Source organism: Cupriavidus sp. 01L45, from assembly GCF_056399885.1.
Map to the genome: position 1 here is coordinate 55,923 of NZ_JBFTSG010000007.1, position 107,402 is coordinate 163,324.

General features: G+C 64.3%; 119 protein-coding genes and 1 tRNA gene (1 of these 120 only partly in view). 21 read left to right on the top strand and 99 right to left on the bottom strand.

The genetic code is table 11. The features are described from left to right. Together AC1DT6_RS06640 and AC1DT6_RS06645 are read right to left on the bottom strand one after the other, a co-directional pair. Positions 1 to 1,078: the 5' portion of an efflux RND transporter permease subunit gene (locus AC1DT6_RS06640; protein WP_441628933.1), read on the bottom strand. It extends 2,087 nt beyond the left edge of the window; only the first 1,078 of its 3,165 coding nucleotides appear in the window; it begins with the start codon at positions 1,076 to 1,078; its stop codon lies off the left edge, out of view. 13 nt (positions 1,079 to 1,091) lie between these two features. Further along, positions 1,092 to 2,321, bottom strand: coding sequence for an efflux RND transporter periplasmic adaptor subunit (locus AC1DT6_RS06645; RefSeq protein ID WP_441628931.1), 1,230 nt, complete (start codon positions 2,319 to 2,321; stop codon positions 1,092 to 1,094). A gap of 446 nt (positions 2,322 to 2,767) precedes the next feature. On the opposite strand from AC1DT6_RS06645, the gene AC1DT6_RS06650 reads away from it, so the two are divergent. Continuing rightward, positions 2,768 to 3,931 (top strand): metallophosphoesterase, encoded by a 1,164-nt coding sequence (locus tag AC1DT6_RS06650; protein ID WP_441628929.1) that lies wholly within the window; start codon positions 2,768 to 2,770, stop codon positions 3,929 to 3,931. A 91-nt stretch (positions 3,932 to 4,022) separates the two neighbouring features. On the opposite strand, the gene ettA is transcribed toward AC1DT6_RS06650, so the two are convergent. Further along, a complete protein-coding gene (ettA, locus tag AC1DT6_RS06655; protein ID WP_477114567.1) occupies positions 4,023 to 5,690 on the bottom strand; it encodes an energy-dependent translational throttle protein EttA in 1,668 nt (555 codons plus the stop codon). A 76-nt stretch (positions 5,691 to 5,766) separates the two neighbouring features. Beyond that, the gene (locus AC1DT6_RS06660; RefSeq protein ID WP_441628925.1) at positions 5,767 to 6,510 is read right to left on the bottom strand and encodes a FadR/GntR family transcriptional regulator; all 744 of its coding nucleotides are present in this window, start codon (positions 6,508 to 6,510) and stop codon (positions 5,767 to 5,769) included. 421 nt (positions 6,511 to 6,931) lie between these two features. On the opposite strand from AC1DT6_RS06660, the gene AC1DT6_RS06665 reads away from it, so the two are divergent. The 7 genes from AC1DT6_RS06665 to AC1DT6_RS06695 all read left to right on the top strand — a co-directional run bounded on the left by AC1DT6_RS06665 (position 6,932) and on the right by AC1DT6_RS06695 (position 14,051). Next, positions 6,932 to 8,677 carry an IlvD/Edd family dehydratase gene (locus AC1DT6_RS06665; RefSeq protein WP_441628922.1) on the top strand — a complete coding sequence of 582 codons (1,746 nt, stop codon included), beginning with the start codon at positions 6,932 to 6,934 and terminating at the stop codon, positions 8,675 to 8,677. An 88-nt stretch (positions 8,678 to 8,765) separates the two neighbouring features. Further along, positions 8,766 to 9,938, top strand: a complete 1,173-nt coding sequence (locus AC1DT6_RS06670; RefSeq protein WP_441628919.1) for an ABC transporter ATP-binding protein — start codon at positions 8,766 to 8,768, stop codon at positions 9,936 to 9,938. After that, complete coding sequence (locus tag AC1DT6_RS06675) at positions 9,935 to 11,257, top strand: ABC transporter substrate-binding protein (protein WP_441628917.1); 1,323 nt, start codon at positions 9,935 to 9,937, stop codon at positions 11,255 to 11,257. The genes AC1DT6_RS06670 and AC1DT6_RS06675 overlap by 4 nt, the downstream gene beginning before the upstream one ends. 110 nt (positions 11,258 to 11,367) lie before the next feature. Then, complete coding sequence (locus tag AC1DT6_RS06680) at positions 11,368 to 12,267, top strand: carbohydrate ABC transporter permease (protein ID WP_441628915.1); 900 nt, start codon at positions 11,368 to 11,370, stop codon at positions 12,265 to 12,267. Then, the gene (locus AC1DT6_RS06685; RefSeq protein ID WP_441628913.1) at positions 12,264 to 13,145 is read left to right on the top strand and encodes a carbohydrate ABC transporter permease; all 882 of its coding nucleotides are present in this window, start codon (positions 12,264 to 12,266) and stop codon (positions 13,143 to 13,145) included. Before AC1DT6_RS06680 ends, AC1DT6_RS06685 begins: the two co-directional genes overlap by 4 nt. A 127-nt stretch (positions 13,146 to 13,272) precedes the next feature. After that, positions 13,273 to 13,497, top strand: a complete 225-nt coding sequence (locus AC1DT6_RS06690; RefSeq protein WP_441628911.1) for a hypothetical protein — start codon at positions 13,273 to 13,275, stop codon at positions 13,495 to 13,497. A gap of 59 nt (positions 13,498 to 13,556) precedes the next feature. Continuing rightward, complete coding sequence (locus tag AC1DT6_RS06695) at positions 13,557 to 14,051, top strand: M48 metallopeptidase family protein (protein ID WP_441628969.1); 495 nt, start codon at positions 13,557 to 13,559, stop codon at positions 14,049 to 14,051. A gap of 26 nt (positions 14,052 to 14,077) precedes the next feature. On the opposite strand, the gene AC1DT6_RS06700 is transcribed toward AC1DT6_RS06695, so the two are convergent. Both AC1DT6_RS06700 and AC1DT6_RS06705 read right to left on the bottom strand, forming a co-directional pair. Next, entirely contained in the window at positions 14,078 to 14,455 is a 378-nt protein-coding gene (locus AC1DT6_RS06700) for a hypothetical protein (RefSeq protein ID WP_441628909.1), read from the bottom strand. 2 nt (positions 14,456 to 14,457) lie between these two features. Next, positions 14,458 to 15,471: a Bug family tripartite tricarboxylate transporter substrate binding protein gene (locus AC1DT6_RS06705; RefSeq protein ID WP_441628907.1), complete on the bottom strand. Its 1,014-nt coding sequence runs from the start codon at positions 15,469 to 15,471 to the stop codon at positions 14,458 to 14,460. A gap of 98 nt (positions 15,472 to 15,569) precedes the next feature. Between AC1DT6_RS06705 and AC1DT6_RS06710 the strand changes: the two genes are divergently transcribed. The 3 genes from AC1DT6_RS06710 to AC1DT6_RS06720 all read left to right on the top strand — a co-directional run bounded on the left by AC1DT6_RS06710 (position 15,570) and on the right by AC1DT6_RS06720 (position 18,280). Further along, complete coding sequence (locus AC1DT6_RS06710) at positions 15,570 to 16,529, top strand: LysR substrate-binding domain-containing protein (protein ID WP_441628905.1); 960 nt, start codon at positions 15,570 to 15,572, stop codon at positions 16,527 to 16,529. Positions 16,530 to 16,684: 155 nt separating this feature from the next. Next, positions 16,685 to 17,689: a polysaccharide deacetylase family protein gene (locus AC1DT6_RS06715; RefSeq protein ID WP_441628903.1), complete on the top strand. Its 1,005-nt coding sequence runs from the start codon at positions 16,685 to 16,687 to the stop codon at positions 17,687 to 17,689. A gap of 42 nt (positions 17,690 to 17,731) precedes the next feature. After that, the gene (locus AC1DT6_RS06720; protein ID WP_441628901.1) at positions 17,732 to 18,280 is read left to right on the top strand and encodes an ester cyclase; all 549 of its coding nucleotides are present in this window, start codon (positions 17,732 to 17,734) and stop codon (positions 18,278 to 18,280) included. A 35-nt stretch (positions 18,281 to 18,315) separates the two neighbouring features. On the opposite strand, the gene AC1DT6_RS06725 is transcribed toward AC1DT6_RS06720, so the two are convergent. The 8 genes from AC1DT6_RS06725 to petA form a co-directional block, all read right to left on the bottom strand. Continuing rightward, the gene (locus AC1DT6_RS06725; RefSeq protein ID WP_441628899.1) at positions 18,316 to 19,638 is read right to left on the bottom strand and encodes a PQQ-dependent sugar dehydrogenase; all 1,323 of its coding nucleotides are present in this window, start codon (positions 19,636 to 19,638) and stop codon (positions 18,316 to 18,318) included. 283 nt (positions 19,639 to 19,921) lie between these two features. Then, complete coding sequence (locus AC1DT6_RS06730; protein ID WP_441628967.1) at positions 19,922 to 20,800, bottom strand: endo alpha-1,4 polygalactosaminidase; 879 nt, start codon at positions 20,798 to 20,800, stop codon at positions 19,922 to 19,924. Between the two features lie 546 nt (positions 20,801 to 21,346). After that, positions 21,347 to 21,422: transfer RNA gene (locus AC1DT6_RS06735), tRNA-Thr, on the bottom strand. 61 nt (positions 21,423 to 21,483) lie between these two features. Further along, a complete protein-coding gene (locus tag AC1DT6_RS06740) occupies positions 21,484 to 21,981 on the bottom strand; it encodes a ClpXP protease specificity-enhancing factor (RefSeq protein ID WP_035870639.1) in 498 nt (165 codons plus the stop codon). A gap of 58 nt (positions 21,982 to 22,039) precedes the next feature. After that, complete coding sequence (locus AC1DT6_RS06745; protein ID WP_035870642.1) at positions 22,040 to 22,651, bottom strand: glutathione S-transferase N-terminal domain-containing protein; 612 nt, start codon at positions 22,649 to 22,651, stop codon at positions 22,040 to 22,042. A gap of 260 nt (positions 22,652 to 22,911) precedes the next feature. Further along, positions 22,912 to 23,655, bottom strand: coding sequence for a cytochrome c1 (locus AC1DT6_RS06750; RefSeq protein WP_477114568.1), 744 nt, complete (start codon positions 23,653 to 23,655; stop codon positions 22,912 to 22,914). 37 nt (positions 23,656 to 23,692) lie between these two features. Next, positions 23,693 to 25,096, bottom strand: coding sequence for a cytochrome b (locus AC1DT6_RS06755; RefSeq protein ID WP_276286466.1), 1,404 nt, complete (start codon positions 25,094 to 25,096; stop codon positions 23,693 to 23,695). A 2-nt stretch (positions 25,097 to 25,098) separates the two neighbouring features. Continuing rightward, a complete protein-coding gene (petA, locus tag AC1DT6_RS06760) occupies positions 25,099 to 25,716 on the bottom strand; it encodes a ubiquinol-cytochrome c reductase iron-sulfur subunit (protein ID WP_441628895.1) in 618 nt (205 codons plus the stop codon). Between the two features lie 211 nt (positions 25,717 to 25,927). Between petA and mscL the strand changes: the two genes are divergently transcribed. Continuing rightward, positions 25,928 to 26,362: a large conductance mechanosensitive channel protein MscL gene (gene mscL / locus AC1DT6_RS06765; protein WP_441628893.1), complete on the top strand. Its 435-nt coding sequence runs from the start codon at positions 25,928 to 25,930 to the stop codon at positions 26,360 to 26,362. A gap of 44 nt (positions 26,363 to 26,406) precedes the next feature. On the opposite strand, the gene AC1DT6_RS06770 is transcribed toward mscL, so the two are convergent. After that, on the bottom strand, positions 26,407 to 27,153 hold the full coding sequence (locus AC1DT6_RS06770; protein ID WP_477114569.1) for a Nif3-like dinuclear metal center hexameric protein: 747 nt from the start codon (positions 27,151 to 27,153) through the stop codon (positions 26,407 to 26,409). A 19-nt stretch (positions 27,154 to 27,172) separates the two neighbouring features. Between AC1DT6_RS06770 and AC1DT6_RS06775 the strand changes: the two genes are divergently transcribed. Then, complete coding sequence (locus tag AC1DT6_RS06775) at positions 27,173 to 28,366, top strand: Do family serine endopeptidase (RefSeq protein WP_441628889.1); 1,194 nt, start codon at positions 27,173 to 27,175, stop codon at positions 28,364 to 28,366. A gap of 526 nt (positions 28,367 to 28,892) precedes the next feature. Here AC1DT6_RS06775 and AC1DT6_RS06780 read toward each other — a convergent pair. The 27 genes from AC1DT6_RS06780 to AC1DT6_RS06910 form a co-directional block, all read right to left on the bottom strand. Next, positions 28,893 to 29,984: a porin gene (locus AC1DT6_RS06780; protein WP_441628887.1), complete on the bottom strand. Its 1,092-nt coding sequence runs from the start codon at positions 29,982 to 29,984 to the stop codon at positions 28,893 to 28,895. Between the two features lie 247 nt (positions 29,985 to 30,231). Continuing rightward, positions 30,232 to 31,029 carry a twin-arginine translocase subunit TatC gene (gene tatC, locus AC1DT6_RS06785; RefSeq protein WP_441628885.1) on the bottom strand — a complete coding sequence of 266 codons (798 nt, stop codon included), beginning with the start codon at positions 31,027 to 31,029 and terminating at the stop codon, positions 30,232 to 30,234. A 130-nt stretch (positions 31,030 to 31,159) separates the two neighbouring features. After that, positions 31,160 to 31,669 carry a Sec-independent protein translocase protein TatB gene (tatB, locus tag AC1DT6_RS06790; protein ID WP_035870659.1) on the bottom strand — a complete coding sequence of 170 codons (510 nt, stop codon included), beginning with the start codon at positions 31,667 to 31,669 and terminating at the stop codon, positions 31,160 to 31,162. 175 nt (positions 31,670 to 31,844) lie between these two features. Continuing rightward, positions 31,845 to 32,081: a Sec-independent protein translocase subunit TatA gene (tatA, locus tag AC1DT6_RS06795; protein WP_035870661.1), complete on the bottom strand. Its 237-nt coding sequence runs from the start codon at positions 32,079 to 32,081 to the stop codon at positions 31,845 to 31,847. A gap of 149 nt (positions 32,082 to 32,230) precedes the next feature. Then, the gene (locus AC1DT6_RS06800; protein ID WP_441628882.1) at positions 32,231 to 32,587 is read right to left on the bottom strand and encodes a histidine triad nucleotide-binding protein; all 357 of its coding nucleotides are present in this window, start codon (positions 32,585 to 32,587) and stop codon (positions 32,231 to 32,233) included. A gap of 138 nt (positions 32,588 to 32,725) precedes the next feature. Continuing rightward, positions 32,726 to 33,100, bottom strand: coding sequence for a DUF4870 family protein (locus tag AC1DT6_RS06805; protein WP_035870665.1), 375 nt, complete (start codon positions 33,098 to 33,100; stop codon positions 32,726 to 32,728). Positions 33,101 to 33,194: 94 nt separating this feature from the next. Continuing rightward, positions 33,195 to 33,575 (bottom strand): phosphoribosyl-ATP diphosphatase, encoded by a 381-nt coding sequence (locus AC1DT6_RS06810; RefSeq protein WP_441628880.1) that lies wholly within the window; start codon positions 33,573 to 33,575, stop codon positions 33,195 to 33,197. Beyond that, positions 33,572 to 33,979: a phosphoribosyl-AMP cyclohydrolase gene (gene hisI / locus AC1DT6_RS06815; protein WP_035870669.1), complete on the bottom strand. Its 408-nt coding sequence runs from the start codon at positions 33,977 to 33,979 to the stop codon at positions 33,572 to 33,574. Before hisI ends, AC1DT6_RS06810 begins: the two co-directional genes overlap by 4 nt. Before the next feature lie 15 nt (positions 33,980 to 33,994). After that, positions 33,995 to 34,765: an imidazole glycerol phosphate synthase subunit HisF gene (hisF, locus tag AC1DT6_RS06820; protein WP_441628878.1), complete on the bottom strand. Its 771-nt coding sequence runs from the start codon at positions 34,763 to 34,765 to the stop codon at positions 33,995 to 33,997. A gap of 78 nt (positions 34,766 to 34,843) precedes the next feature. Continuing rightward, positions 34,844 to 35,590 (bottom strand): 1-(5-phosphoribosyl)-5-[(5-phosphoribosylamino)methylideneamino]imidazole-4-carboxamide isomerase, encoded by a 747-nt coding sequence (hisA, locus tag AC1DT6_RS06825; protein WP_035870672.1) that lies wholly within the window; start codon positions 35,588 to 35,590, stop codon positions 34,844 to 34,846. Between the two features lie 89 nt (positions 35,591 to 35,679). Continuing rightward, a complete protein-coding gene (gene hisH / locus AC1DT6_RS06830) occupies positions 35,680 to 36,333 on the bottom strand; it encodes an imidazole glycerol phosphate synthase subunit HisH (protein ID WP_441628875.1) in 654 nt (217 codons plus the stop codon). Beyond that, the gene (locus tag AC1DT6_RS06835) at positions 36,330 to 36,953 is read right to left on the bottom strand and encodes a YchE family NAAT transporter (protein ID WP_035870676.1); all 624 of its coding nucleotides are present in this window, start codon (positions 36,951 to 36,953) and stop codon (positions 36,330 to 36,332) included. Before AC1DT6_RS06835 ends, hisH begins: the two co-directional genes overlap by 4 nt. A 123-nt stretch (positions 36,954 to 37,076) precedes the next feature. Then, the gene (gene hisB / locus AC1DT6_RS06840) at positions 37,077 to 37,670 is read right to left on the bottom strand and encodes an imidazoleglycerol-phosphate dehydratase HisB (protein ID WP_006159655.1); all 594 of its coding nucleotides are present in this window, start codon (positions 37,668 to 37,670) and stop codon (positions 37,077 to 37,079) included. Positions 37,671 to 37,674: 4 nt separating this feature from the next. Beyond that, positions 37,675 to 38,775, bottom strand: a complete 1,101-nt coding sequence (hisC, locus tag AC1DT6_RS06845) for a histidinol-phosphate transaminase (RefSeq protein ID WP_441628873.1) — start codon at positions 38,773 to 38,775, stop codon at positions 37,675 to 37,677. Between the two features lie 80 nt (positions 38,776 to 38,855). Continuing rightward, positions 38,856 to 40,193 (bottom strand): histidinol dehydrogenase, encoded by a 1,338-nt coding sequence (hisD, locus tag AC1DT6_RS06850; protein ID WP_441628871.1) that lies wholly within the window; start codon positions 40,191 to 40,193, stop codon positions 38,856 to 38,858. Positions 40,194 to 40,225: 32 nt separating this feature from the next. After that, on the bottom strand, positions 40,226 to 40,888 hold the full coding sequence (gene hisG / locus AC1DT6_RS06855; protein WP_477114570.1) for an ATP phosphoribosyltransferase: 663 nt from the start codon (positions 40,886 to 40,888) through the stop codon (positions 40,226 to 40,228). 28 nt (positions 40,889 to 40,916) lie between these two features. Next, entirely contained in the window at positions 40,917 to 42,167 is a 1,251-nt protein-coding gene (murA, locus tag AC1DT6_RS06860; protein ID WP_045238877.1) for a UDP-N-acetylglucosamine 1-carboxyvinyltransferase, read from the bottom strand. A gap of 169 nt (positions 42,168 to 42,336) precedes the next feature. Beyond that, positions 42,337 to 42,591 carry a BolA family protein gene (locus AC1DT6_RS06865; protein WP_045238801.1) on the bottom strand — a complete coding sequence of 85 codons (255 nt, stop codon included), beginning with the start codon at positions 42,589 to 42,591 and terminating at the stop codon, positions 42,337 to 42,339. 72 nt (positions 42,592 to 42,663) lie between these two features. Beyond that, the gene (locus AC1DT6_RS06870) at positions 42,664 to 43,434 is read right to left on the bottom strand and encodes an ABC transporter permease (protein WP_152561906.1); all 771 of its coding nucleotides are present in this window, start codon (positions 43,432 to 43,434) and stop codon (positions 42,664 to 42,666) included. A gap of 56 nt (positions 43,435 to 43,490) precedes the next feature. Next, the gene (locus AC1DT6_RS06875) at positions 43,491 to 44,441 is read right to left on the bottom strand and encodes an ABC transporter ATP-binding protein (RefSeq protein WP_441628868.1); all 951 of its coding nucleotides are present in this window, start codon (positions 44,439 to 44,441) and stop codon (positions 43,491 to 43,493) included. A gap of 245 nt (positions 44,442 to 44,686) precedes the next feature. Further along, on the bottom strand, positions 44,687 to 44,995 hold the full coding sequence (locus tag AC1DT6_RS06880) for an STAS domain-containing protein (RefSeq protein WP_441628866.1): 309 nt from the start codon (positions 44,993 to 44,995) through the stop codon (positions 44,687 to 44,689). Between the two features lie 123 nt (positions 44,996 to 45,118). After that, positions 45,119 to 45,742 carry an MlaC/ttg2D family ABC transporter substrate-binding protein gene (locus tag AC1DT6_RS06885; RefSeq protein ID WP_035870800.1) on the bottom strand — a complete coding sequence of 208 codons (624 nt, stop codon included), beginning with the start codon at positions 45,740 to 45,742 and terminating at the stop codon, positions 45,119 to 45,121. 201 nt (positions 45,743 to 45,943) lie between these two features. Beyond that, positions 45,944 to 46,768 (bottom strand): MlaA family lipoprotein, encoded by an 825-nt coding sequence (locus AC1DT6_RS06890; protein WP_441628864.1) that lies wholly within the window; start codon positions 46,766 to 46,768, stop codon positions 45,944 to 45,946. Next, entirely contained in the window at positions 46,765 to 47,292 is a 528-nt protein-coding gene (gene mlaD / locus AC1DT6_RS06895; protein WP_045238797.1) for an outer membrane lipid asymmetry maintenance protein MlaD, read from the bottom strand. The genes AC1DT6_RS06890 and mlaD overlap by 4 nt, the downstream gene beginning before the upstream one ends. Before the next feature lie 48 nt (positions 47,293 to 47,340). Then, positions 47,341 to 48,117 carry a lipid asymmetry maintenance ABC transporter permease subunit MlaE gene (gene mlaE, locus AC1DT6_RS06900; RefSeq protein WP_045238796.1) on the bottom strand — a complete coding sequence of 259 codons (777 nt, stop codon included), beginning with the start codon at positions 48,115 to 48,117 and terminating at the stop codon, positions 47,341 to 47,343. Further along, complete coding sequence (locus AC1DT6_RS06905; RefSeq protein ID WP_441628861.1) at positions 48,114 to 48,935, bottom strand: ABC transporter ATP-binding protein; 822 nt, start codon at positions 48,933 to 48,935, stop codon at positions 48,114 to 48,116. The genes mlaE and AC1DT6_RS06905 overlap by 4 nt, the downstream gene beginning before the upstream one ends. A 142-nt stretch (positions 48,936 to 49,077) precedes the next feature. Beyond that, complete coding sequence (locus tag AC1DT6_RS06910) at positions 49,078 to 50,265, bottom strand: Bug family tripartite tricarboxylate transporter substrate binding protein (protein WP_477114571.1); 1,188 nt, start codon at positions 50,263 to 50,265, stop codon at positions 49,078 to 49,080. Between the two features lie 316 nt (positions 50,266 to 50,581). Between AC1DT6_RS06910 and AC1DT6_RS06915 the strand changes: the two genes are divergently transcribed. After that, positions 50,582 to 51,145 (top strand): GNAT family N-acetyltransferase, encoded by a 564-nt coding sequence (locus AC1DT6_RS06915; protein WP_441628857.1) that lies wholly within the window; start codon positions 50,582 to 50,584, stop codon positions 51,143 to 51,145. A 65-nt stretch (positions 51,146 to 51,210) separates the two neighbouring features. Here AC1DT6_RS06915 and AC1DT6_RS06920 read toward each other — a convergent pair whose 3' ends face one another. From AC1DT6_RS06920 to AC1DT6_RS06975, 12 genes are all read right to left on the bottom strand, one after another. Further along, positions 51,211 to 52,674 (bottom strand): glutamate synthase subunit beta, encoded by a 1,464-nt coding sequence (locus AC1DT6_RS06920; RefSeq protein ID WP_276286475.1) that lies wholly within the window; start codon positions 52,672 to 52,674, stop codon positions 51,211 to 51,213. A gap of 130 nt (positions 52,675 to 52,804) precedes the next feature. Beyond that, positions 52,805 to 57,577, bottom strand: a complete 4,773-nt coding sequence (locus AC1DT6_RS06925; RefSeq protein WP_441628855.1) for a glutamate synthase-related protein — start codon at positions 57,575 to 57,577, stop codon at positions 52,805 to 52,807. A gap of 383 nt (positions 57,578 to 57,960) precedes the next feature. Continuing rightward, positions 57,961 to 58,683, bottom strand: a complete 723-nt coding sequence (locus AC1DT6_RS06930; protein ID WP_276286477.1) for a transposase — start codon at positions 58,681 to 58,683, stop codon at positions 57,961 to 57,963. Positions 58,684 to 58,804: 121 nt separating this feature from the next. Next, a complete protein-coding gene (locus tag AC1DT6_RS06935) occupies positions 58,805 to 59,941 on the bottom strand; it encodes a deoxyguanosinetriphosphate triphosphohydrolase (protein WP_035870705.1) in 1,137 nt (378 codons plus the stop codon). Positions 59,942 to 60,016: 75 nt separating this feature from the next. Beyond that, entirely contained in the window at positions 60,017 to 61,123 is a 1,107-nt protein-coding gene (gene aroB / locus AC1DT6_RS06940) for a 3-dehydroquinate synthase (protein ID WP_441628852.1), read from the bottom strand. Beyond that, the gene (locus AC1DT6_RS06945; RefSeq protein ID WP_430869761.1) at positions 61,110 to 61,685 is read right to left on the bottom strand and encodes a shikimate kinase; all 576 of its coding nucleotides are present in this window, start codon (positions 61,683 to 61,685) and stop codon (positions 61,110 to 61,112) included. Before AC1DT6_RS06945 ends, aroB begins: the two co-directional genes overlap by 14 nt. Positions 61,686 to 61,963: 278 nt before the next feature. Beyond that, positions 61,964 to 64,138 carry a type IV pilus secretin PilQ gene (locus tag AC1DT6_RS06950; protein ID WP_477102477.1) on the bottom strand — a complete coding sequence of 725 codons (2,175 nt, stop codon included), beginning with the start codon at positions 64,136 to 64,138 and terminating at the stop codon, positions 61,964 to 61,966. Continuing rightward, positions 64,135 to 64,665, bottom strand: a complete 531-nt coding sequence (locus AC1DT6_RS06955) for a pilus assembly protein PilP (protein WP_441632752.1) — start codon at positions 64,663 to 64,665, stop codon at positions 64,135 to 64,137. Before AC1DT6_RS06955 ends, AC1DT6_RS06950 begins: the two co-directional genes overlap by 4 nt. Beyond that, a complete protein-coding gene (locus AC1DT6_RS06960; protein ID WP_441632699.1) occupies positions 64,665 to 65,345 on the bottom strand; it encodes a type IV pilus inner membrane component PilO in 681 nt (226 codons plus the stop codon). The genes AC1DT6_RS06955 and AC1DT6_RS06960 overlap by 1 nt, the downstream gene beginning before the upstream one ends. Positions 65,346 to 65,347: 2 nt before the next feature. Further along, positions 65,348 to 65,992: a PilN domain-containing protein gene (locus AC1DT6_RS06965; RefSeq protein ID WP_441632701.1), complete on the bottom strand. Its 645-nt coding sequence runs from the start codon at positions 65,990 to 65,992 to the stop codon at positions 65,348 to 65,350. Positions 65,993 to 66,009: 17 nt separating this feature from the next. Further along, the gene (gene pilM / locus AC1DT6_RS06970; RefSeq protein ID WP_477114572.1) at positions 66,010 to 67,080 is read right to left on the bottom strand and encodes a type IV pilus assembly protein PilM; all 1,071 of its coding nucleotides are present in this window, start codon (positions 67,078 to 67,080) and stop codon (positions 66,010 to 66,012) included. Between the two features lie 72 nt (positions 67,081 to 67,152). Further along, positions 67,153 to 67,332: a hypothetical protein gene (locus tag AC1DT6_RS06975; protein ID WP_152561905.1), complete on the bottom strand. Its 180-nt coding sequence runs from the start codon at positions 67,330 to 67,332 to the stop codon at positions 67,153 to 67,155. Between the two features lie 120 nt (positions 67,333 to 67,452). Between AC1DT6_RS06975 and AC1DT6_RS06980 the strand changes: the two genes are divergently transcribed. Next, positions 67,453 to 69,825, top strand: a complete 2,373-nt coding sequence (locus AC1DT6_RS06980; RefSeq protein WP_477102478.1) for a penicillin-binding protein 1A — start codon at positions 67,453 to 67,455, stop codon at positions 69,823 to 69,825. A 73-nt stretch (positions 69,826 to 69,898) separates the two neighbouring features. On the opposite strand, the gene cyaY is transcribed toward AC1DT6_RS06980, so the two are convergent. After that, on the bottom strand, positions 69,899 to 70,234 hold the full coding sequence (gene cyaY, locus AC1DT6_RS06985) for an iron donor protein CyaY (RefSeq protein WP_035870721.1): 336 nt from the start codon (positions 70,232 to 70,234) through the stop codon (positions 69,899 to 69,901). Between the two features lie 196 nt (positions 70,235 to 70,430). On the opposite strand from cyaY, the gene lptM reads away from it, so the two are divergent. After that, the gene (gene lptM, locus AC1DT6_RS06990; RefSeq protein ID WP_441632707.1) at positions 70,431 to 70,682 is read left to right on the top strand and encodes an LPS translocon maturation chaperone LptM; all 252 of its coding nucleotides are present in this window, start codon (positions 70,431 to 70,433) and stop codon (positions 70,680 to 70,682) included. Positions 70,683 to 70,684: 2 nt separating this feature from the next. After that, on the top strand, positions 70,685 to 71,953 hold the full coding sequence (lysA, locus tag AC1DT6_RS06995; protein WP_441632709.1) for a diaminopimelate decarboxylase: 1,269 nt from the start codon (positions 70,685 to 70,687) through the stop codon (positions 71,951 to 71,953). A gap of 162 nt (positions 71,954 to 72,115) precedes the next feature. Here lysA and msrQ read toward each other — a convergent pair whose 3' ends face one another. The 8 genes from msrQ to AC1DT6_RS07035 form a co-directional block, all read right to left on the bottom strand. After that, entirely contained in the window at positions 72,116 to 72,826 is a 711-nt protein-coding gene (gene msrQ / locus AC1DT6_RS07000; RefSeq protein ID WP_441632711.1) for a protein-methionine-sulfoxide reductase heme-binding subunit MsrQ, read from the bottom strand. Next, the gene (gene msrP / locus AC1DT6_RS07005; RefSeq protein ID WP_441632713.1) at positions 72,826 to 73,827 is read right to left on the bottom strand and encodes a protein-methionine-sulfoxide reductase catalytic subunit MsrP; all 1,002 of its coding nucleotides are present in this window, start codon (positions 73,825 to 73,827) and stop codon (positions 72,826 to 72,828) included. Before msrP ends, msrQ begins: the two co-directional genes overlap by 1 nt. Positions 73,828 to 74,033: 206 nt before the next feature. Then, positions 74,034 to 74,858 carry an anti-sigma factor family protein gene (locus AC1DT6_RS07010; RefSeq protein WP_441632715.1) on the bottom strand — a complete coding sequence of 275 codons (825 nt, stop codon included), beginning with the start codon at positions 74,856 to 74,858 and terminating at the stop codon, positions 74,034 to 74,036. After that, positions 74,855 to 75,400, bottom strand: a complete 546-nt coding sequence (locus AC1DT6_RS07015; RefSeq protein WP_441632717.1) for an RNA polymerase sigma factor — start codon at positions 75,398 to 75,400, stop codon at positions 74,855 to 74,857. The genes AC1DT6_RS07010 and AC1DT6_RS07015 overlap by 4 nt, the downstream gene beginning before the upstream one ends. Positions 75,401 to 75,424: 24 nt before the next feature. Beyond that, the gene (locus AC1DT6_RS07020) at positions 75,425 to 75,868 is read right to left on the bottom strand and encodes a COG4315 family predicted lipoprotein (RefSeq protein WP_035870803.1); all 444 of its coding nucleotides are present in this window, start codon (positions 75,866 to 75,868) and stop codon (positions 75,425 to 75,427) included. Between the two features lie 151 nt (positions 75,869 to 76,019). Further along, the gene (ccsB, locus tag AC1DT6_RS07025) at positions 76,020 to 77,195 is read right to left on the bottom strand and encodes a c-type cytochrome biogenesis protein CcsB (RefSeq protein WP_477102481.1); all 1,176 of its coding nucleotides are present in this window, start codon (positions 77,193 to 77,195) and stop codon (positions 76,020 to 76,022) included. A 62-nt stretch (positions 77,196 to 77,257) separates the two neighbouring features. After that, on the bottom strand, positions 77,258 to 79,462 hold the full coding sequence (locus AC1DT6_RS07030) for a cytochrome c biogenesis protein ResB (protein WP_441632719.1): 2,205 nt from the start codon (positions 79,460 to 79,462) through the stop codon (positions 77,258 to 77,260). A 157-nt stretch (positions 79,463 to 79,619) separates the two neighbouring features. Next, positions 79,620 to 80,279, bottom strand: coding sequence for a c-type cytochrome (locus AC1DT6_RS07035; RefSeq protein WP_035870737.1), 660 nt, complete (start codon positions 80,277 to 80,279; stop codon positions 79,620 to 79,622). Positions 80,280 to 80,845: 566 nt separating this feature from the next. Here AC1DT6_RS07035 and yihA point away from each other — a divergent pair. The 3 genes from yihA to AC1DT6_RS07050 all read left to right on the top strand — a co-directional run bounded on the left by yihA (position 80,846) and on the right by AC1DT6_RS07050 (position 84,249). Then, a complete protein-coding gene (gene yihA, locus AC1DT6_RS07040; protein ID WP_477114573.1) occupies positions 80,846 to 81,592 on the top strand; it encodes a ribosome biogenesis GTP-binding protein YihA/YsxC in 747 nt (248 codons plus the stop codon). Positions 81,593 to 81,923: 331 nt separating this feature from the next. Then, the gene (gene hemB, locus AC1DT6_RS07045; RefSeq protein ID WP_035870740.1) at positions 81,924 to 82,916 is read left to right on the top strand and encodes a porphobilinogen synthase; all 993 of its coding nucleotides are present in this window, start codon (positions 81,924 to 81,926) and stop codon (positions 82,914 to 82,916) included. 10 nt (positions 82,917 to 82,926) lie between these two features. After that, a complete protein-coding gene (locus tag AC1DT6_RS07050; protein ID WP_477114574.1) occupies positions 82,927 to 84,249 on the top strand; it encodes a magnesium transporter CorA family protein in 1,323 nt (440 codons plus the stop codon). A gap of 25 nt (positions 84,250 to 84,274) precedes the next feature. Here AC1DT6_RS07050 and dsbD read toward each other — a convergent pair whose 3' ends face one another. From dsbD to AC1DT6_RS07220, 34 genes are all read right to left on the bottom strand, one after another. Next, positions 84,275 to 86,221 (bottom strand): protein-disulfide reductase DsbD, encoded by a 1,947-nt coding sequence (dsbD, locus tag AC1DT6_RS07055; protein WP_441632756.1) that lies wholly within the window; start codon positions 86,219 to 86,221, stop codon positions 84,275 to 84,277. Between the two features lie 125 nt (positions 86,222 to 86,346). Next, positions 86,347 to 86,691, bottom strand: a complete 345-nt coding sequence (gene cutA / locus AC1DT6_RS07060) for a divalent-cation tolerance protein CutA (RefSeq protein ID WP_441632726.1) — start codon at positions 86,689 to 86,691, stop codon at positions 86,347 to 86,349. A 126-nt stretch (positions 86,692 to 86,817) separates the two neighbouring features. Further along, a complete protein-coding gene (rplQ, locus tag AC1DT6_RS07065) occupies positions 86,818 to 87,213 on the bottom strand; it encodes a 50S ribosomal protein L17 (RefSeq protein WP_006160427.1) in 396 nt (131 codons plus the stop codon). Positions 87,214 to 87,374: 161 nt separating this feature from the next. Further along, on the bottom strand, positions 87,375 to 88,355 hold the full coding sequence (locus tag AC1DT6_RS07070; RefSeq protein WP_006160428.1) for a DNA-directed RNA polymerase subunit alpha: 981 nt from the start codon (positions 88,353 to 88,355) through the stop codon (positions 87,375 to 87,377). 182 nt (positions 88,356 to 88,537) lie between these two features. Continuing rightward, a complete protein-coding gene (gene rpsD / locus AC1DT6_RS07075) occupies positions 88,538 to 89,161 on the bottom strand; it encodes a 30S ribosomal protein S4 (protein WP_035870746.1) in 624 nt (207 codons plus the stop codon). A gap of 298 nt (positions 89,162 to 89,459) precedes the next feature. Next, positions 89,460 to 89,861 carry a 30S ribosomal protein S11 gene (rpsK, locus tag AC1DT6_RS07080; RefSeq protein WP_006160430.1) on the bottom strand — a complete coding sequence of 134 codons (402 nt, stop codon included), beginning with the start codon at positions 89,859 to 89,861 and terminating at the stop codon, positions 89,460 to 89,462. A 24-nt stretch (positions 89,862 to 89,885) separates the two neighbouring features. Continuing rightward, the gene (gene rpsM, locus AC1DT6_RS07085; protein WP_006160431.1) at positions 89,886 to 90,251 is read right to left on the bottom strand and encodes a 30S ribosomal protein S13; all 366 of its coding nucleotides are present in this window, start codon (positions 90,249 to 90,251) and stop codon (positions 89,886 to 89,888) included. A gap of 19 nt (positions 90,252 to 90,270) precedes the next feature. Then, a complete protein-coding gene (gene rpmJ / locus AC1DT6_RS07090; RefSeq protein WP_006160433.1) occupies positions 90,271 to 90,387 on the bottom strand; it encodes a 50S ribosomal protein L36 in 117 nt (38 codons plus the stop codon). Positions 90,388 to 90,418: 31 nt separating this feature from the next. After that, positions 90,419 to 90,637 (bottom strand): translation initiation factor IF-1, encoded by a 219-nt coding sequence (gene infA / locus AC1DT6_RS07095; RefSeq protein WP_006160436.1) that lies wholly within the window; start codon positions 90,635 to 90,637, stop codon positions 90,419 to 90,421. Between the two features lie 23 nt (positions 90,638 to 90,660). After that, positions 90,661 to 92,004, bottom strand: a complete 1,344-nt coding sequence (gene secY, locus AC1DT6_RS07100; RefSeq protein WP_006160437.1) for a preprotein translocase subunit SecY — start codon at positions 92,002 to 92,004, stop codon at positions 90,661 to 90,663. Positions 92,005 to 92,052: 48 nt separating this feature from the next. Continuing rightward, positions 92,053 to 92,487 (bottom strand): 50S ribosomal protein L15, encoded by a 435-nt coding sequence (gene rplO, locus AC1DT6_RS07105; protein ID WP_006160439.1) that lies wholly within the window; start codon positions 92,485 to 92,487, stop codon positions 92,053 to 92,055. Between the two features lie 22 nt (positions 92,488 to 92,509). Beyond that, positions 92,510 to 92,692 (bottom strand): 50S ribosomal protein L30, encoded by a 183-nt coding sequence (gene rpmD / locus AC1DT6_RS07110; RefSeq protein WP_006160440.1) that lies wholly within the window; start codon positions 92,690 to 92,692, stop codon positions 92,510 to 92,512. Positions 92,693 to 92,705: 13 nt separating this feature from the next. Next, a complete protein-coding gene (gene rpsE / locus AC1DT6_RS07115) occupies positions 92,706 to 93,224 on the bottom strand; it encodes a 30S ribosomal protein S5 (RefSeq protein ID WP_006160449.1) in 519 nt (172 codons plus the stop codon). 21 nt (positions 93,225 to 93,245) lie between these two features. Next, a complete protein-coding gene (gene rplR / locus AC1DT6_RS07120) occupies positions 93,246 to 93,602 on the bottom strand; it encodes a 50S ribosomal protein L18 (protein ID WP_441632731.1) in 357 nt (118 codons plus the stop codon). An 11-nt stretch (positions 93,603 to 93,613) separates the two neighbouring features. Then, a complete protein-coding gene (gene rplF, locus AC1DT6_RS07125) occupies positions 93,614 to 94,147 on the bottom strand; it encodes a 50S ribosomal protein L6 (RefSeq protein WP_035870753.1) in 534 nt (177 codons plus the stop codon). 10 nt (positions 94,148 to 94,157) lie between these two features. Beyond that, a complete protein-coding gene (gene rpsH / locus AC1DT6_RS07130; RefSeq protein ID WP_006160454.1) occupies positions 94,158 to 94,553 on the bottom strand; it encodes a 30S ribosomal protein S8 in 396 nt (131 codons plus the stop codon). A 27-nt stretch (positions 94,554 to 94,580) separates the two neighbouring features. After that, positions 94,581 to 94,886: a 30S ribosomal protein S14 gene (gene rpsN, locus AC1DT6_RS07135; RefSeq protein WP_006160456.1), complete on the bottom strand. Its 306-nt coding sequence runs from the start codon at positions 94,884 to 94,886 to the stop codon at positions 94,581 to 94,583. Between the two features lie 9 nt (positions 94,887 to 94,895). After that, positions 94,896 to 95,438: a 50S ribosomal protein L5 gene (gene rplE, locus AC1DT6_RS07140; protein ID WP_006160458.1), complete on the bottom strand. Its 543-nt coding sequence runs from the start codon at positions 95,436 to 95,438 to the stop codon at positions 94,896 to 94,898. A gap of 25 nt (positions 95,439 to 95,463) precedes the next feature. Continuing rightward, complete coding sequence (gene rplX, locus AC1DT6_RS07145) at positions 95,464 to 95,772, bottom strand: 50S ribosomal protein L24 (RefSeq protein WP_035870755.1); 309 nt, start codon at positions 95,770 to 95,772, stop codon at positions 95,464 to 95,466. Positions 95,773 to 95,781: 9 nt separating this feature from the next. Further along, the gene (gene rplN, locus AC1DT6_RS07150) at positions 95,782 to 96,150 is read right to left on the bottom strand and encodes a 50S ribosomal protein L14 (protein ID WP_477114575.1); all 369 of its coding nucleotides are present in this window, start codon (positions 96,148 to 96,150) and stop codon (positions 95,782 to 95,784) included. Between the two features lie 276 nt (positions 96,151 to 96,426). After that, a complete protein-coding gene (gene rpsQ, locus AC1DT6_RS07155; protein ID WP_006160462.1) occupies positions 96,427 to 96,705 on the bottom strand; it encodes a 30S ribosomal protein S17 in 279 nt (92 codons plus the stop codon). After that, the gene (rpmC, locus tag AC1DT6_RS07160) at positions 96,702 to 96,896 is read right to left on the bottom strand and encodes a 50S ribosomal protein L29 (RefSeq protein ID WP_020203850.1); all 195 of its coding nucleotides are present in this window, start codon (positions 96,894 to 96,896) and stop codon (positions 96,702 to 96,704) included. The genes rpsQ and rpmC overlap by 4 nt, the downstream gene beginning before the upstream one ends. An 11-nt stretch (positions 96,897 to 96,907) precedes the next feature. Then, positions 96,908 to 97,324 (bottom strand): 50S ribosomal protein L16, encoded by a 417-nt coding sequence (rplP, locus tag AC1DT6_RS07165; protein WP_006160465.1) that lies wholly within the window; start codon positions 97,322 to 97,324, stop codon positions 96,908 to 96,910. Between the two features lie 2 nt (positions 97,325 to 97,326). Beyond that, positions 97,327 to 98,133, bottom strand: coding sequence for a 30S ribosomal protein S3 (gene rpsC / locus AC1DT6_RS07170; RefSeq protein WP_035870762.1), 807 nt, complete (start codon positions 98,131 to 98,133; stop codon positions 97,327 to 97,329). A 9-nt stretch (positions 98,134 to 98,142) separates the two neighbouring features. Next, positions 98,143 to 98,472, bottom strand: coding sequence for a 50S ribosomal protein L22 (gene rplV, locus AC1DT6_RS07175; protein ID WP_006160469.1), 330 nt, complete (start codon positions 98,470 to 98,472; stop codon positions 98,143 to 98,145). A 9-nt stretch (positions 98,473 to 98,481) separates the two neighbouring features. Next, the gene (rpsS, locus tag AC1DT6_RS07180; RefSeq protein ID WP_035870763.1) at positions 98,482 to 98,757 is read right to left on the bottom strand and encodes a 30S ribosomal protein S19; all 276 of its coding nucleotides are present in this window, start codon (positions 98,755 to 98,757) and stop codon (positions 98,482 to 98,484) included. Positions 98,758 to 98,778: 21 nt separating this feature from the next. After that, the gene (gene rplB / locus AC1DT6_RS07185; RefSeq protein WP_441632736.1) at positions 98,779 to 99,609 is read right to left on the bottom strand and encodes a 50S ribosomal protein L2; all 831 of its coding nucleotides are present in this window, start codon (positions 99,607 to 99,609) and stop codon (positions 98,779 to 98,781) included. Between the two features lie 2 nt (positions 99,610 to 99,611). Next, positions 99,612 to 99,926, bottom strand: a complete 315-nt coding sequence (gene rplW, locus AC1DT6_RS07190; RefSeq protein WP_006160473.1) for a 50S ribosomal protein L23 — start codon at positions 99,924 to 99,926, stop codon at positions 99,612 to 99,614. After that, complete coding sequence (gene rplD / locus AC1DT6_RS07195) at positions 99,923 to 100,543, bottom strand: 50S ribosomal protein L4 (protein ID WP_035870768.1); 621 nt, start codon at positions 100,541 to 100,543, stop codon at positions 99,923 to 99,925. The genes rplW and rplD overlap by 4 nt, the downstream gene beginning before the upstream one ends. 11 nt (positions 100,544 to 100,554) lie before the next feature. Then, positions 100,555 to 101,205, bottom strand: a complete 651-nt coding sequence (gene rplC / locus AC1DT6_RS07200) for a 50S ribosomal protein L3 (RefSeq protein WP_035870770.1) — start codon at positions 101,203 to 101,205, stop codon at positions 100,555 to 100,557. Positions 101,206 to 101,506: 301 nt separating this feature from the next. Continuing rightward, the gene (locus AC1DT6_RS07205; RefSeq protein ID WP_441632740.1) at positions 101,507 to 101,998 is read right to left on the bottom strand and encodes a flavin reductase family protein; all 492 of its coding nucleotides are present in this window, start codon (positions 101,996 to 101,998) and stop codon (positions 101,507 to 101,509) included. A gap of 1 nt (position 101,999) precedes the next feature. Next, positions 102,000 to 103,241: a styrene monooxygenase/indole monooxygenase family protein gene (locus AC1DT6_RS07210; RefSeq protein WP_441632742.1), complete on the bottom strand. Its 1,242-nt coding sequence runs from the start codon at positions 103,239 to 103,241 to the stop codon at positions 102,000 to 102,002. Positions 103,242 to 103,295: 54 nt separating this feature from the next. Then, complete coding sequence (locus tag AC1DT6_RS07215; RefSeq protein WP_441632744.1) at positions 103,296 to 104,084, bottom strand: SDR family oxidoreductase; 789 nt, start codon at positions 104,082 to 104,084, stop codon at positions 103,296 to 103,298. A gap of 127 nt (positions 104,085 to 104,211) precedes the next feature. Further along, positions 104,212 to 105,447 carry a dienelactone hydrolase family protein gene (locus AC1DT6_RS07220; protein ID WP_441632746.1) on the bottom strand — a complete coding sequence of 412 codons (1,236 nt, stop codon included), beginning with the start codon at positions 105,445 to 105,447 and terminating at the stop codon, positions 104,212 to 104,214. Positions 105,448 to 105,728: 281 nt separating this feature from the next. On the opposite strand from AC1DT6_RS07220, the gene AC1DT6_RS07225 reads away from it, so the two are divergent. Then, complete coding sequence (locus AC1DT6_RS07225; protein WP_477114576.1) at positions 105,729 to 106,742, top strand: AraC family transcriptional regulator; 1,014 nt, start codon at positions 105,729 to 105,731, stop codon at positions 106,740 to 106,742. A gap of 106 nt (positions 106,743 to 106,848) precedes the next feature. Here AC1DT6_RS07225 and rpsJ read toward each other — a convergent pair whose 3' ends face one another. Both rpsJ and AC1DT6_RS07235 read right to left on the bottom strand, forming a co-directional pair. Next, positions 106,849 to 107,157 (bottom strand): 30S ribosomal protein S10, encoded by a 309-nt coding sequence (gene rpsJ / locus AC1DT6_RS07230; RefSeq protein ID WP_006160488.1) that lies wholly within the window; start codon positions 107,155 to 107,157, stop codon positions 106,849 to 106,851. Between the two features lie 94 nt (positions 107,158 to 107,251). Then, a partial coding sequence (locus AC1DT6_RS07235) for an EF-Tu C-terminal domain-related protein (RefSeq protein ID WP_456301274.1) occupies positions 107,252 to 107,402 on the bottom strand: 151 nt, incomplete at its 5' end.

Genomic DNA, 107,402 nt, shown 5'->3' on the forward strand with positions numbered 1-107,402 from the left:
TAAACACCACCAGCACCACCAGGATCACCGCCTCGATCAGGGTGTGCACCACCTCGTCGATGGATGCGCGCACGAATTCGGTGGTGTCGAGCGCCACCTTGTAGCTCACACCCTTCGGGAACGTCTTGGACATCTCGTCCAGCGCCTTCTGCACGTCCTTGGCCACCTGCAGCGCGTTGGAGCCGGGCTGCTGGTACACGGCGATGATGGTGGCCGGCTTGCCGTTGAGCGCAGAGCGCAGCGTGTACTGCTGCTGGCCGATCTCGGCGCGGCCCACGTCGCGCAGGCGCACCACCGCGGCGCCGGTATTGTCTGCGCGCAGGATGATGTTCTCGAACTGCTCCGGCGTGGTCAGGCGCCCCGGCGTGACCAGCGGGAAAGTCAGTTCCACCGGCTTGCTGTTGGGCGCCTGCCCCACGCTGCCGGCGCCGAACTGTTCATTCTGGCTCTGCACCGCGCGTTGCACGTCCTGCGCGGTGATGCCCAGCGCCGCCATGCGGTCAGGCTTGAGCCAGATCCGCATGGCAAGGTCGGCCGAACCCATGATCTGCGCCTGGTTGGCGCCGTTGACGCGCTTGATGGCGTCGAGCACATAGAGGTTGGCGTAGTTGTTGATGTACTGCTGGTCGAAGCTGCCATCGGGCGAATACACGCCGATCAGCAGCAGGAAGCTGGAGGAGCGCTTCTGCACATTGATGCCGGTCTTCTGCACGGTGTCGGGCAGCTGCGGCAGCGCCAGGTTGACGCGGTTCTGCACCTGCACCTGCGCGGTGTCGGGATCGGTGCCGATGTCGAAATACACGTTGAGCGTCATCGACCCGGTGGGTGACGACGTCGACTGCATGTAGATCATGTTGTCGGCGCCGTTGACCTGGGTCTCGATGGGCGCCGCGACGGTCTGTGCCACGGTGTCGGAATCCGCGCCGGCATAAGTGGCGCTGACCGTGACCTGCGGCGGGGTGATGTCGGGGTACTGGGCGATCGGCAGGGCGAACATCGAGACCAGGCCGCCGATCACGATGATTAGCGACAGTACCGCCGCAAAGATGGGCCGCTGGACGCAGAAGGCGGAGAGCATGGCGGTCTCCGTATCAGGAGGACTTGGCCACGGGGCTGGCCTCACCCCCGGCTGGCGCGGACTGGGCCGACGGGGCGGAAGCCGGCACGCTGCCCACCCCCACGGCGGCCGGCGGCGCTTCGCCGGTGATCTTGACGGGCGCGCCCGGCGCAAGCTTGCTCGCGCCGTCCACCACCACCGTCTCGCCGGGCCCCAGGCCCTGGGCGATGCGCCACATCGAGCCGGAGAGGTCACCCACGGTCACCGGCCGGGGAGCGGCCTTGCCGTCCTTGTCCACCACGAAGACCAGGTCGCCCTTGGGCCCGTGGACCACGGCGCGCTGGGGCACCACGATGGCACCGGGTCGCGTGGCACCGCTCACCAGCACCCGCACGAACTGGCCGGGGCGCAGTGTGCCCTCGGGGTTGGGCATCTCCGCGCGTACCAGGTACGTACCGGTCTGCTGGTTGTAAGTGGCATCGGCAAAGGTAATGCGGCCCTTGCGGGGAAACTCGCTGCCGTCGGCAAGCACCACGGTGACCGCGTAGTGCTGGTCGGGAGGCGGCACCATCTGCTTGCTGGCCTGCTGGGCGCGGAATTCGAGAGTCTGGGGTTCGGAGACACTGAAATTGATGCGCATCGGCGTCAGCGTGGACACCGTGGTCAGCAGGCTGTTGGTCGTGCTCACGTAGGCGCCCTCCGGCAGCACGGCGGAACTGGACACGCCATCCACCGGCGAGCGCACATAGGTGTAGGACAGGTTGAGCTGCTGCTCCTCGACCTGTGCGCGGGCCTGTTCCACCCCGGCCGCGGCGGCGTGATAGTTGCCGGTGGCATCGTCGAGGTCTTTCGCCGACAGCGCGTTGCGCTCCGCCAGCGGCTTGACCCGTGCCAGGTTGGCGCGCGCCACCTCCAGCCGGGCGCGCTCTTGCGCCAGTTGCGCCTTGGCTGCGTCGAGCTGGGCCTGGAAGGGCTTGTGGTCGATTTCGAACAACAACTGGCCGGCCTTGACCATGGCACCTTCCACATAGGCCCGCTTCACCAGGAAGCCGGACACCCGGCCGCGGATGTCGACCGCCTGGTCGCTCTGGGTCTGGCCCACGAACTCGAAGGTGACAGGCAGATCCTGCGCCACGGTCTTGACGACCTGCACCGGTACCTCCTGCTGCGCCGCAGGCGGCGCTTCCTGCTTGCCGCAGGCGGCCAGCGCCCACGCTGCCACCACCGGCAGCAATGCCGTCCACCGCCGACCCGTCCGCTTCATTTCCAACCCTCCCGCATTCGCCTGGCCGGCCGGCGGCTGCCGTACGGACGCAATTAGCCCGGCAAGTTAAGCGCAGGAGCGAAAAGCGCACAATTCAATCTTTTTTGCGGCGTGTTAAGTACTTTAGAGAGCACCGTGAAACCGCCCGCCCCCCGTGGGGTGCGGCTTTCAATACTTGTCAGGGTACGCATCTTGCGTTGGCCGGAAGGCGCTGTGCCCAAAACCGTGCCGGCCTCTTGAATGTGCCCGCCGGCAGCCTCAACTAGCCACGTCATGCATCGCGCGGCAAAAGCGCCGCCGGCCAGACACGCGGGTACGGCTGCGAGCACGCAGGCTGCGAAACACTGGCTCTTCGCCTGCGGTTACACCTGCGCCATCGCGCCGGAATGATGTAAAACAAAACAGGACGCCACAAATTTCCGTGCGCCCGCTCTCCTGGAGGCGGCATGCCCCCTCGCACCACCGTTTTCGTCGCGGCCATCGTGGTCGGCCTGTTGCACGGCTACATCGGCCTGCGCCTGTTACCCGACCTGCCCGTGGCGTTCGCCGTCAAGGCACTTGCCGTGGCGTGGCTGGCGCTGTCCTGGCCGCTGATCCCCGCCGGCCTGCTCGCGCGGCGCCTGGACCAGCCATGGTGCGACGCGCTCACCTGGGTAGGCATGCTGGCGATGGGGTTCTTTTCCTCTCTGCTGGTGCTGACGCTGGCGCGCGACATTGTGCTGCTGGCGGGCGCCGTCACTGGCTGGCACCCGGCCTGGCTGCTGTCGCGCACCGCTGCCGCGGTACCGGTGCTGGCGCTGCTGGTTACCGCGCTGGGGCTGTTCAATGCGCGGCGGCTGGCGCAGGTGGTGGAGGTGGAAGTGCCGATCGCCGGCCTGCCCGACTCGCTGCACGATTTCACCATCGTGCAGATCAGCGATATCCATGTTGGCCCCACCATCAAGCGCGCCTATCTGGAACGCATCGTCGCGCGCGTCAACGAGTTGCAGCCGGACGCCATCGCCATCACCGGCGACCTGGTCGACGGCACGGTACGCGAGCTGGCGCCGCACACGGCGCCGCTGGGCGACCTGAAGGCGCGCCACGGCACGTTCTTCGTCACCGGCAACCACGAGTACTACGCCGGCGCCGAGCCGTGGATCATCGAACTGCGCAGGCTGGGCCTGCAGGTGCTGATGAACGAGCACGTGGTGATCGGGCAGGATGAAGACGCACTGGTGCTGGCCGGCGTGACCGATTATTCCGCCCACCGCTTCGACGAAAGCCATCGCAGCGACCCGGCGCGCGCGCTGGACGGCGCGCCATCTGTCGTCGCCGCGCGTGTCCTGCTGGCGCACCAGCCGCGCACCGCGCCCGCCGCTTCCAACGCTGGCTTCGACCTGCAGCTTTCCGGACATACGCATGGCGGCCAGTTCTGGCCGTGGAACCTGTTTGTGCCGATGCAGCAGCCCTATACCGCCGGGCTGAACCGGCATGAGGCAATGTGGGTGTATGTGAGCAGGGGCACCGGCTATTGGGGGCCACCCAAGCGCTTTGGCGCGCCGTCGGAGATTACGAAGCTGAAGCTGGTGCCCAAGCCAGCGCCGCCGCTCAATGCGGATGTGGCGTAATACGCGGACACGCAAAAAGCAAAGGGCCCCGCGCGAGCGGGGCCCTTGTCCGTTGGCGGCCCGTAACCGGATGCCGCCAGGATGATCGTGCTTATCGCGCGATAGGCTTGTAGCGGATACGCTTCGGCTTGGCGCCCTCTTCACCCAGGCGGCGCTTCTTGTCCGCCTCGTATTCCTGGTAGTTGCCAGGGAAGAACTCCACGTGCGACTCGCCTTCGAATGCCAGGATGTGGGTGGCGATCCGGTCCAGGAACCAGCGATCGTGCGAGATCACCATCACGCAGCCCGCAAACTCCAGCAGCGCGTCTTCCAGCGCGCGCAGCGTTTCCACGTCCAGGTCATTGGACGGTTCATCGAGCAGCAGCACATTGCCGCCGGAGATCAGCGTCTTGGCCAGGTGCAGACGCCCGCGCTCGCCGCCCGAGAGCGTGCCCACGTGCTTCTGCTGGTCCGAGCCCTTGAAGTTGAAGCGGCCGATATAGGCACGCGACGGCGTTTCGTAGCGGCCCACGGTCAGCACGTCGGCGCCGCCTGAGATCTCCTCGAACACGGTCTTGCTGCCGTCGAGCGCATCGCGGCTCTGGTCCACGTAGGCCATCTTCACGGTCGGGCCCACCTTGATCTCGCCGCTGTCCGGCGTTTCCTTGCCGGTGAGCATGCGGAAGAAGGTCGACTTGCCGGCGCCGTTCGGGCCGATGATGCCGACGATGGCGCCAGGCGGCACCTTGAAGCTGAGGTCATCGATCAGCAGGCGGTCGCCATAGGCCTTGCTCACACCGTTGAATTCGATCACCTCGTTGCCCAGGCGCTCACCCGCGGGGATGAAGATTTCCTGGGTTTCGTTGCGCTTCTGGTATTCCTGGCTGTTCAGTTCGTCGAAGCGCGCCAGACGCGCCTTGGACTTGGCCTGGCGCCCCTTCGGGTTCTGCCGCACCCATTCCAGTTCCTTGTGCAGCGCCTTCTGGCGGGCCGACTCGCTAGACTCTTCCTGTTTCAGGCGGGTTTCCTTCTGGTCCAGCCAGGAGCTGTAATTGCCCTTCCAGGGGATGCCGTGGCCGCGGTCCAGTTCCAGGATCCATTCGGCCGCGTTGTCCAGGAAGTAGCGATCGTGGGTCACAGCCACCACGGTACCGGGGAAGCGCGTGAGGAACTGCTCCAGCCACTCCACCGATTCCGCATCCAGGTGGTTGGTGGGTTCGTCTAGCAGCAGCATGTCGGGGCGCGACAGCAGCAGGCGGCACAGCGCCACGCGGCGCTTCTCGCCGCCGGACAGGTTGCCCACCTTGGCGTCCCAGGGCGGCAGGCGCAGCGCGTCGGCTGCGATTTCCAGCTGCAGTTCGGCGTTGTTGCCGTCGCTGGCCGCGAGGATCGCTTCGTACTTGGCCTGGTCCGCCGCCAGCGCGTCGAAGTCGGCGTCCGGTTCCGCATAGGCCGCGTAGATCTCATCGAGCTTCTGGCGTGCCTCGAACACGCCGCCCAGCGCGGCTTCCACCGATTCGCGCACCGTCTGTTCGGGATCGAGCTGCGGTTCCTGCGGCAGGTAGCCGATGTTCAGGTTGGGCATGGGCGTGGCCTCGCCCTCGATCTCCTTGTCGATGCCCGCCATGATCTTCAGCACGGTCGACTTGCCCGAGCCGTTCAGGCCCAGCACGCCGATCTTGGCGCCCGGGAAGAAGGACAGCGAGATGTCCTTGAGAATGTGACGCTTGGGCGGAACGATCTTGYCCACGCGGTTCATGGTGAAAACGTACTGTGCCATGCGAATCCGAGTGAATTGGGGGAGGTGAAATGGGGGAATCGGCCAAGTGTAGCAAAGCCGGTCCGGCCGCGGCCCGTCAGGACGCTTTCCCGGCGCGCAAGTTGCCGGCCGGGCGCCTGCGCGCGCGGGTCAGGCTGGACGTCAGCCGGCGGTAGGCGATATCCATGTGCCGCTGTATCAGCGCGCGCGCCAGCTCGGGATCCTTGCCGCGCAGCGCCGCCAGCACGGCGCGGTGCTCCGTGATCGCCCGCGCCCATACCTCGGGCGTTTCGAAGTGGCTGTCCAACTGATCGAACAGCGGGCCCAGGCGCAGGTCGAAGAGCCGCCGCACCACGCCCACCAGCACGCTGTTGCCGGTGGCCTCGGCCACGCGCACGTGGAACAGGCGGTCGGCATCGAGCGGCGTGAGGCCCGCGGCGGCATCGGCGGCCATCTGCGCGATCGCCTCCTCGATGGCGTCGAACTGGGCCTTGCGCCCGCTTCTTGCCGCCAGCGCGGCAACCTCGCCTTCCACCAGCGCGCGGGCGCGGATCAGTTCGAGCGGTCCCTCCTCGCCGGACAGGTCGAAGCCCGCATCGGCGTGCGAAGGTGGTTCGCACACATAGATGCCCGAGCCCATCCGCACTTCGATATAGCCCTCGACCTCGAGCGCGATCAATGCCTCGCGCAGCGACGGCCGGCTCACGCCGAGCTGCACCGACAGATCCCGCTCCGCCGGCAGGCGCGAGCCCACCGGAAACTCGCCGGCCAGGATCAACCCGCGCAACTGGTTGCTGATCTGGCGGTAAAGGCGCTGTGGCTCGATCGATTGGATAGGCATGGACAAGCAGCCCCGAGTGGCCAGCACAGATCTCCAGTGCGCGAATCGTGCGCTGGCGGTTGCGGTGTTTCGCAGTCCCGCGCCGCCGGCTCGCGGCGCGAGATTGGTTTGACCAGTTGTCCAGTCCGCTGAAGTCTAGGCAGCGCGCTGTTCAATGTCCAGGCGCAACGCGAATGCACTGCAGCATCGGCAACGGCACCGCGCGCGGCGGTAGAGACGGCAGTAGAGACCCCTAATTGGTAATACCAGTTTACCTGTCGATAGTCCTGAACTAGACTCCGCTCACTCGGCATGCGCGCGGCAAGGCAGTGGCGGTCGCAGGCATCCGGATCTGCATCGCACAAGAAAGCGGGCATCAGCACACGTGGCGCGAAAGCGCTGGACGTCGCTACGCGGCCCCCGCAGAACGCAGGAGACCCGAGTGAACGACGAAAAACCGCCGAAGCCCCCGGTGCACCCCGTGCGCCGCAGCCAGGCCTGGTTCGGCCGGCTTGACCGCGATGGCTTCATCTACCGCTCGTGGCTGAAAAACCGCGGCATTCCCCACGATCAGTTCGACGGCCGCCCGGTCATCGGCATCTGCAACACGTATTCCGAACTCACCCCCTGCAACTCGCATTTCCGCACGCTGGCCGAACAGGTCAAGATCGGCGTATGGGAAGCGGGCGGCTTTCCGCTCGAATTCCCGGTGATGTCGCTGGGCGAGACCATGCTGCGCCCGACCGCGATGCTGTTCCGCAACCTGGCCAGCATGGACGTGGAGGAATCGATTCGCGGCAATCCGATCGATGGCGTGGTGCTGCTGATGGGCTGCGACAAGACCACGCCGGCGCTGATGATGGGCGCGGCGTCCTGCGACCTGCCCACCATCGGCGTCTCCGGCGGCCCGATGCTGAGCGGCAAGTTTCGCGGCGGCGAGCTGGGCTCCGGCACCGATGTCTGGAAGATGTCGGAAGCGGTGCGGGCCGGACAGATGTCGCAGGAGGATTTCTTCGAAGCCGAAAGCTGCATGCACCGCTCGCATGGCCACTGCATGACCATGGGCACCGCGTCGACCATGGCCAGCATGGTGGAAGCACTCGGCATGAGCCTGCCCGGCAACGCCGCGATTCCGGCGGTGGACGGCCGCCGCAATGTGCTGGCGCGCGCCTCGGGGCGCCGCATCGTGGAGATGGTCAAGGACAACCTGGTGATGTCGCGGATCCTCACCCGGCCTGCCTTCGAGAACGCCATCCGCGTCAACGCGGCGATCGGCGGCTCGACCAACGCGGTGATCCACCTGCTTGCCATCGCCGGCCGCATCGGCGTCAAGCTGAGCCTGGAAGACTGGGACGCATTGGGTCACGAGCTGCCCTGCCTGCTCGACCTGCAGCCCTCCGGGCGCCACCTGATGGAAGACTTCTATTACGCCGGCGGTCTGCCGGCGGTAATCCGCGAACTGGGCGCGGTGCTGGCGCGCGACGCGCTGACCGTCAACGGCAAGACGCTGTGGGACAACTGCAAGGACGCGCCMAACTGGAACCGCGAAGTCATCCACGCCTTCGACGCGCCCTTCAAGGCGAACGCGGGCATTGCCGTGCTGCGCGGCAACCTGTGCCCCGACGGCGCGGTGATCAAGCCCTCCGCCGCCACCCCGGCGCTGCTCAGGCACACGGGCCGCGCGGTGGTGTTCGAGAACAGCGAGCATATGCACCAGCGCCTCGACGACGAATCGCTCGATGTGGACGAAACCTGCGTGCTGGTGCTCAAGAACTGCGGCCCGCGCGGCTACCCCGGCATGGCCGAGGCCGGCAACATGCCGCTGCCGCCCAAGGTGCTGCGCAAGGGCATCACGGACATGGTCCGCGTCTCGGATGCGCGCATGAGCGGCACTGCCTACGGCACAGTGGTGCTGCACGTGGCGCCCGAGGCCGCGGCCGGGGGCCCGCTCGCGCTGGTGCGCGACGGCGACATGGTGGAGCTGGATGTACCCGCGCGCAAGCTGCACCTGCATGTCGGCGACGAGGAATTGCAGCGCCGCCGCGCAGCGTGGCAAGCGCCTGCGCTGCCGATGGAACGCGGCTGGACCCGGCTCTATGTCGAGCACGTGCAACAAGCCAACCTGGGCGCCGACATGGATTTCCTGGTGGGCAAGAGCGGCGCCGCCGTACCCAAGGACAACCACTGAGACGCGTTGTCGCAACGCGGCTTTCCGCAGCTTTGCATTCGCGACGAACGGCCGCTCCCGGCATGAACGGCCAACGGAGACACCACGCATGGCATCGGTTCAGATTCGCGGCATCCAGAAGTACTTCGGCAGCACGCAGGTCATCCGCGGCGTGGACATCGACATCGCCGACGGCGAGTTCACCGTGCTGGTGGGACCATCCGGCTGCGGCAAATCCACGCTGTTGCGCATGATTGCCGGGCTGGAGGAAATCACCACCGGCGAGATCGCCATCGGCGGCCGGGTGGTCAATCGCCTGCCGCCAAAGGAGCGCGACATCGCCATGGTGTTCCAGAACTATGCGCTCTACCCGCATATGACGGTCTACGACAACATGGCTTTCTCGCTCAAGCTCGCCAAGGGGGATAAGGACGAGATCAGGCAGAAGGTGGACAAGGCTTCCGCCATTCTCGGCCTGGGCAGTTTGCTGGATCGCTACCCGCGCCAGCTTTCGGGCGGCCAGCGGCAGCGGGTGGCGATGGGACGCGCCATCGTGCGCGATCCGCAAGTGTTCCTCTTCGACGAGCCGCTCTCCAACCTCGACGCCAAGCTGCGCGTGCAGATGCGCGCGGAGATCAAGGAGCTGCACCAGCGCCTGCGCACCACCTCGGTCTACGTCACGCATGACCAGATCGAAGCCATGACCATGGGCGACCAGATCGTGGTGATGCGCGACGGCCGCGTGGAGCAGCGCGGCAAGCCGCTGGACCTCTACGACCATCCCGACAATCTCTTCGTGGCCGGTTTCATCGGCTCGCCCGCGATGAACTTCGTGCCCGGCGTGCTGCGCCGCCAGGGCGGCGATACGGTTGTCGAGTTTCCCGATGGCACGCGCCTGCCGCCCCCCACGCGCTTCGACGCCGGCGCCGGGACCGACGGCCAGCGCGTGATCTATGGCGTGCGGCCCGAGCACCTGAGCCTGGACGCGACCGGCCAAGGCCTGCGCAACCGCGTGTCGGTAGTCGAGCCTACCGGCGCCAACACCGAGATCTATTCGCGCTTCTGCGAAACGGACTTCATCTCGATATTCCGCGAGCGCCATGACTTCGCCGCGGGCGACATCCTGAACCTCGTGCCCGACCACCAGCACACCCACCTGTTCGATGCCGACACGGGCCAGTCGCTGCTGCGGCACGGCACGCCGGATGCGCAGGGTGATCCGGGAAACAGGCATGACCAGCACGGGGCGGAACCCCTGACCACGGAGGAGACAAAACGATGAGCGCACCGACCAACTTCACGAGACGCGATTTCCTGGCATCCACGGCTGCCGTCGCCGCCACCACGGCGCTGGGCGGCCATGCCTTCGCCGCGCCCGCCCCGCTGCTGTACAAACCGGAAGCGGGCGCCAAGCTGCGGGTGCTGCGCTGGAAGCGCTTCGTGCAGGGCGACGAAGACTTGTGGAACGCCAACACCAGGAAGTTCTCCGAACTCACCGGGATCGAGGTGCGGGTCGACAACGAAGGCTGGGAAGACGTGCGCCCCAAGGCCGCCGTGGCGGCCAGCGTTGGTAGCGGGCCGGACATCATCGTCGGCTGGTTCGACGACCCGCAACAGTATCCCGACAAGCTCGTCGACATGTCGGACCTGGCCACCTACCTCGGCGGCAAATACGGCGGCTGGTACGACGTGTGCCGCAAATACGGCACGCACAACGGCAAGTGGATCGGCCTGCCGCTGGGCGTGGTGGGCAACGCGCTGGTCTATCGCGAGAGCCATGTCAAGGCAGCGGGCTTTGAGACCATCCCCAAGGACCTCGCCGGCTTCCTCAAACTGTGCCAGGGGCTCAAGGCCAAGAACACGCCCTGCGGCTTCGCGCTGGGCAAGGCGGTCGGCGACGGCAACAACTGGGCGCACTGGCTGCTTTGGTCGCATGGCGGCATGCTGGTCGATACCAAGGGCAAGGTCGTGGTCAACTCGCCCGAGACCTGGGCCGCGCTGGAGTATGCCAAGCAACTCTATGCCACCTTCGTGCCCGGCACGCTGTCCTGGCAGGACCCGTCGAACAACAAGGCCTTCCTGGACGGCCAGGTCAGCCTGACCGCCAACGGCATCTCGGTCTACTACGCGGCCAAGAATTCGAAGGAGCCCAAGCTGCAGGAGATGGCGCGGGACATCCAGCACGCGCACTTCCCGATCGGCACGTCCGGCAAACCCACCGAACTGATGCAGATCACGCAAATGATGCTGTTCCGATATTCCAAGTTCCCGAACGCGGCCAAGGCCTACCTGCAATTCATGATGGAACCGGAGCAGTACAACCCATGGATGGAAGCCGCCATCGGCTACGTCAGCCAGCCGCTCAAGGCCTACGAGGCCAACCCGATCTGGACGGCCGATCCCAAGCACACCGTCTATCGCGACTCCGCCGCGCTGATGCTCGACAACGGCCACGCCGGCCCGCTGGGCACCGCTTCGGCCGCGTCCATGGCTGACTACATCGTGCTCGACATGGTGGCCGAGGCGGCCAGCGGTTCCAAGACGCCGAAGGAGGCGGCGGCGCGCGCGGCGCAGCGTGCCGAGCGCTACTACAAGGCGTGATGTCGCCAACGCCCGAAGCAGGGAAGGCGCGGCGGCACACCGCCGCGCCGCCGTTCTGAAGATCCGGTCCGGCGTTTCCAGCGCCGGACCGGCAGCCGCCGAGGTGATCCATGCTATCCCGCCTGTTGAACAACCGCCATACGCTGGGGCTGCTGTTCATGCTGCCCACGGCGCTGTTGCTGCTGGTCTTCCTGACATATCCGCTCGGCCTCGGCGTCTGGCTCGGCTTCACCAATACCAAGATCGGCGGCACCGGCGAATGGATCGGGCTGGCCAACTACAGTTACCTGGCCGGCGACTCGCTGACGCAACTGGCGCTGTTCAACACGCTGTTCTACACGCTGGTGGCCAGCGTGCTGAAGTTCGCGCTGGGGCTGTGGCTGGCGCTGCTGCTCAACAAGAACCTGCCGTTCAAATCGTTCTTCCGCGCCATCGTGCTGCTGCCGTGGATTGTGCCGACGGCGCTGTCGGCGCTGGCCTTCTGGTGGATCTATGATGCGCAGTTTTCCATCATCAGCTGGAGCCTGGTCAAGCTCGGGCTGATCGACCGCTATATCGATTTCCTCGGCGACCCGTGGCTGGCCCGCTTCTCCACCATCGCCGCCAATGTCTGGCGCGGCATTCCCTTTGTCGCGATCTCCCTGCTGGCCGGGCTGCAGACCATCTCGCCCACGCTGTACGAAGCGGCATCGATCGACGGCGTCACGCCGTGGCAGCAGTTCCGCTATGTCACGCTGCCGCTGCTGACGCCGATCATCGCGGTGGTGATGACCTTCTCCGTGCTGTTCACCTTCACCGATTTCCAGCTGATCTACGTGCTCACGCGCGGCGGCCCGCTCAACGCCACTCACCTGATGGCCACCCTGTCCTTCCAGCGCGCGATTCCCGGCGGTTCACTGGGCGAAGGCGCGGCGATCGCCACCATGATGGTGCCCTTCCTGCTGGCTGCCATCCTGTTCTCTTACTTCGGCCTGCAGCGGCGCGGCTGGCAACAGGGAGGCGACAAATGAAAGCGAAAGCGATGAGCGCGCCCGAGCAGCAGGGCATGGACTACCTGCAATCGATACCGCGGCGCTGGGTGACCATCTACATCCCACTAGGCATCTTCGTCTTCGTGCTGCTGTTTCCGTTCTACTGGATGGCGATCACCGCCTTCAAGCCGGATGGCGAACTGCTGATGCGCAGCGCCAACCCGTTCCTGGTGATGGCGCCCACCTTCGCGCATTTCAAGAAGCTGCTGTTCAACACGCCCTACCCGGCCTGGCTGCTCAATACCGTGATCGTCTCGACGGTATCGACCTTCGCCTCGCTGGCCGCCAGCGTGCTGGCCGCCTACGCGATCGAGCGGCTGCGCTTCCAGGGCGCGAAGCAGGTCGGGCTGGCCATCTTCCTGGCCTACCTGATCCCGCCCTCGATCCTGTTTATCCCGCTGGCATCGATCGTGTTCCAGCTCGGCCTGTTCGATACGCGCTGGGCGCTGATCCTGACCTATCCCACCTTCCTGATCCCGTTCTGCACCTGGCTGCTGATGGGCTACTTCCGCTCCATCCCTTACGAACTGGAAGAATGCGCGCTGATCGACGGCGCCACCCGCTGGGAGATCCTGGTCAAGATCATCCTGCCGCTGGCCGTGCCGGGACTGATCTCGGCCGGCATCTTCGCCTTCACGCTGTCGTGGAACGAGTTCATCTACGCGCTGACCTTTATTTCCTCGTCGGAAGTGAAAACGGTGCCGGTGGGCATCGTCACCGAGCTGATCGAGGGCGACGTCTACCACTGGGGCGCGCTGATGGCAGGCGCCTTGCTGGGCTCGCTGCCGGTAGCGCTGGTGTACTCGTTCTTTGTCGAGTACTACGTGTCGGGCATGACGGGGGCGGTGAAGGAATAGGCGGCAAAGGGCCGGACAAGCGCAACGGCACCGGGCATGAACGCCTGGCAAGGGCAGGTTAAAATGCCCGTTGTCCCGCCGCCAACCGCCGGCACCGCCGAACCACCCCGTATTCAAGCCCGATCCGATGAGCAAACCCGCCCGCACCCTCACCTTCAAGTGCAAGAAGTGCACCAAGCCCGTCACGCTGTTTCTGCAGAAGGTATCCGCCTGTTCGCACATCACGCCATACCAGGGCTGGTGCAAATGCGGTGAGCTGGTTCGTCACGCCACCGGCGACAAGGATGCGGTCGAGTCCTTCGTCTCCTCCGTCGACGGCAACTGGGCACACCACCACCATCACCACCATTGAGCAACCGTAGCCATCCCGCTCCCGCCAGCGAAACCTGGCGCCCCGGCGCCAAGGATCCGCTGCGCTTCCTGAGCGCGTATCCCGATGCCGTGCTCGACCAGGTGCGCCAGCTGGTTGCCGCCAATCGCCTTGGCGAGCACCTGGCGAAGAAATACCCGGCCCGGCACACCGTGCAGACAGACCGCGCGCTGTACGACTACACCGCCGAACTGAAGCAGGAATTCCTGCGCACCGCGCCGCCGGTCCACAAGATCGCGTTCGACGCGAAGATCGACGTGGTGCATCGCGCGCTCGGGCTGCACACCGCCATCTCGCGCGTGCAGGGTGGCAAGCTCAAGGCCAAGAAGGAAATCCGCGTGGCCTCGCTGTTCAAGGAAGCGCCGCCCGAATTCCTGCGCATGATCGTGGTGCACGAACTCGCGCACCTGAAGGAAAGCGATCACAACAAGGCGTTCTACCGCCTGTGCGAATACATGGAGCCGGCGTATCACCAGCTCGAGTTCGACACGCGCCTGTTCCTGGCGTGGCGTGAACTGGAGCAGGCACAGCGCTAGCCCCCTCGCCTCTCAAGCCTCAAGCCTCAAACCGCGCCCGGGCTCACCACCACTGTCTTCCGATACGTCCCCTGTGCCGCCAGGCGATGCAGCACGCACACCTGCACGTTGCCGGCGAAAGCGGCCTGCCTGACGGCTGCCGCCATATGCGCCAGCACGACCGCGGCCATGGCGGCCTGCACCGGCTCCGGCCGCGCATTGGTCATCACGAGATGCGTCACGACGAAGCCGGCTTCGGGGTCGTCGCCGGTCAGCGCAACCTCCGCCACCAGCAGGCGGCTCTTGAGATCCGCCAGTTGCGCGTAGCCATGCCCTGCGAGTTCGCGGTGCACGCCGGCGAACACATGCGCGAAGTCGATCCTGTCCGCGAGTTGCCGCGTGGTTTCGGTAATCAGGTGCGGCATGATCAGTCCGGTTTCACCGAGGCGGAGGATACGGCGCGGGTCCAACTCGCCTGCGCCTGCGACAGGAACTGGCGGAAGCCGGCAGGATCCAGCGGCCGGGCTTCCACGCCAAGCGCCAGCAGGCGTTCCTGCATCTGCTTGTCGGCGAGCACCGCATTCAGCTCGTGGTTGAGCCGGTTGAGGATATCGCCCGGCAGCTTGCCCGGCGCCATGATTCCGTACCACGGCGCCGCGTCGAAATCGCGCACGCCTTGCTCGCGCATGGTGGGCACCCCCGGCAGCAAGGCGGAGCGTCGTGCGCCGGTCTGCGCCAGCGGCACCACCGTGCCGGCTTTGATGTGCGGCAGCAGCAGCACGGGGCTGTCGAACATCAGCGCAATCTGCCCGCCCAGCAGATCGTTGATGGCGGGGCCCGACCCCTTGTAGGGAGAATGCAGCAGGCGCGCGCCGGTAGCCTGCGAGAACATCGCCCCGATGATGTGCTGCGGCGTGCCGTTGCCCGCCGAGCCGTAGGCGATGGTGTCGGGCGCCGCGGCGGACGCGCGCACCAGCGCGGGCACGGAATCGAAGCGCTGCCCGCGGGTGCCCGCCACCAGGATGAACGGCACCGTGCCGATCAGGCCGACGCCGGCCAGGTCCTTCGCTGGATCGTAGGGCAGCGCGGGATACAACGCCTTGCCGACCGAGACCGGCCCGACCGCGCCCAGCAACAAGGTATAGCCATCGGCAGGCGCCTTGCTGACATAGTCGCTGCCGATGGTGCCGCCCGCGCCGGGCCGGTTCTCCACCACCACCGGTTGCTTCAGGCGGACCTGCAGTTCTTTCCCGATCAGGCGGGCGAGCGAGTCGGTGGTGGCGCCGGGCGCATACGGCACCACCAGGCGGATCGGGCGATCCGGATAGGCAGCGCTGGCCGCTGGCGCGAATGTCAGGCAGAGCGCGGCGGCTGCGAGCGCGGGCGACAAGAAGGCAAGCAGCCGGCGGTTGCGCCGGTCGGCGCTGGAATGGCATGACATGGGGGTCTCMTGGTGTTTTCCATGTTGTGCATGCATTCCAGCAGTTACGACATGCTCTGTAAAATGATGAATCGATTTTCAATTCATCACGACAGATTATGAGATCAACGGCCACGCCCGAAGCCATGGACCTGCGCCTGGTCCGCAGCTTCATGGCCGTTGCCCGCCATGGCAGCGTGACCGCCGCGGCCGATTCGCTCGGCCTGACGCAACCGGCCTTGTCACAGCACCTGCGCATCTTCGCGCAGAGCCTGGGGGTGCCGCTGTTCGGACGCGTGGGCCGCAAGCTGGAACTGACCGATGCGGGCAGGCAACTGGTTCTGGCGCTCGAACCCGTGCTCGATCAGCTCGAACGGGTCATCGTATCCGCAGCCTCTCAGCGCGGCGCGGTGGAGGGCACGCTGCGCATCGGCGCCACCCATACCTATCTTTCCGCGCTGGTGATGCCTGCCGTGCAAGCGCTGGTCGATGCGCATCCGGGGCTGGATATCCAGGTGTTCGAGTTTGCCGCCGCCGAGGTCGACCGTTCCCTGCTGGACGGACAGATCGATCTTGGCCTGGCGTTTGCGAAGGACGCGCCAAAACGCATCGAACAGGTGCCGCTGTTCTCGGAAACGCTTGCCTTGATCGCACCCGGACACAAGCTGCCACGCGAACAGGAAACCGTGACCCTGGCGCAACTGGGAACGCTGCCCCTGGCGCTGCTGCCCGAGCGCTTCGCCATGCGCCGGCAGATCGACGCGGCCGCGCAGGCCGCCGGCATCGTGCTGCGGCCCCGGCTGGAAGGCCCCAGCGTGGAAGCCTTGCTGCGCGCCGTGCTCGGCGGCCGCCTGTACACCATCGCCAGCCCGCTGGCGCTGCATATCGCCGGCACGCAGCGCAGCGGCAGCTTCGCCGGGCTGGCCTACGCGCCGGTCGCGCATCCCGGCTTCAGCCGCACGGCCGCACTGCACCGGCGCCGCGGCCGGCCGGATAGCCCCGCCGCCACAGCTTTCATGGAAACGCTCGGAAAGGTGATCCGGGACGCCGCCGGCAGCGGGTATCTCATACCCATCTGACGCGTGCCTGGCGCCGCCAACTCTTATCGTTTCGCGCGGCGCACCAATTAACAAACTGTTTTTGAAATTGATAGTTAAAAATGGATATTTATCAATTTCAGCTTGAATCATAAAGTCCGTACTCATGCAACCGCCGCAAGGCAAGGAAACCGAACATGAGCACGAACCAGCCCACCAGACCGACGACGCGCGCGCCGCGGATTCCGCGCCGCCACTTCCTGGGCAGCGCAGCCGTACTCACCGCTGCGCTGCCGCTGGCCGCAGCTGCAGCCGGCGGCGCCACCGCGCACCCCGGCCAGGCGCGCCAGCAAGCTCGCGCCGGCCGCACCCGATTCTGGCCGGATGGCGCGCAACTCGTCATCTCCATCTCAATGCAGTTCGAGGCCGGCGCCCAGCCCGAGCGCGGCGCCAGCGGCCCCTTCCCTCCGCTCGACCCCAAGTACCCGGACTACCCGCTGCAGTCTTGGTACACCTACGGCGTGCGCGAAGGCATCCCGCGTCTGCTGGACCTGTGGGACCGCGCCGGTATCAAGGTGACCTCGCATATGGTGGGTCAGGCAGTCGAGCGCCATCCCGAACTGGCGCGCGAAATCGTCGCGCGCGGGCACGAAGCCTCGGGCCATGGCCAGACCTGGGAGCCGCAATACAGCATGAGTGCCGAAGCGGAACGCGCCAGCTACGTGCAGAGCATCGACACCATCCAGCGCGCCACCGGCACGCGGCCCCTCGGCTTCAACGCCTTCTGGATGCGCGGCTCGCCCAATACGCTGCCGATCCTGCAGTCGCTCGGCTTCCTCTATCACATCGACGACCTCAGCCGCGACGAGCCATCCGTGCTGCAGGTAGGCGGCAAGCCGTTCGCCGTGGTGCCCTACACCGTGCGCAACAACGACATCGTGCGCTTCGACTCGCCATCGACCACGGCCGAAGACATGCTCGGCGAACTGAAGGCGGAGTTCGATGTGCTCTACGCCGAAGGCGCCCACCGCCGCCGCATGATGTCCATCAGCACGCACGACCGCATCTCCGGTTCCCCGGCACGCGTGCGGGCGCTCGAAGCGTTTATCCGCTACGCCCAGGGCCATGCCGGCGTGACCTTCATGCGCAAGGACGACATCGCCCGCTTCGCGCTCGGCGCGAGCGACGTGCCGGCGGCATAAGCCAGGGCAAAACCACGAACATACAGACGAGTACAAGCCGACATGAAAACCACAAACCTCGCGCCAGTACGCGCATTCGTAGCCGCCCTAGGCGTCGCCCTGTTACCGCTATCGCAAAGCGCCGCCGCTGCCGGCGACGAGCTGGTCCACCCGCAGCACCTGGCCCAGGGCGCCGGCCAGCCGTCCGCGGCAGCCGCGCTTCTCGCCGCCCGCCGCTACGCCACCTTCTGGCACACCGGCGACGAACGCTACGCCACGCTCGCACTCGCCCCGGACTTCAGCGACCGCACGCTGCCGCCCGGCCGCGAGCAAGGCCTGCGCGGCCCGTTGCAGGCCTCCAGGGGATTCCGCGCCGCGGTACCGGATCTCAGCGCGGAAATGGAAGACGTGGTCATCGCCGGCGACCGGGTCGCGGTGCATCTGCGCTTTCGCGGCCACTTTACCGGGGCGTTCGGCGACAGCAAGGGCCAGGGCCAGCAGATCGACTTCCAGGCCTTCGACCTGTACCGCGTGGCGAACGGCAAGATCGTGGAGAACTGGCATCTGGAGGACAACCTGGGCCTGCTCAGGCAGATGGGGGTGAGCAAGTAGGCGTTGGGCCACAACATGCGCGGTGCGTGGCGGTACTACTTCGCCACGGCCACCCGCCAAACCACATTGCCGACATCGTCGGCAACCAGCAGCGCCCCGCGCTTGTCGATGGCCACGCCTACCGGCCGCCCTTGGGCGTCGCCGTCCTTGTCAAGAAATCCCGTCAGCACATCCACAGGCGGACCTGCCGGTCTGCCGTTGGCAAACGGCACGAAGATCACCTTGTAGCCGCTGTGCGGCTTGCGGTTCCACGAGCCATGCTGGCTGACAAACATACCGTCCTTGAACGCAGCCGTGAGCGAGTTGCCTTGCGACGAGGCGAGGCCAAGCGAGGCGGTGTGCGGGCCGACCGCGTAATCGGGCGGGATGGCCTTGGCCACCATTTCGGGCCGCTGCGGCTTCACGCGTTCGTCCACATGCTGGCCGTAGTAGCTAAAGGGCCAGCCGTAAAAGGCCCCGTCGCTCACCGAGGTAATGTAGTCAGGCACCAGATCGCTGCCGATTTCGTCGCGCTCGTTGACCGAGGTCCACAGCGCTCCGCTGGCGGGCTCCCACGCCATGCCGTTGGGATTGCGCAAGCCGCTGGCGAAGATGCGATGCGCTCCGGTCTTTGGATCGACTTCCCAGATGGCCGCGCGGCCCTCCTCCTTGTCGATGCCGTTCTCGCCGACGTTGCTGTTCGAGCCGACGGTGACATACAGCTTGCCGCCGTCCTGGCTGGCGATGATGTTCTTGGTCCAGTGATGGTTGATCGGGCCAGCCGGCAGGTCCACCACTTTCACGCCGGGTGCGGTAACCTGGGTCTGTCCGGGTTGGTAGGGGAAGCGCAGCACGGCATCGGTGTCGGCCACGTAGAAATCATTGCCGACCAGCACCATGCCGAAAGGCGAATGCAGGTCCTTGAGGAAAACCGAGCGCGCATCGGCCACGCCATCGCCATCGGTGTCGCGCAACAGCGTAATGCGATCGGCACTCGGCACCCCCGCGCCGGCGCGCTTCATCACCTGTTTCATTACCCAGCCCCTGATGCCCTTACCATCGTCGGGTTTTGGCGGTGCGTTGGTCTCGGCAACCAGCACATCGCCATTGGGCAACACGTAGAGCCAGCGGGGATGATCCAGTTTGTCGGCAAACGCCACGGCGGACAGGCCGTCCGCCGCCACCGGCTTGGCGCCATCGGCCCAGCCCTTCGCAGGGGCGATGTGCACGGTTGGCAGCATGGTCTTGTTCGGCGCCGGCAACTGCGGCGTGAAGCCGGTGCCCGCTGACACTGGCAGGGTTGCGGTTTCGCCGCACGCCGCCAGGCCGGCCACCATCAGCACGCTCAGCGACAGGAGGGATAGACGCGGCACGACCATGTTCGGCTCTCCGGCAAGACTCGCCTCGCCCCGGGCGGATGCGCCGCCGGAATGCGAAAGCGCGATGAACGCAAGCGGCCGGCCCAGCCTGGCGCCGGTAGCCGGAGGACGCCCTCGCCTTCACTATAGGACGCACGCGGCACAACTTCTGTCGGCATGCCGGAAGCCGCGCGTAAGACAAAGACGGTGCGTGCGATGCCATCGCCTGTCCCGCACCTGGCGCGGGGAACGCCGCGTCGGAAAAGCTGGTGCTGGAAGCTTGCAGTTGCCGGCTATGGTTCGCTCAATCGCAAGCGTAGCGGAACGCGTCATCCAGGTTCAGCGGCAGCACCAGCGTGCGAAGATGCGCCGCCTTTGCCGAAGCACACAGCGTTGCGCGCGTCGCCGCATCCTTGTACTTCGAGGCGTACTCCACGTTGAACACTGCCTTGCCCTGGGCCGTGAACGGCGTGTAGGTAGCGCACTCCTTGTACTGGAAGCACTGCTCGTTCACCGCGAAATCGAAATCCGCCGCCAGTTGAGCGATCTGGTCCACGTCGTTCTTCAGGCCCACGGCCAGCCCGCGCGCATGCGCCTCGGCTGCGAGAAAACGGTTGTAGTCCAGCTGCGTGACCGCTGTCAGCGGGAGACCCGGCTTGTTGGCATAGCCGTCGACGTTGTCCGGGTCCACGCCATCGCAACCCTTCGACTTCGCCAGATCCATGCGCGCCTGCATGATCTTGCGGACGTTGGGCGAGCGCGTATCCAGCCAGCGCTCTCCCGCCCAACCCGACAGGGCCTTGCCCATATCGGCCGCCGCAAACTGCTTGAAATCCGGGCGCCAGTTTTCTGAGCTGCCGGCGGAGAAATAGCAGACTACGCGCTTGCCCTGCGCCTTCAGCGCATTGATGGTTGCTTGCGGCGTATCCACCAGATCGATATCGAAGACCTGCGCGGGGTAGTTCGTGTTGACCGTGCTGGTCAATTGCAACTGCCAGGTGTCCGCGGCGGCCGGCATCCAGCGCGAAGGGGCCAGAGTTTGCGCTGAGGGAGACAGGGTAGCGTTGGAGGCAGAGGCAGGAGCGTTCACCGCTGACACGGAAATGGCGGAGGCGTCCGGCTCCGCCGATGCGCCATCGCCTCCGCAAGCCGCCAGACAGGTAATCGAGACCAGCCATGCCATAYGTGCAAGTTTCCGGATCACGGAGGCTTTCCTTTTTGGGTTGCTTTGGTTGGCTGATGGAATGGGGAGGTGCGGAGGCACCCTGCCAGGTTGTCTGGCAGGGGGGGATCTTGAATGGTTTCCCGAACGCTACGGTAGGCGGGTTGAATGACGGGCGCAAGACGGGGATATGCAATCGTTGTATCGCGATCCGGCGCCCGGAGCTCAGGGCAGGTTGCTTTCGAATCGGTCCGATTCATCACACATTCGCTGCTCGACTACGATCCCCGCTGGATCCGGCAACGGCATATCTCGACATGCGGAGGGCTGAATCGATCGAAGATTCGCCGGGCATGATCAGCCAGGGCAGGCTGGCCGTTGATCTTTCCTCGATCCAGACGGTCGATGACTATATCTGTGGTCTCGGATAGAAGCGTTCGCGGCAAGTCGCGCAGTTGTTAGCGGTGCCAGGCGTGACGACTGCGCCCGCCGTACGGGAGAACCGAATCTTCAACCCGCTCAAAAACAAAACGGGCTACGCAAATCGCGTAGCCCGTTTTGGAATTCTGGTGCCGGCTGCAGGACTCGAACCCGCCACCTGATGATTACAAATCAACTGCTCTACCTGATGAGCTAAGCCGGCATGTTTGGTGCAGACCGCGATTCTACTGCATGCGGCGCAAATTGACGATGGGTTCCTGCGCTTACTTCACCACCTTCAACGAGGGCTTCTTGGCACCGATGCGGGATACGGGCGGCGGCGTGGGTTCGTCGTCACCATCGTGGTCGTCGCCGGCGTCTACTGTGACCGGAGCCTCGCTTTCGACCGACGACAGCTTGGGCGGCGGGTTGTTCTCGCGTTCCGTGCCGGCCTGGGTTTCGGGGACGCTACGTTCCACGGGGAAGGCCATGCCCTGCCCGTTCTCGCGGGCGTAGATGGCGAGGACGTTTTCGACGGGCACGTCGATCTTGCGCGAGATGCCGCCAAAGCGGGCGCTGAAGCCGATCCACTCGTTGCCCATGTCCAGGCCGCTGGTGGCGTCGAAGCTGACGTTGAGCACGATTTCGTTGTTCTTGACGAACTCGCGCGGCACGCTGGTGTTGGCGTCGACGAAGACGGCGATATACGGCGTGAAGCCGTTGTCCGTGCACCACTCGTAAATGGCACGGATCAGGTAGGGCTTGGTGGAGGTTTCAGGCATTGTGCTTCCAGTGGCGCAGTCCGGTGGCCCGAAGCGGTTGGCTTCGGGCCGGGCCGGTTTAGCGGCGCATCACCTTTTCGGACGGGGTGAGCGCTTCGATGTAGGCCGGGCGGCTGAAAATGCGCTCGGCGTACTTGAGCAGCGGTGCGGCGTTCTTCGACAGTTCGATGCCGTAATGGTCCAGGCGCCACAGCAGCGGAGCGATGGCGACGTCGAGCATCGAGAACTCTTCGCCGAGCATGTACTTGTTCTTGACGAAGATCGGCGCGAGCTGGGTCAGGCGGTCGCGGATGGCGGCCCGGGCGCGCTCGTGGTTCTTCTCGGCGGCCTTGCCCTTTTCGTTTTCGAGCGCGTAGACGTGCGTGAACAGTTCCTTTTCGAAGTTGAACAGGAACAGGCGCGCACGGGCACGCTGCACCGGATCAGCCGGCATCAGCTGCGGGTGCGGGAAACGCTCGTCGATGTACTCGTTGATGATGTTCGATTCGTACAGAATCAGGTCGCGCTCGACCAGGATGGGCACCTGGCCGTAGGGGTTCATCACCGAAATGTCTTCCGGCTTGTTGAACAGGTCGACGTCACGGATCTCGAAATCCATGCCCTTTTCGAACAGGACGAGGCGGCAACGCTGGGAGAACGGGCAGGTGGTGCCCGAATACAACACCATCATGGTTGGATTCCTTTGATGCGGGGTCGATTGACTGGATCGGTATTCTGGCAGAACCGATATGTAGAAAGCAAATTAGAGATGCATGGGGCACATATAAACATGAGCCCGACAGGTTTAAGCGCACTTTGAGGCACATTGCGCCCATCAACCCCGTCTCGGCATCCAAAGCAAAAAGGGCCGGGGCGGTGTTGCTCTTGGCGCAACGTCCGCTCCAGCCCCATTCCCATCGAACCGTCAGGCTTTCCGGGCTTTACCGCGAATTACTTGATGTCCTTCCAGTACGAGGCGTTCAGGCGCCAGGCGAAGACGGTGAACACACCCAGGAACATCAGCACCCAGACGCCCAGGCGCTTGCGCTGGTTCTGGGCCGGCTCGGCCATCCAGTCCAGGAACCCGACCAGGTCGGTCACGGCCTGGTCGTACTCGAGCGTGCTCATCTTGCCCGGCGTGACCTGCTCGAAACCGGCGAATTTGTGGACCTTCTCGCCATGCTCTTCGGCTTCGACGAACTTGGCGGTGCGCTGGCCTTGCAGTTCCCACAGCACGTGCGGCATGCCGACGCTCGGGAACACCAGGTTGTTCCAGCCCGTGGCGCGGTTGTCGTCACGGTAGAAGGTACGCAGGTAGGTGTACAGCCAGTCGTCGCCGCGGGCGCGGGCGATCACCGACAGGTCCGGCGGCTGGGCGCCGAAGAAGGCCTTGGCTTCCTTCGGCTGCATGGCGATGGTCATCATGTCGCCGACCTTGTCGCCAGAGAACAGCAGGTTCTGGCGAATCTGGTCGTCGGTCAGGCCGATGTCCTTGAGGCGGTTGTACCGCATCATCGACGCGCCATGACAGTTCAGGCAGTAGTTGACGAACAGCTTGGCGCCGCGCTGCAGCGAGGAGAGATCGCTGGTCTGCACGGGCRCCGGCTCGAGGGGGTAGCCCCCTTCGCTGGCCATGGCGGGCGCGGCGGCAAAGCAGGCGCCGGCCAGCGCGAGAATCGAAAGCAGCTTTTTCATCTTGTGTCCTTGTGCTCTTGTCGGGTTTCGTCCGGGCTCAGTGCGGGTGGAACGTCACGCGTTCCGGCACTTGCTTGAACTGGCCGACACGGCTCCACAGCGGCATGGTCAGGAAGAAGGCGAAGTACAGCAGGGTACCCAGCTGCGACACCTTTTCACCCACCGGCGACGGGGGCTGTACGCCCAGGTAGCCGAGCACGATGAACACCACCACGAAAACGACGAGGATGCTCTTGTGGAAGGACGGGCGATAGCGGATCGACTTCACCGGCGAGTGGTCGAGCCACGGCAGGAAGAACAGGATCACCACCGAGCCGCCCATCACCAGCACGCCCCAGAACTTGGCGTCGATGAAGTAGAAGCCCACAGCCAGGATCACGGCGATGGCGAGCGCGCCAACCTTGATGCGGGCATCCTTGCTGCGCAGGAACACCATGCCGAGCAGCACCGCGAAGAACACCCACAGGATGGGCAGGAAGTTCGAGGTGGTGGCACGCAGCATCGAGTAGAACGGCGTGAAGTACCAGACCGGCGCGATGTGCGGCGGGGTCTTGAGCGGATCGGCCGGGAAGAAGTTGTTCGACTCCAGGAAGTAGCCGCCCACCTCCGGGAAGAAGAAGATCACCGCGGAGAAGATCATCAGGAAGCCGCCCACACCCATCAGGTCATGCACCGAGTAGTACGGGTGGAAGGGGATGCCGTCCAGCGGGATTCCGTTCTCGTCCTTCTTGGCCTTGATCTCGACGCCGTCCGGGTTGTTCGAGCCCACTTCGTGCAGCGCGATGATGTGYGCGACCACCAGGCCCAGCAGCACCAGCGGCACGGCGATGACGTGGAAGGAGAAGAAGCGGTTCAGCGTGGCGTCGCTCACGACGTAGTCGCCGCGGATGAACAGGGACAGGTCCTGGCCGATCACGGGGATGGCGGAGAACAGGTTCACGATCACCTGGGCGCCCCAGTACGACATCTGGCCCCAGGGCAGCAGGTAGCCCATGAAGGCCTCTGCCATCAGGCACAGGAAGATCAGGCAGCCGAAGACCCAGACCAGCTCACGCGGCTTGCGGTAGGAACCGTACAGCAGGCCACGGAACATATGCAGGTACACCACCACGAAGAAGGCCGAGGCGCCGGTGGAGTGCATGTAGCGCACCAGCCAGCCCCAGGGCACTTCGCGCATGATGTATTCCACGCTGGCGTAAGCCACGGGAATGCCGGCGGCGTTGAGCGTGCCGTCCGGCTTGTAGTTCATCACCAGGAAGATGCCGGTCACGATCTGGATCACCAGCACCAGCAGGGCCAGCGAGCCGAAGAAGTACCAGAAGTTGAAGTTCTTCGGTGCGTAGTACTTGGAAAGGTGATCTTCCCAGAGTTGGGTTGCGGGGAAGCGCGCGTCGATCCAGCCAAGCAAGCCGGTCGTCTTTACTTGTTTTTCGGCCGCCATGGTCAAGCGTCTCCTTTTTCATCCTTGCCGATCACGATCTTGGTGTCGGACAGGAACTGGTATGGGGGTACGTCGAGGTTTTGCGGGGCCGGCTTGTTCTTGAACACGCGGCCAGCCAGGTCGAAGGTCGAACCGTGGCAGGGGCAGAGGAATCCGGGGTCGGAGCCGAGTTGCGGGTTGGAACCGGCGCCGAAGGGACCTGAGGGGGAGCAACCAAGGTGGGAGCAGATGCCTACCACGACCAGCAGGTCCTTGTGGTCTGCGCGCGAACGGGTTTCGTTCTTGCAGTATTCCGGCGTCGGCATGGTGAAGGGGACATCCGAGTTGGGGTCGGCCACCTCGGAATCTGTCTTCTTCAGCGACGAGAGCATTTCCTCGGTGCGCTTCAGGATCCAGACCGGTTTGCCGCGCCATTCAACGGTCATCATCTCGCCCGGCTTGAGCGCGCTGATGTCGGCTTCTACCGGTGCTCCGGCGGCCTTTGCCTTCTCTGACGGCGCAAACGTACTGACGAACGGAACAGCTACCGCCACGCCTCCGATGCCGCCAGCGACAGACGTCGCAATCAACCAATTGCGGCGACCCTTATCCACGTTCTTCACGTTTTGCTGGTCACTCATTCCAAACCCCAGGGGATGTCAAATTAGATTTTGTGTCAACCGTAAATTGTACCTTAGGCACATGTGGCATTGAAAGGCGGACAGTGGCTCACCCGCGTACGATAATCGGCCAAACATCGGCGATGTGGCTTGTACGCTTGCGTTACGGGCGGTGATACGGCAGGCTTTTATCCTGACGACCGTTCAACGAAAGCAACACTGGGAGAAAAGCATGGGGATGATGTCGGAATTCAAGACCTTCGCAATGCGTGGCAACGTGATCGACCTGGCCGTCGGTGTGATTATCGGCGCGTCTTTCGGCAAAATTGTCGAGTCGGTTGTGAATGACCTGATCATGCCGGTCGTTGGCCGGATTATCGGAAAACTGGATTTCTCCAATCTTTTCGTAGCGCTATCCGAGCCGCCAGCGGGCATCCCGCATACGCTCGACGCGCTGAAAAAAGCGGGCGTGCCGGTTTTTGCCTATGGCAACTTCCTGACCATCCTGGTCAATTTCGTGATTCTGGCCTTTATCATCTTCATGATGGTGCGGGCGATCAATAAGGTGCGTGCTGAAGAGCCCAAGCCCGAAGCGCCCGCCGCCACGCCGGAAGACGTGGTGCTGCTGCGCGAGATCCGCGACAGCCTGAAGGCGCGCCAGACTTAAGCCAACGCGCCGCGGCCCGCCCGGCCCATGGCCGGGGCCGCGTTTCAGACCGGGTTGGGAATATCGATGAAGGTGTGGCGCAGCCCGAATTGCTGCACCAGGTGCTCGCCCAGGGACTGGATACCATAACGCTCCGTAGCGTGGTGCCCGGCCGCCAGATAGGCAACCCCGCTCTCGCGTGCGAGGTGCGTGGTCTGCTCCGAAATCTCGCCGCTCAGGTAAGCGTCCACGCCCGCCGCCACGGCCGCGTCGAAATAGCCCTGCGCACCGCCCGTGCACCATCCCACCGTGCGAATCAGTTGCTCGGGATCGCCAATGGCCAGCGGCTCGCGCGCGAGCACGCCGCCTACGTGCGCGGCCAGCGCGGCGAGCGGCATGGGTTGTGGCAAGGTCCCGGTCCACCCGAGCTGGWCGTCGCCGAAGCGGCCGGTGGGMGTAAACCCGAGTTGCAGGCCGAGCTGGGCGTTATTGCCGAATTCGGGGTGGTTATCCAGCGGCAGGTGATAGGCGAGCAGGTTCACATCGGCGCCCAGCAGGCGTTTCAGGCGTGCGTGTTTTTGTCCGATGACACGGGCGTCTTCGTTTTTCCAGAAATAACCGTGGTGGACCAGGATGGCATCGGCGCCAGCCTCGATGGCGGCTTCGACCAGGGCCAGGCTTGCGGTCACGCCTGTCACGATATGCTCGATTTCCGCCCGGCCTTGCACTTGCCATCCGTTCGGGCAATAGTCCTTGTATCGGGGGACTTGAAGCAGGTCGTTCAAGTACAATTCAAGATCTTTTATTTTCATTTTCTGCCCAAACTCCAATATGTTGCGCCGCTTTTGGCTGTTCTTTGCCCAGGCTGTCACCGTCGTGCTGGCAGTGTGGTTCGTCGTGGCCACACTCAAACCCGAATGGCTGCAGCGCGGCCGGGTCGCAGTGCAATCCGGTTCGCCCATTGTCGCGCTGAAGGAGGTCGTCCCCAGCGTGGCCGGCTCTTCGGCGCCGGGCTCGTACAGCGAGGCGGCCCAGCAGGCGATGCCGGCAGTGGTGAATATCTTTACCAGCAAGAACGGCAGCAAGCACACGCCTAATCCGCAGGCAGAAGACCCCTGGTTCCGTTTCTTTTTTGGCGACCGCCTGCCGGAACGCCAGGAGCCGGTGTCCAGCCTGGGCTCGGGCGTCATCGTCAGCGCGGAAGGTTATATTCTAACCAACCACCACGTGGTGGACGGCGCCGATGAGATCGAGGTGGCGCTGACCGACGGCCGCAAGGCCAACGCCAAGGTGGTCGGCTCGGACCCGGAAACCGACCTGGCCGTGCTGAAGATCACGCTCAAGGACCTGCCGGCGATCACGCTGGGGCGCATTGAAAACGTCAAGGTAGGCGATGTGGTGCTGGCCATCGGCAATCCCTTTGGCGTCGGCCAGACCGTCACCATGGGCATCGTGTCGGCGCTGGGCCGCAGCCACCTGGGCATCAACACCTTCGAGAACTTCATCCAGACCGACGCGGCGATCAACCCTGGCAATTCGGGCGGCGCACTGGTCGATGCCCAGGGCAACCTGCTGGGTGTCAACACGGCCATCTATTCCCGCTCGGGCGGCTCGCTGGGCATTGGCTTCGCCATTCCCGTTTCCACCGCCAAGCAGGTGATGGAATCGATCATCTCGACCGGTTCGGTGACGCGCGGCTGGATTGGCGTAGAGCCGCAGGACATGACACCCGAGATCGCCGAGTCGTTCGGCCTCGACGCCAAGGAAGGCGCGCTGATCGCAGCCGTGGTCCAGGGCGGCCCGGCCGACAAGGCGGGCGTGAAGCCGGGCGATGTGCTGGTCTCGGTGGATGGGCAAGGCATTAGCGACACCACCGCCCTGCTCAACGCCATCGCCCAACTCAAACCTGGCGCGGAGGTGAAGATGAGGGTGGTGCGTCGTGGCAAGCCGACCGAACTGACGGTGATGATCGGCAAGCGGCCGCCACCGCCGCGCCGCGCGCTGCCGCTGGACGAGGAAGAGTAAGTCAGCACGGAATCCCCGGACAGCACGCTGCTTCTCCAGACCCCGCCCTTTGTGGCGGGGTTTTTGTTGTCGGGGAAGTACGGGTCGGCTTGGCGCGAGCGTACCCGGCGCTGCGCCAGGCGACCGGATTGATGGCCTGCCGGACCAGGAAGCTTGTCTGACGATCAGCATACCCGGGCCATAGCGGAGACATCTGCCCGCAATCGTGCGATCGGAGTTGCCGTGATTGAGGGATTGGGACGGGACTAGCGGTGGCGGCGCATGCATTGGCAGCGCAAGGACCTGACTACCCATCGCCAGCCGGCGCTCCGCGAGCTGGAGATCAACGAGCGAGACTGATTGCGCCGCCGCGGGACACGGTTAAACGATGCCGCGCCACTACGCGGAAGCACCATGTGGCGAGCACCCCATTGCCATTGCGCACTATCGCCGAGTGCCAGCCGCCAAAAACAAAACGCCGGCATCCTTGCGGATGCCGGCGTTTAGCGTTCAAGCCAATCTAGAGCGAGCTTACGCCCGCACTAAATTAGAACTTGTGACGAACACCAACCACAGCGCCGAACTGGTTCGCACCAGCTTGGACGAACTGGGTCTGGCCCGACAGGTCGTTGAAGCCATTCACGCCCAGACGCGACTTGCTGCCGTTGTTCAGGACATACGAAGCCGTTGCGTACACGTCGGTGCGCTTCGACAGTGCGTAGTCAGCCGTCGTGACGAATTGCCACGGGTTAGCCGACGACTCACGCAGGTTCTGGTAGTAAGCAGCGCCCGACAGCGACAGAGCCGGCGTCAGCTGATAGCCCACGCCAAACCAGCCCAGGTTCGATGCGGTGTTAGCCACGGTCGGCGAACCAACCAGGTTGGCGCCGTTGTAAGCCTTGGCATAACGGTAGCCAGCGTACAGCTTGGCCGGGCCGAAAGCGTAGGTACCAGCAACGGTAGCGCGGCGGGTCAGCTGAGCGCTTGCTGCGCCAGTGCCGTTCGTTTGGTCATAAGCAGCACCAATTGCGAACGGGCCAGCAGCGTAGCTTGCCAGGAAACCGTATTCGCGGCCGTTGGTGAAGTTACCAGCGGTTTCGTTGCCGCTGTTGGTGAAGCTGTACAGGGCGCTAACGGTCAGGCCACCGAACGTGCCGGTGTACTTCGCAGCGTTGTCAGCACGGCTGGCGAATGCGGATTCTTGCGAAGTGCTCGAGTAACGGGTCGAGATCGCCATCGGGTCATAGACCAGCGCGAAATCATACAGGGTGGTCTGTTGACGGCCCAGGGTCAGCGCGCCGTACTGGCTTTGCAGACCAACATAGGCGTTACGACCGAACAGACGGCCACCTTGAGCCGAAGTACCGGTGTCAACGTTGAAGCCGCTTTCCAGGACGAAGATACCCTTCAGACCGCCGCCCAGATCTTCGACGCCACGCAGGCCCCAACGCGAACCGGATTGGTTACCCGACTGCATGGCCCACAGGTTGTTACCGTTGGTGCCGAGTGCGTTCGTCGACGACTTGTTGTTGTATTCAATACCAGCGTCAACCACGCCGTACAGGGTCACGCTCGATTGGGCATACGCACCACCAGCGGCCAGGGCAGCTACAGCGGCTGCAAACAGTTTCATCTTCATATCGACACTTTCCTTGTCAACTGATTGGGAAATCTTGGCTTGCCCAAGTGCTTGGGCGACGCATTTACCTTCACGTCTGTTGCGTATTATGGGTCAGCCCCCCCGGCCGCCAGAAGGCTTTTTCGTCGTAAACCATGGATACGGACGGATTTTGTTGTGATGTCGCAACAGCACGAGGGGCGACTTTCCCCATTTTGGTGCAAAAGTCGCGTCTCCGAGCTTTCCCTTAAGCTAGCGGTCGCTACAGTTAGTCCGGCTGCGCTTCGCTGGCCGGAGCGTCCGCCGCAACCGGCCGCGCGGTGAATCGGGCCATGATCAGCCCTAGTTCATATAGCGCGACCAGGGGTACCGCCAGCAACAGTTGGGACAACACATCCGGCGGCGTCACCACGGCGGCAATCACGAAAGCGCCCACGATCACGTAGGGGCGGATCTGCTTGAGCTTTTCCAGTTCGACCACACCAAAGCGCACCAGCACGATCACCACCACCGGCACCTCGAAGGTGATGCCGAAGGCCAGGAACATGGTCATGGCGAAGCTGAGGTATTTATCGATGTCGGTCGACATCTCCGCCCCCAGCGGCGCGTTGTAGTGCGCCATGAAATGGAACACCGTGGGGAACACCAGGAAATAGGCAAACGCCACGCCGCAGATAAACAGAATGTAGCTACTGCTCACCAGCGGGACGATCAATCGCTTCTCATGCTGGTACAAGCCGGGCGCAACGAACTGCCAGACCTGGTAGAGCACCCAGGGCAGCGCAATCAGGAAAGCCACCAGCAGCGTGACCTTCATGGGCACGAAGAACGAGCCGGTGACATCGGTGACGATCATCTTGCCGCCCTTGGGCAGCGATTCCATCAAAGGCCGGGCGAACAGGTTGAAGATGTTCGGCGCCCAGTAGATCAGGCCGAGGAACACCAGGATCACGCCTGACGCCGCCTTGACGATACGCGAGCGCAGCTCCACCAGGTGAGAGATGAAGGTTTCCTGCTGCGCTTCGTCTTGCGGGTCTTGGGGATCTTGGGAACGGGAGTCGCTCATGGCGTGGACCGCTCAGCCGGGCTGGCTGGCATCGAGAAATCATTGGCGATACAACGGCACGGCGCGCAAGTCGGAACGCACGACAGCGACGGCCGGCCGGGTAGCGGCGTGTGGACAGGCTCCATCATGCTCACTCGAAGAATGAGCGGGCGGGGCCTGTGGCGGGACGGTGGCGCTTGACACGCGCGGCGCCGGATTGCGCCCACACGCGTACATTGTGCTGGCGCTTGTACCACACGGGCCGCGCACCTTGCTTGACGCGCCAGCTCTTGCGGCCGTTATGGACCTTGTGCGCCGTGTCCCAGGATGGCACGTAGCCGCTGCCCTGGCTGGCCCCGTCGTGCACGCTGGAATCCGTACCGGTCAGCGCATCGTTCAGGGACTGGGTGTGCTCGTGCACTTCCTTGTGGATGGTGCGCTCGACATCGCGCGCGGCGTCCTCGAATTCCGTGCGCATCTTGCGCAATTCGTCGAGTTCGACCTCGCGGCTGACTTCCGCCTTCACATCATTGATATAGCGCTGCGCGCGGCCGACCAGTGCGCCGACCGTGCGCGCCACCTTCGGCAGCCGCTCGGGACCGATCACCACCAGCGCCACCGCGCCGATCAGTGCAAGCTTTGAAATGCCAAGATCGATCATGCGAGGTTCGGAAGGAATAAGCTGCGGCCACGGCGAACGGCCGGGCCGCCGCAACGGCCGCCCGGGCTCGCGCACAAGCCGTCACGCGGACGGGCGCGGCGCGGCGGGCATGGCCGGCTTGGCATTGCTGCCAGGAAGAAAGGCATCAGGCGTGCTGACAAGAGTTGACGCGCGCTCACTGCTGGCGCGACTTTTCCTTGGCTTCGACGTCGATGGTGGTGGCGTCGCGCAGTTCCTTGGAGGGCGCGGCCGGTGCGTCAACCGGATTTCCGTTGGCGTCCTTCATGCCATCCTTGAAGCCTTTCACGGCACCGCCCAGATCCTGGCCGATGTTGCGCAGCTTCTTGGTGCCAAAGACCAGCATGACGATCACCAGCACGATGAGCCAGTGCCAAATGCTAAACGAACCCATTTTCTGCTCCTGATGAAGCCGGGGGCGGCGCCATGCCACCCCGGCTCGTTGTTCCGTCACTGAAGGCCGTGCCGGGCGACGGTTGCCGGCACGGCATCTGACCGGAGGCCGCGCGGCCTTCGGTCCTGCATGGGTTGGCTGCCAGGTCTTTACGGCAGCTGCACCTTCCACTGGTCACGCGGACCGCCAAGCACGTGCAGATGGAGGTGATACACCTCCTGCCCGCCATCCGGACCGGTATTGATAACCGTCCGGAAACCGTTGCCACAGCCTGCCGCGCGCGCCAACTCCGGCACCTTCAACATCATTTTAGCAAGCACCGCGCTTTCACCGGGTCCGCAATCGGCCAGCGAATCGACATGCAACTTGGGAATGAGCAGGAAGTGTACCGGGGCTTTCGGGTGGATATCGTGGAAAGCCAGCATTTCGTCATCTTCGTAAACTTTGCGCGACGGAAGCTGACCGGCCACGATCCGGCAGAAGAGGCAATTTTGCTGTGGATTCATGAAAATTTCATTGCGCGCAGCAAATCAGGTGCACTTTTGCCGCGATGTCAGTGCAGGCGGGCAGCCTTGCCGGCCATCCGCCTGCCTTTCAGGCATGTCCGGACCGCCTTGGCCGGACCGCCACCGGTCCGCTGGCTATCAAAAACGCTGATCCGGGTACATCGGCTTACTGTCGTTCAGGTAGAGCCAGCCCTTGACGATACGATACAACATCCATAAGGACAATACGCCCCACACGGCAAAAGCCAGGGGTATCAGGAACACTGTGACAAACAGCATGCCGCCGAGGATCGCCCACGCCACCGACCACCAGAAGGACCGTATCTGCCAGGCAAAGTGCGAGGCGTAGAGCGTGCCCTGGGTGTCGTCGCGCTTGACGTAGCCAATCACGATGGCAATCAGCGCGGTAATGCCGCCGGTCAGCCAGAAAATGGCGTACAACGCATAAAGAATGTGCGTCAGCTTGCGCAGGCTGGCAAGCCGGTCGTGGTCCGTGGTGATCACCTCTCCCATCTCGTGCTTGCTCCTGGTGGCTGCTGGTGGCTGTCCCATACCCTGCCCGTCCTGTCCAGATGCGCCTCGCCGGCCAGGCCGGCTAGTGCGGGATTCAGCTGCCGTCGGCCTTGCGCCGGGCTTTTTCTTCCAGGCCGGACAGACCTTCGCGGCGGGCCAGTTCGTTGACCACGTCGGCCGGCTGCATGCCGAAGCGGGACAGAAGCACCATGCTATGGAACCAGAGATCGGCCACCTCGTACACCACCTTGGAGACCGACTCCTGGCTCAGCCCCGCCGCGCGGGCATCCTTGGCGGCCATCACGGTTTCGGTGGCTTCCTCGCCGATCTTCTTCAGGATCGCGTCGTCGCCCTTGTGAAACAGGCGCGCCACATAGGACTTATCCGGATCGCCGCCGTTCTCGGGCTTGCGCGATTCCAGCACGCTGGCCAGGCGGGCAAGCATATCGGCGCTGCTCAACTGTTCGTCGCTCATGGCTTGGCTGCGTAAATGGTGGACGGATCCTTGAGCACGGGCTCCACGGTCTGCCAGTCACCGTTGTCGGCGTCGCCATCAAACTTCTGGAAGAAGCAGGAGTGGCGCCCGGTATGGCAGGCGATGCCGTCGTTCTGCGTGACCTTGAGCAAGACCACGTCTTCGTCGCAGTCGAGGCGGATTTCATGCACCTTTTGCACGTGGCCGGATTCCTCGCCCTTGTGCCACAAGCGCTTGCGCGAGCGCGACCAGAACACGGCCTCGCCGATCTCCACGGTGCGCTGCAGCGCCTCGCGGTTCATGAACGCGAACATCAGCACGTCGTTCGAGCCGACTTCCTGGACAATCACCGGCACCAGGCCGTTGTCGTCCCACTTAACCTTGTTGAGCCACTTCTTTGCCATGTCGGTTTGCCGTGTTCAGATCCGCACCGGAATGCCCTCGCGGGCCATGAATGCTTTTGCTTCGCCAACGGTGTGCTGGCCGTAGTGGAAGATGCTGGCGGCCAGCACCGCATCGGCGTGGCCCAGCTTGATGCCGTCGGCCAGGTCCTGCAGTCCGCCCACGCCGCCCGAGGCGATCACCGGGATGGATACCGCATCGCTGACGGCACGGGTGAGTTCGAGATCGAAGCCGCTCTTGGTGCCGTCGCGGTCCATGCTGGTGAGCAGCAGTTCGCCCGCGCCGCGGGCGGCCATCTCGCGCGCCCATGCCACGGCGTCCAGCCCGGTGGCCTTGCGCCCGCCATGGGTGAAGACCTCCCAGCGTGCCGGCTCGCCTGGCGCGGAACTGCGTTTGGCGTCGATCGCGACGACAATGCACTGCGAGCCGTAGCGCGCCGTGGCGTCCGACACCAGTTGCGGGTTGGCGATGGCCGCGGAATTGACGCTGATCTTGTCCGCGCCGGCATTGAGCAGGCGCCGCACGTCTTCCACGGCGCGCACGCCGCCGCCCACCGTCAGCGGGATAAAGACCTGGGAGGCGACCGCCTCGATGATGTGCAGGATCAGGTCGCGCCCGTCGCTGGTCGCGGTGATGTCGAGAAAAGTGATTTCATCGGCGCCCTGCTCGTCATAGCGGCGGGCGATCTCGACCGGATCGCCAGCGTCACGCAATTCGACGAAGTTGACACCCTTGACCACCCGCCCGTTGGTCACGTCGAGGCAGGGGATGATACGTTTGGCTAGCATGAGATTCCTTGCCCGCCACGGCGCCTGCCCTTGCGGGGGCGCCGGTGGCTGCAATTGTCGCGCGCAAGGCGCGTTGTCTTACTGCTCGGCGCCGAGCTTGTCGGCAAGCGCCTGGGCTTCGGCGAAATTGAGATCGCCCGAATAGATTGCGCGGCCGCAGATGACGCCCTCGACGCCGTCCTTTTGCACGCTGCACAGGCGTTCGATATCGGTGAGGTTGTGCAGCCCGCCGCTGGCGATCACCGGGATCGTTGCCGACTGCGCCAGTTTGACGGTGGCATCGATGTTGATGCCCTGCAGCATGCCGTCGCGGCCGATGTCGGTGTAGATGATGGCTTCCACGCCGTAGTCCTCGTACTTGCGCGCGAGGTCGGCAACCTCGTGGCCGGTCAGCTTGCTCCAGCCATCCGTGGCGACCTTGCCTTCACGGGCATCCAGGCCGACGATGATGTGGCCGCCGAACGCCGTGCAGGCGTCCTTGAGGAACCCGGGGTTCTTGACCGCCGCTGTGCCGATGATGACGTACGACAGGCCGCCGTCGAGCCAGCGCTCGATGGTGTTCAGGTCGCGGATGCCGCCGCCGAGCTGGATCGGGATCTCATCGCCCACCTCGGCGATGATGGCCTTGATGGCAGCTTCATTGCGGGGCTTGCCCACGAACGCACCATTGAGGTCGACCAGGTGCAGGCGCCGTGCGCCCTGCTCCACCCAGTGACGTGCCATGGCGGCGGGATCTTCGGAAAAGACGGTGGCCTGGTCCATGTCGCCTTGTTTAAGGCGTACACATTGACCGTCCTTCAGGTCGATGGCCGGAATGAGCAACATAAGTGTGACGAGCGTGTTTGAGTGAAAGAGAAAGTTGAACTAGCCAGCGTAGCCGGTCAGCCCTGTCCCAAAAAAGCCACTATCGACGTTCAGGGATTCCAGTGCACGAAGTTCCGGTACAGCTGCAAGCCCATGGCGGCGCTCTTTTCCGGGTGGAACTGCGTGGCAAAAATATTATCGCGCGCCACCGCGCTCGTAAATAAGGCGCCATATTCCGTTTCGCCGGCAATATGCGCCGGATCCTCCGCATGCACGTAGTAGCTGTGCACGAAATAGAACCAGCTTTCATCGGGGATGCCAGCCCACAGCGGATGGGGGCGCGTTTGCTTCACGCGGTTCCAGCCCATCTGCGGCACCTTGTAGCGCGAACCGTCCGGCTGGGTCATGCCTTCCAGTTCGAAGCGGATCACCTCGCCGGGCAAGAGGCCCAGGCAGGGCGTACGGCCACCGTCCGTTCTACTTTCCTTGCTGAAGTCGAACAGCATCTGTTCGCCAACGCACACTCCCAGCATCGGCTTGCTAGCGGCGGCCTCGATCACGGCCTGTTGCAGGCCCGAGGCGCCCAGTGCGCTCATGCAGTCGGGCATCGCACCCTGGCCTGGCAGCACCACGCGGTCCGCCGCGCGGATCGCCTCCGGCTGGTCCACCACCTGCACGTCCGCTTCCGGCGCCGCGGCACGCAAGGCCTGCGCTACCGAGCGCAGGTTGCCCATGCCGTAATCCACAATTGCTATGGTAGTCATGATTTCAAAACAGGCAACAATGTCTTCAGCCCGTCCACAATGAATTCTACGGCCAGCGCCGACAGGATCAGCCCCATCAGGCGCGTGCCGATATTGATGCCGGTGCGCCCGATCACGCGCGCGATCGGGTCCGCGGCGCGGAACACTATATATACCACTGCGCCAAGCGCGATCCCGATCCCGACCAGAATCAGCAACTGGTACCAGTGCTGGGTCTTGCCGGCATAGACGATCACCGTGCTGATCGAACCAGGTCCGGTCAGCAAGGGCAGCGCCAGCGGCACTACCGCGATACTGGCCTTGGCTTCCGCCTCGTCCTCTTCCTCGGGCGTCGCCTTGGTGCGGCCAGTCTGCGCGTTCAGCATGTTCATGGCCATCATGATCATGATGAGGCCCCCGCCCACCTGCAGCGAGGCCACCGAGATATTGAAGAACTCGATGATCTGCTGGCCCAGCAAGGCGGAGATGCCTACCACCGTCGCCACCGAGATCGACGCGATCTTGATGGTATGCCGCTTTTCTTCTTCAGTCTGCTGGGTGGTCAGGCTGATGAAGAACGGAATCGCCCCGATCGGGTTGATCAGCGCCAGCAGCGAAATGAACGACTTAAGCGTATCCATCGGGTTGGGCGAATGTCGCGCTAATGTCGCGTAAGTACCGCGTTGTACCGCGTTGATCTGATGTTCTCGCCGGCGCAGCAGAACGTACGCACCGGCACGTGAGAGGTAGCGCGTCGGCGAGGTTCAGCCGACGAGGGTGCCCTTGGTCGACGGAATCGTGTTGCCCGCACGGGGATCCATTTCCACCGCCATGCGCAACGCCCGCCCGAAGGCCTTGAACACGGTTTCGCACTGGTGGTGGGCATTGATGCCGCGCAGGTTGTCGATATGCAGCGTCACCGCGGCATGATTGACGAAGCCGCGGAAGAACTCGATGGTGAGGTCGACGTCGAAGCTGCCCACCCGAGCGCGGGTGAACGGTACGTGGAATTCCAGGCCGGGACGGCCGGAGAAGTCGATCACCACGCGCGACAGGCATTCGTCCAGCGGCACATAGCTATGGCCGTAGCGGGTGATGCCTTTCTTGTCGCCGATGGCCTTGGCGACCGCCTGGCCGAGCGCGATGCCGACGTCTTCCACCGTGTGGTGGTCATCGATATGGGTATCGCCGCTGGCTTCGACTTCGAGGTCGAACATGCCATGGCGGGCAATCTGATCCAGCATGTGGTCGAGGAACGGCACGCCGGACGCCAGTTTCTGGCGGCCGGTGCCATCGAGATTCAACGAAACGCGGATCTGCGTTTCCGATGTATTGCGGGTGACCTCTGCAACACGCATGGTGTTAATCCTGCGACGCCGCCTGGAAGGCGGCGAGAAATTGCGCGTTCTCTTCGGGAGTGCTGACCGTGACGCGCAGACAGTTGGCCAGCAATGGGTGCATTTTACCCACGTTCTTGATCAATACCTTGCGCGCAAGCACGCCTTCGAACACACGAGCGGAATCCGCCACGCGCACCAGCAGGAAATTGGCTGCGCTTGGGTACACCGTCACGCCCGGCAAGCCTGCCAGGGCATCGGCCACGGTGGCGCGCTCGGCACGCAGTTGCGCGGCCTGCTGGTCGAGCACATCGACATGCTCGAGCACGAACAGCGCCGTGGCCTCGGTCAGCACATTGACGTTGTACGGCGGGCGCACCTTGTCGATCTGCGACAGCCACTCCGGCGCGCCGGCCAGGTAGCCCAGCCGGATGCCGGCCAGGCCCAGCTTGGAAACGGTGCGCATCACCAACAGGTTGCCGAACTCGGCCAGGCGCGGCATCCAGGTGTCCTGGGCGAACGGCTGGTAGGCTTCGTCAACCACCACCAGGCTCTGGCAGACCTCGCCCTGGGCGGCGCGCACGATGGCTTCCATATCGGCCGCGTCGAACAGGTTGCCGGTGGGATTGTTCGGGTAGGCCAGGTAGACGATGGCGGGCTGGTGCTCGGCCATTGCCGCCAGCATGGCGGCGCGGTCCAGCGTGAAGTCCGCGTTGAGCGGCACGCCGACGAATTCGAGCCCGGCGAACTGGGCCGACATGGCGTACATGACAAAGCCTGGCACCGGTGCCAGCACCTTGGCGCCCGGCTTGGCCACCGCCAGCGCCAGCATGCTGATGATCTCGTCCGAGCCGTTGCCCAGCAGCACATCCATGCCCGCCGGCACGTCCATCACCGTCTTCAGGCGCGCGCGCAGCGCTTCGCTGCTGGGCACCGGATAGCGGTTGAGCGCTACCTCGGCCAGCCGCGCGGCCAGCTTGTCGCGCAGTGCGTCGGGCAGGCGGTAGGGGTTCTCCATCGCGTCCAGCTTTACCAGACCGTGCGAATCCGGCACATGGTAGGCGCCCATGGCGCGTACGTCGTCACGGATGATGCGGTCGATCAGGGAAGGCTGCACTACGGACATGGGATTTACCTCTTGGGTCGACTTGGGTCGGTGGTTTCTGGCCGGCGCCCGGACAAACCCGGGCGCCGGCCGCTTTTGCCTCAGTTGCGCCTGAGGCGGTATTCGGCGCTGCGGGCGTGTGCTTGCAAGCCTTCGCCATAGGCCAGCTCGGCGGCGATCTGGCCAAGCATCTGCGCACCCTGCTCGCTCACCTCGATCAGGCTCGAGCGCTTCTGGAAGTCGTACACGCCCAGCGGCGACGAGAACCGCGCGGTGCGCGAGGTGGGCAGCACGTGATTCGGCCCGGCGCAGTAGTCACCCAGCGACTCGCTCGTATAGCGGCCCAGGAAGATGGCGCCGGCGTGGCGGATCTTCTCGGCCCAGTGGCGCGGGTTCTCGGCGGAAATCTCCAGGTGCTCCGGCGCGATCGCGTTGGCGATCTCGCAGGCCTCGTCCATATCGCGTACCCGGATCAGCGCCCCGCGCCCGGACAGCGAGGCACGGATCACGTCGCGGCGCGGCATGGACTCGATCTGCCGGTGGATGCTTTCCTCCACCTGGGCCAGGTAGTTGGAGTCCGGGCACAGCAGGATGGATTGCGCGAGTTCGTCGTGCTCGGCTTGCGAGAACAGGTCCATCGCCACCCAGTCGGGGTCRGTGGTGCCGTCGCAGATCACCAGGATCTCGGACGGGCCGGCGATCATGTCGATGCCGACGGTGCCGAACACGCGACGCTTGGCCGCCGCCACATAGGCGTTGCCCGGGCCGACGATCTTGTCGACCTGAGGCAGCGTGGCGGTGCCGTAGGCCAGCGCCCCGATCGCCTGCGCGCCACCGATGGTGAACACGCGGTCCACGCCGGCGATCTGCGCCGCGGCCAGCACCAGTTCGTTACGCACGCCGCCCGGCGTGGGCACGACCATGATGACTTCCTTGACGCCTGCCACGCGCGCGGGAATCGCGTTCATCAGCACGGACGACGGATACGCCGCCTTGCCGCCCGGCACGTAGATGCCCACGCGGTCCAGCGGGGTCACCTTTTGCCCCAGCACGGTGCCGTCGGACTCGGTGTACTCCCAGCTATGGCTGCCGCACTCGATCTTCTGCTTCTCGTGGTAAGCGCGCACGCGCGCCGCCGCGGTTTCCAGCGCAGCGCGGCGTTTGGGCTCGAGTTCGTCGAGCGCGGCCTCGAGCTTGGCCGGCGACACTTCCAGCGCGCTCATGGCGCCGGCATCGACGCGGTCGAAACGCTGCGTGTACTCCAGCACCGCGGCATCGCCGCGGGTCTTTACATCGGCGAGGATCTGCGCGACGGCGCGATCGATCGCTTCGTCTTCACCGGCTTCGAAGGCCAGCACCTCGCGCAGCTCGGCCGCAAAGCGCGGCTCGGTCGAATCCAGCCGGCGGATTTCCAGGTTTTCCATAGAATTTTCGTTCATGACTCCATTCCCCAGGCCCTGCTCGCGCGGCATCAGACCAGCGCGGCGGAGGCCCGTTCAAACGCGTCGAGAATCGGGGCTAGCCGCTCACGCTTGAGTTTGAGGGCAGCCTGGTTGACTACCAGGCGCGACGATATCTGCACGATCTCTTCCACTTCGACCAGGTTGTTGGCGCGCAAGGTCCCGCCGGTGCTGACCAGATCGACGATGGCGTCGGCCAGTCCCACCAGGGGCCCGAGTTCCATCGAGCCATACAGCTTGATCAGGTCCACGTGCACGCCCTTCTTGGCGAAGTGCTCGCGCGCGGTCTGCACATATTTGGTGGCCACGGCCAGCCGCGCGCCCTGGCGCAYGGCGCTGGCGTAGTCGAAACCGGCCGAGGTCGCCACCGACATGCGGCACTTGGCGATATTCAGGTCGATCGGCGCATACAGCCCCGCCATGCCGTGCTCCATCAGCACGTCCTTGCCGGCCACGCCGAAATCGGCCGCGCCATATTGCACGTAGGTCGGCACATCCGAGGCGCGCACGATGATGACGCGCACATCCGGATCGGAGGTGGGCAGGATCAGCTTGCGCGAGGTTTCCGGATCCTCGGTGACGTGGATGCCGGCCGCTTCCAGCAGCGGCATGGTTTCGGTGAAGATCCGGCCCTTGGAGAGGGCCAGCGTCAACTGGGTCGGGGAGGGGCTCATCTGCGTCCTTGTGTCTTTTCTTGCGAGCTCAGGCGATACGGCGGATCTTGGCGCCCACGGCCGACAGCTTGTCTTCCATGCGGTCGTAGCCGCGGTCCAGGTGATAGATGCGATCGATCACGGTTTCGCCCTCGGCGACCAGCCCGGCGATCACCAGGCTGGCGGAGGCGCGCAGATCGGTCGCCATCACCTTGGCGCCGGACAGCCGGGGCACGCCGGTGACAACCGCGGTATTGCCTTCGACCGCGATATCGGCGCCCAGCCGGTTGAGCTCCTGCACGTGCATGAAGCGGTTTTCGAAAATCGTTTCGGTAATGCGGGCCACGCCGTTGGCGACACTGTTCAGCGCCATGAACTGCGCCTGCATGTCGGTCGGGAAGGCCGGGTACTCGGAAGTGCGGAAGCTCACCGCCTGCGGGCGCCGGGCCATCTGCAGGCGGATCCAGTCGTCACCGGTTTCGATGGTGGCGCCGGCTTCGCGCAGCTTGTCGAGCACGGTGTCCAGGATGCCCGGCTGCACGCCGCGCAGCACCACATCGCCAAGCGTGGCGGCGGCCGCGCACAGGAAGGTGCCGGCCTCGATGCGGTCGGCGATCACGGCGTGGCTCGCGCCGTGCAGGCGCTCCACGCCCTGCACTACAAGGCGGTCGGTGCCGATGCCTTCGATGCGAGCGCCCATCTTGACCAGCAGGTTGGCAAGATCGGTCACTTCCGGCTCGCGCGCGGCGTTTTCCAGCACGGTTTCGCCGTCGGCCAGGGTAGCGGCCATCAGCAGGTTCTCGGTGCCGGTCACGGTGATCATGTCGGTGACCACGCGCGCACCCTTCAGGCGGCTGGCGCGGGCATGGATAAAGCCGTGTTCGATGCTGATCTCGGCGCCCATGGCCTGCAAGCCCTTGATGTGCTGGTCGACCGGGCGCGCGCCAATGGCGCAGCCGCCGGGCAGCGATACGCGCGCCTCGCCGAAGCGCGCCACCAGCGGACCCAGCACCAGGATCGAGGCGCGCATGGTCTTGACCAGCTCGTAGGGGGCCTCGGGCGAATTCACGTCGGCGCCATTCAGCGTGACGCGCGCGCCGTCCTGCTCCGCCTTCACGCCCATCTGGCGCAGCAGCTTGAGCGTGGTGCGCACGTCCTGCAGGTTGGGCACATTGTCCAGCGTAACGGTATCGGCCGTAAGCAGCCCTGCGCACAGGATCGGCAGCGCAGCGTTCTTGGCGCCGGAGACGCGGATCTCGCCTCGCAGCGGGCCATTGCCCTGGATCTCGAGTTTGTCCATGTTCAGTCGTTTCAGGCCGGCTGCCCAAAGGCGTCCGGCGTCATTCATTTCGCTCCCCGCCTGTGCCTCAAAGCGCACAACCGCGGCATCTGGTACCCGAGGCCGCCGCGTTGCGGGACGACCTGCTTGTCACGTCCGGCCTGTCGGGCGGCCAGCTTGTTGGTCCGTCTTACTTGGCCTGGCCCGCCTGCGCCTGCCACTCGGCCGGCGTCAGCGTCTTCATCGACAGCGCGTGGATCTCGGCGCGCATGCGGTCGCCCAGCGCGGCATAGACCTGCTGGTGCCGCTGGATCAGGCGCTTGCCGTCGAATTCGGCGCTGACGATGGTGGCAAAGAAGTGCTGGCCGTCGCCTTCCACTTCCAGGTGTTCGCAGGAGAGGCCTTGGGCGATGTAGTCCCTGACTTGTTGGGGTGTAGGCAGCATGATTGTCTTTTCGCTTTGTTTCTCTGTGTGTCGCGTCGGTTCGCTTGTGGGTTCGGCGGGGCAGACGCCCCCTCAGTGGCGCAGCTTGTAGCCGCTCTTGAGCAGCTGCAGCGCTATCGCCGCAAGCACCACGAACGCTGTACCTACTACCGCGAGACTGAAGGCCGGCGCCACGTCGGAGACACCGAAAAAGCCGTAGCGGAAGCCGTCGATCATGTAGAAGAACGGGTTCGCGTGCGACACCGCCTGCCAGAAGGGAGGCAACGAGTGGATCGAATAAAACACGCCGGAGAGGAAGGTCGCCGGCATGATCAGGAAGTTCTGGAAGGCCGCGAGCTGGTCGAACTTCTCGGCCCAGATTCCCGCGATCAGCCCCAGCGTGCCAAGAATCGCCGCGCCCAGCAAGGCAAACAGCAGGATCCAGCCGATATTGGCGAAATGCAGGTTGGCGAACCAGGCCGTCACCAGCAGCACGCCCAGGCCCACGGCCAGGCCGCGCACGATGGAAGCCACCACGTAGGCACCAAACATTTCCCAGTGCGACAGCGGCGGCAGCATGATGAACACCAGGTTGCCGGTGATCTTGGACTGGATCAGCGACGACGAGCTATTGGCGAAGGCATTCTGCAGCACGCTCATCATCACCAGCCCCGGCACCAGGAAGGCGGTATAGCTGATCTGGTCGTACACCTTCACGCGGTTTTCCAGCACGTGGCCGAAAATCAGCAGATACAGGATCGCGGTCAGCACCGGCGCCGCCACGGTCTGGAAGCTGACCTTCCAGAAGCGCAGCACTTCCTTGTAAAGAAGGGTGCGGAAGCCCACCAGGCCACCCACCGCCATCGGTGCGAGGTGCGTGTTGATGGCGTCTTGGGTGCCGTCGAATTCGGTTGGCATCTTCATGCTGCGGCCTCCACCGCCGTATCCGGCAGCGCGCCCGGCATGTGGCCTTCGCGCCGCATGATCTGCACGAACACGTCCTCCAGGTCGGCCTTGTTGATTTCCATGTCTTCGATCTCGCAACCGGCCTCGCGGCAGGCGGCCAGGATCGGCTCCACCGCCGGATAACCCGACAGCCGCAGCCGAACCGCGCGCTCGCCGGGGTTGGCGGGCATGCGCAGCGGTTCAAGCGCGGCGGGCAGCGCGCCCCTGGAGAACGTCAGCGCCAGCTGCAGCCCTGCGAATTGGCTCAGCAGGTTGCTGGTGCGGTCCAGCGCCACCACCTCGCCGAACTTGAGCATGGCGATGCGATCGCACAACGCCTCGGCTTCTTCCAGGTAGTGCGTGGTGAGAATGATGGTATGGCCCTCGCGATTCAGCCGCGAGATGAACTTCCACAGGGTCTGGCGCAGTTCCACGTCGACCCCGGCGGTCGGCTCGTCGAGCACGATGACCGGCGGCCGGTGCACCAGGGCCTGGGCCACCAGCACGCGCCGCTTCATGCCGCCGGAAAGCTGGCGCATATTGGCGTCGGCCTTGTTGGTGAGATCCAGGTTGGCCATGATCTCGTCGATCCAGTCGTCGTTGCGGGTCAATCCGAAATAGCCGGACTGCAGGCGCAGCGTCTCGCGCACGGTGAAGAAGGGATCGAAGACCAGCTCCTGCGGGACCACGCCCAGCATGCGCCGCGCCAGGCGGTAATCGGACACCACGTCGTGGCCGAGCACGCTGACGCTGCCGGAATCGGCACGGTTCAGGCCCGCCAGGATGGAGATCAGCGTGGTCTTGCCTGCACCGTTGGGGCCGAGCAGGCCGAAGAATTCGCCGCGCTCGACGGTGAAGCTGACACCCTTCAGCGCTTGCAGGTTGCGGTAGCGCTTGCGAACGTCTTTGAGTTCGATGGCTTTCATGGCCGGATACTGTTTGGCAGGCGCGTCGGCTTTTCAGCCTCGCACGCCGGCCTCCTYGAAATGGCGGGGACCGCCTGGGTGCTTCGACCGTGTCTTGTCCGTGCCTTATATGCCGGAACGGTCGAACAACCCGGAATTATAGGGGATACGGGAGTAGTCCCGCTTTGAGCGCGAGGCGTGGCGCGAGCCATCGCCCGGGCATCGCTGTAGCAAGCGCAGGTCAGCAGCTTGCCACGGATGCCGGTTCAATGTCGGTGGGAAAGGGTGCCTTGCTTGCCCTGGGCACCCGCCTGGGGTACCAGTTGCAGCAGGGATTCGACGCCATACAGGGCGGCCAGCTCGATGACTTGTGCCGGTACGCCAATAATTTCGAGCGACTTGCCGCGGCTGGCGGCGTCACGCTGCCAGGCCAGCAGCACGGCGACAGCTGCCGAATCGACCTGGACCAGGCCGCTGCAGTCAACCCGGGCTTCACCCTGGGCCAGGCGTGCCAGGCCGTCACGCAGCACGGCGGCGGCGTTGCGGTTGGTCAGCGAGGTGTCGAGCGAGAGCATCTGGCAGCGGTCCGGGGATGCGGGTCTGGAAAAAAGCACTCCCGCGGGTGCGGGAGCGCTCATTGTAGATCAGTTCGGCCAGTCACGCTGCGCCGGAGGCGGCGCGACGCGCGGGCCTGCCGGTCAGTTCTTGGCGTTGGCGAGCTGGCGGTTGCGGTCTTGCAGTGTCTTGATCACGCCGTCCACGCCCTGCTGGCCCACGATCGTGTTGAAGCTGCCCTTGTAGGCCTCGGTCAGCCAGGCACCCAGCACATTGATGTCATAGACCTTCCAGCCTTGCGGTGTCTTTTCCAGGCGGTAGTCCAGCTGGATCGGCTCCCCCTTGTTGATGACCTGGGTGCGGATGGTGGCGTCGGTATCCTCCGGGCTGCCGCGGTACGGGCGGAACTGCACGGTCTGGTCGCGAATCTGCGCGATGGCGCCGGAGTAGGTACGGATCAGCAGCGTCTTGAACTCGTCGGCAATCTGCTTTTGCTGCTCCGGCGTAGCCTTGGACCAGTTACGGCCCATGGCGATCTGCGTGGTCTTCTGGAAGTTCGCGTTGGGGAGGATCTTCTGCTCCACCAGCGCGGAGATCTTGGTGATATTCCCGGCCTGCATGTCCTTGTCCGCCTTGACGGAGGCCATCACGTCGCCGACCACGGCCTTGACCAGGCCATCGGGCGTGCTGGCATCCTGCGTTTGGGCATGGGCGGCACCGGCAAAGGCAACCACGGTAAGAAAAGGCAGCAAGAGTCGCTTCAGCATCATTTTGTCCTTATCAATCGAACGCACCGGTCACCGGGCTACGGCAACCTTGCGTGTCCCGGCATCAAGGCCGGTAATGGTCACGCGCCGAGTTGGAGTTCGGGCGAGCCGGGGGAGTTCGCAGCGCCAGGAACTCCGACGCCACATTTACATAATTTGTTGCACCGCTCACAGCCATGACACGCGCGCGGCCAGACATACTCAACGGCCAAAGCGAATGCCGCCCGGCATCTGCACCGGTGGCGTGGGCAGCGTCTGGTTTTCCTGCCTGGTGTCGGACGGCTCGCTTGCCGGCGCGGTGTCGTCGCTCTCCGGCGGGTTGCCATCATAGATCTGGTACTCGCGGCGCTGCAGGTAGGCGTCGCGCAGGAACGCATATTTGTCGAGCGCCGCCATCTCGATCAGGCCGGAGGCGCCGAGCAGCGAGGCCCGGGTGTTGACGACACGCACCCCGAACAGCGAGTTGCGAAGCCAGACGGGATCGAGGTACGCCGACGGATCGATCTGGCGGTCCACCAGCATGCCTGCGGTATCGCGCACCGAACTCGGCCCGAAAAGCGGCAGCACCAGGTAAGGTCCGGCCGGCACGCCCCATACGCCCAGCGTCTGCCCGAAGTCTTCCTTGTATTTGGGCAGCCCGGCAGGGGTAGCGATGTCAATCAGGCCGCCGATACCCAGCACACTGTTCATGGCCACGCGCATGGTGTCTTCCACGGCGCGGGCGGGCTTGCCCTGCAGCAGGTTGTTGACAGCCGAGTAGACGTCGCTGACGTTGGAGAAAGCGTTGTCTATCCCGGTACGGATCGGCGACGGAATGAAGTCAGTGTACAACTCGGCGACCGGGCGCAACACGCCCTTGTCGAAGTCGTCGTTGATCTTGAAGACTTCCCGGTTGAAGGGTTCGAGGGGATCTTTCGGGTTGGCGGTCGGGCCGCTCGCGCAACCTGCCATCAAACCCGCTGCCAACACTGCCAGCAACCAATTTCGCCCCGCGCACCAGCGCGCGGCGGCTCGGTTGCCATTCATTTCAGCCCCCCTGCCGCACCGCTGGCGGCGCCCGCGGCACCCCCGCCAGCGTTGTTGCCGCCGGCACCGGCGTCGGCGGCCTTGTTATACAAGAACTGCCCGATCAGGTTTTCCAGCACCACGGCCGATTGCGTCATTGTGATGCGCGAACCCTCGGCCAGCATGGCGGAATCGCCACCCGCCTCAAGACCCAGGTATTGCTCGCCCAGCAAGCCGGAGGTCAGGATTTTGGCCGAAGTGTCCTTGGGGAACTGGTAGCGCTTTTCCAGGTTGACCGTCACGGTCGCCTGGTAGGTCTTGTCGTCGAAGCGGATGTCGGCCACCCGCCCCACCACCACGCCGGCGCTCTTCACCGGGGCGCGCGGCTTCAGGCCGCCAATATTGTCGAAGCGCGCCTGCACCGAGTAGGTCTCCTGGAACGACAGCGAGCTCATGTTGCCGGCCTTCAGCGCCAGGAACAGCAGTGCCACGAAACCCGCCACAACAAACAGCCCAACCCAGAAATCGAGTGTATTTCTTTTCATCTGCGTCTCTTCTTCAAGTACTCCGGCTCCGACGACCGCACCGGCAGGTCAGCTGAACATCAGCGCAGTCAGCAGGAAATCCAGCGCCAGCACGGCCAGCGAGGCAATCACGACGGTACGCGTGGTGGCGCGCGACACACCTTCCGGCGTGGGCTTGGCCTGATAGCCCTGGTACAGCGCTATAAACGTCACCGCGACGCCAAAAATGAAGCTCTTTATGACGCCGTTCAGCACGTCATTCCGAACGTCAACCCCGTTCTGCATCTGCGACCAGAACGCGCCCGCATCCACGCCGATCATCTGCACGCCGACCACATAGCCGCCGAGGATACCGACGGCACTGAAAATCGCCGCCAGGACCGGCATCGCCACCACGCCAGCCCAGAAGCGCGGCGCGATCACGCGCTGCAGCGGATTGACCGCCATCATTTCCATGGCCGTGAGCTGTTCGCCGGCCTTCATCAGGCCGATTTCGGCCGTGAGCGAGGTACCGGCGCGGCCGGCGAACAACAGCGCCGTCACCACCGGACCCAGTTCGCGCACCAGCGACAGGGCCACGAGCAGGCCGAGTGCCTGCTCGGAACCATAGCGATTTAATGTGTAATAACCCTGCAATCCCAGCACGAAGCCGACAAATAACCCCGATACCGCGATGATCACCAGCGACAGGTTGCCGACGAAGAAAATCTGGTCGCTTACCAGCCGGAAGCGTCGCAGCAGCGCCGGCGACATCGCCAGCACTGTGAAGAACATGCGGGTGGCATGACCGAGGCCGATGACCGACTGCCGCACGGCAGAGCCGATGCTTGTGAAGAACCCTATCATCGCCCCGCCCCGCTCGCGAAGTCCTCGGCCAGCGACGGGCCCGGATAGTGGAAGGGCACTGGCCCGTCGGGCTCGGCGTGGACGAACTGGTGCACGAAGGGATCCGACGAAGCGCGCAGGGCCTCGGGCTCGCCTTCGGCGGCAATGCGGCCGTTGGCGATGAAATAGACGTAGTCGGCGATCAGGAAGGTCTCGTTGACGTCGTGCGACACGATGATGGTGGTGGCGCCAAGCGCGTCATTCAGGCTGCGGATCAGGCGCGCGGTCAGGCCCAGCGAGATCGGGTCGAGTCCCGCGAAGGGCTCGTCATACATCAACAGGGCGGGATCGAGCGCGATCGCGCGCGCCAGTGCAACCCGGCGCGCCATGCCGCCGGAGATCTCCGAGGGCATCAGTTCGCGCGCGCCGCGCAGGCCGACGGCGTTGAGCTTCATCAGCACCAGGTCGCGGATCATCGACTCCGGCAAGTCCGTATGTTCGCGCAACGGGAAGGCAACGTTGTCGAACACGGAGAGATCGGTGAACAAGGCGCCAAACTGGAACAGCATGCCCATCTGGCGCCGCACGGCATAGAGGTCATGGCGGTCCAGGGCGGGAATATTGGCGCCGTTGAAGAGCACTTGTCCCTTCTGCGGGCGGACCTGACCGCCGATCAGGCGCATCACGGTGGTTTTGCCGCAGCCCGAGCCGCCCATGACGGCCACCACCTTGCCGCGCGGGAAGCGCATGCTAAGGCCCGACAGGATAGGCTTGCCATTCGCCGTGTAGGCAAAATCGACAGACTGGAGCTCGACGAGGTTTGAGGCGGAATCGGTCACGTTGGCACCGTGTTAGGCGGTCCGCCATTATAAGGGCTACTACCTAGCGGCGCCCGCGCCAGTGTGCCGCAATCCACATCGATGGATCGCAAATAATTGTTTCATCACATTTGACGTGTGCCGGCGCCAGACCAGGCGCCACCTAGGGTTCGGTTGGCCCGCCCGCCTGCCGAAGAATCACCTGCCACTGGATCGACTCCGAGCGAATCGCTGTGGCGAACGCTTCGGGCGAGTCCCGCAACGGCGTCAGGCCGGCCGCCAGCAAGCGATCCCGGACTTCGCGTTCGCCCATCACCGCGTCCAGTTCGCTGGCGATCCGCGCCACGATGGCATGCGGCGTCTTGGCCGGGGCAATGACGCCATACCAGGCTCCCGCCCCGTAGCCGTCCAGCCCGGATTCCTGCAGGGTGGGCACCGCGGGCGCAACTTGTGAACGCACCACACCAGTCACGCCAAGCAGGCGCAGGTTGCCATTCTTGACGTGTGCCTGTACCGATGCAAACGAGCAAAAACAGGCGCTGATGCGTCCGGCAAGCATCTCTTGCACCACGGCTCCCTCGCCCTTGGCTATAACCAGCGGCACCCCGTTGGGGACGCCGTGCACGGCGTATTGGGCATAGAGGTGCGAAGGGCTACCGGCCTGGCCGGAGCCATAACTGTAGGAGGCGGGGTTGGCATTGACCGCCGTCAGCCATTGCTGCGGCGTGCGCATCGGCAGACGCGCATCGATCACGAGGAACAGCGGCATGGTGGCCACGCGCGCCACCGGCGTGAAGTCGCGCACYACGTCGTAGGGCACSGGCTCCAGGCCGGGCTGGATCAGCATGKTGGCCTGRTGGAACAGCAAGGTATGCCCGTCGGAACTCGCCTTGGCCACCACGTCGCCCGCTGTGGTGCCGCCCGCGCCGGGCCGGTTATCGACATCGACCGGCACGCCGAGGCGTACCGCCAGCCGCTCGGCCAGCAAGCGCGCCACGGCGTCCGGCACGCCGCCGGCGGGAAAGGGCACGATCAGGCGGATCGGCCGGACAGGAAACGATATGGGGCGGGTGAATGCGGTTTGAGTCGGGGTTGCCTGTGGGGTTGCCGGCCGCGCCTGGACGGGGCCGCCGGTGCCGGCCACCAGGCCGGCGAGGCAAAGCAGCGCGAAGACCCGGATCCGGGACGCGACGCGCGATGCCATCCCCTGCCAAGGGAAGCAAAAAACAGGCGAAACAAACAGCGGATGCCTGGCACGCAAGTGGGGCTGCTGACCAGCCGGCTTTGCAGCGGGGTGAAGCAACATCGCCTTACCTCGCCAAAGCCGCGAAAAAATGCGCACTTCGGACATCAATTCCTCCGGGCCACAGGCATTGCCGGTGACATCTCTATCGGCTGAAAAGGGGGTTAGCGAGGCAGTCTTTGATTTAATTGTCAGGTCATTCTACGAAGATTGCCTAGAGCCGCACAGACCACGTTAACCATAGCCGGGACAACCCTGTGGGGAGGGCATGCCGCAGCTTCCCGGCCGGCTCCGGCACACTGACGCATGGCCAGCCTCGAGAGTGGCCGGGCCGTCCGGCAGCACCCTGCTCCGGCGGTTTGCGGCGTGTCGAGTGCGGCATCGCCGTGCCTTCGGCACGCAACGCCCCCTATAATCGCCGGCCATGAGCGAATGCATTCTCCGGCCCATGCGGCCCACCGACCTGCCCGCCGTGCTGGAAATCCAGGCCCAGTGCTATCGCGGCATGCTGCTCGAATCCGGCGCCGCCCTGGCCAGCCGGCTGACGCTGTCGCCGGCCACCTGCTGGGTGGCGGCGCGCGCCGGACGGAACGAGACGCTGGCAGCTTATCTGTTTACCCATATGTGGCCGCAGGACAGCCTGCCACCGCTCGACGGCGTCCTGGAACCTCACTGGGCGTGGAGTGATGAGTCCGGGCGGGCTCCAGCCGAGCCGGCTGCGGCACTCACCTGGTTTGTGCACGATATGGCGGTGGCGCCTGCCGGCCAGGGCAAGGGTCTGGCTCAGGGACTTTACGTAGCCGCCCGCGCGGCGGCGCTGGACGCCGGGCTGCGCTCGTCGCGGCTGGTCGCCGTGCAATCGGCAGCACCGTGGTGGCGCAGACTCGGGTACGAAAAAATTGCCTCGGCTGACGACGCATTCGACGCCAAGCTGTCGGCCTATGGCGCCGACGCCGTGCTGATGGGCCGCGCCCTGCAGCCGGCCTGACCGGACGCCAATAAAAAAAACCCGCCCGGCTTGCGCGGGGCGGGTTTTGCAACGAGAGCAGCGCCTTAGCGCGGCAGCTCGGAGTGTCCCATCAGGAAGGCATCGACCGAACGCGCGGCCTGGCGGCCTTCGCGGATCGCCCACACCACCAGCGACTGGCCGCGGCGCACGTCGCCAGCGGCGAACACCTTGGGCACGTTGGTGTGGTACGCGCGCTCGCCTTCCGTGGCGGCACGGGCGTTCTTGCGAGCGTCGGTGTCCACCCCGAAGGCGCTCAGCAGCGAGCCCACCGGGTTGGTGAAGCCCATCGCCAGCAGTACGAGGTCAGCCTTGAGGATGAACTCGCTGTCCGGCACTTCCTGCATCTTGCCGTCCTTCCACTCGACGCGGCAGGCCTTGAGCGCGGTGATCTTGCCGTTCTCGCCGATGAATTCCTTGGTAGCAACCGACCAGTCGCGATCGCAGCCTTCATCGTGCGACGACGAGGTGCGCAGCTTGATCGGCCAGTACGGCCACACCAGCGGCTTGTTTTCCTCTTCCGGCGGCTGCGGCAGCAGTTCGAACTGGACGACCGATTCGGCGCCGTGGCGGTTCGAGGTGCCCACGCAGTCGGAGCCGGTATCGCCGCCGCCGATCACGATGACGTGCTTGCCTTCGGCACGGATCTCGTTGGGCGCGTCGCCAGCCACTTCCTTGTTCTGCGGGATCAGGAATTCCAGCGCGTAGTGAATACCGGACAGGTCGCGGCCGGGAACCGGCAGATCGCGCGGCACTTCGGAGCCGCCCGCCAGCACGACGGCGTCGAACTGGTCTTGCAGCGCCTGTGCCGAAATGGTCTCACGCGCATAGTTCTTGATGCCGGCCGGCAATTCGCCGTCGGTCACCATCACGCCGGCGCGGAAGGTCACGCCTTCGGCCTGCATCTGCTCCATGCGGCGGTCGATCAGCCACTTTTCCAGCTTGAAGTCGGGGATGCCGTAGCGCAGCAGGCCACCGATGCGATCGTTCTTCTCGAACACCGTCACGTCGTGGCCGGCGCGCGCCAGCTGTTGGGCAACGGCCATGCCGGCGGGGCCGGAACCGACCACCGCAACGGTTTTGCCGGTCTTGTGCTTGGGCGGCTGCGGGGCAACCCAGCCTTCTTCCCAGGCCTTGTCGATGATGGCGTGCTCGATCGACTTGATGCCGACCGGTGCTTCATTGATGCCCAGCGTGCAGGCGGCCTCGCACGGTGCCGGGCAGATGCGGCCCGTGAACTCGGGGAAGTTGTTGGTCTGGTGCAGCACCTCGATGGCCGACTTCCAGTCCTGGCGATACACCAGGTCGTTGAAGTCGGGAATGATGTTATTGACCGGGCAGCCGTTGTTGCAGAACGGAATGCCGCAGTCCATGCAGCGCGCGCCCTGGATCTTCGCTTCGCTGTCGGACAGCGCGAAAACGAATTCCTTGTAGTGCTTCACGCGCTTGGCTACGGGCTCGTAACCTTCATTCTGGCGCGGAAATTCGAGAAAGCCAGTCGCCTTACCCATGTTGCGTCCTTGGTCTTGCTGGGCGGGACCGGCGCTCGCGCCGGTCCCGCTGTGAGGTCAGTATCTTGTGAGGCCGGCGGCGCCGATGCGCCGCCGCTCATGCTTGGTCGGGCTCGCCGCCCGGGCCGGCTTAGGCTGCGATACGGTCGCTATCCTTCGCTTCCTGCTCCTTGGCGTACATTTCGCCCAGCGCGCGCTTGTACTCGGTCGGGAAGACCTTGACGAACTTGCGGCGCGAGGTAGCCCAGTCGGCCAGCAACGCCTTGGCGCGCTCGGAACCCGTGAAGCGGAAGTGCTGCTCGATCAGGCCCTTGAGGATGACTTCGTCGAGCTGGCGCTGGCCGTCCACCTTGTGCCAGGAGGCCGGGGACTGGCCCTTCTCCTGGTCCGCCGCGGCGAGCACCGTTTCCAGTGCCACCATCGAGGTGTTGCAGCGCTTGTCGAACAGGCCGTCCTCGTCATAGACGTAGGCCATGCCGCCCGACATGCCGGCCGCGAAGTTGCGTCCGGTGCCGCCCAGCACCACCACGGTACCGCCGGTCATGTACTCGCAGCCATGGTCGCCGGTGCCTTCCACCACTGCGGACGCGCCCGAGTTGCGCACCGCGAAGCGTTCGCCTGCCACGCCGTTGAAGAAGGCTTCGCCGGCAATCGCGCCGTAAAGCACGGTGTTGCCCACGATGATGTTGCGGGTCGGATCGCCACGAAACTCGTGCGGAGCGCGCACGATCACGCGGCCGCCCGACAGGCCCTTGCCCACGTAGTCGTTGCCGTCGCCCACCAGGTCCAGCGTGATGCCATGCGCCAGGAAGGCGCCGAAGGACTGGCCGGCGGTGCCTTGCAACTGGATGTGGATGGTGTCGTCAGGCAGGCCTTCGTGGCCGTACTGCTTGGCCACCACGCCCGAGAGCATCGCGCCGACGGTGCGGTTGACATTCTTCACCGGCTGGATGAACGACACGCGCTCACCCTTGTCGATGGCCAGGCGGGCCTTGGCGATCAGCACATGGTCGAGCGCCTTGCCGGCTTCGACCGACAGGCCGTGGTCCTGCCCATCGGTGTGGAAACGCGGCAGCTCGGCCGGGAACGGCACCTGGTAGAAGATGCGCGAAAAATCGAGGCCGCGCGCCTTCCAGTGCTCGATGGCCGGCTTGGTGTCGAGCAGGTCGGCACGGCCGATCAGTTCGTCGAAGGTGCGGATACCCAGTTGCGCCATGATCTCGCGGGCTTCCTCGGCAACGAAGAAGAAGAAGTTCACCACATGCTCGGGCTTGCCCTGGAATTTCTTGCGCAGCACCGGATCCTGCGTGGCCACGCCCACCGGGCAGGTGTTCAGGTGGCACTTGCGCATCATGATGCAGCCTTCGGCCACCAGCGGCGCGGTGGCGAAGCCGAACTCGTCAGCGCCCAGCAGCGCRCCGATGACGACGTCGCGGCCAGTCTTCATCTGGCCGTCGGCCTGCACGCGGATGCGGTTGCGCAGACCGTTGAGCATCAGCGTCTGCTGCGTCTCGGACAAGCCGAGCTCCCAAGGCGTGCCGGCGTGCTTGATCGACGACCACGGCGAAGCGCCGGTGCCGCCATCATGGCCGGCGATCACGACGTGATCCGCCTTGGCCTTGGCCACGCCCGCGGCCACGGTGCCCACGCCCACTTCCGACACCAGCTTGACGGAGATATCGGATGCCGGGTTGACGTTCTTCAGGTCGTGGATCAGCTGTGCCAGATCCTCGATCGAGTAGATGTCATGGTGCGGCGGCGGCGAGATCAGGCCAACGCCCGGCACCGAGTAACGCAGCTTGCCGATGTAGTCCGAGACCTTGTGGCCGGGCAGCTGGCCTCCTTCGCCGGGCTTGGCGCCCTGCGCCATCTTGATCTGGATCTGGTCTGCCGAAGCCAGGTACTCGGCGGTCACGCCGAAACGGCCGGAGGCCACCTGCTTGATCTTCGAGCGCAGCGAGTCGCCGGCCTCCAGTTCCAGGTCGCGCACCACGGCTTCGGAGCCCAGCAGGCCCTGCAGGGTGTCGCCCTTCTTGATGGGGATGCCGCGCAGTTCGTTGCGGTAGCGCTTCTCGTCCTCGCCACCTTCGCCGGTGTTGGACTTGCCGCCGATGCGGTTCATCGCCACGGCCAGCGTGGTGTGCGCCTCGGTGGAGATCGAGCCCAGCGACATGGCGCCGGTCGCGAAGCGCTTGACGATGTCCTTGGCCGATTCCACTTCTTCCAGCGGAATGGCGCGCGCCGGATCAACCTTGAACTCGAACAGGCCGCGCAGCGTCATGTGACGGCGGCTCTGGTCGTTGATGATGTTGGCGTATTCCTTGTACGTCTGGTACGCGCCCTTGCCGTCGTCGGCACGCACGGCGTGCTGCAGCTTGGCCACCGAATCCGGGGTCCACATGTGCTCTTCGCCACGCACACGGTAGGCATACTCGCCGCCGGTGTCGAGCATGGTGTCCAGCACCGGGTTGTCGCCAAAGGCGTCCTGGTGCAGGCGCAGCGCTTCCTCGGCCACCTCGAAGATGCCGATGCCTTCGACATTCGATGCGGTACCGTGGAAATACTTCTGCACCAGTTCGCGCGACAGGCCGATGGCTTCGAAGATCTGCGCGCCGGTGTACGACATATAGGTGGAGATGCCCATCTTGGACATCACCTTCTGCAGGCCCTTGCCGACCGCCTTGACGAAGTTCTTGACCGCCTTCTCGGGCGACAGGTCGCCGGACAAGCCTTGCGCCATGTCGGCCAGCGTTTCCATCGCCAGGTACGGGTGCACGGCTTCCGCGCCGTAGCCGGCCAGCAATGCGAAGTGGTGCACTTCGCGCGCCGTGCCGGTTTCCACCACCAGGCCAGCCGAGGTGCGCAGGCCCTTGTCCACCAGGTGGTGATGAATGGCCGACGTGGCCAGCAGCGCGGGAATCGCCACGTGATCCGCATCGACGCGGCGGTCCGACACGATCAGGATGTTGTAGCCCGAACGCACCGCGTCCACGGCTTCCGCACACAGCGAGGCCAGGCGGGCTTCGATGCCTTCCTTGCCCCATGCCTTCGGATAGCAGATGTTCAGCTCGTACGAACGGAACTTGCCGCCGGTGTAGTGCTCGATGTTGCGGATCTTGGCGATGTCCTTGAAGTCCAGCACAGGCTGGGACACTTCGAGGCGCATCGGCGGGTTGATGTTGTTCAGCTCGAGCAGGTTGGGCTTGGGTCCGATGAAGGACACCAGCGACATCACCATGTTCTCGCGGATCGGGTCGATCGGCGGGTTGGTGACCTGGGCGAACAGCTGCTTGAAGTAGTGGTACAGCGTCTTGTTCTTGGACGACAGCACGGCCAGCGGGCTGTCATTGCCCATCGAACCGGTGGCTTCCTCGCCGGCCAGCGCCATCGGCGCCATCAGGAACTTGACGTCTTCCTGGGTGTAGCCGAAGGCTTGCTGGCGATCCAGCAGGCGCGCGTCGGGCTTCTTCTCGGCGGCCACGTCCTCGGGCTTGGCGTCGAGCTCGTCGAGCTTGATGCGCACGGCGTCGATCCAGCTCTTGTAGGGCTTGGCGTTGGCCAGGTTGTCCTTGAGTTCCTTGTCGTCGATGATGCGGCCTTGCTCCATGTCGATCAGGAACATCTTGCCCGGCTGCAGGCGCCACTTTTGCACGATGCGCGACTCGGGGAACGGCAGCACGCCGGCTTCCGACGCCAGCACCACAATGTCGTCCTCGGTCACATAGAAACGCGCCGGGCGCAGGCCGTTACGGTCCAGCGTGGCGCCGATCTGGCGGCCATCGGTGAAGCAGATTGCGGCGGGGCCGTCCCACGGCTCCATCATGGCGGCGTGGTATTCGTAGAAGGCGCGGCGGTTGTCGTCCATCAGCGTGTGCTGTTCCCAGGCTTCCGGGATCATCATCATCATCGCGTGGACGAGCGGGTAGCCCGCCATCGTCAGCAGTTCGAGGCAATTGTCGAACGATGCGGTATCCGACTGGCCGGGGTAGATCAGCGGCCACAGCTTGGGCAGGTCGTCGCCCAGCACCGGCGACGAGATCGCGCCGGTACGTGCGTTGACCCAGTTCACATTGCCCTTGACCGTGTTGATTTCGCCGTTGTGGGCGACCATGCGATACGGGTGGGCCAGTTCCCAGGCCGGGAAGGTGTTGGTGGAGAAGCGCTGGTGCACCAGGGCCAGCGCCGACACGGCACGCGGGTCCTGCAGGTCGAGATAGTATTCGCCGACCTGGTTGGCCAGCAGCAGACCCTTGTACACCACCGTGCGCGCCGACATCGACGGCACGAAGTATTCCTTGCCGTGCTTGAGCTTGAGCGCCTGGATGGCGTGGCTGGCGGTCTTGCGGATCACATAGAGCTTACGTTCCAGTGCGTCCGTGGTCATGATGTCGCGGCCGCGACCGATGAAGATCTGGCGGATCACCGGCTCGGTGGTGCGCACCGTCGGCGACATCGGCATGGCGGCATCCACCGGCACATCGCGCCAGCCCAGCACGACCTGGCCTTCCAGGCGCACGGTGCGCTCGAGCTCTTGCTCGCAAGCCAGGCGGGATGCGTGTTCCTTCGGCAGGAAGATCATGCCCACGCCGTACTCGCCGGACGGCGGCAGGGTCACGCCCTGCTTGGCCATTTCCTCGCGGTAGAACTGGTCCGGGATCTGGATCAGGATACCGGCACCGTCGCCCATCAGCGCATCGGCGCCAACCGCGCCCCGGTGGTCCAGGTTTTCCAGGATCTTCAGGCCTTGCTGGACGATCTCGTGGCTCTTCTTGCCCTTGATGTGGGCGACCATGCCGACGCCGCAGGCATCTTTTTCATTGGCGGGGTCGTACATGCCCTGGGCTTGGGGACGCGAGGCAGGCGCGTACGCGGCGGCAGACTCTGCGGCCTGCGCTTGGGCCATCGTTGGCTTCGATTGGGATTGCGATTGGTCCACGGGCTTGATTCCGGTGAGGGCTGCGCAGCCAGCAAGGCAGACCGGAACGGGAACCGCACTCTTCCACCGGGGCCGGTCGTAAACCGGGATCGGGGCAACGAGAGAGACAGCGGGGCCGCAGCGGCGTACACAGGCGTGACGCGCCGCACAATGAATGTGGGTGGAGGAACTATAAAAGAATCGTACCCGTCCCGCAAAATTTTTAAATGGGGTCAGAACATAATTAATCTCGCACCACTTCAGGGATGGTCTTTATTTGGGGACAGATTAATCCTGGTGCATTGCAACGACGATTTGTGATGCGCTGTTGCTGTAGGTGATGACTCCGCCGCACGTGGCGGCGGCCGACCTTAGATCGAGTCCGGCTCTGCCTCCCTGGCGGCCGCCGAGCGGCCCACCGGCCTTCCCTTGGGCAACTGATGCACGCGCCGCCCACCCTGGCGCTCCAGTTGGGCGAGGAAGGCCGCATCGCCCAGGGGCCAGCCGCTATGCGCATGGCTGCGCAGCGTGGCCAGCGTCATCGAGGACAAGCCCTCGGCAGTCACGGAGCGGTAATTCGACTGGCGCTCGAATGGCGTATTGCCCAGCGCCCAGTATGCAGAGTGATCGCTCACAAATGGGCTGGCTTCGATGCCGGCGTGGTGGCGATAGCTGCTCCAGCGGTCACCTTCGGGCGAACTCACTTCGCCCGCGCGCACGGCGTTACCCTCCACATACAGCATCGCGGGCAACATCCAGGCCGCGGGATCGAACACCGCCGAACGGAAGCGGCCATCCCACAGCGTGCCCGTGCGGCCGGCAACCCGGTTGAAATGGCGCGCGTAGCGGCGCCCGACCGCCTGCATGGTCAGGCTGAGCGAGTCGGCATGGCGAGGGGTTGCCACGAGGTGAACATGATTTGGCCGCAAGGCGTAGGCGTGGATCGCCAGATCGTGCTCGCGCGCGGCCATCCGCAGGCAGTCGAGGTAGTGCGGGCGATCGTCGGCGCCAAGGAAGATCGGCTGGCGATTGTTGCCGCGTTGCAACACAAGCGCCGGCAGCGACGCCGGGGAAAAACGAGGAAGTCGGGCCATGGTGAGCGAGGAGAATCGGTGACCAGCGATCACCGGATGAATGGCTCAAGCGGATGCCATACCCGATGATAGCCTAGTCGCCGCCTGATCCGTCCCCAATTTCCCCGCCGTTTATGGCTGCCTAGTTCCCCTCGTCAACCGCAAAAATGCGGCGGTGCTCGCGAATCGCATAGCGGTCGGTCATGCCGGCGATGTAATGCGAGATCAGGCGAGACTGGTCGCGCCCCTGCCCGGCCTGGTACTGCGGCGGCAACAGGCGCGGATCCGCCATGAAGGCGTCGAACAGGTCGGTGATGATGCGGTGCGCCTTGGAGGACATGCGCATCACGAGGTAGTGGCGGTACAGATGGCGGAACAGGAAACGCTTGAGCGCCGCCGCTTCCTCGCGCACTGCCGGGCTGAAGGCCACCAGCGGGCCGGCGGCCCTTACCGCGTCAATGTTGCGCGGGTTGGCGGCGGCAATATTCTGGCTGGTGGTTTCGATCAGGTCGACGATCAGGGTGTTGATCATGCGCCGGACCGTTTCGTTAATGACGCGCCGCCCGTTGATGCCGGGAAACGCCGCCATCGCCTCGGCCCGGTGGCGCCCCCACATCGGTACTTCGTCCATCTGCTCGAGCGTGAGCAGGCCGGAGCGCAGGCCGTCGTCGATATCGTGGTTGTTGTAGGCGATCTCATCGGCCAGGTTGGCCAGTTGCGCCTCCAGCGAAGGCTGGGTGCCCTCCAGGAAACGCCGGCCCAGTTCGCCCAGCGCCGAGGCATTGACGCGCGAGCAGTGCTTGAGCACGCCCTCGCGGGTCTCGAAGGTCAGGTTTAGCCCGTTGAACCCGCCATAGCGCTCTTCCAACTCGTCCACCACCAGCAGGCTCTGCAGGTTGTGTTCGAAGCCGCCATGGTTCTTCATGCAATTGTTCAGTGCGTCCTGGCCGGCATGGCCGAAAGGCGTGTGCCCCAGGTCATGCGCCAGCGAGATGGCCTCGACCAGGTCTTCGTTCAGGCGCAGGTTGCGCGCAATCGAGCGGGCGATCTGCGCGACTTCCAGGCTATGGGTTAGCCGGGTACGGAACAGATCACCCTCATGGTTGACGAAGACCTGCGTCTTGTACTCGAGCCGCCGGAAGGCTGTGCTGTGGATAACGCGGTCGCGGTCGCGCTGGAACTCCGTGCGCGAAGACGAAGCCGCTTCGAGATGCGCCCGCCCAAGGGTCTGCGCGGAGCGGGCGGCATAGGGAGCGAGGTGGCTTTCGAGGTCGGTCATGCGGCAATCCGGTCAGGCATCCGGCCGGGCGGCTACGCGCCGTCCGGCCGGGGTTGCAAGGCACAACCGATCGCGTCAGGCGACCGGCGCCTCGGTAGGCGGCCTGAGCACCGCGTGCTGCAGCGTAGCGCGCAGGTCAGGATCCGGCACGGTGGTAATGAAGGCTTCGCCAAGCTTCCTCAGCAGGATGAACTTGATGCTGCCAGCTTCCGCCTTCTTGTCCACTTTCATCAGTTCGATGTAGCGGTCGGTGCCGAGTTCCGGCGCCACCACCGGCAGCATTGCGGCGCGCGTGAGCTGCACTACGCGGGCGCGCGTTTCGGTGTCGATAAAGCCGAGCCGGTGCGACAGGTCCGCCGCCATCACCATGCCGCACCCCACCGCCTCGCCATGCAGCCACTCGCCGTAGCCCAGGCCTGCCTCAATGGCATGGCCGAAGGTGTGGCCGAAATTGAGCATGGCGCGCAGGCCGCCCTCGCGTTCGTCCTGGGCCACCACCGCGGCCTTGATCTCGCAGGAACGCTTCACCGCCAGCGCCATGGTGTCCGGGTCGCAGGCATTGAGCGCGCGGATATTACGTTCGATCCAGCCGAAGTACTCGGCATCGGCCATCGCGCCGTGCTTGATCACCTCGGCCAAGCCGGCCGCCAGTTCGCGCGCGGGCAGCGTACGCAGCGTGTCGATATCGGCGATCACCGCGTTGGGCTGGTGGAAGGCGCCGATCATGTTCTTGCCCAGCGGGTGGTTGATGCCGGTCTTGCCGCCCACCGAGGAATCCACCTGGGCCAGCAACGTGGTGGGCACCTGCACGAAAGGCACGCCACGCATGTAGCAGGCCGCGGCAAACCCGGTCATATCGCCCACCACGCCGCCGCCAAGGGCGATCAGCGTGGTCTTGCGGTCGGCACCCGCCGTCAGCAGCGCGTCGAAGATCAGGTTGAGCGTTTCCCACTGCTTGAAGGCTTCGCCGTCGGGCAGGGTGACGGTGCGCACGGTCTTGCCAAGCGCCGCCAGGGTGGCCTCGACCCGGGCGGCGTAAAGCGGCCCCACCGTCTCATTGGTGACGATAACAGCGTGCTGGCCACGTACATGGGGACGGAACAATTCGACCTGATCGAGCAGGCCGGTACCGATGTGGATGGGGTAGCTGCGCTCCCCAAGGCTGACTTCAAGGGTGATCATCGTGTTTCTGGTCCTGCGCCGGAAGATTGTCCGCGCACGCGCCGTCGCCCTCTTCGGGCTCCTCGGCGGCAACGGCAAAACCGGCCATCTCAAGTTGCATCAACACCATATTAGCAAGCTGCGCCACCGAAGGCTTGCCGGTTTCGATGATGAAATCCGCCACCTCGCGGTAAAGCGGGTCGCGCTCGCCATAGAGCGCTTCAAGCCGCCCCTTGGGGTCTTCGGTCTGCAGCAGCGGGCGATTGCGGTCGTGCCTGGTGCGCAGCCACAGGTCGTGCGGGCTGGCGCGCAGGTAGACCACGGTGCCGCGAGCCTTCAGGTGGGCGCGGTTCTCGGGCCGCAGCACCGCGCCGCCGCCGGTCGCCAGCACAATGCCGTGCCGCTGGGTCAGCTCGTCGATCATCAACGCCTCGCGGTCCCGGAAGCCGGACTCGCCCTCATGCTCGAAGATGATCGGAATACGCACGCCGCAACGCGCCTCGAGTTCGTGGTCCGAATCGAAGAACGGGTAGTTCAGGCGCCGGGCCACGGTGCGGCCAACGGTGGTCTTGCCGGCACCCATCAGGCCAACAAAGAAAAGGTTCGGGCGGGTGAATGTCACTGGCGTGTCGGGCGGGAGCCGGGTCTCTGGCCGGTCCTCGCGGTAGGAAACTGCATCATCTTCTTATGTTGGGGCGCTGCGGGCAAGTGGCGCGGCGCAATCGGCACAAGGCAACCCGCCTCGCGACCCGCCTTGCGCGCCTGCCATGCACCCTCGCGCCTGCTCGCCCGCCTGGGCAATAAAAAAGCCGCATCGGATCGATGCGGCCTGTCAGTCTACTGCATCCGGCGCGGCCGGGGCTATTTCAGCGACATGCTGTCGTTCAGCACGCGCGGCGTCAGGAACACCAGCAACTCGGTCCGGTTATTGACCTTGGCATTGTCCTTGAAGAAGTTGCCGAGTATCGGGATGTCGCCCAGCAGGGGCACCTTGTTCACATTGTTGGACTCGGTCTGGCTGTAAATGCCGCCGATCACCACGGTGCCGCCGTTCTCGACCAGCACCTGCGTCTGCACGTGCTTGGTGTCGATGGCGAAGCCCGACGTGGTCTGGATACCCACGCTGTCCTTGTTGACGTCGACGTCCAGCAGGACATTGCCTTCCGGCGTGATCTGCGGCGTCACTTCCAGCTTCAGGTTGGCTTTGCGGAACTGCACCGAGGTGGCGCCGCTGGAAGTGGCGGCCTGGTAGGGCAGTTCCGTGCCTTGCTCGATCAGTGCCTTGATATTGTTGGCGGTGACCACGCGCGGGCTGGAAATGATCTTGCCCCGCCCGTCGGCCTCAAGCGCCGACAGCTCCAGCGCCAGGAAACGGCCGGCCGTGTTGCTGAACAAGCTGACCGCGACCGAGCCCGGATTGACGCCGTTGATCGCTGCGGCCGGCAGGCTCAGTGCCGGGCTGCTATCCCAGGTGCCACCCGTGAGCGGGTTCGTGATCGGGCTGACCACATTGGTGTAGTTGTTGCCGTAGCCGGCGCCAGCCGTCTTGGAGGCAAAGCCCAGCCTGACGCCCAGGTTGCGGCTGAAAGTGTCATTGGCCTCGACGATGCGCGCCTCGATGATCACCTGGCGCACCGGAATGTCGATCTTGCCGAGGAAGCTCTGCACCTCTTCCAGCTTGGTCGCGATATCTGACACGAATAGCTGGTTGGTACGGGGATCGGCTGTCAGCGAGCCGCGCTTGGACAGCATGCGCGTGTTGCTGGCCGCCGCGCCGCCCACTCCACCCACCCCGCCGATCGCACCCGCGCCGCCCAGCGCCCCGCCACCGACGCCGCCCGCGGCCAGCCCGAGCAGCATGCGCCGCACGTCCTCGGCGCGCTGGTAGTTGAGCTGGAACACCTGGCTGCGGATCGGCTCGAGGTCGTTGATCTGCTGCTGCGATTCGAGCTCGAGTTTTTCCTTGGTGGCCAGCTCCGCCTTGGGCGCAACCAGCAGCACATTGCCATTGCGGCGCGAGGCCAAGCCCTTGGCGTCGAGCACAATCTGCAGCGCCTGGTCCCACGGCACATCCTTCAGGCGCAGCGTCAGATTGCCCTGCACGCTTTCGCTGGTGATGATGTTGAGGTTGGTGAAATCGGCAAACACCTGCAGCAGCGAGCGGATGTCGATGTTCTGGAAGTTCAGSGAGAGCCGGTCGCCGCGGAAGCCCGCGCCGCTGATCAGCTTGGCCGGATCTTCCTTGACCGGGCGCACCTCCACCACGAACTGCGTATCGGTCTGGTAGGAACTGTATTCCCAGTTTCCGCGCGGCTCGATGGTGAGGCGGGTGTTGCCGCTGTTTTCGCTCGCCCGCATGCCCTGCACGGGGGTGCCGAAGTCGGTCACGTCATAGCGCCGCCGCAGGCTGTCGGGCAATGTCGTATTGAGGAAATCGACCACGACGTTCTGGCCCTGCTGCGCGATATTGATGCCGGAATCCCGCGACGACAGGTCCACCACGATCCTGCCCGCGCCATCCTGGCCACGGCGGAAGTCGATATTGCGCACGGTCGACCGGTTCGACGGCGCCAGCGGCGCTTGCGCCGAACTTGGGGCGAACGTCGGCACCGCCGCCCGTGCCGTCTGGGCAACGTTGTCGAGCATCACCACGAACAGGTTGCCGCGCACTTCGGTACGATAGGTCGCCACGCGGGTCAGGTCGAGGACGACGCGGGTGCGGTCGCCGATCTGCACCACGTTGGCGCTCTTGAGCAACTTGCCGCCGAGGTCGTACTGGGCCCGTCCGGCCGCAAAGCCGGTATCGATGAAATCGATGGCGAGCTTGGGCGGGTTCTGCGTAGTGAAGTCGGCCGGCTTCTGCGATGGCGGCCCCTGCAGCTCGACTGTGAAGACAGTCTGCTCGCCCACCGTCGTGGCATCGACGCGCTTGACCGCATTGCCCGTTGTCGATTGCGCCTGCGCAGCCGGCGCGCCCAATACCAGCACCATCACCGCGGCGCCAGCAAGCGCGCGGTACCAACGACCGATGATCATGCCGACCCCTCCAGCTTCAGGCTGGTGATTTTCTCTTTCCACTCGGCTACCCCTTCCCGGACCAATTCGCGCAACACGATCTCCTGATCGCTGATGCGGACCACCCGGCCGTAGTTCTGGCCGAGATACTGACCCACCTTGACGTGGTGGATCTTGTTATCTACCTGCACGACGCCGTAGGTCTCGCCGCTCTTCTTCATGGCGCCCAGCATCTTGAAGTTCTCCAGCGGGTAATCCTCCAGCGGCTCTCGCCGCCGCCCGGACTCCGGCGATTCGGACAGCACACGGTTAAGGTCGCCGATCTTGTTCTGGGCAAACGGCTCAGGCGCGCTGCGCGCCGCGTACTCGCGCGGCGCATAGGGCTTGGGCTCGGGCAACGGGGCCGGCGGCGGCACCTTGGCCGCCTGGGCTTGCGCCATCCACTGGCGCAGGCTGTCTTCCTCGCTGCCGCCGCAGGCCGCCAGCAACGCGGCGCCAATCAGCGCGCAAGCGCAGGCACGCAGGCCCGGGGCCTGGATCACAGGCATCATTTCTTCACTCCCGCAGCCGTCTTGGCCGCCGCGGCTTCCGCCTTGCGCTGTGCCGCCTGTTCATCGGGATCAAGCGCGCGATAGGCCATCGCCACGGCTTCCATCGCCAGGCCACCATCCTTGCCGGTAGTGAACTGCAACCCTTGCATTGACACGATGCGGGAAAGCGCAGCCACGTCGGCATTGAACTGCGCCACGTCGTGATAGCGCCCGGTGACTTTCAGGTTGACCGGGATCTCGGCAAAGTAGGGCTTCATCACGGCGGCCTGCGGCTTGAACAGCTCGAACTGCAGGCCACGCGCCACGCCGGCGTGATTGACGTCGGCCAGCAGTGCATCCATCTCCGTCTTGTTGGGCAACTGGCGCTCGACCAGGGCCACGCGCTGCTCCACTTCCGCCTTCTGCTTGCGCAGCGCGTCCAGGTTGGCCACCTGCGCCACCTTGCTCAGGTAGGACTGCTTCAGGCTGTCCTGCTCGATATGTTTGCGATCGAGGTCGTCGAGCTTGCCGCTCCAGTAGAACTGCCAGCCCAGCACCAGCACCAGCACCGCCGCCAGCACGGCGAACAGCAGGCGCGGGGCGGTTGGCCAGGTTTCCGGCTCATTGAGGTTGAGGCCACGGAACTGCGCGCCGAGGTCGTTCAGCGTGGCCATCGAGATTTCGATATCACGTGCCATGGTCAGCCCTTTCCGCCAACGACGGCGCTTGCGGCCGCCGGCCCGGATTTGCCCTTCTTGCCGTCGTCCGGCACTTCAGCCGCACGGTAGGCGAAACGCATCGAGAAATCGAACAGGCGGCGCTGCTCACGCAGATTATTGGTCATCATCACGGCCTTGGATTCGACCAGTTCGGCCTTGTCCAGCCACTGCACCTGGCTGAGGTTGCGCAGCAGCTCCGAGACGCGCTCGTTCGACTGCGCGACGCCGCTCACGGTGAACGACTCGCCGGTCTGCTTGAGCGTGGTCAGGTAGACGCCTTCGGGTACCTGCCGCACCAGTTCCTCCAGCAGTTGCACGGGACGGTTGCGCTCGTTCTGCAGGCCTTCGATGGCCTTCTGCCGCTGCAGCAGGCCTTCGATGTCCTTGCGCAGCGTATTGACCTCTCGGATCTGCCCGTCCATGCGGCTGTTCTCGGCGGTGAGCACCTGGTTCAAGCTGGCAACGGCATCGATGCGGTGATCGATGTACATGCCGCCCAGCAGCACCACCAGCGCGCCGGCGCCGGCGGCCCCGCCCAACAGGGTGTAGACCTTCTTGCGCCGCGATGCCTTGCGGGCTTCGTGGTAAGGCAGCAGATTGACTGTCGGGATCGTATTGGTAGGCATGCGGCTTCCTCGCTCGCTTACTGCAGGCCGCGCAGCGCAAGCCCGGCGCTCACGATATAGGCCGGCAGGTCGCGCTGCAGATAGCGCTCGTTGACCTTTCCGGCTGTCATCATGTTCGCGAACGGGTTGGCCAGCGTGGTGGTGATCTCGGTCTGTTGCTCGATGGCCGCCTGCACGCCGACCAGCGAGGCGTGGCCGCCCGAGAGCAGGATCTCGTCGACCCGGCCGATGCTCGAAGCAGACAGGAAGTTGCGCACGGCCCCATGCACCTCCGCCGCCAGCGCCTCCAGGGAGGGACCGAGCAGCTGGGTACGCCAGGATTCCGGCAACGTGTTCTTGCGCTTCTTGATCTCGGCCTTGAGCGCGTCCAGCGTGAACATGCGCGCGGCGCTCTGGGTGAGCTGGTCGCCGTAGCTGTTGAGCGATTGCTCGTAGAGTTCTTTCCAGCCTTGGTAGAAGATCGCCTTGGAGCGGCTGCCGCCAAGGTGGATCACCGCCACCACGGGCAACTCCTTGGCATCGGTCGCGCTGATGTCGGCCGATACGCCCAGCATCTGCACCACGGAGCGCTGTACCGCGTATTCCTCGACGTCCATCACGTGCGGCTTCAGCCCGGCCATTTCGGCCGCGGTGACGCGTTCCTGCACGCGATCGCTGTTGGCGGCGGTAACGCGCACGCCAATGCCCCCCTCGGTTTCGCTGGGGCCGATCACGGCAAAATCGAAATTGACGGCCTGCGACGGCGGATAGAGGCGATGCGCCTCGGATTCCACCTGGACGTAAAGCTCATCCTCGGACAGGTTGTCCGGCAGGCTGACGGTCTGCGATTCGGTCAGCATCGACGGCACTCCCAGCACGACCTCTTTCGTGCGAATCCCGGCCTTGCCGAGTGCACGCTTGAGGGCGAYGCCCACCGCTTCGATATTGACCACGTTGCCATCGGCAACGGCATTGCGATCCAGCAGTTCGCTGGCGCATTTTTCCAGCCGATAGTCGTTCTTGCCGCTGCCTACCGACAGCTCGACTACCTTCACGCTGGACGACCCGATGTCCACGCCGACCGTCGTACGGCGCAACAACCCCGACAAGATACCTCGCCGCAAGGTGACCCCCTGACCGTTGAACTCGCCTTGGCTTGGTTGCTCTAATTTGGCGAGTCTTTATTGTTTCTTGGATGAAACGTTTTGCTCTTTTGGTTGGTGGATTCTCACCAAAAATCGGGGCGCTGGCAATGTGCCGGTTTGACCACGATTGCTTTTAATGAGCGCCCCTTGCAAAGCGTTGCCAAAATCCCACGGTAGCCCTGCCCCTCCCCCGATCCGCTCATCTTTTCGTTTCATGCAGATCTCAATCCCATTACATCTTGTAACAGCGCGATAGCGGCGCGCACGCCACAACGCGCCGGGCCCCGCGGATCCCGGGAGATATAATCCCGGCACCTCTAACTAGGTATTTCCCTTATGGCCACAGCACAACAAAAGCCTGCCCTACCCGCCCGGCGTCCGATCTGGATGCGGCTGACCTTTTGGGCTCTGGGCCTGCTGGTGGCCGGGATCGTGGCGGTGGCGCTGCTGGTGGGATATGCGCTGCTGGTGGCCGCGCCCAACCTGCCATCGCTGGATACCATCACTGACTACCGGCCGAAGATTCCGTTGCGGATCTATACCGCGGATAACGTGCTGATTGGCGAATTCGGCGAGGAACGGCGCAATTTCGTGCCGATTACCGAAATACCCGATGTGATGAAGAAGGCGGTGCTGGCCATCGAGGATGACCGGTTCTACGAACACGGCGGGGTCGACTTCGTCGGCGTGCTACGCGCGGGGCTCGCCAACCTGCGCGGCGGGCTGTCGCAGGGTGCGTCCACGATCACCATGCAGGTGGCGCGCAACTTCTTCCTCTCCAGCGAGAAGACCTACACYCGCAAGCTGTATGAAATGCTGCTGGCCTACAAGATCGAGGCCAACCTCTCGAAGGACCAGATCCTCGAGCTCTACATGAACCAGATCTACCTGGGGCAGCGCGCCTATGGCTTCGCCAGCGCGGCACGTGTGTATTTCGGCAAGTCGATCAAGGACGTGACGCCGGCCGAGGCCGCCATGCTGGCCGGCCTGCCCAAGGCGCCCTCGGCCTACAACCCGGTGGTCAACCCGAAGCGCGCCAAGGTACGCCAGGAATACATCCTGCAGCGCATGCGCGACCTGCGCTACCTCACACCCGAGCAGTACGACCAGGCTATCCACGAAGAACTGAAGGTGCGCGGCGAAGGCAATGAGTTCTCCACGCATGCCGAGTACGTCGCCGAAATCGTGCGCCAGCTTATGTATGCGCAATACCGCGAGGAAACCTACACCCGCGGCCTGACCGTCTACACCACGCTCAACAAGACCGACCAGGACGCCGCCTATGAGGCCGTGCGCTCGGGCATCATGAATTACGAGCGCCGCCACGGCTACCGCGGGCCTGAGGCGTTCATCGACCTGCCCGCCAGCGCGGACGAGCGCGAGCAGGCCATCGACGACGCACTGCTGGAGCACCCCGGCAGCGACGACCTGCGCTCGGCCGTGGTCACCAGCGTGACCGCCAAGCAGGTGCAGGCCACGCTGCTGTCGGGCGAAGTCGCTACCATCGAAGGCCAGGCGCTGCGATTCATCGCGCCGTCGCTCGCGGCCAACGCGCAGCCCAAGGCCAAGATCCGGCCGGGCGCGATCATCCGCGTGACGCAGGACGAGAAAGGCGCGTGGACGGTCACGCAGTTGCCTGAAGTATCCGCGGCCTTTATCTCGCTCAATCCGGAAGACGGCGAGATCCGCTCGATGGTCGGCGGCTTCGATTTCAACCGCAACAAGTTCAACCATGTGACGCAAGCCTGGCGCCAGCCGGGATCGAGCTTCAAGCCGTTCATCTACTCGGCGGCACTGGAAAAAGGATTCTCGCCCGCCACCGTGATCAACGACGCGCCGCTCTCGATCAGCGACAACGGCGGCCAGGTGTGGGAGCCGAAGAACTACGACGGCAAGTTCGAAGGCCCGATGACCATGCGCCGCGCGCTGGCCAAGTCCAAGAACCTGGTGTCGGTGCGCATCCTGCGCGCCATCGGCACCCAGTACGCCCAAGACTACATCACGCGCTTTGGCTTTGACGCCGACAAGCACCCGGCTTACCTGCCGATGGCGCTGGGCGCCGGCAGCGTCACCCCGCTGCAGATGGCTGGCGCCTACTCGGTCTTTGCCAACGGCGGCTACCGCGTCAATCCCTATCTGATCCAGAAGGTGGTCGATGCGCGCGGCAATGTGCTCTCCGAAACCAAGCCCCAGCGCGCTGGCGCGGATGCGGTACGCGTGCTGGATGCCCGCACCGCCTTTATCGCCGACACCATGCTGCGTGAGGTAGTGCGCAGCGGCACGGCCAACAGCGCCAAGCAGCGCCTGGGCCGCAACGACCTGGCCGGCAAGACCGGCACCACCAACGACGCCGTCGACGCCTGGTTCGCCGGCTACACGCCCAAGCTGGTGGCCATCGCCTGGATGGGCTACGACCAGCCCAAGAGCCTGGGTGTGCGCGAGACCGGCGGTGGCCTCGCGCTGCCAATCTGGGTGGGCTACATGGGCAAGATGCTGAAGGGCGTGCCCGAAATGCCCGAGCGCCAGCCCCCGGAAGGCGTGATCACCGTCGGCGGCGACTGGACCTTCGAGGAAAACGCGGGCGGCGCCGGCGTGGCTTCGGTTGGCCTGGGCGATCCGTGGCCGGGCAAACCGGACGAGAGCACGCAATCGCCGGCCGATACCGAGGCCGAGAAGAAGCGCATTCTGGAAATGTTTGGCGGCGGCTGATCCCCGTCGTGGGAGGCTTCGCCAACRAAAAAGCCGGCCCTCAAGCCGGCTTTTTCGTGCCTGGGCGCCGCGCTCAGGCCAGCGTCAGGGCTATCCCGGCCTGCTGGCTCACGTAGCCAGACAGTGCCGCATACAGTTCGCCGCCGCCGCGCGTATCGATCCAGCGCTGGCCATCGTGGCGGAAATGGAATCCGCCCGCGCGCGCGGCCACCCACAGTTCCTGCATCGGCGCCTGGCTGTTGACGATGATCTTGGAACCGTCCTCGAACTCGAGCTCGATGAGGTTGCCGGCACGGTTGATCTCGATATCGGCGTCGGCCGCGTCGGCGGCGGTTTCCACCGCGCTCTCCAGCCGGTCCAGCTCCTGCTGGGCCAGCGCCAGGAACTCACTTTCACTCATGGGGGGCATGCTAAACTCCAAGGCCGCCGGCCAGCGTCATTTGCAGCATTCCGCGGCATTCGGCCAGTAGCGTATTGAAAAAGTACTTCGTATTTCCGTTGGTCCCGCCGCCCCTGCTTCAGGGACTGCCCGGGACCGTCCGGGACGACTCTGGACGTCTCGTTGGACTCTTAGCCTCTTAGACTCTTTAAGTAAGGACGACCCGATGTTGCGTCGTGTTGCGATTGTATCGGTGATTGCCGCCAGCCTTGCGATGCCCCTGTTGTCCGGATGTGGCATCCGCGGCCCGCTGACAATGCCCAAGCAGCCTCCCGCACCGGCCCAGCCCGGCGTACCGGATCCCGGCCTGGCCAATCCGGCTGTCCCGAATCCGGCGGCCATCCAGGGCACCGCACCGGCAGCGGCGTCCGCCACGGCACCGGTTGCAGTGCCAGCCGCCACCCCCACCGCCAAATAACCATGAACGCCTTCTTCCATCGCCACGACGGCGTGCTAGCCGTCGAGCACGTGCCGCTCGCGCGCATCGCCGCCGAATACGGCACCCCCACCTATGTCTACTCGCGCGCCGCGCTGACCGCCGCCTACCAGGCCTACGCCGCGGCGTGCCAGGGGCGCCGCGCGCGCGTGCAATACGCCATGAAGGCCAACTCGAACCTGGCCGTGCTGCAGGTTTTCGCCAGGCTCGGCGCTGGCTTCGACATCGTCTCCGGTGGCGAGCTGCAGCGCGTGCTGGCAGTGGGCGGAGATCCGCGCAAGGTGGTGTTCTCGGGGGTCGGCAAGACCGCTGCCGAGATGGAACTGGCGCTGACGCACGATGTGCTGTCGTTCAATGTCGAGTCGATCCCCGAGCTGGACCGCCTCAATGCCGTGGCCGGCCGGCTGGGCAAGCGCGCGCGCGTATCGCTGCGCATCAATCCGGATGTGGATGCCAAGACGCATCCATATATCTCCACCGGGCTGAAGGGCAACAAGTTTGGCGTGGCGTTCGAGGACGTGCTGCCCACCTACCGCGCCGCCGCGGCGCTGCCCCACCTGGAAGTGGCGGGTATCGACTGCCATATCGGCTCGCAGATCACCGAGGTGGCGCCCTACCTGGAAGCGCTGGACAAGGTGCTGGACGTGGTGGAAGCGCTCGAACGCGAAGGCATCAAGCTCGAGCACATCGACGTGGGCGGCGGTCTTGGCATCACCTATGACGATGAAACGCCGCCTGACATTACCGGCTTTGCCCGCACGTTGCTGGACCGCGTGGCCGAGCGCGGCCATGGCCATCGCGAGGTGCTGTTCGAGCCGGGCCGCTCGCTGGTGGGCAACGCCGGCGTGCTGCTGACCCAGGTCGAGTTCCTCAAGCCGGGCGCCGCCAAGAACTTCTGCATCGTCGATGCGGCCATGAACGACCTGGCCCGCCCCGCCATGTACGAGGCCTATCACCGCATCGAACCCGTGCAACTGCGCGAGACGGCGCAAGCCGCGGCCCTGACCTACGACGTGGTGGGCCCCGTGTGCGAATCCGGCGACTGGCTTGGCCGCGATCGCGCGCTGGCGGTGCAGCCGGGCGACCTGCTCGCGGTGATGTCGGCCGGCGCCTATGGCTTTGTCATGAGCTCCAACTACAACACCCGCCCGCGCGCGGCCGAAGTGATGGTCGACGGCGACGACGTGCACCTGGTGCGCGGCCGCGAGCGCGTGGAAGACCTGTTCCGCGACGAGCGCCTGCTGCAAGGCTAAGCGCCTGCCCAGCCCCGTGCCCGGGAGCGTCCTGATCCTGGGCGGGCGGCGCGGGCGCGGCGCGGATCGACTATCGCTATGCCAACGGCAGCAGGCTGCCCAAAGCCGTGCCGCCACGCCATCCGGCCGCGCGCGAGATCACGCTCCATCTCTGACGCGCCCTCAGCGCCCTGGCTGCTGTGCCCCGGGCTTGCGCCACCACCACCAGGCACGCATCGCCAGCAGTCCGAACACCACCGCGGCGTAGATCGAGACCGTGCCGAAATCATGCTTGCCGGCCTTGTGCCACCAGTAGTGCATGATGGCCAGCACGGCGACGGCGTACACGGAACGGTGCAGCCATTGCCACCGCTTCCCGCCCAGGCGCTTGACCATGGCATTGGCTGAGGTTGCCGCCAGCGGAATCATCAGCACGAAGGCGGCGAAACCCACCGTGATGAACGGCCGCTTGGCGATGTCCTTGACCATGTACGCGACATCGAAGCCACGGTCCACGCCAAGCCACAGCAGGAAATGCTGCAGTGCGTAGAAGAAGGCGAACAGCCCGAGCATGCGCCGCAAGCGAATCAGCCAGTTCCAGCCGGTGAAACGGCGCAGCGGCGTGACCGCCAGCGTGACGCACAGCATCACCAGGGTCCAGGTACCGGTCGAGCGCGTGACGAACTCCAGCGGATTGGCGCCGAACTGATCGGTAAAGCCGAGGTACAGCAAGCGCAGGAACGGCAGCATGGCAAGCAGCCACACGGCCAGCTTGACCGTGCGCACACGCCCTGGCGTGAGCGTCGCGAGACCAGGCTGCCCGCTCGCCCGTGCCGGGCGTGCGCCGGCGGCCGGTGCGCCCGGGCGCGGCGGCGAGAGATCCTGTGGGGCCATCAGAAGAACTTCCTCAGGTCCATGCCCTGGTACAGCGACGCCACTTGCTGGCCATAGCCGTTGAAAGGCAGCGTCTTGCGCTTGGGCGCGAACAACGCGCCAAAGCCGCCGCCCTTGTCTTCGCCGATGCGGCGCTCCGTGGCCTGGCTCCAGCGGGGATGATCCACGTCCGGATTGACATTGGAATAGAAACCGTACTCCTGTGCCGCAGCCAGGTTCCAGCTGGTGCTGGGCTGCTTGTCGACAAAGCGGATCCTGACGATGGACTTGGCACTTTTGAAACCATATTTCCAGGGGACCACCACGCGCACCGGCGCACCGTTCTGGTTGGGCAGCACCTCGCCGTAGAGGCCAAAGGCCAGCAAGGTCAGCGGATGCATCGCCTCGTCCATGCGCAGGCCCTCGGTGTAAGGCCATTCCAGCACGCGGGCGCTGACGCCAGGCATCTGCTTCTTGTCGTTGAGCGTGACGAATTCCACGTACTTCGCGCCGGCTTGCGGCTCAACGCGACGAATCAGTTCGGCCAGGGAATAGCCGCTCCAGGGAATCACCATCGACCAGCCTTCTACGCAGCGCAGCCGGTAGACCCGCTCTTCCATCGGCATCAGGCGCACCAGCTCGTCGATATCGTAGACCTTGGGCTTCTTCACCAGGCCTTCGACGGCAACCTGCCATGGACGCGTGCGCAGCGTACCGGCGTTGCGCGCGGGGTCCGACTTGTCGGTGCCGAACTCGTAGTAGTTGTTGTACGTGGTGACGTCCTCGTACGGCGTGCGCTTTTCCGTCACTACGTAGGCATTGTTGGGCGCGGCCGGCAGCTTCTGGCCGCGCGGGGCCTGGGCCAGCGCATCGCGCGCGAACCACGGGGCCGGCATGCTCCCGGCAGCCCCCGCGGCCGCCATGGCCAAGAGCCGGCGACGCGACTCGAACACACCGCGCGGGGTGATCTCGCTGGCGGCAATATCGTCGCCGCGCAGCCACTTGGGAGAGGGAATCAGCATCGTTGTTCCTCGTTGCATGCCATGGGTAAAAATCGATCCGCCGTTCGTGCCTGGCCCTTGGCAGCCCCGCGTGCACGATTGGACTCCGGCTTGAGTCGGATGGCGCACGCGAATCCTGACATCTTTTTTTGCCAGGGCGCCACGCCTGCACCCGGGGCCTTTGTCAGGCAGGGGGCCGGCCGGACTGCACAGCATGGCTGGCGGCCTCAGCCGCCTTGGTATTGCCGGTAGACTGACTGCGCCAGCGCCAGCAATGGCGCCCGCTCAAGCGGTCCGGCCAGCGCGAAGCCGATATCCCGGTCCACCCAATAGAAAGCCATGGTGCCGGCGGCGGCGGCCGGACGATCTCCCGGTCCCGTGCCCATCCGCTCGAGCCGGAAGCCGGTGTCCGGCGTATCCCGTGCCATGTGCCGTAACTGCAGCGACAATCGGGTTCCATCGTCGGTCTCATACATCAGGATGGCCGATGGGCCGCCCTCGGCGACGCCCAGGCGCCCGCCAATCAGGTGGAATCCCTGGGTGCGCAGATCGGGGACCCGCAAGGGCGCGCCGAGCCGCTTTGACAACCAGGCCACCAGATGGGCTTCATCGGTAGCGGCCACCTCGACCGGATGGCGCACTTCAGGTGCGTATACCACATGACTGGCCAGCGCTTCGCGCGCGAAGCGCTCCACCGAGGGGACGCGCGCCGCCAGGGTGTCCGTGCGCCCATGCGCGAACCAGCCGATCGCGCCGCCCAGAGCCAGCGAAGCCATGCTGGCCGCCAGTGCCATGCCCCACCCCGCCTTGCCGCGCACCCGGTCAGCGGCGCCGTCGCGCAGCCGGGACGGAAGTGCATTCAGCGGTACAGGCTCATTGAGCACGCCGTCGAACGCAGCATGCAGTTCACTTGCCTGCCGCCGCCAGCTACCGACCTTCTCTCCGGCATCGGGATAGGCGGCCAGGTACGCCTCCACCTCGGCACGGCGGGCGGGATCCAGCTGGCCATCGGCATAGGCGTGGAGATCGGCTTCGTTGACTGGGGACATCATTTGACTCGCTGCAGTCCGGCCGCCCGGCCGGAGGCCTGCGGGTTCGCCTCGGACGCTCCGTCCATCAGCAGGCGCATCTGCTCACGGGCGCGTGCCAGGCGGGACATCACCGTGCCCACCGGCACCTCCAGCACCTGCGCCGCCTCGGCATAGGTGAGTTGCTCCAGGCCGACCAGCAGCATGACCGCGCGCTGGGCTTCGGGCAAGCGAGCCAGCGCCCGTACCAGGTCCAGGCGCAAGGCGGGCTCTGGCGCAGCACTGGGTACGTCGGGAAGCGTGTCGGTGAAGGTCACAAGATCGGCACGCCGGTACGCATTGATGCGCAGCCGGTGCATCATGGTCAGCAGCCAGGACAGCAGGCCATCCGCGCCGTCGCCCCACCAGGCGCCGGCGCGCAGCCGGAAGCGCCAGCGGTAGCGCAGCGCGCGTTCCAGCGTGTCCTGCACCAGGTCGTCGGCCAATGCCGCATCCCCGGTCAGGCCACGGGCGTGGCGCCGCAGGCGCGGCGCCAGCGCGACCAGCTGGCGGTCGAAGCCGTCCATGCCGTCAGGCTGCCCGCGCCCGGATCAGGGAGCGGCCACGTGCCAGACGTTGTTGAAGTTATCGCCCATGCGGTCACCCGGTTTGGCATCCTTGGCGAAACGATAGAGCGGCTTGCCGCGATAGGCCCACTGCTTGGCGCCGTCGTCACGAGTGATGACGCTGTAGTCCCCCGTGGGGCTGGTGCCGGGCGCCGCCATCAGGGGCGGCCAGTTGGTGGCGCAGGGACCGTTGCAGGCGCTCTTGCCACCCGCATCACGGTCAAAGGTGTAGAGCGTCAGGCCCTGGGGATCGGTCAGCGCGCCGCCGGCGACTTTCACCGTGGGCGGCATATTGCCCGCACTGCTGCCACCCATGCCGCCCATGCCAGAACAGGCAGACAGCAGCACTGCGGCAGACGCCAGCGCGAGAACAGCGGGACGGGACAGCGATGCGAGAGAAGCGGCTGCGAAGGGACGGGAAAGGGCCATGATGTCGATCTCCATGCGATGCGGCGCCGCCAGCCGGCACCGTCCCTTCAGTAAACACCGGATGTGACGGCTTTATTCCATCTGGACGAAAAAAAACCTGCCGCGTCGGACCGACGGGGCAGGTTTTTCTTATTGCGGCGCAACATCCGGATCAGAGTTCGCCGTAACTATGCAGGCCCGAGAGGAACATGTTGACGCCCAGGAAGGCGAAGGTCGTGACCAGCAAACCCACCAACGCCCACCAGGCCGCCATGGTGCCGCGCAAACCCTTCATCAGGCGCATGTGCAACCAGGCCGCATAGTTGAGCCAGACAATCAGCGCCCAGGTTTCCTTCGGGTCCCAGCTCCAGTAGCCGCCCCACGCTTCCGCCGCCCAAAGCGCGCCCAGGATGGTGGCGATGGTGAAGAAGGCGAAGCCCACTGCAATCGCCTTGTACATCACATCATCGAGCACTTCGAGCGAGGGCAGGCGCTCGGCCAGGATGCCACGCTCCTTGCACAGGTAAGCCACCGAGACCATCGCGGCCAGGGCGAAAGTGCCGTAGCCTATGAAATTGGCCGGCACATGGATCTTCATCCACCAGCTCTGCAACGCTGGGACCAGCGGCTGGATCTCGCTCGCATCGCGGCTGACCGTGTACCACAGCAGGAAACCGACCGCCGCCGACACCACCAGCATCACGAACGGCCCAAGCGCGCGCGTCTGGTAGCGGCCTTCGTAGTAGAGGTAGAACAAAGAAGTGATCAGCGTGAACAGTACAAACACTTCGTACAGGTTCGAGATAGGAATGTGGCCGATGTCGGCGCCGATCAGGTAGGACTCGTACCAGCGCACCAGCATGCCGGTGAAGCCCAGCACCACTGCCGCCCACGCCATCTTGCTGCCGATCTGCAGCCCGGTCTCCGAGCGCGTCAGCAGGCCGCCCCAATAGAACAGGGTGGACAGGAACACCAGCGCGCTCATCCACAGGATGGCCGACTGGCTGGACAGGAAGTACTTGAGGAAGAAGGCCTGCTCGGCGCGCGGCAGCTGGCCCTGGTAGAGCTGGATCGCGAACAGCGACAGCACCGCCAGCAGCACCATCAGCAACCGCACCGGCTTCCAGTGCCATCCCAGCAACGCAAAGGTGGGCACCGCTGCAATCAGCACGCCTTTGTCGTAGACATTCATCCACTCGCCGTAGCGTGCCAGTGCGAAGCCCGCGCCCGCTGCCAGCAGCAAGGCAAAGACCCAGTCGACCCAGCCCAGCCGGCGAAGGAACGACGGCTCCAGGTAGGCCTGCTCCGCACCGCCGGCGCCACCGGCTGGAGCCGGGCTCGCCTGCATGGGCGGCCTGGCCTGATTCACATTCGAGGACATATTGGTTCCTGCTTAATTGCCGGCCGCGTTCAATGCGTGGCCGGGTCCGGCGTGCCCTTGCCGGCCGTGTCGAGATTACCGGCGGCCCGGCCTACATCGTCGCGCAGAGCGACAAATTCCTTCTCGAAATCCAGTGTACGCCGCTGCGTGGACATGGCCATCAGCACATGGCTGGCAGCACCGCCGCCCTCGCTTCCGGCCGATCCGCCGGCAGGGTCCCGGACCCACAGCCAGACGCGGCGCTCGCGGATGTAGAACATCGAGAACACGCCCAGCACCAGCAGCAGACAGCCAAGATACACGATGTTCTTCCCTGGTGCACGGGTCATCTGGAACACGCTGGCCTTCACCTCGGTGAAGTCGTCGAGCTGCAGGAAGACCGGCGCGGTGTAGAAGAAACTGTCGGATAGCGCATTGATGGCCTGCTGCAAGAAAGCGCCGCTCTGAGCACTATTCGGCACCACCGGCAGCTTGTCCTGCGCGCGTGCCAGTTGCCAGAGTTCCCACATCGAGCCGTTGAGGATCTTCAGCAGCACGTCGGCGGCCTTCTGCTGCTCGGCCGGCGGCACGGACTTTTCCAGGAAGGCGGCGATTGCCGTGAAGCCGCCAGGCGGCGCTTGCGGATTGCTTCGTGCGGCGCCAGCGAAGAGATCAAGCGCGCGCAGGGCGCTCTCGGCAAGCTGGCCGCGCAACACCTCGCGATCCTCGCCCGGCATCGAGGCCAGGGCAAAGCGGCGTGCCGCTTCGACCCGCAGCGCGCGGTCCTGCAGCGCGGCGCGCAGGCGCATCCAGTCGGCTACGCTGTTCTGCTCGTCGGCCGGGATGCGCAGGTAACGGAACGGCTCGCTGGGCGAATCGCGCATGCCGGCAAGGAAGACCGACTGCCCATCGAGCTGCACGGGCACCATGTAGTTGTTGAACTCGCGCGCCTGCCCGTTGCGGTCGCGCAGCTTGTACTGCACCGACGGACCCACGTTGCGCAGTTCCTTCGCGCGATCAGGATTGACCGCCGAGCCCAGGTGGGATTCCAGCTTCTCGTTGAGCGATTTGCGCGCCACGCCGCGGGCATCGGGCTTGCCCGACGCGTCGGTGACGTTCTCGATATTCATCAGGCGGAAATCGCTGAACTCGACCGTCAGTCCCTCGGCGTCGGCGGCGCTGCCCGTGCCGGTCAGCGGCGAGTTGGCGCCCACCGTACCGGCGAAGGCGAAGGTCTTGTCATTGCCGCCCTGCATCGGGTAGCCGACGAACTTCAGCTTGGAGCCGCCGTCCTCGAAACTCGACTGGTAGATGGCAATGCCGTCCACCACCAGCGGTTCGTTGACCTTGACAGTGGCTTCGGTCTTGCGGCCAGTGGTGCGGTCGGTGATGACCACATCGGAGGCGAACAGCTTGGGCATGCCGGTCGAGTAATGCTCGACGGTAAATTTCTTCAGCGTGATATTGAACGGCAGATCCTGCACCAGCGCACCGTCCGAGATATTCAGGATGGCAGTGGAGACGGTCGCGCCTTCGGGCACGAAGGCATTGCCGCGAAAACCGGGATTGTTGACCGACAAGCGGTGCTGCGGCGGAATGTCGCTGATCACGGCGTTGCCGGTAATCGGACTCTTGCCGCCAAACCACATCTGGGCACGGATCAGCATGTCGCCGTCGAGCAGGCCACCGATGCAGATCACCACGATGGCGGTGTGCGCCAGGATGTAGCCCAGCTTGTTGGCCGCGCCCGCCTTGGCCGCCAGCAAGGTGGCGCCGTCATGGGGCACGGTCTTGATGCGATAACCGCGATTGGCCAGCAGCGCAGTGAGCCGCGTCACCGCATCGGCGCGCGGGCGGCCTGCATCGAACTCGGCGCGGTGATGGAAGGCGCGCAGGCTGCGCTCGCGCACGTGGTCCTTCCACGAACGCATATCCTTGATCATCTTGGGCGCGTTGCGCGTCAGGCACAGTGAGGTGGAGACCACCAGGAAGGCCAGGATCAGCAGGAACCACCAGGAGCCGTAAACCTTCTGCAGCGACAGCGTGTGGAACAGGTCAGCCCAGAATGGGCCGAACTGGTTGACGTAGTTGGGATAGGGCTCGTTCTGCTTGAGGACCGTGCCGATCACGCTGGCGATCGCGATGACCGTCAGCAACGCGATGGCGAAACGCATCGAGGACAGCAGTTCCACCGCGTCGCGCAGCAAGCGGTGAGAAGTCTTCAGGTGCAGTCCTGACGTGGAAGCGGTCGACATGTGCAGTGGGGCCCTCGGCCTTGAAATGAAAAAGGGTGGACATGCTTGCGCAGGCCACCCTCTTCGATTGTTGCCGTGCTGCCTGGTTGCACCCCTGCGGTCCACCTCGCAACGGCGAGGCCCGCGTGGGCGCTCCGGCTACCCGGCGCTGAACGACTTAGCGAATCCCTGCGACGTAGTCGGCCACGGCCTTGATCTCGGCATCCGACATCTTGGCGGCAATGGTGGTCATCACGGGATTGTTCTTGCGGGTGCCCTGGCGGAACGCGACCAGTTGCGCCTCGGTGTATTCGGACCATTGTCCGCCGATGCGCGGGTACTGGGCCGGGATGCCGGCGGCGGTGGGGCCGTGGCAGGCCGCGCAAGCGGGCACACCCTTGGCGGCGATGCCACCACGGTAGATCTTCTGGCCGGCTTCGATGGTGTCCTTGCTCTTGGCGGTGGCAGGCTTCAGGCTCTGCTTGGCCAGGTAGGCGCCGACGTCCTTCATTTCCTGCTCGGACAAGGCTGCCGCGTAGGGCGACATGATGGCGTTGCTGCGGGTCTTGGCCTTGAAGTCGTCGAGCTGCTTGTGCACGTACTCCGGATGCTGGGCGGCCAGCTTCGGATTGGCGGCGCCGCCACTGTTGCCGTTGGCGCCGTGGCAACTCAGGCAAGCCGGGACATTGCGATCGGGGGCACCTTGCGTGTAGAGGGTTTCGCCCTTGGCCGGATCAGCCTTTGCGGCGGCCTGCTCTGCGGCAGATGCCAGACCGGTCATGGCAGTGGCCGGCAGAGCCAGCGCCACGACAGCCAGAAGTTTCGCAATGCGGTTCATTCGCACACCTTGTCTGAATTGTTTTGAAATCCATGGGGCACGCCGTTCAGCACCTTGCCCGCGGTGAGGACGCGCATGGGCTGGTACTTTGACATCGGAAATTCACCACGACGGACCGCCAGCCCCGCTGAAGCCAAAAACGCCCAGGCGAGAGCCGAATGGCACCGCCCCCATGCGAACGAGAGCGGCAGACCGTGCGAATATCCCCGTAGCAGACCCAGCCCCCCGGCTGGCCCCCTTGCCGCTGCGCCATGCAGGCGCTGCAACAGACCAGACCGACAGGCTTGCTACCACGATGGAACGGACACGCAGAGCTTCCTGCTCAGATAAACGCAAGGCCAAGGATGCCGCGCGTCACCTAATCGGGAGGCCGTTAACCGCGTTATTGTACAATAAATCGTGTGCCGGATAGAGGATGTGCGCGCCGCGACGCGGCCAGACGCCAGCCCCGGCCATCCAGGCGGCAGCATGTGCCGCCCACCTCACTCACATCGGCGTGGTGACGCCGGCGGACCCGCCAAATGCAAGGCGGCGCCCCGCCCCCACCCGCCCCATCGCCCACGCGCATGTCCCTCCTACACCAGGCCCGCTTCTTCGTTACCGTCAACCACCTGCGCGACCTGCCTGCCACGGCGGTGCCGGAAGTGGCCTTCGCCGGGCRCTCCAACGCCGGCAAATCCACCGCCATCAACATCCTGTGCAACCAGAAGCGGCTAGCCTTCTCGTCGCGCACGCCGGGCCGTACCCAGCACATCAATTTCTTCGGGGTCGCACCGGTCAAGGCGCCGGATCCGCTGGCCTTCCTGGTCGACCTGCCCGGCTATGGCTATGCGCAGGTGTCAGGATCGGCCAAGTACCATTGGCAGACGCTGCTGAGCGACTACGTACAGACCCGTTCGCAGCTGGCTGGCCTGGTGCTGATGATGGACGCGCGCCGGCCCTTCACCGACCTGGATTGCCAGATGGTTGAATGGTTCCTGCCCACGGGCCGGCCCATTCACGTGTTGCTGACCAAGGCCGACAAACTGACCAACAGCGAAAACGCCCTGGCCCTGCGCGAAACCCGCAAGATCCTGGCCGGTTACGCCGAACAACTCGACACGCCCGTGGCCCTGACCGCGCAATTGTTCTCCAGCCTGAAGCGCCGCGGCATCGAGGAAGCCCAGCGCGTGGTGGCAGGCTGGCTGGCGCTGCCGGAAGCACAGCCGGCCGTGGTGCCGGGCAGCGAGTCCGCCGCCGCGCCGCAGGAAAAAGCAAAGCCCGACCAGCCGGCGGTTGTGCAAGACACACCGCCCGACGCGGCCGCGAACTGACCTTCCAGCCCCGCTTTGCGTACCCGCCMCTGCGGGTGCGGCGCGATAGCGAACCCGCGCATCCCCACGAATCGAACAGGCAAAAAAAACCCCGTTGCAAGCAACGGGGGCGAACTTTCCCACCGGTTGAGGGTGGGTACCCGCTCAGGGAGGAGTAGCGGGGGACGCTGCATCACGCAAGCGCAACGCAGAGTGTCCGCGAGTATGATAGCGGGCACGATCAAAAGTTTAGTTTTTCTTTCGGAGCGGCCTGCTGGATCACTCGCCAGCCACATCGCGCGCCAGCAGCCCGGCAAAATTCCGCACTCCCTCAGACATTCTCCCTCAAGCCATGTCCACTTTCCCCGAGTACCGTCCGCGCCGCATGCGCCGCGATGATTTCTCGCGCAGGCTGATGCGCGAACACCGCCTGTCGCCGGACAACCTGATCTACCCGGTATTTATCGTCGACGGCCACAACCAGCGTGAAAGCGTGGCGTCCATGCCCGGCGTGGAGCGGCTCTCGGTCGACCTGCTGCTGCCGGTGGCGGAGGATTGCGTCAAGCTGGGCATCCCGGTCATCGCGCTGTTCCCGGTCATCGATCCGGCCCTGAAGACGCCCGACGGTATCGAGGCCACCAATGCCGACGGCCTGATCCCGCGTGCCGTGCGCGCACTGAAAGACCGCTTCCCCGAGCTCGGCGTGCTGACCGACGTGGCGCTGGACCCCTACACCAGCCACGGCCAGGACGGCGTGCTGGACGCCGACGGCTATGTGATCAACGACGTCACTGTGGAGATCCTGGTCAAGCAGGCGCTGACTCAGGCCGCGGCCGGCGTGGATATCGTGGCACCGTCGGACATGATGGACGGGCGCATCGGCGCGGTGCGCGCCGCGCTGGAGGACGGCGGCCATATCCATACGCGCATCATGGCCTACTCGGCCAAGTACGCATCGGCCTTCTATGGCCCGTTCCGGGATGCGGTCGGCTCAGCGGCCAACCTGGGCAAGGGCAACAAGATGACTTACCAGATGGACCCGGCCAATACCGACGAGGCCTTGCGCGAAGTGGCGCAAGACATCATGGAGGGTGCCGACATGGTGATGGTCAAGCCCGGCATGCCTTACCTGGACATCGTGCGGCGCGTGAAGGATGAGTTCCGTTTTCCCACCTACGCCTACCAGGTCAGCGGCGAGTACGCGATGCTCAAGGCCGCAGCCCAGAATGGCTGGCTGGATCACGACAAGGTCATGATGGAGTCGCTGCTGGCCTTCCGCCGCGCCGGCGCCGACGGCATCCTGACCTACTTCGCGCGCGACGCTGCTCGCCTGCTCACGCGCTGAACCGGCCCGGATGCAGCTGTTAGGTTTTTCCGCCAGCCAGGTCCATCCGCTCGCCTCGCTCGACGAGGCGCGCGACTTTCTCGCGGGCAACGCGGCGGCCCGCTTCGTCTGGGTCGATACGCCGATCGAGGAAGTCAGCGCCGCGCCGACGGCCTGGCGCGACAGCGTCCAGGCCCTGACCGGCGCCCCGGTGCTGGATCTGCACCTGATCGATGCCACCAACCCGTCGCATCCTTCGTATTTCGATACGACGCATGCCTACGACATGGTGATCTTCCGCAAGCTCACCTTTGAAACGAGCCGGCTGATTGCCGAGGCCGGCGGCGAAACGGCGGCGGCGTCCGGAACGACAGCAACCGCGCCAGCCACCGCACCAGAATTGCCGCCAATCCCGGGAGCCTCCACGGCTTCCACTACGGTTTCAGCTACCGCGACAACCAGCCAGCCGCCCGCTTCAAGAACGCAGGCTCTGGCCAAACCGCGCCGCTACCCGCCAGGCTTTCTGCCTGCACTGGCCAAAATCGATACCCAGCCGGTCACTTTCTTTGTCTTCGACAATGTGCTGCTGACGGTCCGGCCCGCGCAGTCTCGCACACTCGACCAGGTGCGCCAGCGCCTGCTTGAGCTATGCCAGGCGCCACGGCCGCAGTCCGCCTCGAAGACCCGCCCCAACGGGCACGCCGCCGCGCTGGTACATGGCATCCGCCCGCCGACGCGCCCGGAAGACCTGATGCTGCGCCTGCTCAACGCGATGGTCGACCGCTACCTGGACCTGCGCGCGCCCCTGACGCGCCAGCTGGACCGTTGGCAGCGCGCGCTGCTAAACGCCCGGCGCAGCTTCTCCAGCTGGGAAGGCTTGCTCGATGCCCGCATTGAACTGCGGCGCCTGGAGCACCTGTGCGAGGAACAGCACGATGCGCTGCAGGAATTCCGCGACAGCCTGCTCGACAACAGTTACAGCGTGCAGAGCGAAGGAACCGCAAACGCGGCAGGCCGCGACGATGCCTTGCTGGTGCGCATCAACGACGTGATGGAACACATCTCGCGCGTGCTCGCGCACGCGCGCCGGCTGGAGGACTCGATCGAGTCCGCGGTGCAGATTCATTTTTCATCGGTGGCGCATCGCACCAACCGCACCATGCGTACCCTGACGCTGATCACTGCACTGTTCATGCCACTCACGCTGATCACCRGCATCTTCGGCATGAACTTCGAGCGCATGCCGTGGCTGCGCGAGCCGCAGGGCTTCTGGTGGTCGCTCGGGCTGATGGGCGCGGTGGTGGCAGTGCTGGCGGCAGTGTGGGGGCTGGGACGCCGGCTGGAGAAAAGCTAGCCGACGCCTGCGCAAGCCCGGGGGGTCAGGTGCTAGCTTTGGCGTCCAGGGCGCGCGCGAGCGTGTCAAGGAAACGGGCGGCGGGTTGGTAGCCGATTGCACGAACCGGCCGCTCGCGCCCGTCAGGACCGAACAGGATGATGCCCGGCGGGCCGAACAGGCCGAAGCGCTTGAGCAGTGCCCGATCGTCGGCGTTGTTCCGGGTGACGTCCGCCTGCAGCATCACCACCCCGGCAAGCCGGGCCCGCACGCGCTCGTCGCTGAACGTGAAGCGCTCCATCTCCTTGCAGCTCACACACCAGTCCGCATAGAAGTCGAGCAGCACGGGCTTGCCCGCTGCGGCGGCCTGCGCCACGCGAGCGTCGAGTTCGGCTACCGAGCGGACCCGCTCAAAGCGCACTGTGGTCGAGTCGCTGGCCGCCGCGTCTGGCGCGGTGCGACCTGCACCAAGATGCGCCAGCGGTTGCAAGGGATCCCGGCCACCGGACGCGAGCCCCACCAGCAAGATGGCTCCCGCCAGCGCGGCAAGCAGGCCCAGGCCCTTGCCCACCCTGGCCAGGCCATGCGCCTCGGGGCCAAGTGACTCGAAGGCGCTCAGGAAAACCGCGCCCACCAGCAGCAGCGCGGCCCAGCCTGCCATCAGCGCCCATGCCGGCAGCACCGGGCTGACCATCCACAGCGCCACGCCCAGCAGCAGGAAGCCGAAGAAGCGCTTGGTCATTTCCATCCACCGTCCGGCACGCGGCAGCAGGTTGCCCGCGCCCACGCCCACCAGCACCAGCGGCACGCCCATGCCGAGCGCCATCGCGAACAGCGCGCCGCCACCGGTTACGGCATCGCCGGTGCGTGCGATGTAGGCCAGCGCGCCGGCCAGCGGTGCCGTCACGCACGGCCCGACGATCAGCGCCGAGATCGCGCCCATGGCCGCGGCGCCGGCGAGTTGCCCGCCCTGGCGGCGGTTGGACGAAGCGGTCAGCCGCGTTTGCCAGTGTTGCGGCAGCTGCAGTTCATAGAGGCCGAACATGGAAAGGGACAAGGCCACCATCAGCAGCGCGAAAGCCGTCAGCACCCACGGCGACTGCAGCGCGGCGGACAAGCCCTCGCCAAGCAGGCCGGCCGCCACGCCAACAGCGGTGTAAACCACCGCCATGCCTAGCACATACGACAGCGACACCAGCAAAGCGCGGCCGCGCGTGACATGCTCACCCACCACGATTGACGACAGGATCGGCACCATGGGCAGCACGCACGGCGTAAAGGTCAGGAGCAAACCGAGGCCGAAGAACAGCGCGGCGATCACGCCGAGGTTGCGGCTGGCCAGCGCCCCGGCAATGCGGTCGTTCTCGTCGGCAGGCCCAGTCAGTTGGGCAGGGGAGGGGCCGGCAGATGCCGCCGCCCCGGCCGCGTCGCGGCTTTCGGTGCCCGGGCCGCTGCCAATGCTGCTGGAATCCGCCGGCGCCCGCTTGCCGAACAGCCCGTCGAGCACACCGCCGCCGACCTTGAAAACGCTCTCCATCGGGGGATAGCACAGGCCCTTGTCGGCACAGCCCTGGGAAGTCACCACCAGTGACCATTTGCCGTCCGCCGGCGCGGACGCCACCGGTACGCGGATAGTCACGCCACCATGGTAGGTTTCCATCTCCTTGCCGAAAGTCTCGTCGAACTTGACCTTGCCCGGCGGGAATACCGGAGCGCCAAGCTTGACGGAGGTCGGCTGCGCGGCGAAGGCAAAGCGCTCGCGGTAGAGGTAGTAGCCATCGGCTACATCGAAGCGCACTTCGACGGTCTGCGCGTCGACCTGCCGCGCCGCGAAACGGAAGGCTTGGTCCGGCGGCAGGAAGTCATCGTCGGCGGCATGCGCGGCGCCGCCGAGGCACAGCCACAATGCTGCGAGCAGCAAGATCAGGAGCCGCGCTGCGGCACTATGCCGCACCGACCCCGCTGCCGACCCGCAGTCCAAAGCGCCCGACATCACTCCGAAACCCATGCCCCATCCTTGAATTGTCATTCGTCRTATCCGTACCTCGAACGCCGCGCGGCGCCGGTTTCGGCCGCATCGCCCGCTAGCCGCCGAAGGACGGACATCCTTGCGCGTGCTTACGCGCTGTCATCGTCAGCGTCTGGCGTCCGCGTCTCCTGCGCCACCCACGCAAGGTAAGGCGCAAAGCCGGCCGCAACCGGCAATGCCACGATCTCCGGCACCTCATAGGGGTGCGCCAGGCGAATCGCGGCTTCAAGCGCCGTATAGCGATCCTGCGTAGTCTTGATCAGCAGCGGCCATTCCCGCGTGGTTTCGATCTCGCCGCGCCACCAGTACTCGGACTGACATGGCGCCAGCCGGTTCACACAAGCTGCCAGCCTGGATTCCAGCACTGCGCGGGTCATACGTGCGGCGGATTCGGCATCGGGCAACACCGTCATTACCAATAGCGTCTCGCTCATCGTGCTTTCCTCAAAAACCTGGCCCGGAAAGCAATCGAGCCAGGCATGCAGCCTGGCTCGATTGTAAGCGGTGTCCGCGCGGCTCGCCGCGACCAGTGGTCGCAAGCGGCCGGGACGATATCGACCTTATTCGCCTGCTTCTTCAGCCGGCGCTTCGGTGATTTCCGGACGATCCACCAGTTCGACCAGCGCCATCGGTGCGTTGTCGCCCTGACGGAAACCGAACTTCAGGATACGGGTGTAACCACCCGGGCGGGCGTTGTAACGCGGGCCCAGTTCGTTGAACAGCTTGGTAACCATGTCGCGGTCGCGCAGACGGGCGAAAGCCAGGCGGCGGTTGGCAACGGTGTCCTTCTTGGCCAGCGTGATGAGGGGCTCGACAACCTTGCGCAGTTCCTTGGCCTTGGGCAGGGTGGTCTTGATCAGCTCGTGCTGGAACAGCGAGTTGGACATGTTGCGCAGCATCGCGAGACGGTGCGACGAGGTGCGGTTCAGTTTCCGCAAACCATGACGGTGACGCATGATGATTCCTTTATTGCAATGTTTGACCAGCTCTTCTATCGCTCGGCCGGGATGCTCCCCGGTTCGGCGCGGGCCGGTAGTCTATTGGAGCGGCCGGCACATGCCGGTCGCCGGGATTACCGGCACGGCAACGGGACCAGCCCGCCGCCGCGCCAGGCAAATTACTTCTCCAGCCCTGCGGGCGGCCAGTTCTCGAGCTTCATGCCGAGGGTCAGGCCACGCGAAGCCAGCACTTCCTTGATTTCATTGAGCGACTTGCGACCCAGGTTCGGGGTCTTCAGCAGCTCGTTCTCGGTACGCTGGATCAGGTCGCCGATGTAGTAGATGTTTTCGGCCTTCAGGCAGTTGGCCGAACGCACCGTCAGCTCCAGGTCGTCCACCGGGCGCAGCAGGATCGGATCGATCTGCGGCGTACGGCTCGAAGCGGCTTCCGCCGACGACTCGGTACCTTCCAGCGCTGCGAACACCGACAACTGGTCAACCAGGATGCGCGCCGATTGACGAATCGCTTCCTCGGGCGAGATCACGCCGTCGGTTTCGATGTTCATCACCAGCTTGTCGAGATCGGTACGCTGTTCCACACGAGCCGATTCGACTGCGTACGAAACGCGGCGCACCGGCGAGAACGAAGCGTCCAGCACGATGCGGCCGATGACCTTGCCCGCTTCGTCGCCAAACTTGCGCACGTTGCCGGGGACATAACCACGGCCTTGTTCGACCTTGATCTGCATGTCCAGCTTGCCGCCGGCCGACAGGTGAGCGATCACGTGGCCGGGGTTGATGATCTCGACGTCGTGCGGCAGCTCGATATCGGCCGCGGTCACAACGCCTTCGCCTTCCTTGCGCAGCGACACCGTGACTTCGTCGCGGTTGTGCAGCTTGAAGACCACACCCTTCAGATTGAGCAGCAGGTTGACTACGTCTTCCTGAACGCCATCGATGGTGGAGTACTCGTGGACCACCCCAGCGATCGTGACTTCGGTCGGGGCATAACCGACCATCGACGACAGCAGCACGCGACGCAGGGCGTTACCGAGCGTATGGCCATAGCCACGCTCGAACGGCTCCATCACGACCTTGGCGTGATGGTCGCCGAGCGGCTCCACGGCAATAATTTTAGGCTTGAGTAGTGCTGTTTGCATTAGGTTGTCCTTTTCAATACCCTCGGCTCGTTACACCGATAAGGCTGACGTATGGAACCTGAAAATCCCATCGCACGATGGGCAATAAGCCCGACGCGCGGCAGCGCGTCGGGCTGAAAGTGAAGCTTGGCGGGAAACGCAAGCCCCTGGCCGTTCGATGGTGTCGGTCAGAATTCGTGTGATTAACGCGAATACAATTCGACGATCAGGCTTTCGTTGATGTCACCCGAGATATCGGCGCGATCCGGCACTTGCTTGAATGTGCCTTCGAACTTCTTCGCGTCCACGGCAACCCATGCCGGGAAACCCGATTGCTCAGCCAGCGACAGCGCTTCGGCGATACGGACTTGCTTCTTCGACTGCTCGCGGATGCTGATGACGTCACCAGCCTTGACTTGCGCCGACGGCACGTTCAGGGCTTGACCGTTCAGCAGGATCGCCTTGTGCGACACCAGCTGGCGCGCTTCAGCGCGGGTCGAGCCGAAGCCCATGCGGTACACGACGTTGTCCAGGCGCGATTCCAGCAGTTGCAGCAGCTTTTCACCGGTGTTGCCCTTGCGGCGGTCGGCTTCAGCGAAGTAGCGGCGGAACTGGCGCTCGAGTACGCCATAGATACGCTTGACCTTCTGCTTTTCACGCAGTTGGTTGCCATAGTCGGAGGTGCGTGCACCCGAGGTGCGGCCGTGCTGACCCGGCTTGCTGTCCAGCTTGCACTTGTCTGCAAGCGAGCGGCGTGCGCTCTTCAGGAACAGGTCAGTACCTTCACGGCGGGATAGTTTGGCCTTCGGGCCGATATAACGTGCCACTTTATCTTCCTTCCTGATCGATCGCGGCGCCTTGTTCGACGCGCCGCGAGTCCGCCTTCTCCGCCCCGGTTGATTGGGCGCATGAGTGGCAGACGGTGGGCTTATCCAGCGCGCTCCCATTCGGGCACGCGCAAAAGCATGACTAACTACTGCGCCAGGCGACCGACAACGACGTCGATCGCGCAAACGCAAAACGAAAACCTGCTGCAAACAGATGCAGCAGGTCAACGTGCAATGCTACCACACCGGGCTGCACACGGGGAAGACCCCGATTGCAGCCTGGGTATCACATCGGCACTTAGATCCGACGGCGCTTCGGCGGACGGCAGCCGTTGTGCGGCACCGGCGTCACGTCTTCGATGATCGAGATCTTGATGCCGAGCGCGTTCAGGGCGCGCACAGCCGATTCACGGCCAGGGCCGGGGCCCTTGATGCGCACGTCCAGGTTCTTGATACCCTGGTCTTGCGCCACGCGGCCGGCATTCTCGGCGGCGACCTGAGCTGCGAAGGGAGTCGACTTACGCGAACCCTTGAAGCCCTGGCCACCCGAGGTTGCCCACGCCAGAGCATTGCCCTGACGGTCGGTGATCGTGATGATGGTGTTGTTGAACGAAGCGTGGACGTGCGCAATGCCGTCGGCAACGTTCTTCTTGACCTTCTTACGCGCGCGCTGGGCGGCGTTATTCGGACCTTTTGCCATTAGTTTCTTCCTCTGCCTTCGGCTTTACTTCTTCAGAGCCACGCCGGCCTTACGCGGACCCTTGCGGGTACGGGCGTTGGTGCGGGTGCGCTGACCGCGCATCGGGAGACCCCTGCGGTGACGGACGCCACGATAGCAACCAAGGTCCATGAGACGCTTGATGTTCATCGTGGTTTCACGACGCAGGTCACCCTCAACCGTGGCCTTGGCTACTTCGTCACGAAGCTTTTCCAGGTCGCCGTCGGTCAGGTCCTTGACCTTCTTGTCAAAGGGAACGCCGGTGGCCACGCAAATCTTGCGGGCGCGCGAGCGGCCGATACCGTAAATAGCCGTCAGGCCGATCTCGGTATGCTTGTGGTTCGGGATGTTAACCCCTGCGATACGTGCCATTCGTCAATCCTCTTTACGATTAGCCTTGGCGTTGCTTGTGGCGGGGATCCGACGAGCAGATCACGCGCACGACACCGTTGCGCTTGATAACTTTGCAGTTGCGGCAAATGCGCTTAACAGAAGCCAGCACTTTCATGATTTTCCTCTTCCTTCAATTCCTGTTCGCTTCACTTCGTCCGAAAGACGATGCGCGCGCGTGACAGATCATATGGAGTCAGTTCAACCGTCACCCGATCACCCGGAAGAATCCGGATGTAGTTCATTCGCATCTTGCCGGAGATATGGCCCAACACTACATGGCCATTTTCCAGTTTGACGCGGAACGTCGCGTTAGGGAGGTTTTCCAGGACCTCCCCCTGCATCTGGATGACGTCGTCTTTTGCCATACCTAGCCTGTACCGACCCGGCTTCAGCGCAAGGTCAGATTACCCTTGAAATTCGCTTTCTTCAGCAGGGACTCATATTGCTGCGACATGACATAGGACTGAACCTGGGCCATGAAGTCCATCGTGACGACCACGATGATCAGCAACGAGGTTCCGCCAAAATAGAACGGAACGTTCCAGCGCAGTACCAGGAATTCCGGCAACAGGCAGACCAGTGTGATGTAGATCGCACCAGCCAGCGTCAGACGGACAAGAATCTTGTCGATGTAGCGCGTCGTCTGCTCGCCCGGACGAATGCCCGGAATGAAGGCACCGCTTTTCTTCAGGTTGTCTGCGACTTCCCGGCTGTTGTACACAAGAGCCGTATAGAAGAAGCAGAAAAATATAATTGCAGCAGCGTACAGCAGGATGTAGACCGGCTGTCCCGGCGAAAGCGTCGCAGCCAGGTCCTTGATGAACCGGCCGGCAGCGCTCGTCGAGTCAGACGTGAACCAGCCCGCGATGGTCGCCGGGAACAGGATGATCGACGATGCGAAGATCGGCGGAATCACCCCTGCCATGTTCAGCTTCAGCGGCAGGTGCGACGACTGGCCGCCATACACCTTGTTGCCGACCTGACGCTTGGCATAGTTCACCAGGATCTTGCGCTGGCCACGCTCGACAAACACCACGGCGAAGGTCACCCCGGCGATGATTGCAACGATCAGGATCGATGCAATGATGCTCATGGAACCGGTGCGAACCAGCTCGAAGAGCCCGCCGATCGCGTTGGGCAAGCCCGCCGCGATACCGCCGAAGATGATGATCGAGATACCGTTGCCCAGACCACGCTCGGTGATCTGCTCACCCAGCCACATCAGGAACATCGTACCGGTCACCAGCGTGATCACCGCCGTAGCCCGGAACATCAGGCCCGGATCGATCACCAGCCCCGGCTGAGATTCCAGCGCGACTGCGATCGACAGCGCCTGGAAGGTGGCCAGGACCACCGTGCCGTAGCGCGTGTACTGCGTGATCTTGCGTTGACCCGCCTGCCCTTCCTTCTTCAGCGATTCCAGCTGCGGCAGCACGATCGTCAGCAATTGCATGATGATCGACGCCGAGATGTACGGCATGATGCCGAGCGCGAAGACGGTAAAGCGCGACAGCGCACCGCCCGAGAACAGGTTGAACATCCCGAGGATGCCACCCGACTGACTCTGGAAAAGCTTCGCAAGCTGTTCAGGATCGATTCCCGGCACCGGAATATGCGCTCCGATGCGGTACACGATCAAGGCCAGCACCAGGAACATCAGCCGGCGCTTTAGGTCGCCGTACTTCGCCGTGTTCTTGGCTTGCGTGCTTGCATTGGGTTTCGCCGTGGCCAAACGATGCTCCGACTGTGACTCGCCTATGCTGCGAAATCTGCTGCTAAATTACGCCGCGATCTGACCGCCGGCGGCTTCGATCGCAGCCTTGGCACCAGCGGTGGCGCCCAGACCCTTGATCGTAACCTTGCGGGTCAGCTCACCAGCCTTGATGACCTTGGCGCTCTTGGCCAGCTCAGCCACCAGGCCAGCTTGCTTCAGAACCAGCAGGTCCACCTCGGTGGCTTCCAGGCGCTCGATATCACGCAGGGTCACTTCGGCGTTGAAGGCCTTCGTCAGCGACGTGAAGCCACGCTTCGGCAGGCGACGATACAGCGGCATTTGACCGCCTTCGAAGCCGACCTTGTGGAAGCCGCCCGAACGCGACTTCTGACCCTTGTGACCACGGCCGGCAGTCTTGCCCAGGCCGGAGCCGATACCGCGGCCGACGCGACGCTTGGCGTGCTTCGAACCGTCAGCCGGTTTGAGGTTGTTGAGTTGCATCTTGCTCTCCGTGTCCCGGGACTCAGGCCAGAACCTTGACCAGGTACGAGACCTTGTTGATCATGCCGCGCACGGCAGGCGTGTCCTGCAGTTCCGACACCGAATTGATACGGCGCAGGCCCAGGCCACGGACGGTGGCGCGATGATCCTCGCGCGTGCCGATCAGGCTGCGCACGAGTTGCACTTTTACGGTTTGTTGCGACATTTCGTCCGACTCCTTAACCGAGGATGTCTTCAACAGACTTGCCACGCTTTGCGGCGATCTCGCCCGGCGTGCTCATCTTTTGAAGACCGTCCAGCGTGGCGCGAACCATGTTGTACGGATTGGTCGAGCCGTGCGACTTGGTCACGACGTTGGTCACGCCCATCACTTCGAAAATCGCGCGCATCGGGCCACCAGCGATCACGCCGGTACCTTCCTTGGCGGGCATCATCAGCACCTTGGCGGCGCCGTGCTTGCCAACGACTTCGTGTTGCAGCGTGCCGTTCTTCAGCGAGACCTTGACCATCTTGCGACGGGCTTCGTCCATTGCCTTCTGAACTGCAACCGGCACTTCCTTAGCCTTGCCCTTGCCCATGCCGATGCGGCCATCGCCGTCACCAACCACGGTCAGCGCAGCGAAACCGAGAATCCGGCCACCCTTCACCACCTTGGTGACGCGGTTGACCGAGATCATCTTCTCGCGGAGGCCGTCGTCGCGTTCGTCCTGCTGGACTTTTGCTTGCATTTTTGCCATGACGTATCTCTCTATGTGCGCTTAGAACTTAAGGCCGGCTTCGCGTGCTGCGTCAGCCAGTGCCTTCACGCGACCATGGAAGCGGAAGCCGCCGCGATCGAACGCAACGGTTTCCACGCCAGCTGCCTTCGCCTTTTCGGCGATGCGCTTGCCAATCAGGGTCGCGGCGGCGGCGGTAGCACCGCTGCCAGTCAGTTCCTTGCGCACTTCTGCCTCGACGGTCGAAGCCGATGCCAGCACTTGCGTGCCGCACGGCGAGTAGACCTGGGCGTAAATATGCGAATTCGTACGGAACACGGTCAGACGGTTGATCTTCAACTCCGCGATTTTGGCGCGGGTCTGACGTGCACGGCGCAAACGAGCGTCTTTCTTGTTCATGATTGCACCCCTTACTTCTTCTTGGTTTCCTTCAGGATGACGCGCTCGTCCGAGTAGCGAACGCCCTTGCCCTTATAGGGCTCAGGCGGACGGTACGCGCGGACTTCCGCAGCCACCTGACCGACTTTCTGCTTGTCCGCACCCTTGATGATGATCTCGGTCTGCGTGGGCGTTGTCGCCGTCACGCCTTCCGGCATCGCATGGATCACGTCGTGCGAGAAACCAAGCTGGAGCTTCAGCGCAGTACCTTGCAGCTGGGCACGATAGCCCACGCCGACCAGGTTAAGCTTGCGCTCGAAACCGGCGGTTACACCCTTGACCATATTGGCCACCAGGGCGCGCATGGTGCCCTGCAGTGCGTTTGCTTCGCGCGATTCATCGACCGGAGCGAAGGTCAGCGTGTCGTTTTCGACATTGACCTTGACCAGGCTGTGAATCGGCTGCGTCAGCGTGCCGAGCGGGCCCTTAACGGAGAGCACGCCAGCCGCCACATTGACTTCCGCGCCTTTGGGCAGCGCGATGGGAGCCTTACCTACACGGGACATGGTCTACTCCTTACGCGACGTAGCAAAGAACTTCGCCGCCCACGCCAGTGGCACGTGCCTTGCGGTCGGTCATCAGACCCTGGGGGGTCGAGATGATTGCGACGCCGAGGCCGTTCATCACTTGGGGGATGTCGCTGCGGCCCTTGTACACGCGCAGACCAGGCTTCGAGACGCGTTCAATGCGCTCGATGACCGGACGGCCGGCGTAGTACTTCAGACCGATGCTCAGTTGTGCCTTGCCGCCTTCTTCTTTCACGGCGTAGTCGTCGATGTAGCCTTCGTCCTTAAGGACCTTGGCGATTGCCACTTTCAGCTTCGACGACGGCATGACAACCGACACTTTCTGCACGCCTTGGGCGTTGCGGATGCGCGTCAGCATATCGGCGATAGGATCGCTCATGCTCATACTGTTTCTCCTGTAGCCTGTGCGTAATTACCAGCTGGCTTTCGTCAGACCCGGGATTTCGCCACGGAAGGCGATTTCACGGATCTTATTACGCGCCAGGCCAAACTTGCGGAAGGTACCGCGGGGACGACCGGTGATCGCGCAGCGGTTACGCTGGCGAGTCGGGTTAGCGTTGCGCGGGAGCTGTTGCAGCTCGAGACGCGCGCTATAACGCTCTTCTTCCGACTTTTCCTGGTCGTCGATAATGGCCTTGAGGGTTGCACGCTTGTCGGCATACTTTGCCACGAGCCTAGCGCGCTTCTTCTCACGTTCAATCAGAGCCAATTTAGCCACGGTTACCCCTTAATTACGGAACGGGAACTTGAATGCTGCGAGGAGCGCCTTGGCTTCCTCGTCATTCTTCGCCGTCGTCGTGATGCTGATGTTCAGACCACGCAATGCGTCGATCTTGTCGTACTCGATTTCGGGGAAAATGATCTGCTCTTTCACACCGATGTTGTAGTTACCACGACCATCGAACGAGCGGCCCGACACGCCACGGAAGTCACGCACGCGGGGCAGAGCCACGGTCACGAGACGATCGAGGAATTCGAACATGCGTTCGCCGCGCAGCGTCACCATCGCGCCGATGGGATAGCCCTGGCGGATCTTGAAGCCGGCGATTGCCTTCTTGGCCTTGGTCACCACCGGCTTTTGACCGGCGATCTTGGTCAGGTCGCCCACGGCCAGCTCAATGACCTTCTTGTCATTGATGGCTTCGCCAAGGCCCATGTTCAGGGTGATCTTGGTGATGCGCGGCACTTCCATGACCGACTTGAAGCCGAACTGCTCGATCAGCTTCGGAACAACCTGTTCTTTGTAAAACTCTTGCAGACGTGCTGTCATGCTCAACTCCTCTTCGTGCCCAGAATCAAGCTGCCACGACGGCACCGGTGGTCTTCAGCACGCGCACGCGCTTGCCGTCTTCCACCTTGATACCGACGCGCGACGGCTTGCCATTGGCATCCACGAGCGCAACGTTAGAAATATGCAACGGCATGACTTTGTCGATGACGCCACCAGTGGTGCCCAGCATCGGGTTCGGACGTGCGTGCTTCTTGGCAACGTTGACGCCTTCCACCACGACCTTGTCGCCGAGCATGGCTTGCACGGTGCCGCGCTTGCCCTTGTCTTTGCCGGTCAGGACGATGACTTCGTCGCCTTTACGAATCTTGTTCATGGCGGCTCCTTACAGCACTTCCGGCGCGAGCGACACGATCTTCATGAAGCGCTCGGTACGGAGTTCACGAGTCACCGGCCMGAAAATACGGGTGCCGATCGGCTCGAGCTTGGTGTTCAGCAAGACAGCGGCATTGCTGTCGAACTTGACGAGCGACCCATCAGCGCGACGCACGCCCTTGGCGGTACGCACGACGACGGCGTTGTAAATATCGCCCTTCTTCACGCGACCGCGCGGCGCTGCGTCCTTGACGGTCACCTTGATGATGTCGCCCACGCTCGCATAGCGGCGCTTGGACCCACCCAGCACTTTGATGCACAGCACTTCGCGCGCACCAGTGTTATCGGCTACTTCGAGCCGGCTTTCTGTCTGAATCATGGTGTTATCTTCCCAACTTAATCCACCGGGCAACGCCCGCCGGTCAGTCTTGGTCCCGTCAGCCCCTGGCTTTGCGCCAGCAACCGTTTGGGTTGATCAACTTTGAAGTCGGTAGTTACCAGGCGGCCTGAACATGGTTAATCAGGAGCCGCTCGGCCAGGTTCGCTTCATCGACTCGCCGGGGTGATACAACTAAGGCGAATGCAACAAAGCGGAAGTCCAGGATTATAGCACATAACCCTGGACTCGCAAGCCAACCTAAAACCGTGTGGTTTTTTAGATGACGCGCGCAGCTTCGACCAGACGGGAAACCACCCAGGACTTGGTCCGCGACAGCGGACGCGTTTCCTGGATCTCGACCTTGTCGCCTTCCTTGTACTGGTTGGCTTCGTCGTGTGCGTGGTACTTCTTGGAACGCAGCACGTACTTGCCGTACAGAGGATGCTTGACGCGGTTTTCGATCAGGACCGTGACGGTCTTGTCCATCTTGTCGCTAACTACCCGGCCGACCAAAGTACGGCGAAGCGACGATTCCGTTTGTGCAGTTTCAGTCATTTCGTGGTCGCCTTTTCGTTCAGCACGGTTTGCACCCGCGCGATGTCCTTGCGCACCTTCTTCAGCTGGCTGGTGTTCTGCAGCTGTTGGGTGGCCTTTTGCATGCGCAGGCTAAATTGGGCCTTCAGCAGCTCGGAGAGCTCCTGGTTCAGCCCGGCGGCATCTTTGCCGCGAAGTTCGGAYGCTTTCATCCCTGCTCTCCTTACGTCCCGACCTGGCGCACCACGAAATTGGTGGCGATCGGCAGCTTGGCGGCCGCGAGGCGGAACGCCTCACGAGCCAGCTCTTCCGTCACGCCATCCATTTCGTACAGCATCTTGCCCGGCTGGATTTCTGCCACGTAGTATTCCGGATTACCCTTACCGTTACCCATACGGACTTCGGCGGGCTTCTTCGAGATCGGCTTGTCCGGGAAAATCCGGATCCAGATGCGGCCGCCACGCTTGATGTGACGGGTCATCGCACGACGTGCCGACTCGATCTGACGAGCCGTCAGACGACCACGGCCCATCGCCTTCAGGCCGAATTCGCCGAAAGACACGGCGTTGCCACGGGTAGCCTTACCCGTGTTGCGGCCTTTCTGCTCCTTGCGGTATTTTCTGCGCTTAGGTTGCAGCATCGTTATTCTCCACTCTTCGCATCTGCGCCAGGAGCGCGGCGACCTGCACCGGCACCCGCGCCACCGCGGCGATTGCCACCCGGACGGCCGCCTTCGCCTTCACGGCGACGACCATCAGGACGACCACCCGGGCGACGACGACGCTCGTCTTGCGGCTCTTCCACCACCGGCGCATCGTTGCGGCCGAGGTGATCACCCTTGTAGACCCACACCTTGACACCGATGATGCCGTAGGTGGTTTCTGCTTCGGAGAAGCCGTAGTCGATGTCGGCGCGCAGGGTGTGCAGGGGCACACGGCCTTCGCGATACCACTCGGTACGAGCGATTTCGATGCCGTTCAGACGACCGGCGCTCATGATCTTGATGCCCTGGGCACCGAGGCGCATCGCATTCTGCATCGCGCGCTTCATTGCGCGGCGGAACATGATACGGCGCTCGAGCTGCTGGGTGATCGAATCGGCGATCAGCTGCGCATCGGTTTCCGGCTTGCGGATTTCCTCGATGTTCACGTGCACGGGCACACCCATGCGGCGTTGCAGCTCGGCCTTGAGCAGTTCGATGTCCTCACCCTTCTTGCCGATCACCACGCCCGGACGCGAGCTATAAATGGTGAGACGTGCATTGCGGGCGGGGCGCTCGATCACGACGCGGCCTACCGAAGCGTTCTTGAGCTTCTTCTTCAGAAACTCGCGAACTTCGATGTCTTCCTTCAGCATGCCGGCGAACTTCGTGTTGTTGGCGTACCAACGCGAAGCCCAGTTACGGCTGACGGCCAGACGGAAGCCAGTCGGATGAATCTTCTGTCCCATCGTGACTCCTTAGTTGCCGAGCGTCACAGTGATGTGACAAGTTTGTTTCTCGATGCGGTTGCCGCGGCCCTTTGCTCGTGCCGTGAAACGCTTGAGCGAGGTTGCCTTGTCGACGAAGATGGTCTTGACCTTCAATTCGTCGATGTCGGCGCCTTCGTTATGCTCGGCGTTGGCGATGGCCGATTCGACCACCTTCTTCACGATGACGGCAGCCTTTTTCGGGCTGAACGTCAGAACGTTGAGCGCGCGCTCGATCGGCAGACCGCGGATCTGGTCAGCGACCAGGCGCGTTTTCTGGGCGGAGATGCGGGCACCGCGATGAATCGCTTTCACTTCCATGATGGCACCTTACCTCTTCGCTTTCTTGTCAGCCGCGTGGCCCTTGAACGTACGCGTGAGCGCAAATTCACCGAGCTTGTGGCCAACCATGTTTTCCGAAACATACACCGGCACGTGTTGACGGCCGTTGTGTACGGCGATCGTCAGGCCGATGAAGTCCGGCAGAATGGTCGAGCGACGCGACCAAGTCTTGATGGGCTTCTTGTCCTTGCCGCCTGCAGCTGCTTCCACCTTTTTCAGCAGGTGGGCGTCACAGAACGGACCCTTTTTTGCGGAACGTGTCATGTCTAGGCTCCTACCTACCGATTAACGCTTGTGGCGGCGCTGCACGATCATGCTGGCAGTGCGCTTGTTGCTGCGGGTACGGTAACCCTTAGCCGGGGTACCCCACGGCGAAACGGGGTCACGACCTGCGGCGGTCTTGCCTTCACCACCACCGTGCGGGTGGTCCACCGGGTTCATCACAACGCCGCGAACCGTCGGGCGGATACCGCGCCAACGATTTGCACCGGCCTTGCCGATGACGCGCAGGCTGTGCTCTTCGTTACCGACTTCACCGATGGTGGCGCGGCATTCGATGTGAACGCGACGCACTTCACCGGAGCGCAGGCGAACCTGGGCGTAGATGCCTTCACGAGCCAGCAGCACGGCGGAACCGCCTGCGGCGCGAGCGATCTGAGCGCCCTTGCCCGGCAGCATTTCCACGCAGTGGATGGTGGTACCAACCGGAATGTTGCGGATCGGCAGGTTGTTACCCGACTTGATCGCAGCTTCCGAGCCATTCATCAACGCCTGGCCAACTACCATGCCCTTGGTGGCAATGATGTAGCGGCGTTCGCCGTCGGCGAACAGCACCAGCGCGATATTGGCGCTGCGGTTCGGATCGTATTCCAGACGCTCGACCTTGGCGGGGATGCCGTCCTTGTCGTTGCGCTTGAAGTCGACCACGCGATAGTGGTGCTTATGACCACCGCCCTTGTGGCGGGTGGTGATATGACCGTTGTTGTTACGGCCCGACTTCTGGAATTGCTTTTCCAGCAGCGGAGCGTGGGGCGCGCCCTTGTGCAGGTTGGCGTTAACCACCTTCACCATGGAGCGACGGCCCGGGGACGTCGGCTTGGTCTTGACGAGTGCCATGATTACTTGGCCTCCGCTTCAAAATTGATTTCCTGACCCGGCTTGAGCGAAACGTAAGCCTTCTTCACGTGGTTGCGACGCCCCATGAAACGGCCAAAACGCTTTTGCTTGCCCTTTTGGTTCAGGATCTGAACGGACTGCACCTCGACCTTGAACAGCAGTTCGACTGCCGCCTTCACGTCTGCCTTGTTGGCATCGCGAGCGACTTCGAACACGACTTGTTCGTTCTTGTCGGCGACCAGGGTTGCCTTTTCGGAAACCACCGGCGCGAGCAGCACCTGCATCAAACGATGATCGTTCTTGGCTACTTGCGTCATTTCAGCAACTCCTCGATCTGCGCGACGGCTGCCTTGGTCACCAGCACCTTCTTGTAGTGCACGAGCGACAGCGGGTCAGCCTGGCGCGGCTCGACAACTGCCACGTGCGGCAGGTTGCGCGAAGCCAGGTAGAGGTTCTCGTCGAGGCTGTCGGTGATGATCAGCACCGAGTCCAGGCCCATGGCCTTGAACTTGTCGGCCAAGAGCTTGGTCTTGGGCGCATCGACGGTGAAACCGTCCACCACGTTGATACGACCTTCACGTGCGAGCTGCGAGTAAATCGAGCGCATACCGGCACGGAACATCTTCTTGTTGACCTTCTGCGTGAAGTTCTCTTCCGGCGAATTCGGGAAGATACGGCCGCCCCCGCGCCACAGCGGCGAGGAAGACATACCGGCACGGGCGCGACCCGTACCCTTCTGGCGCCAAGGCTTCTTGGTCGTGTGCTTGACCTCTTCACGATCCTTCTGCTTACGGTTACCGCTGCGAGCGTTAGCCTGGTAAGCGACGACGATCTGGTGAACGAGGGCTTCGTTGTAGTCACGGCCGAAGACTTCGGGCGAAGCGTCAACGCTTGCGCCGATCTGGCCATTGTCCTGGAGGAGCTTGAGTTCCATTGATTCGCTCCTTAAGCTTTGGCTTTGGCCTTGACGGCCGGGGTAACGATAACCTTGCCGCCCTTGGAGCCGGGAATGGCGCCCTTGACCAGCAGCAGCTTGCGCTCTGCGTCGATCTTGGCGATTTCCAGGTTCTGGACGGTGCGGGTGACGTCACCCAGATGGCCGGTCATGCGCTTGCCGGGGAACACACGGCCCGGATCCTGCGCCATACCGATGGAACCCGGCACGTTGTGCGAACGCGAGTTACCGTGGGTGGCACGACCCGATGCGAAATGGTGACGCTTGATGGTACCGGCGTAGCCCTTACCGATGGTCACGCCCTGGACGTCGATCTTTTGACCGACTTCGAACAGGTCAACCGACAGCGTGCCGCCGGGTTGCAGTTCGCCAGCCTTAGCGGCATCGATGCGGAATTCGCGGATGATTTCACCAGCTTCAACACCAGCTTTGGCAAGGTGACCTGCCAAAGGCTTGGTGACGCGGCTAGCGCGGCGTGCGCCGAAAGTGACTTGAACCGAGGTATAACCGTCGGTCTCGTCCGTCTTGATTTGTGTCACGCGGTTGTCGCCGACCTCGACCACGGTAACGGGAATTGAATCGCCGTCGTCCGTGAAAATACGGGTCATGCCAACCTTGCGACCTACAAGGCCAAGGCTCATGGTTTGCTCCATTCCCAGCTGCGATTGGCCGGGGCTGATTGATACACGAAAACAGTGTTTGCAGTGCGGGGCTTGCGCTGAAGAAGACTGCGCGCGGCCAAGCTGGCCGGCCCACTACCCATAGACAAACGGGTAGCCTTACACTATATCGCAGCGGTTTGGAAAGAGCAAGAGTGCCTTAGGAAGTTGGGGCGTGCGCGGTGGGGCCGGTGTTGTTTTGTGGCGTTGACTACGGTTGCGGGGCGCTGGCACCGCGCGTCTTGACAGCAAAAGTGGCAATTTCGGCACCGAATCGGAAGCCTTACCGCCCAACCTTCACGAACTCCCCGCCGAAAAACACCAGCGGTTCACCCTCCCCCACTTCAAACCCCTGCACTTCGCCAACGATCAGTAGATGATCTCCTACCGCGTCCGCGCGCTCCACCCTGCACGCCAGCGTGGCCAACGCTTCATCGAGATAAGGTACGCCCCGCTCACAGCGCCGATGGGAGACGCCGGCAAACTTGTCCTCGGCAGGCGTGGCAAAACGGCGCGCCAGCTCGCCGTGGCCCGCCTGCAGTATGCTGACGCCGAAGTGCTTCCCCACGGCGAAATGCGCGGCGCTTGGCGAGTGCAGTGCGAGGCTCCACAAGATCAGCGGGGGCGCCAGGGATAGCGAGGCGAAAGAGTTGATGGTCAAGCCAATCGGACGGCCCTCGGCACCGCAGGCACCGATGACCGCCACGCCAGTAGCGTAGCGGCCACAGGCCCGCCGCAGCGCCCTGGTATCCAGCACAGCGCAAGCGGCTTCCATATCAGGCCGCCTGAGGCAGATGCTGGTCAATCAACTGCTGGCAGGCAGCGGAATCTGACCACCAGGGGAAGAAGTCCGGCGGATTATCGAAGCCATTGGCAATGCGGGCGGCCAGCTCTGGCGCATGGCCTGCCGCGCCCAGCAGCGACAGGATATGCGCTGGCGGTGGCGTGAGCAGGGAGTTGGTCCAGTTCACTACGTCGCCGGCGTACTGCCAGTAGCGCGCGAACGTCTGCTCCATCCAGTCCCCGTCGAAACCGCGATCGCCGTGCGCAATGATGGCATCCAGATACACCTTGCAGCACTTGGCGGCGTTGTTGGAGCCCTGTCCGGTAATGGGATCGTTGACGAGGACAGCGTCGGCCATGCCGAACACGAGCCGGCCCGAGGGCAAGGTCATCACCGGCCGGCGCACGGTCGGGGCGAAGCGGCCGGCGAGAATGCCTTGCTCGTCGGTCAGCGTCACCGCATCGCAGCGCTCCGCCTCCCACGGCAACCAGGTGCGCAGGATGCGCAGACTCTCGGCGAGGTGCTGCTCCGGCGTACGCGCATCGGCCCAGCGGTCCATCGGGCCGCCCGGTATGCCCTCGAACACCATGATCTCGCAGGGGCCGGATAGCGTCAGGGCCGGGAAGACGAAGTATTCGCCAATGCCGGGAATCAAGTTGAAGCAAACCCGCGAGAACGGGGTGCGCGGCGCCATTGCGTTCACATAGGTCAGGGCAAGCGAACGCTGCGGCGCGCTGAAAGGACTGCGCGTGGCGTCYCGCTCGAAACGGCTGACGATCTCGCCCTTGCCAGCCGCAAGCAGCACAAGATCATGCTCGCGAGCCAGCGCTTCCAGTTCATCGACGCCGGCATCGGCAATGCGCAGGTCGCCACCGCGTTGCGCGAAGGCTTCCATCCAGGCCGGCATCTTGAGTCGCTGGTCCACCGCTTGGGCCGGATGGTCGAGCCGGGCAGCCCAGTCGATCAACCTGGCGGCAGGCTGTTCCGGATGCGGAATCGCCAGGCCGATCCCTTCCACCGGCGGGCACGCATCATCCCACCAGTTCAAGCCCAGCTCTCGCTCGGTCTGCAGCGCGCGATCGAACATGCACTGGCTGGACATGACCTTGCCCGCGCGGACCTGGTCCGGCGTGCGATTGGTCAGCAGCGTGACCCGGTAGCCCTTGGCTTGCAGGCCCAGGGCCATCTGCAGGCCGGACTGGCCGGCGCCGACGATGGCAATGCGTTGGCTCATGGCAATCTCCTACTTGAAGGTTCAGCGTGAAAGTCGAAGTCCCGCATCGCGGTTTCAGCCGGCCAGGCGCGGGATGGCGGGCACGTTTTGCTCCGGGCCCATCGCCGAGTAGCCGCCGTCCACCGCGTAGTCGGCGCCGGTGACAAAGCTGGCATGGTCCGAGCAGAGAAACAGCACCACCTGGGCCACTTCATCGGGCTCGCCCACGCGGCCCAGCAGGTGGAAGTCCGCCGCCACGCGATCGGTACGCTCGCGGTTGCCACCGCTGACCTCGTCCATCAGCCGGCACCAGGTCCAGCCCGGCGAGACAGCGTTGACGCGGATATGGTCGGGCGCGAGGTCCATCGCCATGCTGCGGGTGAGCTGCCGGATCGCTGCCTTGGAGGCCGGATAGAGCCAGCGGCCGGTCTGCGCCACGTTGGCCGAGATGCTGGTGAGGTTGACGATCGCGCCACCGCCGCGCGCGCGCATTCCCTCGTGGACGGCCTGGGCCAGCATCACGCTGGAGACCACATTGACGTCGAGCGCGGTGAGCCAGTCGCGGCGGTTCGATTTGAAGCCGTCATCGAGATAGGTGCAGGCCAGGTTGACGAGGTAATCGATGCCGCCGAAGTGCCGCGTGACCTGCGACACGGCCGCGGCCACCTCGGCGTCGTCGGTGATGTCGGCGCGAATGAAGCGTGCTCGTTCGCCCAGCTCGCCGGCGACACGCTCGCCGCCGGCGGCATCGATATCGAGAATCGCCACTCGCGTGCCGGCCTCGACGAAGGCCTTCGCCACGCCCGCGCCGATAAGGGTGGCGCCGCCGCTGACGATGGCGACTTTGTCCTGCAGTCCYTTCATGACGTTGTCTCCTTGTATCGGTGCGTTGCCCATGCGCCGCAGGGACCAAGCGGTACCCGCGGCGCGCGCCGGGCACGCCCCTTTTGCTTTGATTTTGTCGATTGCCGGGGCGGCGGTCCCGCCCCGCCTACTTGCCTTCGCTCTCCTGCCAGCGTGCCATCAGCGCGTTGGAGGGCAACGTTTCATCGAGCAGCTTGCGGGCAGTCTTGATGCCGGCCACGGGCAGCCCGGTCGGATCGAGCTTGCCGATCTGCACCAGCACGCTGGCCTGGTCCCAGTAGATGTGCTCGTGGTAAAGCTTGTCGCCACGGAACTTGACGATGGCGACAAGCGGAATCTCCACTCGCTTGCCAGTGGGTGGCACGCCAGGCAGCATCCAGTCAATCTCGCAGGTATGCGTGAAGCAGAACAGCAGCTCGTCGACGATCTGGCTGGCGCCCACCGTACGTGACAGCGGAATCAGCGTGGTGTCCGGCGGGTTGCTGTGGACAAAGTGGTTCTGGTAGAAGCGCTTGAGCTGCCGATAGCCGACGCCACCGGTCATGGTCGGGATATGGTTGACGTAGGGCTCCGCCACCATGGTCGCCATCGTGGCATCGACATCGCGGGTGGCGAATTCGTATTCGCAGTGCTTGTCCCAGAGGGCCGAGAAGTCGTAGTGCGGACCCATCTCTGCGCGCAGCGCGCCAATCGACCGCTGGTGCGCCATCAGCGCGGACGGTCGGTCATAGTGCTCGCCGCCGGCGCGGGCAAATGCATGATCGACGCCGGGATAGACATACAGCTCAATGCCATCCTTGCCGCCCAGGGCAGCGCGGATCTGCGCTTGCGCCTCCGGCGGGCAGAAGCCGTCGCGCTCGGCCACATGCAGCACCAGCCGGCCCTTGATGTGGGCTGCCTCGGCCAGTGCATGCTCAATGCCGACGCCGTAGTACGCCACCGCGCAGGCCACCCTGTCCAGGCGGCAGGCGGACAGGTAGGCGAGCTTGCCACCCAGGCAAAAGCCGAGCACCCCCGTCTGGCCCACGCACTCGGGACGCGCGCGCAGCGCTTCCAGCGCCGAACCCACATCCTTGACGCCGAGGGCCTCATCAAAGCGCTGATACAGCCCAAGGGCGCGCTGGAAGTCTTCGCCGCGGTCGCCCAGTTCAATGCCGGGTGCGATACGCCAGAACAGGTCCGGCACCAGGACCGTGTAGCCTTCCTCGGCGTAGTAGTCCGCCACGGCGCGCATAGTGGCGTTGACGCCGAAGATTTCCTGGCACAACACGATGCCAGGCCCCTTGCCCGATTCGGGCGTGGCCAGGTAGGCATTGAATGTGCCGCTGCCGTCGGCGGCTTGGATCTGGATAGTCTGGCCCATGGGCTGCGCTCCTTTGTTCTTGGGGGTTGGGCTGCCGTGCTGGATTCGATCATGGGCGATCCGCACCGCAGCAAACTAGCCACCGGCTGCAGCGGCTATCCGATTAGTGCAGGAAAATGGCGGGGCGGGCAAGTGGCGCGAGGAAGCGATCCACTATAGTGATGTGAAGGATTCCGTCCGCAGACCAGCGCGGGGCCAATGCGGCAACGCAGCAGCACGGTCCGCAGGCAGGAGGATCCCCCACCAGGAACGGCGCGCCAATGATGCCGAGGAGCGAGACAATGCCGCAGCCCCCCGCGGCCACGGCCACCGAGCCGCTGGCTGGCGCCCTGCTAGACGACCCTACCCGGCTGGTCTTCGCCTCGACCGACCAGGCCGAGACGCGGGCCGCCGTCGGCATGGTGTTCAAGCCGCACAAGCTCACCATCGGCGGCACCGCGCTGGCGGCGCGCATGTATCATGCGCCCCTTGGCGCGGTCTCATTCAACCGGCTGGCCTATGGGGCCGAGGTGCAGATCGAGYCCGGGCCGCTTGACGACTTCCTGCTGGTGCAGATGCCCATAGCCGGCCATGCGGAAATCCGTTGCGGCCAGCAGGAGATCCTTTCCGACCGGGAAACCGCTTCGGTGCTGACGCCTTGCGATCCGGTGCGAATGCGCTGGAGCCGCGACAGCGACCAGTTGATCGTGCGCGTCGAGCGCGGCGCGCTGGAGCGGGTGTGCGCGGCGTACCTGGGCCATCGTCCCCAACAACCGCTGCGTTTCGAGCTAGGCATGCCGTGGCGGCGTCTGGCGGCGTGGTACCAGATGGTGCACTACCTGGCGGATGTGATGGCGCTGGCACCGGATGCGGCCCGGCATCCGCTCACTGCCTGCCAGCTGGAGCAGTTGGTGATCGGCACGCTATTGACGGTGCAGCCCCACAGTCTCAGCGAAGCACTGCGGGCGCGCGGCAAACCCCTGGCACCGCGTCATGTGAAACTGGTCGAAGAGTACATCCATGCCCATGCCAACGCACCGTTGACGCCAGCCTTGCTGGCCGAAGTGGCCGGCGTCAGCCTGCGCGGGCTGTATGCGGGATTTCGCGAGCACCGCGGCATCAGCCCGATGGCATACCTGCGCGCAGTCCGGCTGGAACGGGTGCATCAGGACTTGTTGAACGACCGGGCCCTCGATTCGGTCACCGCCGCGGCCTTGCGCTGGGGCTTCAGCCACCTGGGGCGCTTCAGTGTGGAATATCGCAAGAGTTTCGGCGAGCCACCGGGGCAGACGCTCCGCCGGCGCGGGCCCGCCTAGCCGGCCGTGCAACGGGGAGAGGGGGGCACAAAAACAGAAACGGCGAACCGAAGTTCGCCGTTTCTGTTTGCGCAAAACCGCCAGGGGCGGTCTTGTGCGGAATACCTTACACCTTGATTTCGACGTCGACGCCGGCCGGCAGGTCGAGCTTCATCAGTGCGTCAACGGTCTTGTCGGTAGGATCGACAATGTCCATCAGGCGCTGGTGAGTACGGATCTCGAACTGATCACGGCTCGTCTTGTTGACGTGCGGCGAACGCAGGATGTCGAAGCGCTGGATACGGGTCGGCAGGGGCACCGGGCCCTTGACGATCGCGCCGGTACGCTTGGCGGTATCCACGATTTCGGCTGCCGACTGGTCGATCAGGCGATAGTCGAAAGCCTTCAGGCGGATACGGATCTTCTGGTTCTGCATGATATTTCCTTAAAAGAGCGATGGGCGGCGAGCGCCCTGGAACAAGGGAACAGGCCGGCGGTATTGTACCGCCAGCCTGCTCCAGGAAGTTTGCTTAGTCGAGGATCTTTGCCACGACGCCGGCGCCGACGGTACGACCGCCTTCACGGATGGCGAAACGCAGGCCTTCTTCCATGGCGATCGGGGCAATCAGCTTGACCGTGATCGACACGTTGTCACCCGGCATGACCATTTCCTTGTCCTTC

Excerpts from the sequence above, each read along its gene's own strand:
- AC1DT6_RS06645 (WP_441628931.1), bottom strand. The coding sequence starts at position 2,321 with ATGAAGCGGACGGGTCGGCGGTGGACGGCATTGCTGCCGGTGGTGGCA.
- AC1DT6_RS06650 (WP_441628929.1), top strand. The coding sequence starts at position 2,768 with ATGCCCCCTCGCACCACCGTTTTCGTCGCGGCCATCGTGGTCGGCCTG.
- AC1DT6_RS06660 (WP_441628925.1), bottom strand. The coding sequence starts at position 6,510 with ATGCCTATCCAATCGATCGAGCCACAGCGCCTTTACCGCCAGATCAGC.
- AC1DT6_RS06670 (WP_441628919.1), top strand. The coding sequence starts at position 8,766 with ATGGCATCGGTTCAGATTCGCGGCATCCAGAAGTACTTCGGCAGCACG.
- AC1DT6_RS06675 (WP_441628917.1), top strand. The coding sequence starts at position 9,935 with ATGAGCGCACCGACCAACTTCACGAGACGCGATTTCCTGGCATCCACG.
- AC1DT6_RS06680 (WP_441628915.1), top strand. The coding sequence starts at position 11,368 with ATGCTATCCCGCCTGTTGAACAACCGCCATACGCTGGGGCTGCTGTTC.
- AC1DT6_RS06685 (WP_441628913.1), top strand. The coding sequence starts at position 12,264 with ATGAAAGCGAAAGCGATGAGCGCGCCCGAGCAGCAGGGCATGGACTAC.
- AC1DT6_RS06690 (WP_441628911.1), top strand. The coding sequence starts at position 13,273 with ATGAGCAAACCCGCCCGCACCCTCACCTTCAAGTGCAAGAAGTGCACC.
- AC1DT6_RS06700 (WP_441628909.1), bottom strand. The coding sequence starts at position 14,455 with ATGCCGCACCTGATTACCGAAACCACGCGGCAACTCGCGGACAGGATC.
- AC1DT6_RS06705 (WP_441628907.1), bottom strand. The coding sequence starts at position 15,471 with ATGTCATGCCATTCCAGCGCCGACCGGCGCAACCGCCGGCTGCTTGCC.
- AC1DT6_RS06710 (WP_441628905.1), top strand. The coding sequence starts at position 15,570 with ATGAGATCAACGGCCACGCCCGAAGCCATGGACCTGCGCCTGGTCCGC.
- AC1DT6_RS06715 (WP_441628903.1), top strand. The coding sequence starts at position 16,685 with ATGAGCACGAACCAGCCCACCAGACCGACGACGCGCGCGCCGCGGATT.
- AC1DT6_RS06720 (WP_441628901.1), top strand. The coding sequence starts at position 17,732 with ATGAAAACCACAAACCTCGCGCCAGTACGCGCATTCGTAGCCGCCCTA.
- AC1DT6_RS06725 (WP_441628899.1), bottom strand. The coding sequence starts at position 19,638 with ATGGTCGTGCCGCGTCTATCCCTCCTGTCGCTGAGCGTGCTGATGGTG.
- AC1DT6_RS06730 (WP_441628967.1), bottom strand. The coding sequence starts at position 20,800 with ATGGCATGGCTGGTCTCGATTACCTGTCTGGCGGCTTGCGGAGGCGAT.
- AC1DT6_RS06740 (WP_035870639.1), bottom strand. The coding sequence starts at position 21,981 with ATGCCTGAAACCTCCACCAAGCCCTACCTGATCCGTGCCATTTACGAG.
- AC1DT6_RS06745 (WP_035870642.1), bottom strand. The coding sequence starts at position 22,651 with ATGATGGTGTTGTATTCGGGCACCACCTGCCCGTTCTCCCAGCGTTGC.
- petA (WP_441628895.1), bottom strand. The coding sequence starts at position 25,716 with ATGAGTGACCAGCAAAACGTGAAGAACGTGGATAAGGGTCGCCGCAAT.
- mscL (WP_441628893.1), top strand. The coding sequence starts at position 25,928 with ATGGGGATGATGTCGGAATTCAAGACCTTCGCAATGCGTGGCAACGTG.
- AC1DT6_RS06775 (WP_441628889.1), top strand. The coding sequence starts at position 27,173 with ATGTTGCGCCGCTTTTGGCTGTTCTTTGCCCAGGCTGTCACCGTCGTG.
- AC1DT6_RS06780 (WP_441628887.1), bottom strand. The coding sequence starts at position 29,984 with ATGAAGATGAAACTGTTTGCAGCCGCTGTAGCTGCCCTGGCCGCTGGT.
- tatC (WP_441628885.1), bottom strand. The coding sequence starts at position 31,029 with ATGAGCGACTCCCGTTCCCAAGATCCCCAAGACCCGCAAGACGAAGCG.
- tatB (WP_035870659.1), bottom strand. The coding sequence starts at position 31,669 with ATGATCGATCTTGGCATTTCAAAGCTTGCACTGATCGGCGCGGTGGCG.
- tatA (WP_035870661.1), bottom strand. The coding sequence starts at position 32,081 with ATGGGTTCGTTTAGCATTTGGCACTGGCTCATCGTGCTGGTGATCGTC.
- AC1DT6_RS06800 (WP_441628882.1), bottom strand. The coding sequence starts at position 32,587 with ATGAATCCACAGCAAAATTGCCTCTTCTGCCGGATCGTGGCCGGTCAG.
- AC1DT6_RS06805 (WP_035870665.1), bottom strand. The coding sequence starts at position 33,100 with ATGGGAGAGGTGATCACCACGGACCACGACCGGCTTGCCAGCCTGCGC.
- AC1DT6_RS06810 (WP_441628880.1), bottom strand. The coding sequence starts at position 33,575 with ATGAGCGACGAACAGTTGAGCAGCGCCGATATGCTTGCCCGCCTGGCC.
- hisI (WP_035870669.1), bottom strand. The coding sequence starts at position 33,979 with ATGGCAAAGAAGTGGCTCAACAAGGTTAAGTGGGACGACAACGGCCTG.
- hisF (WP_441628878.1), bottom strand. The coding sequence starts at position 34,765 with ATGCTAGCCAAACGTATCATCCCCTGCCTCGACGTGACCAACGGGCGG.
- hisA (WP_035870672.1), bottom strand. The coding sequence starts at position 35,590 with ATGTTGCTCATTCCGGCCATCGACCTGAAGGACGGTCAATGTGTACGC.
- hisH (WP_441628875.1), bottom strand. The coding sequence starts at position 36,333 with ATGACTACCATAGCAATTGTGGATTACGGCATGGGCAACCTGCGCTCG.
- AC1DT6_RS06835 (WP_035870676.1), bottom strand. The coding sequence starts at position 36,953 with ATGGATACGCTTAAGTCGTTCATTTCGCTGCTGGCGCTGATCAACCCG.
- hisB (WP_006159655.1), bottom strand. The coding sequence starts at position 37,670 with ATGCGTGTTGCAGAGGTCACCCGCAATACATCGGAAACGCAGATCCGC.
- hisC (WP_441628873.1), bottom strand. The coding sequence starts at position 38,775 with ATGTCCGTAGTGCAGCCTTCCCTGATCGACCGCATCATCCGTGACGAC.
- murA (WP_045238877.1), bottom strand. The coding sequence starts at position 42,167 with ATGGACAAACTCGAGATCCAGGGCAATGGCCCGCTGCGAGGCGAGATC.
- AC1DT6_RS06865 (WP_045238801.1), bottom strand. The coding sequence starts at position 42,591 with ATGCTGCCTACACCCCAACAAGTCAGGGACTACATCGCCCAAGGCCTC.
- AC1DT6_RS06870 (WP_152561906.1), bottom strand. The coding sequence starts at position 43,434 with ATGGCGGTGGGTGGCCTGGTGGGCTTCCGCACCCTTCTTTACAAGGAA.
- AC1DT6_RS06875 (WP_441628868.1), bottom strand. The coding sequence starts at position 44,441 with ATGAAAGCCATCGAACTCAAAGACGTTCGCAAGCGCTACCGCAACCTG.
- AC1DT6_RS06880 (WP_441628866.1), bottom strand. The coding sequence starts at position 44,995 with ATGCTCTCGCTCGACACCTCGCTGACCAACCGCAACGCCGCCGCCGTG.
- AC1DT6_RS06885 (WP_035870800.1), bottom strand. The coding sequence starts at position 45,742 with ATGCTGAAGCGACTCTTGCTGCCTTTTCTTACCGTGGTTGCCTTTGCC.
- AC1DT6_RS06890 (WP_441628864.1), bottom strand. The coding sequence starts at position 46,768 with ATGAATGGCAACCGAGCCGCCGCGCGCTGGTGCGCGGGGCGAAATTGG.
- mlaD (WP_045238797.1), bottom strand. The coding sequence starts at position 47,292 with ATGAAAAGAAATACACTCGATTTCTGGGTTGGGCTGTTTGTTGTGGCG.
- mlaE (WP_045238796.1), bottom strand. The coding sequence starts at position 48,117 with ATGATAGGGTTCTTCACAAGCATCGGCTCTGCCGTGCGGCAGTCGGTC.
- AC1DT6_RS06915 (WP_441628857.1), top strand. The coding sequence starts at position 50,582 with ATGAGCGAATGCATTCTCCGGCCCATGCGGCCCACCGACCTGCCCGCC.
- AC1DT6_RS06920 (WP_276286475.1), bottom strand. The coding sequence starts at position 52,674 with ATGGGTAAGGCGACTGGCTTTCTCGAATTTCCGCGCCAGAATGAAGGT.
- AC1DT6_RS06930 (WP_276286477.1), bottom strand. The coding sequence starts at position 58,683 with ATGGCCCGACTTCCTCGTTTTTCCCCGGCGTCGCTGCCGGCGCTTGTG.
- AC1DT6_RS06935 (WP_035870705.1), bottom strand. The coding sequence starts at position 59,941 with ATGACCGACCTCGAAAGCCACCTCGCTCCCTATGCCGCCCGCTCCGCG.
- aroB (WP_441628852.1), bottom strand. The coding sequence starts at position 61,123 with ATGATCACCCTTGAAGTCAGCCTTGGGGAGCGCAGCTACCCCATCCAC.
- AC1DT6_RS06945 (WP_430869761.1), bottom strand. The coding sequence starts at position 61,685 with ATGGGTGCCGGCAAGACCACCGTTGGCCGCACCGTGGCCCGGCGCCTG.
- AC1DT6_RS06955 (WP_441632752.1), bottom strand. The coding sequence starts at position 64,665 with ATGCCTGTGATCCAGGCCCCGGGCCTGCGTGCCTGCGCTTGCGCGCTG.
- AC1DT6_RS06960 (WP_441632699.1), bottom strand. The coding sequence starts at position 65,345 with ATGGCACGTGATATCGAAATCTCGATGGCCACGCTGAACGACCTCGGC.
- AC1DT6_RS06965 (WP_441632701.1), bottom strand. The coding sequence starts at position 65,992 with ATGCCTACCAATACGATCCCGACAGTCAATCTGCTGCCTTACCACGAA.
- AC1DT6_RS06975 (WP_152561905.1), bottom strand. The coding sequence starts at position 67,332 with ATGAAACGAAAAGATGAGCGGATCGGGGGAGGGGCAGGGCTACCGTGG.
- cyaY (WP_035870721.1), bottom strand. The coding sequence starts at position 70,234 with ATGCCCCCCATGAGTGAAAGTGAGTTCCTGGCGCTGGCCCAGCAGGAG.
- lptM (WP_441632707.1), top strand. The coding sequence starts at position 70,431 with ATGTTGCGTCGTGTTGCGATTGTATCGGTGATTGCCGCCAGCCTTGCG.
- lysA (WP_441632709.1), top strand. The coding sequence starts at position 70,685 with ATGAACGCCTTCTTCCATCGCCACGACGGCGTGCTAGCCGTCGAGCAC.
- msrQ (WP_441632711.1), bottom strand. The coding sequence starts at position 72,826 with ATGGCCCCACAGGATCTCTCGCCGCCGCGCCCGGGCGCACCGGCCGCC.
- msrP (WP_441632713.1), bottom strand. The coding sequence starts at position 73,827 with ATGCTGATTCCCTCTCCCAAGTGGCTGCGCGGCGACGATATTGCCGCC.
- AC1DT6_RS07010 (WP_441632715.1), bottom strand. The coding sequence starts at position 74,858 with ATGATGTCCCCAGTCAACGAAGCCGATCTCCACGCCTATGCCGATGGC.
- AC1DT6_RS07015 (WP_441632717.1), bottom strand. The coding sequence starts at position 75,400 with ATGGACGGCTTCGACCGCCAGCTGGTCGCGCTGGCGCCGCGCCTGCGG.
- AC1DT6_RS07020 (WP_035870803.1), bottom strand. The coding sequence starts at position 75,868 with ATGGCCCTTTCCCGTCCCTTCGCAGCCGCTTCTCTCGCATCGCTGTCC.
- ccsB (WP_477102481.1), bottom strand. The coding sequence starts at position 77,195 with ATGCAGGCGAGCCCGGCTCCAGCCGGTGGCGCCGGCGGTGCGGAGCAG.
- AC1DT6_RS07030 (WP_441632719.1), bottom strand. The coding sequence starts at position 79,462 with ATGTCGACCGCTTCCACGTCAGGACTGCACCTGAAGACTTCTCACCGC.
- AC1DT6_RS07035 (WP_035870737.1), bottom strand. The coding sequence starts at position 80,279 with ATGAACCGCATTGCGAAACTTCTGGCTGTCGTGGCGCTGGCTCTGCCG.
- hemB (WP_035870740.1), top strand. The coding sequence starts at position 81,924 with ATGTCCACTTTCCCCGAGTACCGTCCGCGCCGCATGCGCCGCGATGAT.
- dsbD (WP_441632756.1), bottom strand. The coding sequence starts at position 86,221 with ATGTCGGGCGCTTTGGACTGCGGGTCGGCAGCGGGGTCGGTGCGGCAT.
- cutA (WP_441632726.1), bottom strand. The coding sequence starts at position 86,691 with ATGAGCGAGACGCTATTGGTAATGACGGTGTTGCCCGATGCCGAATCC.
- rplQ (WP_006160427.1), bottom strand. The coding sequence starts at position 87,213 with ATGCGTCACCGTCATGGTTTGCGGAAACTGAACCGCACCTCGTCGCAC.
- AC1DT6_RS07070 (WP_006160428.1), bottom strand. The coding sequence starts at position 88,355 with ATGCAAACAGCACTACTCAAGCCTAAAATTATTGCCGTGGAGCCGCTC.
- rpsK (WP_006160430.1), bottom strand. The coding sequence starts at position 89,861 with ATGGCAAAAGGTCCGAATAACGCCGCCCAGCGCGCGCGTAAGAAGGTC.
- rpsM (WP_006160431.1), bottom strand. The coding sequence starts at position 90,251 with ATGGCACGTATCGCAGGGGTTAACATCCCGAACCACAAGCATACCGAG.
- rpmJ (WP_006160433.1), bottom strand. The coding sequence starts at position 90,387 with ATGAAAGTGCTGGCTTCTGTTAAGCGCATTTGCCGCAACTGCAAAGTT.
- infA (WP_006160436.1), bottom strand. The coding sequence starts at position 90,637 with ATGGCAAAAGACGACGTCATCCAGATGCAGGGGGAGGTCCTGGAAAAC.
- rplO (WP_006160439.1), bottom strand. The coding sequence starts at position 92,487 with ATGCAACTCAACAACCTCAAACCGGCTGACGGTTCGAAGCACGCCAAG.
- rpmD (WP_006160440.1), bottom strand. The coding sequence starts at position 92,692 with ATGTCGCAACAAACCGTAAAAGTGCAACTCGTGCGCAGCCTGATCGGC.
- rpsE (WP_006160449.1), bottom strand. The coding sequence starts at position 93,224 with ATGGCAAAAATGCAAGCAAAAGTCCAGCAGGACGAACGCGACGACGGC.
- rplR (WP_441632731.1), bottom strand. The coding sequence starts at position 93,602 with ATGAACAAGAAAGACGCTCGTTTGCGCCGTGCACGTCAGACCCGCGCC.
- rplF (WP_035870753.1), bottom strand. The coding sequence starts at position 94,147 with ATGTCCCGTGTAGGTAAGGCTCCCATCGCGCTGCCCAAAGGCGCGGAA.
- rpsH (WP_006160454.1), bottom strand. The coding sequence starts at position 94,553 with ATGAGCATGAGCGATCCTATCGCCGATATGCTGACGCGCATCCGCAAC.
- rplE (WP_006160458.1), bottom strand. The coding sequence starts at position 95,438 with ATGACAGCACGTCTGCAAGAGTTTTACAAAGAACAGGTTGTTCCGAAG.
- rplX (WP_035870755.1), bottom strand. The coding sequence starts at position 95,772 with ATGAACAAGATTCGTAAAGGCGACGAAGTCATCGTCCTGACCGGCAAA.
- rpsQ (WP_006160462.1), bottom strand. The coding sequence starts at position 96,705 with ATGACTGAAACTGCACAAACGGAATCGTCGCTTCGCCGTACTTTGGTC.
- rplP (WP_006160465.1), bottom strand. The coding sequence starts at position 97,324 with ATGCTGCAACCTAAGCGCAGAAAATACCGCAAGGAGCAGAAAGGCCGC.
- rpsC (WP_035870762.1), bottom strand. The coding sequence starts at position 98,133 with ATGGGACAGAAGATTCATCCGACTGGCTTCCGTCTGGCCGTCAGCCGT.
- rplV (WP_006160469.1), bottom strand. The coding sequence starts at position 98,472 with ATGGAAGTGAAAGCGATTCATCGCGGTGCCCGCATCTCCGCCCAGAAA.
- rpsS (WP_035870763.1), bottom strand. The coding sequence starts at position 98,757 with ATGACACGTTCCGCAAAAAAGGGTCCGTTCTGTGACGCCCACCTGCTG.
- rplB (WP_441632736.1), bottom strand. The coding sequence starts at position 99,609 with ATGGCACTCGTCAAGACCAAGCCGACGTCCCCGGGCCGTCGCTCCATG.
- rplW (WP_006160473.1), bottom strand. The coding sequence starts at position 99,926 with ATGACGCAAGTAGCCAAGAACGATCATCGTTTGATGCAGGTGCTGCTC.
- rplD (WP_035870768.1), bottom strand. The coding sequence starts at position 100,543 with ATGGAACTCAAGCTCCTCCAGGACAATGGCCAGATCGGCGCAAGCGTT.
- rplC (WP_035870770.1), bottom strand. The coding sequence starts at position 101,205 with ATGAGCCTTGGCCTTGTAGGTCGCAAGGTTGGCATGACCCGTATTTTC.
- AC1DT6_RS07205 (WP_441632740.1), bottom strand. The coding sequence starts at position 101,998 with ATGGAAGCCGCTTGCGCTGTGCTGGATACCAGGGCGCTGCGGCGGGCC.
- AC1DT6_RS07220 (WP_441632746.1), bottom strand. The coding sequence starts at position 105,447 with ATGGGCCAGACTATCCAGATCCAAGCCGCCGACGGCAGCGGCACATTC.
- rpsJ (WP_006160488.1), bottom strand. The coding sequence starts at position 107,157 with ATGCAGAACCAGAAGATCCGTATCCGCCTGAAGGCTTTCGACTATCGC.